Source organism: Catellatospora chokoriensis (assembly GCF_011297315.1).
Classification (GTDB): Bacteria; Actinomycetota; Actinomycetes; order Mycobacteriales; family Micromonosporaceae; genus Catellatospora; species Catellatospora citrea.
This window is the reverse complement of record NZ_JAAOTI010000001.1, coordinates 1-111,571: the sequence shown is the minus strand read 5'-3', so window position 1 is coordinate 111,571 and position 111,571 is coordinate 1. Positions and strand designations below refer to the sequence as shown.

The following is a 111,571-nucleotide window of genomic DNA, read 5'->3' as shown; positions in this document are numbered from 1 at the left end:
TTTCAGGACCTGCGGGTATTCGGTCGCCAGGTCCCGGTAGAGCGGTTCCATCCGGTGGCACAGCCAGGCCTGCCGGCAGCGCCGCGCGAACTCGATCACGGCGGTGGTGACCAGCGGGACGACCGCGCCGAGGCAGAGGAGCACCACCCCGACGCAGACCAGTGCCAGGCTCAGCGGGGTGTGCGCGGGCAGGCGGTGCCCGGTGACGCCGACCAGCCCGTCGACCGCGGCCATCAGCTGGTAGGCCAGGCCGAACGCGGTGCCGACCGTGAACAGCCGCAGACCGATCCTGGTCTGCGGGGTGACGACCATGCGCGCGTAGCGCACGCTCAACCGGCACAGGTCCAGCAGCACCCAGGAGTACGCCAGCGCGTACACCACCGAGTACAGGGCCACGGTGGGCCGCTCGATGTTGTCCAGCCGCCAGCTCGACGGGGTGTCGGCGACCTCGGGGGTGAGCGCGAACAGCACGGCGAGCGCAGCGATGGCCCCGCCGGTGACGGCGGCGCGGGAGCGGGCCGCGGCGCGGGTCCCGTCGGCGTCCCGGGTCCAGCACAGCATCATGATCTCGGCGAAGAAGGCGGCGACCAGCCCGAGGCCGTGACTGATCACGATGGCCGTGTTGTGGTGGCCGACCAGCGAGCCGACCGCGTGGTACACGGGATGGATCGTCACGATCTGCGCCACGGCGCCGAACAGGTTCCACGTGAGCAGTGCCTTGCCCGCTGGGGTGCGCGCCTGCGGCCTACGGGCGAGGACCGCGCCAACGACGACGGCCGCGAGCAGAAACGCCCCGCTGGTCAGCCAGGGAATCAACGGTCACTCCTTGATCCAGTGTCTTCATCACGCGCAGCACGTCGGCCGGCACCTTGGGGGCGGGCAGGGCAGCCTTCTCGAGGATGAGCTCGGCCAGGGTCTCCGCCCGGATCTCCTCGTCGTCGCGGTAGTCGTGCGGCAGCGCGGACTCGTCCGCCAGGGCGTTCGTGGAGTGTCCGCGATGGCCCAGCCAGATGTGCGCGACCTCGTGGCAGACGATCACCGACCGGTGCAGCGGGGTGGCGGTGCGCTCGTACACGATGTAGTCCTGGTGGGCCGCCGCCACCCAGCAGCCCGTGACTCCGCCCGCGGTCGGCCACGGGATCAGGATGATCGGGCGACCGCGCTGCTGCCCGAGCCACTCGACCAGCGCCACCACGTCCCAGGGGTCGGGGATGGCCAGGCCTTCCAGCGCACTGCTGCACTCGGCGAAGACCTCGCGGCTGGGTGGCATAGGGCGACAGTCTAAATCGATGCGTCGTCGGTCGCGCCCGGCCGGGGGGCCGCGCGAGCCTCCAGCTCGGCGATGTGATCCAGGACACCGTTCAGCATCGCCAGGCCCGCCGGCGAGATGGCCTTCACGCGCATGGCGAAGGACCACACCTCCGGGTCGACCGAGCCGGAGCCGGCCGGCATGAGATGGTTGTCGTCCATCCCGAAATGCCTGGCCAACCGCATGAGGATGCCCGCCTGCGTCTTCTCGGGCGGGGTGTTCCCCTTGCGCAGGTCGAAGATCAGCGTATGGGAGCAGCCGACCGCCGCGGCCACCTCTCGGTCGGTGTAGCGCTTCGCCGTGCGGGGATTGGTGACGGTGTCGAAGAGCCTGGTCAAGCGCTCGGCGACCGTTCCGGGGCCGCTGTTCTCGCCCATGACGCCCCTCAGTCATCTGCAGCTGACGCCAACCACCGGAGTGTTAGCTGTGGTTGACAGAATCCATAGTCAACAGCCTATGCTGTCGAGGTCCCAGACTCAATTTGCGAGCATGGCAGAAAACCGTGCGCCGCTGGCGTTACGGGTCTGGACGAACAGGACCGCGCGGGCTGTGGCTCGGCGCGGACAGGCAGGCTTTCGGGGGCGAGTGCCTGCACCGCGGCGTAACGGGGGCACAAGGGGAGCGGCCCGAGGCCACTCTCCTTGTGACGCGCCCACCGGCGCGCCGCTTGCCGGGACCCGACCGGTGGGGTACCTTTGATCAAGCATCTGTCGATGCAGGCGTGGAGTTCCCGCCCCGAGGATGCCCTTTCCCCGATCATCGGCCACGCGTCCGCGTTCCGCCGAGATCGGTTTCCCACCGCACCGCTGCCTCAGCGGCCGAGCGAATCGCGACGTCTCGCGATCCGGGCTCGGCATCCGTGATCAGGCGCTCGGTGCCCATCGCGCCCCAGCACGCCCGTGCCCTGGCGCACCGTCTCCGAGGAGTACCCATGACCGATCTCGACCTGCGCCCCACCGGCGCAGCGACCGGGAATCCCGCCGCCGGAACCGGCGCGACGGGACCGGCGACAACCACCCGCCGACGCCGCGTCCCCGCGCGGGCCCGCACGAAGTCGCCGGGTGGCATCGAACCCGACGACGCCGAAGCGGGCACCGCCGAGCCCACCCCGGCGACCGCCGTCAGCGGCATCGTCGACGTGCGCGACAAGAACTTCTTCGTCCGGCTCGACGGCTACCTGCCCGACCCGGGCGACCCGTACCTGCCGCCGGGCCTGGTGCAGCGGATCGGCCTGCGCCGGGGCGACGCCGTCACCGGCGCGGCCGCGCACCCGTCCACCGTCCGGCGGACCGCCGCGGGCGGGCGGGCCGACCCGCGCCGCCCCCAGCGGCCCACCGTGACCGAGGTGCACACCGTCAACGGCGCGCCCGCCGAGCACCTGCGCGAACGGCCCGACTTCTACGCGCTGACCCCGATCTACCCGCGGGAGCGGATGCGCCTGGAGACCGAACCCCAGGTGCTGACCACCCGCGTCATCGACCTGCTCACCCCGATCGGCAAGGGCCAGCGCGCCCTGGTCGTCTCGCCGCCCAAGGCGGGCAAGACCATGGTGCTGCAGGCGATCGCCCACGCTCTCGCGGTGAACCATCCCGACGTGCACGTCATGGCCATCCTCATCGACGAGCGCCCGGAGGAGGTCACCGACATGCGGCGCACCGTCCGCGGCGAGGTGGTCTCGTCCACCTTCGACCGGCCGCCGGCCGACCACATCGCGGTCGCCGAACTCGCCATCGAACGCGCCAAGCGCCTGGTCGAGCAGGGCCGCGACGTCGTCGTGCTGCTGGACTCCATCACCCGGCTGGGCCGGGCCTACAACCTCGCCGCACCGTCCAACGGCCGCGTCATGTCCGGTGGTATCGAGGCCGGCGCGCTGCACGCGCCCAAACGCTTCCTCGGCGCCGCCCGCACCATCGAGGGCGGCGGCTCGCTGACCATCATCGCCACGGCGCTGGTGGAGACCGGCTCGCTGGGCGACACCGTCATCTTCGAGGAATTCAAGAGCACCGGCAACGCCGAGCTGCGGCTGCTGCGCGGCCTGGCCGACCGGCGCATCTTCCCGGCCGTGGACGTCGACTCCTCCAGCACCCGCCGGGAGGAGCTGCTCGTCGGCGCGCAGGAGCTGGACCTGGTCCGCCTCCTGCGCCGGGCCCTGCACGCGATGGACAGCCAGCAGACCGGCGAGCAACTGATCGATCGGCTGCGCAAGACGAGCAGCAACGCCGAGTTCCTCATGCAGCTCGCTCGCGCCACGCCCTGACCTGCCGCGACCGACCGTCCGGTCTGGACCGGTCCGGCGCGCGCATGCACGGAACCGATCAGGCCCCCAGGCGCGTTGAACGACGAGGGAAGGGGGTGCGGCATGGTGGGTCGGAGCAGCGCTCGCCGCCGCGTTTCAGATCATCCGTGGCGCGTCGCGGCAGCGGCTGCGTTGCTGTTGACCGCTGGGTGCGGCTTGTTCGGCGATCCGGTCAAGGACCAATGGACGTCCCGAACGGAGCTCGCCAGCTGTGGCGAGGTGAGCCTGGGGCAGGGTGAGCAGATGCAGCAGAAGGCGGTGCAGGAGATAGCCTGCCTCCAGCGGGCGCTCAAGGACGGCGAGAGCGCAGAGCTGAAGGTGACTCATCCCACCGTCGAGGGTGACCCGCTTCGCACCTACTACCGTGTGCTGCCGCAGGGCAGGCTCGAGGTGTACACCGACAGCACGGACGACCGTTACTCGGACCGGAACTGGTCGTTCGCCGAGTGCTACTCGCCGGAGTGGTTGCCCGGGATCTCCTGCGCTCAGTGACCACGCAGGCGGGCGCCGCCGCGGAACCCGCGCCGACGCCCGCCCGCCGGGTCAGGAGATACGCCAGTGCTGGGCGTTGTTGTTCAGGCAGGTCCACTGGCGCACTTCCGCGCCGGGTGTGGTGCCCCAGTTGTAGTCGTCCAGGCAGAGGCCGCTATGCCGGTTGACGAGCGTCGAGTAGCCGCCCGCGACGGCGTTGACCTGCCATTGCTGCACGGCCAGTCCGTTGCAGGTCCACTGCCGGACCTCGGCGCCGGGGGTGGTCACGAAGTTGTAGTCGTCGAGGCAGAGTCCGCTGTGCCGATTGCTGATCTGGTAGTAGCCGTTGTCGAGCGGTGTCACGTACCAGTCCTGGTTCGCCTGCGTGCCGCAGGTCCACTGCCGGACCTCGGCGCCGGGGGTGGTCACGGAGTTGTAGTCGTCGAGGCAGAGGTTGCTGTGCCGGTTACGGATCTCGACCGGAGTCGCGCTGGACTCTCCGGACGGGCCGGGCGCAATGGTGGACAGGGAAGCGGGCACGCCAAGGTTGGGGGTGCCGTCGGCGTTCCAGGAGATCTTCTGCACGCGGGTGGTGCGGGTGGTGCCGCAGCCCTGCGAAGCGGAGCTGTTGGCGTGGTAGGCGATCCAGGTCTCGGTGCCGTCGGGTGAGGTGAAGAACGAGTGGTGGCCCGGCCCGTACACGCCGTTGGCGTCGTTGCGCTGGAAGATCGGATTGGCGGCCTTGGTCCACGAGGACGCGGCCAGCGGGTCGCCGCCCTGGTATTCGAGCATGCCGAGCTTGTAGTTCGGGCCGTTGCAGTGGCTGGCCGAGTACGTGATCCAGGTGCGGCCGTTGCGCTGCAACGCGAACGCGCCCTCGTTGACCGCGCCGTTCTGGGTCTCCCAGGACAGCGTCGGCGCGGAGATGCGGGTGCCGAACGCCCCGGCCGTCCACGGGTTGGTCAGCGGGGAGATGTACAGCGACTGCAGGTTGTCGCTGGGGTGGAACGCCGAGAACATGACGTAGTTCGCGCCGTTGAGTTTGAGGATCGCGGCGTCGATGGCCCAGCCGTTGTTGGGCATCAGGTTGAGGATGCCCCGGATGGTGTACGGGCCCAGCGGGTCCGTCCCCGCGCTCTCGGCGACGTGCGTGCGCCGCGCGCCGCCGCTCTGCTCGACGGAGTAGTACAGATACCACCGATTGTTGATCATTTCGAGGTGCGGCGCCCACATCGTCGTCCCGCCAGTGCGTACGACGACCTGCTCGGGGGCCCCGCGCAGCGCGGAGATGGTCCGGGCCCGGCGCATCACCACGTCGGACGACCACGTGGTGGCGACGTAGTAGTAGTAACCGTTGTAGTACGTCAGCGTCGGGTCGCCGCTGTTGGGCACGTCGACGGCCGGGTTGCGGAACGTCGGCCCGGGCGCGGCGTCGGCGCGTCCGGGGTGCAGGACGACCGCCGTCGAGACGCCGAGCAGGGCGGCTACGACCAGCGACAGCGCTCGCCTGGTGAGGGCACGTGGCCAGGTCAGCAACATGGTCACTCCTTGGGTGGTCATTCGAGGACGAAGGTGGCGTCGGCGCGCCCGACGGTGTCGGTGACCGCCTGGACGTACAGCAGGTAGTTGCTGTGCCGCAGGTAGCGGCCGGCGTAGGCCTGCGACTCGAACGACACCGCCGACGAGCTCGCCAGGCCCGCCCGCTGGAAGAAGCTCGCGTCGGCGCGGAACGCCGCCGAGCCGTCGTTGCGGTCCACCCACGCCTCGCCGTTGCTGCGCTGGCGCAGGTAGTAGCCCGGGAAGTTGGTCGACTCCAGCGAGACCGTGCCGCCGCCGTTGAGCCCGGCGACGATCCGGAACTGGGAGTCGGCCAGGTTGGTGACGTTGGTGTCGATGCGGGCGCGGTACTCCCAGTGGCGCACGACGCGGTCCGGGAAGTTGTAGGACTTCAGCCGCACCGGGTGCGCGCCGTCGGGGATCGGGATGCCGAAGTTCGGGGTGCCGTCGGCGTTCCAGTACAGCTTCTGCAGGCGGGTCCGCCGGTTCGGGTCGTTGAGCGGATCACCGCTGATGTCCCGGTAGTTGCGGTCGTGGTAGACCAGGATGTCGCTGGCCCCGTCCTCGGACACGGTGAACGAGTTGTGGCCCGGCCCCCACTGCCCGGTGGCCGAGTTGCTGGCGAACACCGGGTTCGCCGACTTGGTCCAGGACGACGCGCTGAGCAGGTTGCTGCCCGCCGTCGCGGTGAGCATGCCCAGGCAGTAGTTGGCGTCGGTGGCGCTGGCCGAATAGGTCATGAACAGCTTGCCGTTGCGCTGGATGACGGTCGGTCCCTCGGCCACCTTGTAGCCGCGGGTCTCCCAGGCCAGCGTGGGTATCGTGAGGCGGGTGGTCGCGCCGGTGATGGTCCACGGATTGGCCAGCCGGGCGATGTAGAGGTTGGTGTTGGTGGCGATGCCGGGTTCGGCCTGCGCCCAGATCAGGTAGCGCACGCCGCTGGCGACGAAGGTGGACGCGTCGAGCGAGAACGTCTGCCACGGGGTGGTGATCTGGCCCTTCTCGGCCCAGCTCGCGGTGAGCGGGTTCGCGCCGGTGCCCTCCAGGACGTACATCCGGATCGCCCAGACGTCGTTGGTCGCGCCCGCGGCGAAGTAGACGTACCACTTGCCGTCGATGAAGTGGATCTCCGGGGCCCAGATGTGCGCGCCCATGATGCCGCTGGAGTGCTTGCGCCAGATCACCGTCTCCGGGGCGCTCGACAGACCCTGCAGGGTGGTGGCCCGGCGCAGGATGATGCGGTCGTACTCGGGCACCGTGGCCGTGAAGTAGTAGTAGCCGTCGGTGTGCTTGTAGATCTGCGCGTCGGCGCGCTGGTTGACCAGCGGGTTGGTGTAGTTGACCGCGGGCGCGGCCGAGGCGGCGGGCGCGTGCAGGCCGGTGGCGGCCAGCGCGCACAGCGCCGTCATGGCGGCGAACTGCCACCAGCGCCGCACCACGTTTCTCTCCGGGAGCGGGGTCATGTCCAGGTCCTCTCAGTAGCCGAGTTGGAAGGTGGCGTCGGCCCGGTCGGCGGCGGGCGAGCCGGTGCCGAGCGCGTCGATGCGCAGCAGGTAGTTGCTGTGGCGCAGGTAGCGGTCGGGGAAGTTGTGCGAGCGCCACGAGGTCCAGGCGCTGTTGGCCAGCCCGGCGGTGCGGTGGAAGGTGGCGTCCCCGGCGAACAGGGCCGTGCCGTCGTTGGCCGCCAGCCCGACCACGTAACCGCTGTGCCGCAGGTAGTTGCCCGGATAGTTCACCGACTCGAACGAGACCCCGGCCGCGTCGGCCAGTCCCGGGCGCAGCCGCCATTGCGCGTCGGCATACGGGTCGAAGGGGTACGGGTCGATGCGCCCGACCCGGTTGGCGTGGCGGATGAGCCGGTCCGGGAGGTTGTACGACTTGATCCTGTTCCAGGTCGGCGCGCCCCACCGGGTGAGCAAATTGGCGTGCTCGGTGGCGGTGATCGCCGCGATGGTGGCGTGCTTGGCGTTGAGCGGCTGGGTGTACGCCGCCTTGTCCAGCGCCGTCCATGCGTTCGCGTTGACGTCGCCGCTGCGCCAGACGTAGAACTCGCCGTTGACGGGGCTGTAGGAGTCGCCCCACAGCCACCACTCGTTGCGGTCGTTGGCCTTGACCACGATCGGGGCCTCGATGCCGCCGTTGACCATGCCACTGGTGTACGTGCTGAAGCTGTTGGGGTTGAGGCTGTTCGAGCGGGCGCCGTAGAGCCGACCGTCGGCGAGGTTCTTGTAGTACAGGTAGTTCGTGCCGCTGCCCAGGTGCATGGTGGCGTCGAGGACGTTGAAGCCGGGGTCGAAGAACACCTGCGCGGCGCCGACGTTCACGAAGTCGCTCGTGTAGTTGACCATGAACACGTCGCGGGTGCCGTTGTGGGCCGAGTAGATGATGCCGTACTGGCCGCGCGCGTTGTCCCAGAACGCCTCCGGCGCCCAGGTGTGCGTGTTCATGGCGTGCATCCGGACCCGCCGGTAGCCGGTGAAGCTGCGCAGGTCGACCGAGTCCCAGACGTGGATGTACTGGTTCGGCTGGGTGAAGTCGGTGCCGGCGAGGTCGGTGGCCAGCACCACGAACGTGTCGTCGCGCTTGCGCAGGATGAACGGGTCGCGCAGGCCGCCGGTGCCGGCGGTCGGCGTGACCACGGGGTTGTTCTGGTTGAGCGGGGTCCAGTTCAGGCCGTCGGTGCTGACAGCCAGGTGCAGGCCGTAGTTGTTGGCCAGCCGGTTGGGCGACTCGGTGAAGTAGCCCATCACGTAGCCGGTCAGCGGACCGGCGGCCTGGGCGGGGGAGCCGGTCGCGGCGAGGGCCAGCCCGCCGGCCGCGGTGGCCGCGGCCGTGGACAGCAAGCCGGTCAGCAGCTCGCGTCTGGTGGTCATGGTGTTCCTTCCGGGGGGAGCGGGTGCCGTGTCCGCGGCGGGGCCGGACGGCTGCCGGGTGCGGGCACAGGCGTGGTCGGGCCCGGCGCCGACGGCGCCGGTCCTGCTGGTGTGTGCGTGTGTTGTGGCGCTTTCTGTTGTTCGGCTGGTTGTTAGCGCTCACATTTCTGGGCAGCGCAGGGCCGTGCGATATGGAGGGTTCCCGACAGGGATCGGAGCCTGCGGGCAGGTGAAAGGCGTTGCGCCGGTGCCGCGACGCTGGGTGGCTGCGGTGTCCCAACCCTGCCCGGGATCGGTGTTCGACGATCCCGGACTCGCCGTGGATCTGAGGTTAGGGCGTTCGGCGAACGCTCACAAGGGGTGCGCGTCATCTTCCCGAAACTTATCGGAGTTGGATGAGCGTCGATCAGTGCGGCTGTGAATGTGACGATGATCATATGCGGCGTTTCGTGGATGTTCATCCCTCTTGAGCAACATGCCCGTTTCGTTAAGATCATCGAGTTTGCGCAGCTCAGTGGCTTGATCGAGAGGCAATGTATGGGCACGACACCCGGGGACGCCTACGTGCGAGCCGCCTCAGCGCCGTGGACATCGCTGGCGGACGTCCCCGCCCATCTGCTGCAGACGCGCAGGGACGACCCTTACCCGTTCTTCGCCTGGCTGCGCCGCAACGCGCCGGTGCTCCACGAGCGCAAGCGCAGCGGCTCGGTCTGGCACGTGGCGGGCTACGCCGACGTCCGGACGCTGCTGTCCGACGCCCGGCTCAGCAAGCGCCCCGAACTGGTGCCCGCCTACGTGCCCGGCCCGGCGGGCCTGAACCGGCACCTGGTGCACGCCGATCCGCCCGAGCACACCCGGCTGCGCGGGCTGGTGAACACGGCGTTCATCCCGCGCCGGGTGGCCGCGCTGGAGCCGCTGATCGCACGGACCGCGCACGACCTGCTCGACCGGCTGCCCGAGTTCGGCGTGGTCGACCTGATCGAAGAGTTCGCCATGCCGCTGACCTTCAGCCTGATCTGCACGATCCTCGGCGTCCCGGACGAGCTGAACACCGCACGGACCAGGCAGATCCTCGCCGCGACGGTCGTTCCCTCCGCCGACGCCGCCCGGCGCGCCGTGCAGGAGCGGGAGCTGTACGACTACCTGCTCGCGCTGGTCGCGCACAAGCGGGCACACGCCGCCGCAGGCCTGGCCGAGGCCGACCTGCTCGGCGCGCTGGTCGCGGCCCACGACGGCAGCGACCACCTCAGCGAGGAAGAGCTGATCGGCACCGCCTACCTGCTGCTGCTCGTCGGGCACGACACCACGGTCAACCTGATCGGCAACGGCATGCTCGCGCTGCTGCGCCACCCCGCCGAACTGCTGCGCCTGCGCGAGGAGCCCGAGCTGATGCCGACCGCGATCGAGGAACTGCTGCGCTACGACTCGCCCGTGCGCGACGCGACCTTCCGGGTCAGCACGGCGCCGATCGAGCTGGCCGGCGGCGTGATCCCCGCCGGAGCGATCGTCAGCCTGCTCATCGGCTCGGCCAACCGCGACGGCGGCTGGTTCCCCGAGCCCGACCGCCTCGACCTCGCCCGGCAGGCCAACGATCACCTGGCGTTCGGCCGCGGACCGCACTTCTGCATCGGTGCGGCGCTGGCCCGGATGGAGGCCCGGGTCGCCTTCGGCCTGCTGCTGGCGCGCTGGCCGCGGATCAGCCTCGCGTTCCGGGTCGAAGACCTGCGATGGCGGCCGTCGCGGGTGATGCGCGGCCTGGAGCGGCTTCCGGTCATGCTGGGCTGACGGGGGACTGCCGGGTTCGCCGCACACGCCGGGCAGCCCGCATCACCGCTGCTCAGGTGGCAGCGCGCGACCGCGGGTGGTTAAGGTCGGCAGGCACCAAGCGACGCCTGCGGGGTGGCCTGGATCACAGGAACTCGGGCGGCTCGCCGGACAGAGAAGTGGTCATGGAGTCGAGTCTGCGCGCCCGGATCCGGGCGGGTGATGCCGGAGCGTTCGCCGAGCTGTTCGACCAGTACGCGCGGTCGGTCTACAACCACGCGTTCCGGCTCACCGCCGACTGGTCCACCGCCGAGGACGTCATGGCCGCCACGTACCTGCAGGCCTGGCGTTCCCGGGAGCGGATCAGCGACGACGGCGGGTCGCTGCGGCCGTGGCTGCTCGGCATCGCCACCAACGAGGCGCGCAACCACACCCGCAGCAACCGCCGCTACCGGGCCGCCGCGTCGGCGCTGCACGCGGCCGAGTTCACCGCGCCCGACCACGCCGACGAGGTCGCCGGGCGGCTCGACGACAGCGGCCGGATCACCGCCGCCATCGACGCGCTGGCATCGCTGCGCCGCCAGGAGCGTGAAGTGATCACGCTGTGCCTCTGGGAGGGCCTGGACTACGAGTCGGCGGCGCAGGCGCTCGGCGTCCCGGTCGGCACCGTGCGGTCCCGCCTCTCGCGGGCCCGGACCAAGCTGCGGCAGCTCGTCGACGAGAGACCGCGGTCGGCACGGAACCCGGCCGGTCCTGCCGGACAGATGAAGGACGACAACGTTCGACTGGCAGAGGAGGGCCACCGATGAAGCACCCGCCGCTGGATCCGTCCGAGTGGGCGGAGTTCGCCGAGCTGCTGCCCGACCCCGGCCAGCGTGAGCTGCCGCCGGGACGCCACGAGATGCACCGAGCGCGCCTGCTGTCGGCGATCACCGAGCCCGAGCGTGCCGTCGTCCCGGCTCGCCGGACGCCCCGGTGGAGCCTGCTGCGACCCGCACTGGCGACGGCCGCGCTGGTCGCCGTCGCGGGCACGGTCGCGGCGGTGATCGCGACGGGCGGCGGCAACGACCCCGTGGTGGCGGTCCCCACGCCGGGCGCCTCCACCCCGACCGCGGAACCCACCGGCGGCGGTGTGACCGCCAAGATCCGGGCGTACGGCACCGTCCGCCAGCTCACCGACACCGCCGACCTGGTGGTGCGCGGCGACGTGCTGCGCGCCGACGGCGCCGGCGCGGACCGCACGGCCGTGTTCAGGGTCGCCGAGGTGCTGTACCGGCTGCCGCAGCTGCCCGCGACCGCCGTCATCACCCTGCGGGTGCCGGAGATCTCACTGATGTCCGGGCTGGCCGCCGGCCAGCACGCGGTCCTCTACCTGAGCGCCGACGACCCGCAGGCGGCCGTGCCCGTCTACACCCCGCTCAGCGGCGACTTCGGCGTGTTCGACGTCGCGGGAGACAGCGTCACGGCTCGCTCGTCGATGTTCTCGGTGACGGGCCTGCGGGAGGAGGACGCGACCGCCCGCGACCGCAGGTTCACCGCGCCGCTGGCCGAGCTGCGCGCACTGGCCCGCGAACGCGGCTGAGAATATTCGGCCGCGGAATTCGGGAACTCGGCGGCGGGAGCGCACAGATACATGGCGAAAGCAGCGCCGTGGTCCGGGCGGGAACCGCACGGACCGGCGCCGAGACGCTAGGAGCGTTCCATGGCAAGGATCGACCACCCCCACCGCACCCGCGCCCTGGCGGCGGCCGCGGCTCTGCTCGCCGCGGCCGGGCTGGCCGCCTGCAGCGCCGACCCGGCCACCCCGGCGGCGGCTCCGGCCACCAGCGCGGCCGCCGCGCCGAGCGAGCCCGCCGCCCCGCCGGTGAAGGGCAAGCTGCGCGGGTTCACGACGGTCAAGGACCTGACCGCCGCCGCCGACCTGATCGCCCGCGGCCAGGTCGAGGCGACCGGGTTCCGGGTCGACGAGGTGCTGCGCGCCGCGAACGGGGCCTCCGCGAAGGCCGGTGACCGGATCACCCTCACCGGTCTGAACGGCCAGGTCGTCGACATGGCCAACATGTCGAAGCTGGAGCCGGGCCAGACGGTCGTCCTCTACCTGGCGAAGGACGCGACCGCGGACGCGTTCGCGACGCTCAGCGGTGACTTCGGCGTCTTCGACGTGACCGGCTCCGACGACGCGGCCGCCGCGACCACGCGCTCGCAGGCGATGGCGGTCAGCGGCCTGCTCGCCGAGGACCCAGCCGCGTCCGGCAAGGGTTTCCGCACCACGCTCGGCCAGCTGCGCGCCGTCGCCGCCCAGGCCTAGTGGCAGCCTGCGGGAACGGCGCGTGCCGGCGCCGTTCCCGCAGGCGCGGTCTGATCGAGGCGATCTGATCAGTCGGCGAAGACGCGGGTCTCGGCGTCGGCGACGATCTCGTCCGGGGTTGGCGGGGTCAGCAGGTAGCGCACGATCGTGTCGCCGCTCGGGTCGCCGGTCGTCCGGCACCGGTCGACCGCCTCCTGCACGTCATAGCGGGTCTCGCGCAGCTCGACGTCGGGCCCCAGGAGTGCCCAGTACGCCGTGCCGGGTGCGCCGAGGTGGTAGGGCAGGCCGACACTGCCGGGGTTGACGCTGCGCCGCCCGGCGACCTGGCGGTCGAACTGCAGGTGCGTGTGCCCGGTGACGATCACCTGCGCGGCGACGTCGCGGGACAGCTCGGCGAAGCGCTCCTCGGACGTCCGCGGGGTCACGCACTCGGTGTCGTCGCGCGGCGAGCCGTGGCAGAACAGCACCTCGCCCAGGCCCGCCACCTCGACGGCGACGCTGAGCGGGAACGTCGCCAGGAACTCGACCGCCTCGGGCGTGTGCTGCCGGACCATCCACGGATCACGCGGACGGGTGTGCTCGCGTTCGCCGCGCGCCAGCTCGACGACGGCGCGGTCGGCGTTGCCGCGTACGAACACCGCCCGCCGTCCCAGCTCCCGCACCAGGTCGACGGTGGTCTGCGGTTCGGGTCCCCAGCTCAGGTCGCCCGGGAACACGATCAGGTCGACGCCGACGGCGGCGACCTCGTCGAGCACGGCGAGCAGCGCGGGCACGTTGCCGTGCACGTCGGCCAGGACCGCGACCCGCGACACCGGGCCCAGGTGAGCAGTCGTCACACCGCCGATCCTGTCACGCCGGCACGAAGCGGGCGGCGTCGGCGACCACATATCCGTCGGTCGCCTCGGTGCGGATCAGGACGCTGGCCGCGGTGGGGGAGGACCCGGCCGGCAGGGTGTACGTGCCCAGCGACGCCCACTGCCCGCCGCCGGTGCGCTGGTCGACGGTCCGGGTGGTGACCGTGCCGCCCGCGCACACGTCCACCGGCACGTTGCTCGCCCGGTTGGCGTGCGAGGTCCAGCGCAGGAACACCTGGTAGGAGCCGGTCACCGGGATGGTCGGGGTGAACCGCAGCCGGTTGACGCCCTTGCCGGTGTTGTCGTCGTGCTCGTAGTCCGGCCCGTAGTACCCGGCGATCGAGGTGGACGTGAGCCAGACGCCCGCCCGGGTGACCCCGGCCGAGGTCGAGCTGTCCACGATGATCTCGCCGGGCGCGGTGAGCGGCCAGGTCAGCAGCTGACCGTCGGCGCGCAGCCGGACCTGCAGGGCGGTGATCGGCACCTGCTGCACCGCCGACCCGGCGGTGATCGCCAGGTGCGCGGCGGTCGCCGCCGACTGCGCGAGGATCATGAACACGGGTTCCATCCGGATCGAGCCGTACGCGATGTGGCTCGCCGACAGGCACACCGGCACCAGCAGGTTCGCGCACTGCGACTCGTACGGGACGATCGACCGGTAGCTGATCGGGAACGGCTGCGGCACGCCGATCTGCACGTCGCCCTCGTTCTTCAGCCCGCCCGCGACGACGACCCGCTGGCAGTGGTGCGAGTCCATGGTGTAGCTGGCCAGCCCGACCGAGTCGGCCGCGGTCCGGCCGCCACGGCAGTCCGCCTCGGTCATCACGTACGCCGACACCAAACGCCGCGCCTCCCGGACGTACAGCTGGGTGGGCCAGCCGCCGTTGCCGGTGAACTCGTCCGCGGCCAGCCCCCATGACGCGGTGGCACTGCGGATCGAGGCGGGCAGCCGCGGGTCGTTGGCGAGGAACCACATCAGTCCCTGCTGGTAGACGCGGTGCTCCTCGACCGTGCTCGCGCGGGCGGCGTACGACGCGGTCGGGTAGCCGTAGTTCTGGCCGATGAAGTCGGTGGAGAACGGCCCGTCGTTGTTGGAGTCCGTCTTGCCGCCGCCGACCTGGTGCGTGGTGAAGAACGGGCCGGTGTACCCGGCCTGCACGTAACGGGCCAGCGGCTCGTAGCGGATCGCGTCGTAGCCCGCGGGCTTGGCGAACGGGATCCGGTTGGCGGCCTGGGTCAGGCACATCCGGAAGTTGTACGCCTGGATCCGGCCGTCCCCGCTGCCCGCGGGCGCGACCGGGGTCGCCGAGATGCCCGGCAGCAGCCCGCTGGCCGCGCTGCCCGGGGTCACGTACGGGTCGACGAAACGGGTGAACTGGTGCCCGCTGCGCAGCTGCACCCCGTTGATCGTCTCGCCGTACCGGCTGTTCGCCTCGCGCCCCGCCGTCCAGCCGACCCCGGCCCGCGCCATCAGGTCACCCTCGTACGTCGCGTCGACGAACATCGGACCCCGGAACACCTGCCCGCTGTCGCAGGCCAGCTCGCTGATCCGGTTACCGGCCATGGCCACCCCGGTCAGCCGGGTGTTCAGGTAGACCGGCACGCCCGCCTCGGCCAGCAGCTCGTCGAAGATCACGGCCGCGACGTGCGGCTCGAACGTGAACCGGGCGGGTGAGGTCGGCGTGACGGCGGTGCCGTTGTACTTCGCGTACACCCGGCGGTAGAACTCGCCGGCCAGGCCGCCGATGGCGGCCTTGACGCCGCTGTCGGTCATGCCGAGGCCGCCGGTGGACAGGCCGCCGACGTGGGAGCCGGGCTCGACGATCAGCGCGCTGCGGCCCAGCCGCCGGGCGGTGACCGCGGCGGCGATGCCCGCCGAGGTCGCCCCGTAGATCACCAGGTCGGCGGTGACGGCGGCGGCGGCCAGGGCGGGCAGCGAGACGGCCGGGGTGGCGGCGACGACCAGGGTCGCGGTGCCCAGGCGCAGGACGTGGCGGCGGGTGAACGGCATGGGACGCTCCAGATCGGCAGACGATCGGTCGGGGGAGCGCGCCGCCGCACCCGGCACCAAGGATCAAGCGCCCATCGACCGCTGTCAAGCGCTCCGCCCCGTCCGCCCCGGCCTGGCCCGGCGTCATGATCGCTCGACTTGCCAGGCAGGTGGGCTGATGCGCGCTCAAGATACGCACAGGTGCCAGGCAAGTCGAGCGATCATGGGCGGGTCACCTGGTCGCGACGCCGCCCCAGAAGGCGTCGGGGACCTGCTCGGGGGTGCCGTCGGGGCGCCAGTCGGCGACCGGGACGATGCCGTCGGCGGTGACCTGCCAGCGGCCGAGCAGCTTGCCGAAGTCGGCGGGTTCGCGCATGTGGAAGCCGGGGCCCATCATCGCCAGCGCCTCGGGGTAGCCGGCCAGCTCCATGGCGTCGAAGTCGAACGCCAGCCGGCTGCCCGCCGGGACCAGGTCGTACATCGCGTCCAGGGCACGGGCCAGGGTCGCGTCGTCGAGGAACGCGGCCAGGCCCAGGAAGATCAGCCCGATCGGGCGGGTGGCGTGGTCGGGCAGCGCCCGGTCCAGCGCGGCGGCGTCGATGCCGCGCGGATCGGCGGCGTCGCCGAGCACGTAGTTCACGTTCGGGCGCCCGGCCAGCAGCTCGCGTCCGGCCGCGACGATCTCCGGGTCCACGTCGGTGTAGAGGACCCGCGCGTCCGGCACGGTCTCGTGCACGTTGCCCTGGGCGGGGATGCCCGCGCCGAAGACGAGGAACTGGTCCACCCCCTCGGCGGCCAGGTATCGCGCCGCCCGGCCGGAGAACGCCCGCAGCGACCGGAAGATCGCCGCACACGGCCCGTACGCCCCCTCGAAGGCCTGCGCCGCAGCGACGTCGATCGGGTGGTGCCGGGTGCCGCCCAGCCAGTAGTCGATCATCCGGGCGGTGCTCGGGGCCTGCGGGTCGGTCGTCATCAAGTCTTCTCCTCAAGCGAGACGCGATCTCCATTCTCGCACCGTCGTGACCGGACGGTGCCGGTGCGGCCGTGCCTGCGCGTTCGCCGCCGTGGCGGGCGAGCCTTGACGCCGCGCCCGAGCAGGCCGGAAAAACCGCACCTGACGTCGTATGGAGTAAACGCGTGTTCCGGGGTGCCCGGCGGCTGGACAACCGTTACGGTCGAACCCATGAGCAACGTGACCCGTGACGTGTTCGACGACAAGGTGTCCGCCTGGCGGCAGTGGCAGGACGCGCCCTGGGGCAGGTTGCGCTACACCCTCGCCGAGCACAACATCGCGCGCCACCTCGACGGACGCCGCCTGCGCATCCTCGACGTGGCCGGCGGCAACGGCGTGGAGGCGGTCCGCTACGCGGCCGCGGGGCACCAGATCACCCTCGTCGACTACTCGTCGCAGATGCTCGTCTCCGCGCGCTCGCTGGCCGAGTCCACCGGCGTGGCACAGCGGGTCACCGTGATCGAGTCCGACGTCGCGAAGCTCGGCGACGTCGTCGAGCAGGGGGCCTTCGACCTGGTGCTGTGCCACAACCTGCTGCCGTACGTGGCCGACGTGGAGTCCACGCTGGCCACCGTCATGGCGCCGCTGGCCGAGGGCGGCCTGCTCAGCATCATCGCCGGCAACGCCCACTCCGAGCCGCTGCGCGCGGCCATCCGCGACATGGACCTGACCGCGGCGTACGAGACCCTCGACGCCGCCGAGCGGTTCACCCACACGTTCAACACCCCGGTCTACCCGCGCACCGCCGACGAGGTGTGCACCGCGCTGCGCCGCCTCGGCGCGGGAGTGCTCGGCCACTACGGCATCCGCTCGGTGTGCGACTACATCCCCGACGACGAGCGCAAGTACGACGCGTCGTTCTTCGCCGAACTGGAGCGCCTGGAGATCGCGCTGTCGGACCGCATGCCGTTCCCGCTGACCGCGCGGCTGTTCCACCTGATCGCTAGCGCGCCCGTCACAGCTGGGTGAGCACGTTGAAGTCGAGCCGGTCGGCCTCGGCGAGGTAGATGCGCTGGCGGGCGTGCCGCCGGCGCATCGCGATCGCGCCGCGCGGCCCCTCGTAGGTGACGGCGTCCGCGCCGGACCCGATGGCCCGCACGTCCAGCGAACCCGCCCGGTTGATCAGCGCGGCGAGCAGCAGCACGCCCTCGTAGCACGACTCGCCGAGGCTGCCCGGCTGCGGCGCCTCGACGCCGAAGCGGCGTGCGTACTGGCCGTGGAAGTCGAGGTTCTCCGGGGTCACCAGCGTCGCGAAGAACCCGGCGGTGCTGAACAGGCCACGGGTGGCGTGCGCGCCGCTGGCCATCAGCATGTTCTCGTCCATCAGCGTGCTCAGCCGCAGGCAGCGCTGGTCCAGCCCGGACGCGGCGAAGGCCCGGTTGAAGCGCACCGCGTCGTTGCCGACCAGCAGCATCAGCACCGCGTCGGCCGCGCTGCGCTCGACGCGGCGCAGCACGTCGGCGAAGCCGTGCACGCCCAGCGGCAGGAACGCCTGCCCGCACACCTGCGTGCCCGACTCCACCGCGTACCGGTGCGCGGCCGCCGCGGTCCGGCGTGGCCACACGTAGTCGTTGCCGACGATGAACCAGCGTTTCACCCGGTGTTCCCCAGCCAGCAGCCGCATCGCGGGCAGCAGCTGCTCGTCGGGCGTCTCGCTGGTCAGGAACACGCCTTCGGTGCGCTCGCCGCCCTCGTACAGGGCGGTGTAGACGTACGGGACGCGGTGCGCGATCCGGGGCGCGAGCGCCTGGCGCACCGAGGAGATGTGCCAGCCGGTGACCCCGTGCACCACGCCCAGCGACACCAGGGCCTCGACCTCGGCGGCGACCCGCTCCGGGGCGGCCCCGCCGTCGACCGGCACCAGGCTCAGCTCCCGGCCCAGCACGCCGCCGTTGCGGTTGACCTCCTCCACGGCGAGCTGCGCGCACAGCTCGCAGGTCGGGCCGAAGATCCCGGCCGGGCCCTGCATGGGGAACACCAGTGCCACGTGGACGGTCTCGCCGAGGGTGCCCGTGGGCCGGCCGGGCAGTCCGGGGACGACCAGGCCGGGCAACCGCTGCGGCGGTACGGGCATGGGCACATGTTCTCCCGACCCGGTCATGATCTCCAGACGGTTCCCGAACCTGACGCCCTTCTGTAGCATGAGTCACGTCCACCGGCCGAGGAGGGACCTTGCCCGCCCCAGCGCCTCACGGTCCGACGCCCGATCTGCTGCAGCTGCTCACCCACGCGGAACGCCTGCTGCAGCGGCGGCTGTCGGCGATCCTGCGCGCCGAGCAGTGCTCGCCCGAGGCCTGGCGCGTGCTCACCCTGCTCGCGGCCGAGGGCGGACGCCCGATGACGGAGGTCGCCGACGGCGCGTTCCTGCCGCCGGGCACCCTGACCAAGGTCGTCGACCAGCTCGTCGAGCACAGCCTGGTGTACCGGCGGGTCGATCCGCTCGACCGCCGCCGCATCCGCGCCTACCTCAGCCCGCGCGGCCGCCAGCTGCACGACCGCATCGCCGCGCGGGTGCGGGAGAGCATAGCCGAGCTGGCCATGCCCGAGGGCGAGCGTGATCAGCTCGCCGCGCTGCTGGGCGCGCTGGGCGACGCGCTGTCCCGCCACCCGGCGGCCGCCTGACCGTCCGGGGTCATTGCCAAGGGGATAGACCTGCCTTAATATGAAGTCGCAGTGGGCGGGAGCGCTTCCACGGCTCGGGCAGACGCAGAGCCGATCCGCGACGGCACCGGGCGAAGGGCGACCGCGCCCGGGTCCACATCGGCACCGGCGTGTCGATGGCGGGACGCGTCGCAGGCATGCCCCGGCCCGTGACGTGCGCGCGGCGCCACCCACTTCGCCGACTGATGCTCGACGCCTTGACAGGCTCACCTGACCCGTCCCGGTGCCCGGGGGTACAGCCCGTGCACCGGGACGCCTTTGTGGCCCGTCGGCCACCTGATCTGGCCGTGATCAACAGTCCAATTAGGTCAACGCACCGCGGGCTGGTATTAGTTCCGGGTGACATTCATTTCGCAGCGCAACAATCTGTTCGGACTCCTTTTCTCGGCGACGGTCGTGGTGGCCGCCGCCGGCGGTTGTGCACCGGCCGCCGACACCCCCGAAGCCACCGCCTCGGCCTCGGCCCCGGCGGTCTCCGCCCCGGCGGACTCGCCCGCCCCGGCCGCCTCGGCCGACGACGGCTGCCCGCCGGACGTCAACCTCATGTACGAGTGGCTCAAGGCCACCCCCGCCATCTTCAACGAGATCGACAAGAGCGTCACCGGCATCGGCGAGCCCAGGTGCGCCGACGGCTGGTCGACCGCGATGACCGTGGTCAAGAACGCGGACCCGCTGGTTGTGCTGTTCAAGTACGAGCCGAACACCGGCAAGTGGATCCCGGTCGGGCTGGGCTCCGACGGCGTCTGCGACGGCGCGGTCAAGGTGCCCGAGGCGGTGCAGGCCAAGCTCCACCCCGGCTGCTGACGCCGTGGGCTCGTCCGCCCCGCGGCGACGGGGCGGACGAGCCCGCGCTCAGGCGACCATGCGCTGGTCGGCCAGCTCGGCCAGCCGCACCGTGCACAGGCCGCTGCGCTCGGCCCGCACGTCGGTGACCGTGAGCTGCGTGCCGGGCGCGAGGATGAACTCCTCCTCGCCGGTGAACGCGGAGAAGTTCCGGATGCCCACCGCCCGCACCGGCGTCACCTCGAAGATGGTCCGCTTGCCGCGCCCGCCGAGGAACGCCTGCGCGACGCCGAGCTTCGAGGTGCACGAAGACACACCCCACCAGGTCACCGTCTGACCCACCGGGTACTGCGCCCGCAGGTCCAGCGCCACCCCGCGCCACAGCGGCTCGGTGCGGGCGGGCAGCCGCGACACGGCCGAGAACAGCAGCCGCAGGTACGGCAGGTACGGCGTGATCCGGGTGCGGTCGGGGTGGCGCAGAGTCGCGTTGATCTGGCGGTAGAAGGCTGACTCGCAGGTGTAGAGATACAGCGCCGCGACCTCGTCGGCGGTCAGGCCACCGGTGGACTGCTCGGCCTGCTTCCGGCCGAAGTCGTGCGAGCTCTCCACGTGCCAGTCGAGCCCGGACAGCAGCTTGGCGGCCGGGGCGATGGCCTCGCGGAAGTCCATGAGCGGGGTGTCGAAGACGCCCGTGATCGCGGGCAGCGCCAGACCCTCGTCCTTGACGCTCGCCAGGCGTTCCAGGTAGAGCTTGTGCAGCTCCATCGTGGACGCGATGAACGCCCCCATCCGGTCGGCGGTGTCCGCGTTCGCGCCCTGACCCGTGGTCCTGTTCCAGCCCTTGGCGGGCAGCCAGTCGATCTCGTCGGCGCCGAGTTCCCGTAGCGCCTCGTTGACGGTGGCGAAGTGGTCGCCGTCGCAGAAGATGTCGCCCTGCGCCGCGGGGTTGGGGTGGTCGATGTGCCGGACCTCGACATCCGGATATTTCTTCTGCAACCGGATCACGAGGTTCTTCAGGGTCCGGGCGTGCGCGCCCCACCACGCGAACACCACGCCCCGGTCCTGCTCGTCGGCGTGCTGCTTGGCCCGCAGGATCTCCTCGACGAGCTTCTCCACCACCGGCCGCCAGAACGCGGTGTGCTGGTCGACGCCCAGCGCGCCGTCGCCGCTGGCGGTCAGCGAGGCGTTCAGCAGCAGCACACCCTGGGTCAGCATCGCCTGGAACCACTCCGGCGGCTGCACGGTGTCGTGCTGGCGCAGCAGCTTGCGGATGTCGGCGATCGGCGTCTTCTTCGGGATGCCGTGCTTCCACATCGCCGCCGCCTTGATGATGCAGCGGATCGTGATGACCTTGCCGAACTGGCTGTCGTTCCAGTCGTGGAAGGTGTTGTCGAACATGGCGATGCCGGTGGCGCTCTCCGGCCGCGGGTATGGGTTCTGCCCGAAGACGACGACCTTCCACTTGTGCGGCGGGTTCGGTTTGAGCGCCTGGAAGGTCAGCTCCCGGACGGGCACGACCTGCGGGCTGCGGCCCGGGCCGATGAACGTGGCCGCGGCGGGCTGTGCCTCGATGACCGGCTTCAGCAGCGGCAGCCACGGCTCGCCGCCGCCGTGGAAGAGGTCGGCGAGGCCGAGCGGGTCGTCCTGCCCGGCCGGCGTCGGTGCGGCGTTGTCGGTCATCTGTGCTCCCCGGGGGACGGACCGTGCGGCGGCACGGTGATCGGCATGGGGCTGGACGCTAACACCGGGCCACGACAGCACGCGGCGGACGGTTCGATCACGACCAGGCGGTTCGGATTTCGTCGGTGCGGCCCGCTATCTTTCGAGCCGCTGAACCGACCCCTTCCTCGTGACCGGAGCGAAACGATGACCGACAGCAATATGAAGCCCCAGCTCAAGGTAGTGCTGAGCGATGTCAACGCGAAGGTGGTGCAGGCGTGGCAGTCGGCCTTCGCCGACACACCCGAGGTCGAGATCACTCGCGGGTCGATCATCGACCGGCACGTCGACGCCTGGGTCAGCCCGACCAACTCGCTGGGTGACATGAACGGCGGCGTCGACGCGGTCATCAAGCGGCACCTGGGCGCGGGCATCCAACTGCGGGTGCAGCGGGCGATCCGGGACGGGTTCGGCGGTGTGCTGCCGATCGGCAGCGCGGTGTGCGTGCCGTCCGGCGCGGCCAACCCGAAGTTCCTGATCTCGACGCCGACGATGAGCCAGTCGGCGGAGAACGTACGCGAGACGCTGAACGTGGCGCTGGCGTGCGCGGCCGCGTTCCAGGCGGTGCACCTGCAGAACGAGCGCGCGCCCGGCAGCATCACCTCGATCGCGCTGGTCGGCATGGGCGCGGCGACGGGCAAGGTGCCGCCGCAGGTGTGCGCCAACCTGATGTGGGCCGGTTACACGCTGTTCCAGGACTACTCGTTCGCCGACTACGACGAGCTGCGGGCGACGATCTGCGCGCAGCTCGGCGACATCGACAGCCGCCCCGTGCAGCGGGTGCGCATCACGCCTCCGGCGCGTCCGGCGGGCCGTCGCTGACCGCGTGGTCGGGACGCCGGCCCGGCGATCGGGCCGGCGCGGTCAGCGCCGGGCGTGCTGACCGCGCCGGCGCCGGGCGGCCAGGGAGAGCACGAGCCCGGCCGCGGCCACGACTGCGCCGAAGGCGAGCAGGGACGGCGTGCCCGCGCCGCCCGCGTCGGCGAGAGCGTTCGTGCCCGTGCCCGGGGTGTCGGCCGCCTGGGCCGCCGCGGACGGGTTCGCCGCCGTCGCGCCCGCGTCGACCAGGCGGCCGACCGAGGCGTCCGCAGGCTGGGCGAAGCCCCAGTCGAGCAGTGCCGCACCCTGCTCCCAACCGCGCAGCGGCACGTACTCCGCGCCGAGCAGGGTGACGACCAGCCGCCGCCCGTTGCGTTCGGCCGCGCCGACGTAGGTGTGCCTGGCCAGGTCGGTGTAGCCGGTCTTGCCGCCGAGCGCACCGGGGTAGTTGTCGATCAGCAGGTTCTGGTTCTGGATCTGGAAGCCCTTGTGGTGCTTGCCCTGGTCCGGGATCTGTGTGTACCTGGTCAGGGCGTACTTCTGGAACAGCGGCTCGGCCAGGCACGCGCGCATGATCAGGGCCAGGTCGTAGGCGCTGGTGAACTGGCCGGGCGCGTCGAGGCCCGACGGGGTGACCGCGTGCGTCTGGAACGCGCCCAGCTTCGCCGCCACCTCGTTCATCTCGCGTACGCCGGCCTCGGCCGTGCCGCCGCCCAGGCGGGCGAGCACGTTGGCGGCGTCGTTGCCCGACGCCAGCAGCAGCCCCAGCCAGAGCGTCTCGACCGTGTACCGGCCGCCTTCGATCAGGCCCGCTGACGAGCTGCCCGGCTCGATGTCGACGTCCTCGTGGGTGATGGTGACGACGCGTTTCGGGTCGAGCCGCGAGATCATGGTCGCCGCGAGCAGCAGTTTCTGCACACTGGCCGGGGTGGCGTACTCGTGCGCGCCGCACGCGCCGAGCACGGCCCCGGTGTCGAGGTCGGCGACCACCCACGAGGTGGCGGTCACCTCGGGCGGCGCGCCGGCGGACGCGGGCACGGCCAGGCCCGCGGTGGCCAGCTCGTCGCCGCCGACGGTACGCAGGACGGGGTCGGCCGACGGCGGCGAGGGGCGGGTCGGCGCGGAGACCCGCGGCCCGGCGGGCTTGGGGCAGGGCGCGACGCGCCAGGTGGCGGTATGCGCGGGCGCGCTCGCGGCTCGGGCGGCGTGAGCCGCCGCGGCCTCGGGCGACGCGGCGACGAAGGGGATCGCCAGCGCCGCGGTGGCGGCCGCGAGAATGAGACGCTGCCCTGGATGCGCAAACCGGTTCATGTACGGCAGACTAGTCAAAACCGCCCGTAAGCGGAGATGTCTTCGCGAAATTGTCTTCGTGAACGGTGGCGGGAACCGCCGTCGTCTGCGGCGGAGCCTGCGGGTTCACCGGTGTGGAGGGGCCCACCACGGCAGTGGTCGTCGCCCGTCCGTCGTGCCGCCGCCCGCGTCGCTGCCCCTGGGTGTCCGGTGTGGACACCGCGCCGGCCGCCGGTAGAGTCGCCCCGGACCCGCGCCCGGTTCGGTCGGCGGCGGACTTCACGCGAGGAAACTCATGAGCATCGGCGACACTCCGTCATCGGGCACCCGGCGGCACCGGGGCCGCGCGTCGAAGCGGCAGCCGCTGCTGGTCGTCGCGGGACTGTCCGCGGCCGCCGTGCTGGCCACGGCCGCGTTCGCCGTCGCCTCGGGCGGCCCGGGCACCTGGTTCGGGTCCGACTCGCCGTCCCCGGCGCAGGCACAGGGCTCGGCCGATCCGGGCCCGTCGGCGTCGGCGACACCGAGCCCCGCCGTGTCCCCGTCGGCGCCGACGGTCGGGCCCTGCGCCCGTGCTGCGGGGCCCCAGCCGGTCGTGAAGGTGACCGAGGTCAAGCTGAGCGCCGCCGTCACCGGGTACGGGCGTGAGGGCGACACCGAGCCGCTGCCGATGGCCGTCGCGGAGCGGCCCGCGGGCGGCTCATGGCTGGCCTGGCTCGGCACGGACGGGCGGGTGTACCTCGGCCGGCTCGACTGCGACGACAAGCTCGTCGGCACGCCCACCAGCTTCGCCGGCATCGACCTGCAGGACGTGCACGCCGACCGCACCGGCGGGGTCGTGCTGCTGACCCGCAAGGGCGACTGCGGCGGCGGGAAGCTGTGCGGCGGCTCGTCGAGCCCCTGCAGGACCATGCACATGGTCCGGTTCGACGACTCGGGCCGCCAGGTGTGGGAGCGGCAGGTCACCAACCTGAGCGGCAGCCGCACCGGCTACGACGACGGCGCGCGCTTCGTGTGGTGGTATCAGCACCACGGCCGGCTCGCCACCGACGGCAAGAACTACGCGGCATACTTCGGCGTCGCCATCACCGTGCGCAACGGCTCCTGCGTCGACATCCACGAGGGCGACCGCATGCAGGTGGTCGACGCGAACGGCAAGCTGGTGTCCGGGCACCGCGACAGCTTCGAGGTCGGGTGCAGTCACAGCTGGACGACCCGCATCGTGTGGGACCCGCGGACCAGCCATTACGCGATGGTCTGCGCGACGGACAACGCGTGCCGCATCGCCCAGCCGGACCCGTACCGGACCGTGGCCGCGGGCGACTGCGACGGCAGCCTGTTCGGCGGTGACCTCGTGCTCGCCCCCGCCGGCGGCTACTGGACCGCGTGGAGCCAGGGCGGCGGCGTGCGGCTGGAGCGCTTCACCACCGGCAGGTCCAACCTCACCGTCAAGACCACGGCCAAGTCGAGCCACGCGCACCTGGTCAGCTACGGGACCGGCCGGATGCTGCTCGCCTGGGCGTCGGGTTCCTCGACCGCCGCGCAGGTGTACGACGCCGCCACGGGCAAGACCGTGGGCGCGAAGTTCGCCGTCACCGTGCGGGACCACGACTACCAGGCGTTCAAGGCATACTCGGACGGCAGCGCCGCCTACCCGGCCGCGGGTGGCAGCAGCAGGTCGATCCGGATCGCGCGGGTCATGCCACTGGCCTGAGCGGCGCGGCCGGATCGATATGACGGGGCGGGCCGTGTCGGTATGGGCGGTGCTGGATGAGGCCGATCGGGCACAGTGGACGTACACGCCGGGAGTCAGCGTAGGGCCGCTGGTGTTCGGCATGAGCCGTCACGAGGCGGTCGCGGTGATGGACGGCTTCGTCGGCGACATCGCCCCGGCGCCGCGGGCCATCGCCGACACGTGGCTGACCCGGTTCCGTGTGCCGGACCGGCGCCCGTACCGGACGGCGGTGCTGGCCTTCCACGACGGGACCGACGGCCTGTTCTGCGTGATGGTCGACGCTCGGTGCGGGCCACAGGTCATTCTCGACGGGCTGCGGCTCGTCGGCCGGGTGCCGTCCGAGTGGGAGGCGGACTTCCTCGCCTACGCGCTGCCACGCGGCATCGCGCCGCGGTACGCGCCGGTGACGTCGTACTGACCAGGCCCGTGTTCGGGATCGTCCGCGAGCGCGCGTACACGCGGTGGGACGGCCTCCCGTATGACGAGTTCCAGGTCCACTGACGGCGATCAGGCGGCTGCCGCACCTGCCGTGGCGGGCGGTGGGCTGGAGGCGGGCGGGTCGAACACCGCCAGCCGGGGATCGGTGGCCAGCGTCGTCACCTGCTCGCCGAGCGGCGTGTACTGGGCGCTGGCCGGCAGCGCCGCGCGGACGTCGGGCGTGTTGGTGATCGTCACCAGGACCATGCTGTGACCGGTGTAGGCCGCCACCGACCACCAGTCGGCATCCGTGCCCAGGCGGTGTCCGGCCGCGCGCGTCTCCGGCGTCTCGTGTACGCCGTACTGTTCGAGGACCCAGCCCTCCTCGGTGACGCTGGACAGCCGGCAGACGGTGAGCCGGGCGCAGTGCTGCTGATCGGGCAACGCGATGGTGGGAGCCACGGAGATGGTGACCGTGCCCTGCCCGCTGGCCGTGGTCATCCGCACCGCCACCGTCAGCGCGGCCGGGCCGATCTCCGGGTCGAGAAGCGCGGCCAGCGGCCGGGTGTCCCCGCGGTCGTCGAGCCCGAGGTCGACCCGCTCCAGGCCGCCCGGGTTCACCTTGGTGCGGAAGTACGCGGCGACCTCGCAGCTCAGCCGTTCCCGGCGGGCCTGTTCGGGCATCACCGTCGCGCCGCGCAGCGGCAGGTCGCCGGTCAGCGCCGTCAGCCGGTCCATCCCGCCGTCCGCGACCACGCCCACCGGCGTCTCCGACGTCGTCGGGGAGGCGGAGGGGGGCGACGGGAGCCCGGCCATGCAGTCCTCGGCCTCGGGCAGCGGCGCGCTTCCCGGCACAGGGCGCAGCAGGACCAGCAGAACACCGGCCGCGACCAGCCCGAGCACGGTCATCGCCGCGGTGACGGCGCGCAGCGCCCGCTGCCGCGCCCGGCCGGCCGCGATCAGCTCGTCGGAGGTGAACGGGGCCGGCGGCGCGAGCACGTCGGGGCCCGCGTCGGCCGCGTCCGGGGCGGTCGCGTGGCGCAGCAGGTGGAGCATGGCCTGCTCGGCGTAGATCTCGGGTGGATCCTGGGTGGGGGAGTCCCCGCGCCGGTAGACGCTCAGCAGGACCTGGCGGGTGAGCCGGTCGGCGGTGTCCCAGTCGCCGCAGCGGGCGTACGCGAGCCGGCGCAGCCGTCCGGTGTAGACGCTGACGAACTCGGCGTAGTCGGCCTCCCATGTGCGCACGTCGCCAGTGAACACCCTCGATGATGATCGCGTCATCCCCCGGATGGAGAGCGCTCTCCTTGCCGATCAGGCGTCGAGGTATCCACGCAGCACATGCGCGTCCGACGCGGTGGCGCTGACGAGCGTCGCCGGGCCGGTCAGCGGCATCCGCACCGCGGTGGCGCCCAGCACGACCGGCGGTGCGGGCGCAGCGGCGGGGTCGACGACCAGCAGTGATCCGGTGGCCCGGGCGCCGCCGAGCACGGCCGGGCCGTCCCAGCCGGGCGTGCCCGGCCCGATCGTCAACGACTGGCGCAGCAGGGGACCGCCGTCGTAGTCGACCGCCGTGCTGACCACCGCGTCGCCCGGCCGCTCGTCATGACGGCCGCAGACCAGCTCCTCCCGCCACCACAGCCGGGCCCCGCCGGCGAGCTCCACCGTGGACGTCGCCTGGTGACGGCACCCGGCCGCGGCGACCAGCTGCTCCGGCAGCCAGCGCAGCTCGCCGCCCGCGGCGACGGTCGCGGTGACCGTCATCCGCGACGGTGCCCCGTCGCGACCGGGCAGCGCGATCGAGGCGGCGACGGAGCGTACGCACAGCGCCGCGCCCGCGCCGACCTCGATCTCGATGCGCAGGTCGTCGCCGCCGAGCGGCCCGGCGGCGCTGCCGATCAGGTGCACCGTCGCCGTCGCCGAGCCGTCCGGGGTGTGCCGCAGTTGCAGGGGCGGCTCGCCGCGCAGGCGCGCCAGCCGGGTGCCGCCGCGGCCGTCGGCCTCGGCGACGATCCTGGCCAGCGCCCGCATCAGCGCGCCCCGACCGGCGCGGGTCCGTGCGCGTCCGCGTCACCGTGGTCGAGGACCTGCGTATGGGCGTGTCCGCGGCTGTGTGCGACGACGTGGCGTACCCAGGCGGCGACCTGGCTGGCGTGCGGGTCCTGCGCGATGGACTGGAAGATGGTGGGCAGCGTGCCGCGGCGGGCGCGGGCGTCGCGGTCCATCACGGCCAGGTCCGCGCCGACCAGCGGGGCGAGGTCGGTCTTGTTGATGACGAGCAGGTCGGCGGTGGTGACGCCGGGGCCGCCCTTGCGCGGCACCTTGTCGCCGCCGGCCACGTCGACCACGAAGATCTGCTGGTCGACCAGGCCCTTGCTGAACGTGGCGGTGAGGTTGTCGCCGCCGCTCTCGACCAGCACCAGGTCCAGCGGGCCGAGCGTGTCCTCCAGCTCCTCGACGGCGTCGAGGTTGGCGGAGATGTCGTCGCGGATCGCCGTGTGCGGGCAGCAGCCGGTCTCGACCGCACGGATGCGGGACGGGTCGAGCACCCCGGCCCGTTTGAGGAAGTCGGCGTCCTCGGTGGTGTAGATGTCGTTGGTCACCACCACCAGCCGCAGGTCCCCGGCCAGTGCCCGGCACAGGGCGGCGACCAGCGCGGTCTTGCCGGAGCCGACCGGCCCGCCGATGCCGATGCGCACCGCCCGGTCCAGCTGCGGCAGCGGCGGGTGCGGGTCGACGCCCGGCTCGGGATGGGTGTGCGGCACCGTTTCGTCGTGGTCGTAGGCGTGGTCAGCTCGCAAAGAGACGCACCTCCCAGGTGGCGTGCAGTTCGGCGGAGATGTCGGCCAGCGGCGCAGCGTGGGCCGGCAGCTCCTGGGGGGACTTGTGAGCGACCGCCGCGGCGGCTGCCGCGATCTCGTCGCAGGCGCCGGCCATCCTGGCCAGCAGATTCTGCACCTGGTACGGGTCCAGCCCGAGCAGCCGCACCGCCGCACTGGCCGGCCCGGTGAGCACCCCGTACGCGGCGATCTGCGCGGCCTCCTCGGTGGACAGTCCCGCCGCGGCCGCCGTCACGCCCAGCGCCAACGGCTGGTGCGGGCCGTCCAGGTGCTTCGGCAGGTGCCCGTACAGCTCACTCGGCCACGTGTTGCGACCCGCCCGCAGCAGCGCCCGCCCCTGCCGCCGCGACGCCAGCCGCAACGCCGGCGACACCGTCCGCGCCTCCAGCTCCCGGTCCAGGGAAAGGAAGGGCACCTTCACATCGGATTCCGTGGAGGAAGGCGCCCTTCCCATCCGCGTGGCGGACAGGTGGGTGGCGGCGGTGAAGGCGCCGGTCACGGGGGCGGCGTAGGAGAGGCGGCCGTGCAGGAACTGCTCCAGGCCGGCCAGGTCGGTGACCCGGCCGGCCGCGACGGCCGCCTCCAGGCCGCTGGAGTGGGCGTGGCCGCCGGACGGGAAGCGCCCGTCGGCCAGCAGCAGGTATGCGGTGCGGTGCATCAGAACAGACCGTGCCTCAGAAGAGGAAATACCGCTGGGCCATGGGCAGGACCGTGGGCGGGTCGGGTTCGACCACCTCGCCGTCGATGCGGACGGTGAACGTGTCGGCGTCGACGGCGATGTGCGGCATGGCGCTGTTGTGCGGCAGGTCGGCCTTGCCGCGCGAGCGCACGTCCGCGACGGGCACCATCGCCCGCTTGACGTCCAGCTCCAGGCCCGCGTCCAGGGCCGCCGGGGCGACGAAGGCGAGGGAGGTCTTGGCGGGCACGACGCCGTACGCGCCGAACATGGGGCGGGGCAGCATGGGCTGCGGGGTGGGGATGGACGCGTTGGCGTCGCCCATCTGCGCGTACGCGATCATGCCGCCCTTCATCACCAGATGCGGCCGCACTCCGAAGAACGCCGGGTCCCAGATCACCAGGTCGGCGAGCTTGCCGGGTTCGACGGAGCCGATCTGCTCCTCCAGGCCGTTGGCCATGGCCGCGCAGATGGTGTACTTCGCGACGTACCGCTTGGCCCGGTTGTTGTCGGCCGACGAGTCGCCGGGCAGTGCGCCGACCCGGTCCTTCATCACGTGCGCGGTCTGCCAGGTGCGCAGCACGATCTCGCCGATGCGGCCCATCGCCTGCGAGTCCGATCCGATGATCGAGATCGCGCCGAGGTCGTGCAGCAGGTCCTCGGCGGCCATCGTGGACGGCCGGATCCGGCTCTCCGCGAACGCCAGGTCCTCCGGCACGGCCGCGTTCAGGTGGTGGCAGACCATCAGCATGTCCAGGTGCTCGGCCAGGGTGTTGCGGGTGTACGGCCGGGTCGGGTTGGTCGACGACGGCAGGATGTTGGGCAGGCTCGCCACCGTGATGATGTCGGGCGCGTGCCCGCCCCCGGCCCCCTCGGTGTGGTAGGAGTGGATCGCCCGGCCGTTGATCGCGGCCAGGGTGTCCTGCACGAACCCGGCCTCGTTCAGCGTGTCGGTGTGGATCGACACCTGCACCCCGGACGCGTCGGCGACCCGCAGGCAGGCGTCGATCGCCGCGGGCGTGGTGCCCCAGTCCTCGTGCAGCTTGAACCCGCCCGCCCCGGCGCGCAGCTGCTCCCACATGGCCTCCTCGGAGACCGTGTTGCCCTTGCCGAGCAGCAGCACGTTGACCGGGAACGTGTCCAGCGCCTCGAACATGCGGGCCAGGTGCCAGGCGTTGGCGGTGACCGTGGTGGCCTTGGTGCCCTCGGCCGGGCCGGTGCCGCCGCCGACCAGCGTGGTCACTCCGCCCGCGAGGGCCTCGTGCACCAGCTGCGGGCAGATGAAGTGCACGTGCGTGTCGACGGCTCCAGCGGTCACGATCTTGCCGTTGCCCGCGACGACCTCGGTCGCCGGGCCGATGACCAGATCCGGGTGTACGCCCGGCATGGTGTCCGGATTGCCGGCGCGTCCGATCGCGACGATGCGGCCGTCGCGGATGCCGATGTCCGCCTTGACGATGCCCCAGTGGTCGAGGATCACCGCCCCGGTGATGACCGTGTCCACCGCGCCCTGCGCGCGGGTGGCGCGCGACTGGCCCATCGATTCGCGGATCACCTTGCCGCCGCCGAAGACGGCCTCGTCGCCGCCTGCGCAGCGGTCCTCCTCGACCTCGACGAGCAGATTGGTGTCGGCGAGCCGGATGCGGTCACCGGTCGTCGGCCCGTACAGCGCGGCATACCGCTCGCGGCTGACCAGGATGGTCACGGTGCCTCCGTTCGTTCGCGGCTGCGGGGCTCGCCAGCTCGCTCCTCGCTGCTCACAGTTCTCCTCCGCACTCGCCGCGCAGGCCCGGCACGATCCGTGCCCCGCCCAGCGGGACCAGTTCGACCTCACGGGTGACGCCTGGTTCGAAGCGCACCGCCGTGCCCGCGGGCACCGCCAGCCGCTGGCCCCACGCCGCGGTGCGGTCGAACGACAGGCCGGGGTTGGCCTCGGCGAAGTGGTAGTGCGAGCCGACCTGCACCGGCCGGTCCGCGGTGTTGACCACAGTCAGCGTGGTGATCGGGCGATCCACGTTGATCTCGACCGGACCCTCTCCGAAGAGGATCTCGCCCGGGATCATCGGATCGGGTGGTGCACGGTCACCAGCTTGGTGCCGTCCGGGAACGTGGCCTCCACCTGCACCTCCTTCAGCATCTCGGGGACGCCGTCCAGCACGTCCGCGCGGGTGAGCACCTGGGCGCCCGCGTCCATCAGGTCGACCACGGTGCGCCCGTCGCGGGCGCCTTCCAGCAGGAAACGGGTGATGATCGCGACCGACTCGGGGTGGTTGAGCAGCAGGCCGCGGGCACGGCGCCGCTCGGCGACGTCGGCCGCCACATGGATGAGCAGCCGTTCCTGCTCATGCTGGGTGAGGAACATGAACCGTCCTTCTACACGGTGAGGGCAGCGCGTACGGCGGGTTCGGCGCCGGTGCCGCCCGCGCCGGATGACGTCACTCTGCCCGATTCGAGCACGTGGTAGCGGTGCGCCGCGCGCAGCGCGAAGCCGAGATGCTGCTCGACCAGCAGCACCGACAGCCCGTCCAGGCCGGCCAGGGACAGCACCGCCTGCTCGATCTCGGCGACGACGTTGGGCTGGATGCCCTCGGTCGGCTCGTCGAGCAGCAGCAGCTTGGGCCGGGTGATCAAGGCCCGGGCGATGGCGAGCTGCTGGCGCTGCCCGCCGGACAGCAGCCCGGCCCGGCGGCGCATCAACCCGTTGAGCGCGGGGAACAGGTCCAGCGCGGACGCCAGCGCCTGCCGGCCGCCGCGGCGGCCGTCGGCGACCAGCTGCAGGTTCTCCGCCGTGGTCAGGTGCGGGAAGCACTGCTGGCCCTGCGGCACGTACGCCATGCCGCGCGCGACCCGCACGTGCGGGGCGAGCTTCGTGACGTCCTCGCCGCCGAACAGCACCATGCCCTGCTTGGGCCGCAACAGCCCGATCGCGGCCCGCAGCAGGGTGCTCTTGCCCGCGCCGTTGTGCCCCAGCACGGCCGTCACCGTGCCGTCGTCGACGGTCACATCGACGCCGTGCAGCACGGTGCTGCGCCCGTACCCGGCGTGCACGCCCTCGATCCGCAGCATCACGCCTCCACCTCCTGGGCCACCGGCTCGCCGGTGGCGTGGCCGAGGTAGACCTCCTGCACCTTCGGGTCGGCCTGCACCTGGGCGACCGTGCCCTCGCTGAGCACCTTGCCGGCGTGCAGCACGGTCACCGTGCGGGCGAAGCGGCGCAGGAAGTCCATGTCGTGCTCGATGACCACGACCGTGCGGTCGCTCGCCACCTTGCCCAGCAGCTCGCCGGTGGCCTCGCGCTCCTCGTGGCTCATCCCGGCGACGGGCTCGTCGAGCAGCAGCAGCCGGGCGTTCTGCACCAGCAGCATGCCGATCTCCAGCCACTGCTTCTGCCCGTGCGCGAGCGTGCCCGCGGGCGCGTCGCGCCGGTCGGTCAGGCCGATCGTCTCCAGCGCCTGCGCGACGTCGTCGGGCACCGCGCCGCGGCGGCGCAGCATCGTCCACGGGCTGCGGCCCGCCCCGGCCGCGATGTCGAGGTTCTGCAGCACCGTCAGCTCCTCGAACAGCGCCGCGGTCTGGAACGTGCGGCCCACGCCCAGCCGGGCGATGCGGTGCACGTCCCGTCCGAGCAGCTCCTGCTCGCCGAACCGGGCCGAGCCGGTCGCCTTGACCAGCCCGGTCACCGCGTCGACCAGCGTCGTCTTGCCCGCGCCGTTGGGTCCGATGAGGAACCGGAGGTCGCCGGGTGCCACGTCCAGGTCGACGCCGTCGACCGCGACGAACCCGTCGAACACCACGCGCAGCCCGCGAATCTGCAGGCCGCCTGCCGTCTCGCTCATGCCGTGCCCCTTCCTGGTGCGCCGATGCCGTTCACGCTGCCGCCTCCTTGACCAGAACCGGTGCTTCCGTCTGCGGGGCGGGCGGTGCTGCGGTCTCCCGGCGGCGCTTGACCATGCCCCACAGGGAGGCGAGCCCGCCCGGCAGGAATGCCACGACCAGGACGAACATCGCGCCCTGCAGGTAGGTCCAGGTGCCGGGGAAGCGCTCGGACAGCGCCGTCTTCGCCCAGGCCACGGCGACCGCGCCGAGCACCGGGCCGAGCAGCGCCGCCCGGCCGCCGACCGCCACGCCGATCACGAACTCGATCGAGGGCACGATGCCGATCAGCGCGGGTGAGATGATGCCGACCGCGGGCACGAACAGCGCCCCGGCCAGGCCCGCCATGCCGGCGGCGACGACGTACGCGACGAGCTTGACGTTGGCGGGGTTGTAGCCGAGGAAGCGCACCCGGTTCTCGGAGTCGCGCACCGCGACCAGCAGCTCGCCGTAGCGGGAGTGCATGAGCTGGCGGGTCAGCGCGAGCAGGGCCAGCAGCACCCCGGCGATGATGAAGTAGACCATGCGCTGGTTGACCGGGTCGTCGAGGTCGTAGCCGAAGAAGCCCTCGATGTCGGTGAGCCCGTTGGTGCCACCGGTGGTGCCCTGCTGGCCGATCAGCAGGATCACCATGGCGGCGGCCAGGGCCTGGCTGAGGATCGCGAAGTACGCGCCGCGCACCCGCCGCCGGAACACCAGCGAGCCGAGCCCGAAGGCGACCAGCATCGGCAGCAGCACCGTGGCGGCCAGCGCGAACACCGGGTTCGCGAACGGGGCCCACCATGTGGGGAGCTCGTCGAGCTGCCCGTACAGCTCCATGAAGTCGGGCATGTTGCCCTCGCCCGCGTCGGCGAGCTTGAGGTGCATGGCCATCGCGTAGCCGCCCAGGCCGAAGAAGACGCCCTGGCCGAGGGTGAGCAGCCCGCCGCGGCCCCAGGCCAGGCCGATGCCGACCGCGACGATCGCGAAGCACAGGTACTTGGCCAGCAGGCTGAGCCGGAAGTCGGTCAGCAGCGCCGGCGCGGCCGCGAACAGCACCACCGCACCGAGCCCGAAGCCCACCCAGGCTCTGGCACGGGGAGCCGGTTTCAGCTCGCTCATGCCAGGCTCCGGGTGCGCAGCGTGAACAGGCCCTGGGGCCGCCACTGCAGGAACGCCACGATGGCGACGAACACGATCACCTTGGCGACGCTGAGCGTGGTCAGGTACTCGACCATCGCCTGCAGCATGCCGAGCACGAAGGCCACGATCACGCTCCCCTTGAGCTGCCCGATGCCGCCGACCACGACGACGAGGAAGGCGTCGATGATGATGTTGGTGCCCATGGTCGGGCCGATCGGGCCGAGCAGGGTCAGCGCGACCCCGGCGACCCCGGCCAGGCCCGAGCCGATGAAGAAGGTGAGCCGGTCGACCCGCCCGGTCGGGATGCCGGAGACCGCGGCCAGGTCGCGGTTCTGCACCACGGCCCGGATGCGGCGGCCCAGCGGGGTGAACTTGAGCGCGGCGGTCAGCGCGGCGACCGCGAGCACGACCAGGCCGAGGATGAACAGCCGGCTGTTGGCGATGCTCAGGTCCGCGCCGAGCGAGGTGCTCTCGGTGAGCAGGTCGGGGGCCTTGGTCTGCACGTTGGGCGCGCCGAAGACGTCCCGGGCCAGCTGCTGGAGCATCAGCGAGACGCCCCAGGTGACCAGAAGGGTGTCCAGCGGCCGGGTGTAGAGGCGGCGGATCAGCGCCCATTCCAGCAGGACGCCCATCGCGCCCGCGACGGCGAAGGCGATGGGCAGGGCGACGAGCAGCGACAGGCCCGCGTCGGTGATGGTCTGCTGCAGCACGTACGTGGTGTAGGCGCCGGCCATGATGAACTCGCCGTGCGCCATGTTGATGACGTTCATCTGGCCGAAGGTCAGGGCCAGGCCGAGTGCGATGAGCAGCAGCACCGCGCCGATGCTGACGCCGGTGAACAGCTGCCCGAGGATCACTGTCATGCGTTGCCGCCTAGAGCTGGGACGGGGCGGTGGAGCGGCCACGAGGACCGCTCCACCGCCGACGGTGGGTCAGGACAGGCCGGTCGCCCAGGGGTAGCCCTTGAGGTACGGGTCCGGCTTGACCGGGCCGCCGGAGTTCCACACCTCGGTGATCAGGCCGTCGTCGCCGATCTTGCCGATGCGCGCGGTCTTGTGGATGTGCTGCGTCGCGCCGTCGATGGTGACCAGGCCCTCGGGAGCCTCGAAGGTGACGCCGTTCGAGGCGCCCTTCACCTTCTCCACGTCGAACGAGCCGGCCTTCTCGACCATGGCCTTCCACAGGTAGACCGACACGTAGGCGGCCTCCATCGGGTCGCTGGTCGGCTTGTCCGCGCCGAACTTCGCCTTGTACGCCTTGACGAACTTGTCGTTGGCCGCGCCCGTCGTCGTCTGGTAGTAGTTCCACGCCGTGAGCTGGCCGGACAGGTACTGCGTGCCGATGCTCTTGACCTCCTCCTCGGCGATGGACACCGACACGACCGGCATCGAGGCGGCGGTCAGGCCCGCGGACTTGTACTCCTTGAAGAAGGCCACGTTGCTGTCGCCGTTGAGGGTGTTGAACACGGCCTCGGCCTTGGACGCCTTGACCTTGTTCACGATCGTGCCGAACTCCGTGCTGCCCAGGGGCGCGTAGTCCTCGCCGAGCACCTTGAGTCCGTTGGCCTCGGCGTACGCCTTGATGATCTTGTTGGCGGTGCGCGGGAAGACGTAGTCGCTGCCGACCAGGTAGACCGACTTCTTGCCCTGCGCCTTGAGGTAGTCCAGGCCGGGCACGATCTGCTGGTTGGTGGTCGCGCCGGTGTAGAAGATGTACGGCGACTGCTCCAGGCCCTCGTACTGCACGGGGTAGAACAGCAGCGCCTTGTTCTCCTCGAAGACCGGCTTCACGGCCTTGCGGCTGGCCGAGGTCCAGCAGCCGAAGACGGCCGCGACCCGGTCCACCTTGATCAGCTTCTCGGCCTTCTCGGCGAACGTCGGCCAGTCCGAGGCGCCGTCCTCGCCGACCGGTGCGAGCTTCTTGCCGAGCACGCCCCCCGAGGCGTTGATCTCCTCGACGGCCAGCATGATGGCGTCGCGGACGGTGACCTCGCTGATGGCCATGGTGCCCGACAGCGAGTTGAGCAGGCCCACCTTGACGGTGTCGCCCGAGGTGTCGGCGGTGACGCCGCCGGTGGTGTCGCTTTCGCCGGTCTTGCTGCCGCAGGCGCTGACCGCCAGCGCGGCGGCCAGGGCGACGCTGCAGGCCGCGAGGCGGCGTCGGTGGAATCTGAGCATCTTGGGATATCTCCCTGATTCGGCGGAGCACAGGTCAAGGGGGAGAAGCACCTGGGGCGGGAGACGTCGGCGTCCTCGGCGTGGCGCATGCCGGCCCGGAGCGGTGCGAGATCGGTCCTATGCGGATGCCGGCAGCGCGCAGCGGAGGCTTCGTCCGGTTGTGCCGGCCCGTGGGCGTCCGCCTGAATGCCAGGCACGGCTAGCGTCGGTGAGGGCGATTTCAGTTCTGTTTCATCGCCGTTGATACGCTGTATCTGTCCGTGTGAAATGTGGACGATGACCTGCGAGAACAGCAAGAGCCGACGCCATTGGGCCGCATCGTGTGCGGCCATGGCGTCGGCTCTGAGAGCTATTCGGGAAGGAGTGACGGCACCACCGCCTCAGCGGAGATGTTTCACGCAAGAAGTATCTTGGACGGCCCGCTGCGATGTCAAGGTGCTCGATGCCTCGCGTGCCACCGTCATGCAGCGAGTTCACAGCGTTCTCCCGGGCTCGGTGCGCCCGCGCGGATCCTGCCGAACACTGAGCTCGGCACACGGGCAGGGCGTAGCGTGAAGTGGAGCCCTCCCGACACGGGCGCCGCCCGGTGTCCGGGACGGACATGGACACGCGCCGACGGGTCCGGCACGGAACCGGCGGCGGAGGGCACGCAATGCCTGACACAGCAGATCCGGCTGCCTGACACAGCAGGTCCGGCTCAGGGGCGATGATCTTCCGCCCGACCGGATCGCCGCCTGCGGGCAACGAGAACGGGGCCGGCGATGATGCGCTGGATGATCGGATCAAGCCTCAAGTTCCGGCTGCTGGTCCTGCCCGCGGCGGCCCTGCTGATGTTCCTCGGGGTGATCGAGCTGCGGCGTACGCCGGCCGACGTGCTCCCGGAGTTCGCGCCGCCGTCGGTCCAGATCCAGACCGAGGCGCTCGGACTGTCCGCGACCGAGGTCGAGCAGTTCATCACCGTTCCGCTGGAGCAGGACCTGCTCAACGGGGTGCCGTGGCTGGAGTCGATCAGGTCCCAGTCGGTGACCGGCCTGTCCCAGGTCGACCTGGTCTTCGAACCCGGCACCGACGTGCTGCGGGCCCGCCAGGCGGTGCAGGAACGGCTGACTCAGGCGGTGGCCCTGCCGCACGTGTCGAAGGCGCCGAACATGATCCAACCGGTCTCGTCGACCAGCCGCGTCATGGTGATCGGCCTCTCCTCGCCGGACCTGTCCCTGATCGACATGTCCCTGCTGGCCCACTGGCAGATCAAACCCCGGCTGATGGGCGTGCCCGGCGTGGCCAACGTGTCCATCTGGGGTGAACGCGAGCGGCAGCTGCAGGTGCAGGTCGACCCGGCGAAGCTGGCCGCCGCGGGCGTCTCGCTCAACCAGGTCGTGCAGACGACGGGCAACGCCCTGTGGGTGTCGCCGCTGACGTTCGTCGAGGCGTCGACGCCAGGCACCAGCGGGTTCGTGGAGACCCCGAACCAGCGGCTGACGATCCAGCACATCCTTCCGATCCACACCGCCAAGGACCTGGCGCAGGTGCCGGTCGAGGAGACGCCGGAGGGCAAGCCGCTGCGGCTCGGCGAGGTCGCGACCGTGACCGAGGACCACCAGCTGCCGCTGATCGGTGACGCGCTGGTGGGCGGCAAGCCCGGCCTGATGCTGGTCGTGGAGAAGTTCCCCGGCGCGAACACCGTCGAGGTCACCCAGGCGGTCGAGGACACGCTGCGGGCGCTGCAGCCCGGCCTGGGCGGCCTGCAGGTCGACACGTCGGTCTACCGGCCCGCCACGTTCATCGACGGGGCCGTCGGACACCTGCGGACCGCGGCGCTGCTCAGCATCCTGCTCGCCGTCCTCGCGATCGGCCTGCTGATGCTGGACTGGCGTGCCGCGCTGATCGCGCTGGTGGTGATCCCGCTGGCGCTGCTGGCGGCGGTGCTCGCGCTGGTCTGGCAAGGAGTCGGGCTGAACATACTCGTGCTGGCGGGGCTGATGTTCGGGCTCGCGGTGGTGGTCCACGACGTGGTCGCCGACACCGACCGCGCCCGGCGGGCGCTGACGGCCCGTCCGGCGGGCCAAGACCCCGAGGAGAACGGACAACCGGCCGAACGCGCGTTCGCCGACGTCATGACCGGTCTGCGCGCTCCGCTGCTGTACGCCGTGCTGATCGTGCTCGTCGGGCTCGCGCCGCTGCTGTTCGTCGGCGGGTTGACCGGCGCTTTCACCGCGCCGATGGCCTGGGCGGCGGGGCTCGCGGTGCTGGCCTCACTCGTCGTGGCGCTCAGCGTGACGCCGGTGCTCAGCTGGCTGCTGTACCGCCGGGCGCGGCTGGCGCCGGTGTCGCGGCCACTGGCCTGGCTGCAGCGGCACCACGCCGGCACAGCGGAGCGGGTGCGGGGCCGTCCGCACCTCGCCCTGCTGGTGGCCGCGCTGCTGGCGCTGGGCGTGCCGCTGGTCGCGCCGCTGCTGGGCGGGCACGCGCTGCTGCCTGTCGCACAGGACCGCAACCTGCTGATCCGGTGGACCGGCGTGCCGAGCATGTCGCAGCAGGAGATGGTGCGGATCGTCGGGCAGGTGGGCGGGCAGCTGCGCGCCACGCCCGGCATACGCGACGTCGGTGTGCACGTGGGCCGTGCCATCAACTCCGATCAGGCCGTCGGCATGAACTCCGCCGAGTTCTGGCTGACCGTCGACCCCGCCGCCGACTACGCGGCCACCACCGAGCGCATCCAGCACGTGGTCGACGCGTATCCGGGCTTCGACCACCGCGTGGTCACCTATCCGGAGCAGCAGGTGAACGAGATGCTCACCGGCACCAAGGGCGACCTCGTGGTGCGCGTCTACGGCAAGGACCTGAACGTGCTGCGGGCCAAGGCCGAGGAGGTCCGCAAGGTGCTCGGCGAGGTCGACGGGGTTTCGGCGCCCAAGCTCGACCTCGGCGCCGACGAGGCGACCATCGAGATCGAGGTCGACCTGGCCGCGGCCGAGCGGTACGGCATCAAGCCCGGCGACGTGCGCCGCTCCGCCGCGGTGCTGGTCTCCGGCCTGACCGCGGGCAGCCTGTTCGAGGATCAGAAGGTCTTCGACGTCGTGGTGCTGGGCGCGCCGTCGGTGCGCGACAGCGTGGCCGGCGTGGAGAACCTGCTGATCGACACGCCGTCCGGCGGACACGTGCGGCTGCGCGACGTCGCCCACGTGCGACTGGCCTCCGCGCCGGTCGACATCCGGCACGACTCCGTGTCGCGGCGGGTCGACATCCCCGTCGACGTCACCGGCCGGCAGGTGAACGACGTGGCCCGCGACATCCAGGACGAGCTGAAGGTCGTCGACTTCCCCGTGGAGTACCACGCCGAGGTGCTGGGCGACTACGCGTCCGCCGAGAGCGCGCACTGGCGGCTGCTCGGCGTGCTGGCCGCCGCCGCGATCGGGGTGTACCTGCTGTTGCAGGCAGCCTTCGGCAGCTGGCGTTCGGCGACGCTGCTGGCGCTGGCCCTGCCCGTGGCATTGTTCGGCGGGATGCTGGCGGCGCTGTTCACCGGCTCCGGTGTCTCGCTGGGCGTGCTGATGGGCCTGGGAGTGCCGCTGGCGCTGGCCCTGCGGGACGGGGTGCTGCTGATCCGGCGCTGGCAGGAGTTGTCCGGCCAGGCCGGGACCACGGTGGCGGAGGCCGTGCGGCAGGGAGCCGGGGAACGGTTCGCCCCGATCGTGACGACCGCGGTGGCGGTGGCCGCCGCGCTGGTGCCACTGCTGCTGTTCGGCAACGTCGCGGGACTGGAGATCCTGCGCCCGCTGGCCGTCGTCGCACTGGGCGGCCTGGTGACCGCGACGCTGCTGAGCCTTTACCTGCTGCCGGCCCTGTACGAGTTCGTGCAGCCCGCGACCCGGCAAGCTCCGCAGGTCGCGCCGACCGTGCCCGAGGGGGCGTGACGCCATGTCGCGACGAAAGCTCATGCAGTGGGGTCTGGGACTGCTGGTGGTCGCCGCGGTGGGCCTGGGCCTGGCCGCGATGCTCGGCACCTCGTACCCGCCGCTGTCGGCGTTCGAGGACGAGCCCGCGGTGGAGACGGGTGTGGCGGAACCGGTGGAGGGCACCGACCTGAGCCGGGTCACCCTGCAGCCGGAGGCGGTCGAGCACCTGGGCGTCAAGACCGCCCCGGTGGCGGTCGCCACGGTCGCCGGGCATCAGGCACTCACGATGCCCTACCAGGCGCTCTTCTACGACCCCAGCGGTGAGACGTGGGCGTACGCGGTGGTCGGCGACCGGGTCTACCTGCGCCAGCATGTGCAGGTGCAGACCGTGTCGGGCGACACCGTGGTGCTGTCGGAGGGCCCGAAGGCGGGCACCGAGGTGGTGGTCCAGGGTGTCGACGAGCTCTACGGCACCGAGGTCGGGGTCGAGGAAGATTAGCGCGGGAGCTGACCGGACATGATGCGCTGGATCGTCGCCGCGAGCCTGAAGTTCCGCGTCCTCGTGGTCGCGGTGGCCGCGGGCATGATGGCCCTGGGCTTCGTGCAGCTGCGCAAGATGCCGGTCGACGTGTTCCCCGAGTTCGCGCCACCCCGCGTGGAGATCCAGACGGCCTGCCTGGGACTGTCCGCGGGCGAGGTCGAGTCGCTGGTCACGGTGCCGCTGGAGAACGCGCTCAACGGCGTCGAAGGCCTGGAGACGATGCGTTCCAAGTCGCTGGCGCAGCTCTCCTCGATCGAGCTGCTGTTCGCGCCGGGCACCGACCTGCTCAACGCGCGCCAGCTGGTGTCGGAGCGGCTCGTGGCGGTCACCCCCACGTTGCCGACCTGGGCCGCGCCACCGTTCATGCTCCAACCGGTCTCGTCCATGGGCCGGGTCATGAAGATCGGACTCACCTCGGACAGCAGGTCGATCATCGAAATGTCGATGATCTCCTACTGGACGATCCGCGCGAAACTGCTGGAGGTGCCGGGCGTCGCCAACGTGGCGATCTGGGGCGAGCAGCTGCAGATGCTGCAGGTGCAGGTGGACCCGAAGCGGATGCAGGCGCAACAGGTGTCGCTCGACCAGGTGATGACGGAGACCGCCGACGCCCTGGAGGTCGGCCTGCTGCAGTTCTCCGACGGGGCGGTGATCGGCACCGACGGCACCGTGACCACGCCGAACCAGACCATCGGCGTGCGGCACGTGTCACCCATCCGCACCGCGGCCGACCTGGCCAAGGTCACGGTCGCGAACACCGGCGGCCGGCCGCTGCACCTGGGTGACGTCGCCGACGTGGTCGAGGACCACCAGCCCCTGATCGGCGACGCGGTGATCGACGGCAAGCCCGGCCTCATGCTGATCGTCGAGAAGCTGCCCTGGGCCAACACGATCGACGTCACCGAAGGCGTCGAGCAGGCGCTGCGCGAGCTCCAGCCGGGTCTGTCCGGCATCACGGTCGACCCGACGATCTTCCGGCCGGCTTCCTTCATCGAGACCGCGGTGGACAACCTCACCCACGCGCTGCTGCTGGGCTGCCTGTTCGTGGTGCTGGTGCTGGCGCTGTTCCTGTTCGAGTGGCGCACCGCGCTGATCAGCCTCGTCGCGATCCCGCTGTCGATCGTGGCGGCGGGGCTGGTGCTCTACTATCGCGGCGCCACGATCAACACGATGGTGCTGGCCGGGCTGGTGATCGCGGTCGGCGTGGTCGTCGACGACGCGATCATCGACATCGAGAACATCATGAGACGGCTGCGCCAGGCCCGGGCCGAGGGCTCGGACCGCTCGGTCGCCTCGATCGTGCTCGACGCCTCGCTGGAGGTGCGGGGGCCTATCGTGTACGCCACGATGATCATTGTGGCGGCAGCCGTCCCGATCTTCTTCCTGGGCGGGCTGACCGGTGCGTTCTTCCGCCCGCTGGCCATGTCCTACACCCTCGCCGTGCTCGCCTCACTGGTCGTGGCGCTGACGGTGACACCGGCGCTGGCACTGCTGCTGCTCGGCCGGGCCGACCTCACCCGCCACCAGTCGCCGCTGGTGCGATGGCTGCAGCGCGGATACACGGGGCTGCTGGGCCGGGTCGTCCGGCGACCCGTGTCCGCGTACGCCACCGCGGCGGTGGTGCTGCTCTTCGGGCTGGCCGCGCTGCCGGGTCTGGGCCAGTCCCTGCTGCCGGAGTTCAAGGAACGCAACGTCTTCATGCACTTCATCACCGCCCCCGGCTCGTCCAACGACGAGGAGATCCGGATGATCCAGCAGGTCAGCGGCGAGCTGCGGGAGATTCCCGGGGTGCAGAGCTTCGGCGCGCACATCGGCATGGCCGCGCTCGGCGACGAGACCGCCGGGGTCAACTTCGGCGAGCTGTGGATCAGCATCGACCCGTCCGTCGACTACGACCAGACGGTCGCCGCGATCGAGGACGTGGGCAAGAACTACCCGGGGCTGCTGCACAACGTCTACACGTACCTGCGCGAGCGCACCGACGAGGTGCTGACCGGCTCGGGCGACGCGATCGTGGTGCGCATCTACGGCCAGGACCTGGGCGTGCTGCGCGCCAAGGCCGAGCAGGTCCAGCAGTTGATGGCCGACACACCGGGCACCGCCGGCCGGCATGTCGACCTGGAGGTGGACGTGCCGCAGGTCGAGGTCCAGGTGGACCTGGCCAAGGCCGAGCGCTACGGCATCAAGCCCGGCGACGTGCGGCGGGCGTCCGCGACTCTGATGGCCGGTGAGGAGGTCGGCGACATCTTCCGCGACGGCAAGGCGTACGACGTGGTGGTGTGGAGCGCGCCGGCGGCCCGTGACTCGGTGGCCGACATCGAGAACCTGCCCATCGACACCCCCGCCGGCGGCCACGTGCGCCTCGGCGACGTCGCCGCCGTGCGGGTCGTCTCCACGCCCAACGTGATCCTCCACGACGGGACGCTGCGCTACATCGACGTCGGCTCCGACGTGCAGGGACGCGACCTCGGCGCGGTCGTCAACGAACTCGACGGCAAGCTGCGAAACATGTCGTTCGACCGCGGCTACCACGCCGAACTGCTCGGCGAGTACGCCGAGCGCCAGGCCGCCGCGCAGCGCATCCTGCTGTTCGGCACGGCCGCCGCACTGCTGATCCTGATCCTGCTGCGGCTGTCGTTCGACAGCTGGCGGCTGGCCCTGCTCTCCTTCCTCACGCTGCCCTCCGCGCTGGTCGGCGGCGTGCTGGCGGCGTACTTCTTCAGTGGACGGACGATCTCGCTCGGTTCGCTGGTGGGCCTGCTGACGGTGCTCGGTATCGCCGCGCGCAACGGCATCCTGCTGATCAGCCACTATCAGCACCTGGAGCGGCACGAGGGGGAGTCCTTCGGTCGGGACCTGGTGCTGCGCGGTTCCCGTGATCGGCTCTCCCCGATCCTCATGACGACACTGGCGACCGGACTGGCGCTGGTGCCGCTGGTGGTGCTGGGCGACGCGCCGGGGCACGAGATCGAGCACCCCATGGCCGTGGTCATCATCGGCGGCCTGGTCACGTCGACCCTGCTGAACCTGGTCATCGTGCCGGTGCTGTACCTGCGCTTCGGCCGCTCGCGTCGCGCCGCAGCGTCGGCCGAGGCAGCGGAACCGCAAGCCGGACCGCAGCCGCCGCCTGCCGTCGCCTGACGGTTCCACTCCGTCCGGACACGACACGCGCGGAGCCGAAATGGCGTTGTGCGTTACCCCTATGTAGAGTGCCTACCATGAACGCCGAACTGCGCCTGACCGTGCCGGTGGCACGGGTTCTCGCGGCTCTGGTCGCCGATCCCGCCGGTGACCATTACGGAATGGAGCTGATGCATTCGTCCGGACTGCCGAGCGGGACGCTGTACCCGATCCTTGCCCGGCTGACCGAGGCCGGCTGGCTCGACAAGCGCTGGGAGGACATCGACCCGTCCACGGCGGGGCGCCCGGCCCGCGCCTACTACCGGCTCACCCCCGCGGCGCTCCCGGTTGCCCGCCAGCGGCTCGCCGAACTGCACGAGCAGACGCGTCCGGGGCCTGCGCACGCCGCCGGGAAGGAGGCCACCGCATGATCGGCCGTCTGTGCCGGGCGCTGCTGACCCGTGCGGTCCGGCGCTGGCCGGTGGAACTGCGCGACGCCCTGCTCGCCGAGTGGCGAGCCGAACTGCACGTCATGCCCGGCACCGCGCGGCGCCTGCGATACGCGGCCAGCCTCGCCACGTCGCGGCCGCATCGGGAGGCGGCGGTCGCGGTGCGGCCGCGACGGGACCTCGCCCACGGAGTGCTGTGGTTGGTGTTGATCGCGGGGCTGCCGGCGGTCTACCTGCCGCTGGCCCTGAACTGGACCTCCAGCACGGATCCATACATGATCGTGTGGCAGCCCTGGGTAGCCGCCGGGAGCGTCGTCGCGGCGGCCGCGCTGGGGATCTTCTGCGGGAGCCTCACCACGGGGGTCACGCAGGCGATCAAACCGATGTCGGTGGCGCGCTGGACGGTCGGCGTCGCCTACGTGGCCGTCCTGGCCTACTACGTGGTCGAGGGCTCGCTGGACGGGGCGCTGCTGACCGACATGACGTACTGGGCGCTGAGCGTCGCGGCGTTGTGCACGCTGGCAGCCTGGGTCGCCCGAGCCGGGTGGACGTGGCTCTCCTGGGCGATCGTGGTGGTCGCGGTGCCGGTCACGTTCTGGTTCGCGAACCTGCACAACGGCCTCAGCGACTTCTCCGCGCTGGGGCTGGAGCCCTTCTTCGGCGGCGAACACCTGCCGGCATTCGCTTTCGCGGTCGGCAGGCAGGAACTGCTCCACGTCATCATCTTCCTGCTCGTGTACGCGCATGTCCTGGTGTTGCGACACCGCGCGGTGCCGGTGCCCGTGGTCGAAGCCCCGAAGGAGGTCGCCGCATGATCAGGCGCCTGTGCCACGCGCTGCTCACCAGCGCTGCTCGGCGCTGGCCCGCCGACGTGCGCGCGGAGATGCTCGCCGAATGGCGGGCGGAACTGCATGCCCTGCCGGGAGGCGTCCGGCGGCTGCAATACGCGGCGAGCCTGGCCGTGTCGCGGCCGCACCGCGAGGCGGCGGTCGTGGTGCGGCCGGGACGGAACTTCGCGCACGCGGTGCTGTCGCTCGTGCTGCTCGCGGGACTGCCCATGGTCTACATGGACCTCGCACTGGGCTGGACGACCGGCTACAGCGAGGACACCGTCACCTGGCAGGCCTGGGTCGGCGCGGGCAGCATCCCGGCCGCCGCCGGGCTGGCGATCATCTGCGCACGTGTCACCACGGGGGTGACGCAGCTGATCCGCCCGGTGCTGCTGCCGGTATGGAGTATCGGCAGCCTGTACGCGACACTGGCGGCCTGGCCGCTGCTGAGCGGACACCTGCCGAACCGGTCTCACCTCGCCTCCACGGCGCTCTGGGCGTTGAGCGCGGTCGCGCTGGGCACCCTCGCGGCCAGGGCACGCCCGGCGGTGGTGTCCTGGGGCCTCGTGGCGGCGGCCGTGCCGGTCTCCTTCTGGTTCCTCACCATGGGCTTCGAGAACATCGGGGCGGGGTACGTCAGCAGCAGCCCGCTGGCCGAATACCTGTTCACCCTCGCCGTCCGGACACCCGTGCACGTCTCGGTCTTCCTGCTCGTGTACGCCAACCACCTGGCCCGGCGACCTCGGGCGTCCGCGCCCGAGGTGGCAGCCATGCCCTCGTAGCGTGGCGGCATGCCGACGGCGTCACCCGCGAACCGGGTGACGCCGTCGGTCGTCCGTCCACTCCGGAACCCGGCCGACGCCGCGCGCCCGTACCATGGCGGCATGCCAGCATCCAGGGTGGAGCCGACCTCGGCCGGTGCGGCATGAGCCGCGACCCGGTGCCCGGCGACGACGTCGAGTTCGACCCGCTGAACGAGGACGAGCTGGCGGGACTGGGGCTGGAGCCGGCCCCGCTGCCGGTCCTGCCGCTGGGCGACGAGCCGACCCGGACCACCGCGCCCTACCTGTTCCCGACCGAGCGTTTCCGCGGCGAGTGGCGCAGGCACCCGATCCGGCTGGTCAAGGGGCTCTGCCTGATCGCCGTCTACACCGGGCTGCTGATCACGCTCGCCGTGCAGCGTCTCAAGCCCGAGTACACGACCCGGGTCGTGGCGCTGATCGCCGTCGGGGCACTGCTGCTGGCGGCCCACCGGGCGGCGCACTGGTGGTTCTCCCGGTTCGTGCTCACCAACAAGCGGCTGATGCTCATCGAGGGCGTGCTGACCCGGCGCGTGGCGATGATGCCGCTGCTGCGGGTGACCGACATGAGCTACTTCCAGTCGCCGACGGGCCGCGTGCTCGACTTCGGCACCTTCCACCTGGAGAGCGCCGGCTGGCGCGGCCCGCTGCGGCGCATCGCCGACCTGCCCCGTCCCAACGAGCTCTACCTGCGGATCGTGGAGGAGATGTACGAGCCCGCGGCCGTGGAGGCGCGGCTGGGCGCGAGCGTGGCCGGGGCGGTCCAGGAGGCGCTGTACGGCCCGCCGCTGGTGAACTACGACGGCTGGCTCGCCGTCGAGGTGGCCGACGAGGACGGGCCCGTGGCCGTGTCACCGGATCGCCGGTTCGCGCTGTACCCGGCGCGCAGCTACCGCGTGACGATCACCATCGCCCCGTTCCCGGCCGGTGGCATCAGCGAGCCGCTGGTGGTCACCGGGGGTGTCGCCGAGCACCGGGTGCGGTTCGAAGTCGAGATCGACAGTGACCACGCCGCGTTGCGCCGTGCCGCGGCCGCGGTGCCGGCGTGGCACGACCGGGCGTCCTCGACGGAGTTCACGCTGGGACCGTTCAGCGAGGACGACCGGCTCAGCGGGTCGCCGTGGCTGTGGGTCCGGGTCGCGCAGGGCCGGCGGACGCTGCAGAGCATCGAGCTGGAGGCCGACCTCGCCGCCGGGGGCGGGGAGCGCGGTTGAGCGAGGTCATCGCCACCGTCTCCATCCGCGCACCGCGTTCGGGCCCCGGCGTCGAGGTGTGCTTCGAGTTCCCCACCACGGGTGAGACCGTGTACCTGCCGCTGCCCGACCGGCGGGCGCTGGAGGCGATGCGGCGCAAGGCAGGAGAGTACCTGCGCCGGATCGTGCCGCTGGTGGCCCGGCTCAACGCGACCGCCGAGCAGGCCGCGACGGCGCTGCGGATCCTGCTCAACGCGGGGCGGGAGCTGACCGGGGTGCTGATCCCGGACGACATCTCCCGCTTCCTGCGGCTGGAGTCGGCGTTCCGGGCGGCGTGGCCGCTGTGGCAGGCCGCGGACTGGGACGACCCACACCGTCCGATCCCGATGGTCGAGCTGCACTGCCGTGACGAGACGCTGCCGCTGGAACTGCTGCCGCTGTTCGACTTCGGCGGGCTGCCGCCGCTGCGCACGTACGACGACCTGGTCCGGGCGGCCTCGCGCTTCCTCGGGTTCGCCACGGTGGTGCGCCGGGTGGTGCCCGCCCGCGCCACGGCCGATTCCGTGCTGCGCAACGAGCCCGCGCTGCCGGTGCAGTTCCTCCGGCACCGCGAGCTGGGCAGCGCCCGCGAGGAGGAGCGCTTCCTGGCCTCGCTCGGCACGCACGTGCAGGTGGAAGGTCCCTGGCCGGTGGCCCAGGACGAGGAGGCGGTCCGCGCGTCGCTGCTGCGGGCCCTGTACGACGGCGCACCGCTGGACGGGGGCACGGGTGGCGGCACACCGGTGCAGGTGCAGCATTTCGCCTGCCACTGCGACACCAGCGCCGAGTTCGACGACGACTACGCGCTGGTGCTGTCGACGCGCAACGGCAAGACCCGCAGGGTGACCTTCGGCGAGCTGCGGGAGGGCTACTACGACCGGTTCTTCGCCGACCGCAGCACCGCCGGGCACCGCGCCGTGATCATCCTGAACGCGTGCGCCTCCTCGCGCACCAACCCGCTGACGGCGTACTCGTTCCCGCGCTGGTTCCTCAACCACGGGCACCGGGCGTTCATCGCCACCGAGACCGACGTGCCCGACGGTGTCGCGGGCGGCTTCGCGGCGGCGTTCTACGGCCGGCTGCTGGAGGCGCGCCGTCCGCTCGGCGAGGCGGTCGTCTGGGCGCGCCGGGACCTGCTGCGCGACTTCCGCAACCCGCTCGGCCTGCTGTACGTCATGTACGGCGACACCCAGCTCACCGTCGAGCGGGCGCGCCCCGGCATCTACCGCGCGTCAGCCGGCCGGGCGGCGTAGCCGGACCAGCAGCTCGTCGGCCAGCGGCACCAGGAAAACCGCCATGGTCAGCACGACCCCGGCCGCGACCTGGTCCAGCCCGATGAGCGCGGCGGCGTGCGCGCTGACGCCGACCGCCCAGCACAGGTACGCGACGGCGGCCAGCACGTAGAAGTGCGGCAGCGGCCGCTCGTCGGCCGGCAGTTTCTGCCCGGCCAGCCACAGGTAGCCGATGGTCCCGGCCAGGCCCACCGCCACCAGCGTGATCAGTAGCACGCGCCGCTCCGGGCCGACCACCGCGGCCAGCGGCACGAAGAACGCCAGCGTCTCCGCCGGCACGTACTTGACCAGCCGCTCGGGCAGCCCGTCGCCGCCGCTCGGGCCCGCGTTCGGGCTGCGGAAACGCACGGGCGGGACGACGGTGCGAGGCATGGCCGCTCCAGGGTCGAGGGATCAGGACATTCAACACCATGCGCGGGTACGTGGTCGCGCGAGTTGGCGTGGGGGTGCGCCGATGTGTCAGGGTCACGGGATGACCACCCTGGGGAGCTCCGACACCTGGCGACGCCCCGGCCCGACCGCCGAGCAGCGGCGCGCAGACGTGTTCATCGGGCTGGCGGTGACCGCTGTGGCGCTGTTCAACCTGACCCTGACCGCCAGCGCCGGCGCATTCCATCTGGGCCCGCCGCCGAGCTGGCCCGAGCAGGCGTTCTGGTCGCTGGCGATCACGGCACCGCTCGCGGTGCGCCGCCGCTTCCCACTCGTGGTCGGCACGGTGGTGTCGGCGGCGTTCATCGTCGCGCAGGTCCGGGCCGCGCCGGAGATGCAGCTGGCCACCGGCTCGCTGTTCTGCGCGATCTACACCTCCGGGGCGTGGGCCGCCGATCACCGGCGGTCACGGCAGGTGCGGGCGGGCATCATCGGCGCGATCATGGCCTGGCTGCTGCTGTCGATCTGGTTGTCCATCGACTCGGTGCCGCCGGATGCGTTCGCCGACGCGGCCGGGCCGGTGCCGCCGCTGCTGGCCACGATCGTCAACGCGGTGCTGGTCAACGCGCTGGCGTTCGGGTTCTCGTACTTCTTCGGCGAGATGTCCTGGGTGGCCGCGCGACGCCAGCATCAGCTGGAGGTGCAGGCTGCACAGCTGCGCCGGGCCCGGGACGAGGAGGGGGAGCGGGCGGTGATGGGCGAGCGGCTGCGCATCGCCCGGGAACTGCACGACGTGGTCGCGCACCACGTGTCGGTGATGGGCGTGCAGGCGGCGGCGAGCCGCCGGGTGATGGACAAGGACCCGGCTCGGGCTCGTACGGCGCTGGAGGCGATCGAGCAGAGCGCCCGCACCGCGGTCGACGAGCTGCGGCGCATGCTCAGCCTGCTGCGCCGGGGCACGGGCGCCGACGAGGGCCCGGCCACGGTGGGCATCGACCGGGTGGAGACGCTGCTGGACGGGGCCCGCGACGCCGGGCTGACGGTGCGGTTCGGGGTGTTCGGCGCGCCGGTGCCGCTGCCGGACTCGCTGTCCCAGGCCGCGTACCGGATCGTGCAGGAGTCGGTCACGAACACGCTCAAGCATGCCGGGGCCGCCACCATCGACGTACGTATCCGGTACCTGGCGCTGGAGCTGGAGGTGGAGTCCACCGACGACGGCCGCGGCGGGCGTGCCGACCGGCCCGGCGCGGGTCTGGGACTGATCGGCATGCGGGAGCGCGTCGCCGCCCATGACGGCACCCTGGAGACCGGCCCGCGCCCGCAGGGCGGCTTCCGGGTGCGGGCCCGGTTCCCGCTCGCGGCCCGCCCGGCCTGCCCGGCGGAGACGGCGGAGGCGGCGGTATGAGCGGGCAGCACGCGCGGCCGGTCACCGGTGCGGCCGGCGAGCGCGCAGGCGAGCCGGGCGTGATCCGGATCCTGGTCGCCGACGACCACCGGATGGTGCGCAGCGGGTTCCGGGTCATCCTGGAGACGGAGGACGACCTCGAGGTCGTCGGCGAGGCGGCCGACGGGGAGCAGGCCGTGGCGCTGGCCGCGTCGACCGCGCCGGACGTGGTGCTGATGGACGTCGAGATGCCCGGCGTGGACGGGCTGGAGGCGACCCGGCGCATCACCGCGGCGGGCGACGGTCCGGCGGTGCTGATCCTGACCACGTTCGATCGCGACGACTACCTGTTCGCCGCGCTGCAGGCCGGGGCCAGCGGTTTCCTGCTGAAGAACGGTTCGCCGGAGGCGCTGATCGAGGCGGTGCGGGTGCTGGCCCGCGGCGACGCGCTGCTCGCCCCGGAGATCACCGGGCGGGTCATCGCGAAGTTCGCCCGCCCCGCCGCCGCGCCCGCGGCATCGGCGCAGGAGCTGAAGGAGCTGACCCCGCGCGAGTACGAGGTGCTGGTGCTGCTGGCCGGCGGCGCGACCAACGCGGAGATCGCCACCCGGCTGTTCCTGGGCGAGGCCACCGTGAAGACGCACGTCAGCCGGGTGCTGGCGAAGCTGCGGCTGCGCGACCGCACCCAGGCGGTGGTGTTCGCGTACGAGCACGGCGTGGTCACCCCGGGCGGCTGAGCGGATCATCCTCGCGACGGACGCAAGATCGATCCGCCGGCGGACGGCAGCGCTCCGCCGTGCGCCTAGCGTCTGCGGGTATGACGAAAGTGCTACGCGTTGACGCGGTGAGCCGCAGGTTCGGCGATCGGCAGGTGCTCGATCGGGTCTGTTTCGACGTCACCGCCGGGCGCATGACCGGGTTCGTCGGTGCGAACGGTGCCGGCAAGACCACCTCCATGCGCATCATCATGGGCGTGCTCGCCCCCGACACCGGCGAGGTGACCTGGGACGGCTCCCGGCTGAACCGGGAGGTCCGCCGCCGGATCGGCTACATGCCCGAGGAGCGCGGCCTCTACCCGAAGATGACCGTCCGTGACCAGCTCGTCTACCTGGGTCGGCTGCACGGTCTCGGCCGTGACGCGGTGCGCCGGAACGCCGAGGACCTGATCGAGTGGCTGCGCCTGGGCGAGCGCGCGGGCGATGCGCTGGAGAAACTGTCGCTGGGCAACCAGCAGCGTGCCCAGATCGCCGCCGCGCTGATCCACGATCCGGACATCCTCGTGCTCGACGAGCCGTTCTCGGGCCTCGACCCGCTCGCCGTCGACACCGTGGTGGAGGTGCTGCGCGACCGGACGAAGCGGGGCGTGCCGGTGCTGTTCTCCAGCCACCAGCTCGACGTGGTGGAGCGGCTCTGCGACGACCTGGTCATCATCGCCGCGGGGCGGATCCGTGCCGCGGGGGCGCGCGGCCAGCTGCGCAGTGAGCACACCCTGCCCCGGTACACGCTGACCGTCGACGGCGACGCCGGCTGGCTGCGCGACCATCCGGGCGTACACCTGACCGACCTCGACGGCGCGCACGCGGTCTTCGAACTCGACCCCTCCGCCGACGGCCAGCAGGTGCTGCAGGCGGCACTGGCCCGCGGCCCGGTGCGCGCGTTCGGCCCCGTCACCCCGTCCCTCGCAGAGATCTTCCGGGAGGTCGCCCAGTGAACACCTTCGAAGCCGTGCGCATCGTGGCCGCCCGCGAGGTCCGGGTGAAGCTGCGCGACAAGGCGTTCCTGTTCAGCACGGTGTTCTTCCTGCTGTTCGCGGTCGGTGCGACGGTGGTGCCGGCGATGTTCGGCGACGACGCGTCCCAGGTCGCGGTGAGCGGGACCGCGCCGGCCGCGCTCGGCGCCGCCGGGCTCGACGTGCGCGCCGTCGCCGACGACGCGGCCGCGCGGTCCCTGGTGCGCGACGGCGAGGTCGACGGGGCGCTGCTCGCCGACGGCACGGTGATCGCCATGACCGACGCCCCCGGCGACCTGGTCAACGCGCTGAGCACTCGGCCGACCGTCGAGCTGCTCGATCCGAGCGCTGTCGATGACACGCTGGCGATTCTGGTGCCGATGGTCTTCGCCATGATCTTCTTTTTCGTGTCGCTGACGTTCGGCCTGCAGATCGCGCAGAGCGTCACCGAGGAGAAGCAGACCCGGGTCGTGGAGATCCTGGTCGCCTCGGTTCCGGTGCGGGTGCTGCTGGCGGGCAAGGTGCTGGCCGGCGCTGCGCTCGCGATGGGCCAGATCGCGCTGATCGCGGTGGTCGCGCTCGCCGGGATGCGGTTCTCCGACTCCGGCGGCGGGCTGCTGACTCTGCTCGGACCCGCGATCGGCTGGTTCCTGCCGTTCTTCCTCGTCGGGTTCGTCATGCTGGCAGCGCTGTGGGCCGCCGTCGGCGCGCTGGTCAACCGGCAGGAGGACATCAACGGCGCGTCGATGCCGATGCAGATCCTGGTGCTGTTGCCGTTCTTCGGCGTGGTGATGTTCAGCAGCGACCCGGTCGTGATGAAGGTGCTGTCGTACATCCCGTTCTCAGCACCGGCGGCGATGCCGGTGCGGCTGTTCCAGGGTGACGCGGCGGGCTGGGAGCCGGCGCTGGCACTGCTCATCCTCGCCGCGAGCGCGGTGGCCGTGCTGTTCGCCGGGGCCCGGATCTACGAGGGCTCGCTGCTGCGCAGCAACGGTCGTACCTCGATCGCCGCCGCGTGGCGCGACCGCGAGGCTCGCCGCCTGGTCGAGCTGGACGCCGAGTCCGCCTAGCAGCACCGGCCGCCGATGGCGGCGGCTTCCCACGACGGCCCCTGGCGCCATGTGCCAGGGGCCGTCGCGATGCGGGAAGGCGCTCCGGATCCGAAGAGGCCGGCGGAGAAACGAAGCCCACCCCGTGCACTGGTTGGCGGCGCAGCCGGATCAGTGCGGCAAATGTGCGGTTTTGACGCGTTCACTCGTTACCTGATCGTGCGGGAACGTGAGGGCGTGTCGATCAGGCTCGTGATCAGGAACGAGGGCAGGACCTACGTGCGCGTGACCTGGCTGCGTGCTCGGCACCCGGCGGTGTCGCACTCGCGCGCGGGCCGCTCTTACCTCGCCGCGGTGCGGGAACTGCAGCTGGCCGCGGGCAGACTGCGCGCCGCGGGCGCCTACCCCGGCGGCTCCGACCAGGTCGAGGCGTTCCGTCAGGTCCGCTCGGCCTGGCTCGCCGTGGTGCTGTCCCGGCACCGCCTGCAGCGCTGACGCCGCGTGGCGTCAGCGCCTCGCGCGGCGGTCAGCCCCACTCGTCCAGCAGGTGGCGGGAGCGCAGGTTCGGGACTTGACCGCGCGACGCTCGAAAGCGCCGGTGCGCGCAGGAGCGCCGAAGACACGCTCGATCGGCTCCGGCACGGCACGAGCCAACTCGGGCTGCTGCGGTGGTCGGCACGATAGGGTCAGCCCAGCAAGATCGGGTTGGGGGGCCGATGGACGTGCTCGATGTGGAGTCCGCCGAGCAGGCGACGCAGGCCGTCCGCGGCCGGGCACGCCACAGCCGACCGGGCGAACCGCGCCGCTGGCTGCGTGCCGTGGCGGCGCTGCTGGCGGTCGCCGTGCTGGTGCTCTGGTACGCGCTGTCGCGCGACCACCCGCCACGGGACCCGCGCGCCTATCCCGGCAGCCAGACCCAGGATCTCCCCGGCACGCTGCACCGCTACCACCTGGGGCTGCCCGACTGCGCCGCGGCCAGCGTGCGCTACTACCGGTATGCCCAGTGGGAGGCGGACTCGTTCTACCTGCGCTTCACCGGCGACCGGCACTGCATGAACCAGTTCCTGGTGCTCAACGGCCTGTTCCTGATCGGTCGGCGGACCGAGACGGCCGGCCTGCCGTTCGACCCGAAGACGACCGCGGGCTTCGGCTGGCCGCAGGACTCCGCCCGGCACTACCGCTCGCTGCACCAGCAGCCCGCGTCCGGTGACGTGCTCGTAGACGTCGAGGTCGCGCTGTACGAGTCCGACGAGTCCGCCGAGGTGTACCTGCACGCCGGGATCGTCTGACCCGGCGTGCAGGCAGGGTACGGCTACGGCTGCAGCCACCACGGGCTGGCGTAGGCCACGCCCCAGTCGTTGCAGGGGTGCCCGGCCGGGCCTGGGCTCGGGTTGGCCTGCGCCGGGTCGGAGACGCGCAGCACCACCCCCTCAGTCCAGCCCCAGTTCGTGCCGTGCTCGTCGGACACACCGGTGAGGCCGGTGCGCCAGCCCGCGTTGAGGCAGGCGGTCAGCGGTGAGCTGCCGTGGTCGGCCCAGCCGTCGAAGAGGTAGTCGTCGCCGCGGTTGAACATCTCCAGCGCGACCATGTTGTCCACGGCCGCCGAGGACAGACTGAAATTGTTGAAGCGCTGCACCTCGCGGCCGGGGTGGTTGAAGCTGCCGACGCCGTCCACGCCGTTGATCCAGTTGTAGAGATTGCTCATGCTGCCCGAGGCCAGCAGATCGGTGAAGTTCGCGGTGCCCCACACGTTGACGTGGCCCAGGGTCGGGTGCGACCACTCGAAGCCGCGGATCGCCGTGTAGTCGCCCGGGTCGTCGGCCGCCCCGGCCAGCACCCCCGTGCGGTCCCACTCCGACTTGGACAGGCCGCTGATGCCGAACAGCGTGGCGTGGTCGGTCAGCGCCGCCACGTCCAGGCCGGCGTCGCGCATGGACTGGAAGGCCAGGTCGGGGTTGCCGTCGCCGTCCGACATGAGCGTGTGGTTGTGCAGATCCGCGTGGACCAGCAGGGTGCCCTGGGTCAGCTGCGAGGCGCGCGCGGCACCGGACTTCGGGGCGATCCGGGCGGGGGAGCCGGCGGCGATCGGGGTGGTGTTCGCGTACGCGGAGCCGGGCGCGGCGGCCAGCATCAGCAGACCGCCGGCGCCCGCCAGCACGGCGCGCCGGCCCAGCTCGGAGTGGGTGTGGTCGGTGCCGTGGTGGTGGCCGGCGCCGTCGTGACCGTGGTGGTGAGTCATGGCGACAGTGAAAATGATCATCGGCAACAGGTGGGTGCCCGAGGGTTAACGAAGAGCGATATCTATCTGTGTAACCGGTTCCCGCGCCGGTGGGACACTCTGGATGGGAGCGTGCCCATTGATCTACGCTCATCGCTGCGCCCTGCCCGGGGTGCGCCGTCCGAACCGAACCGAGGTAACCAGCATGACCGAGGAACGAACCGCTCCCGACAGCCCCACCGATCCCGTGTCGTCCGACGGCGTGCACACGCACGCCGCCACCTGGCGCAACGGCCTCACCGCAGTGACCGCGCTGCTGGCCGCCGCACTCATCATCCGCGGGCCGGGTGACTTCACCGACCTGCACTGGACGGTGCAGGCGCTCGCCGGAGCGCTGCTGCTCGCCGGGTTCGCCTTGCTGGCGCGGGCGGTGCTGCTGGCCGTCACCGTGGCCGCCGCGCCGCCGGCCGGCTCCGCCGCCCGGAGCGTGGCGACCGTGAGGCGTTTCGCCGTCGCGGGCCTCGGCCTGGTCGGGCTCACCGTGCTCGGCGGCTGGCTGGTTCCCGCGGCCCCCGCTCCGGCGAGTCTGATCCAGCTCACCTACGACCACGGGATCATCTGCGGCCTGGTCTCCCTGGAACCCGACGGTTATGTCACCGTGCTGCCCGATCCGGGTCAGCCGGCGAACCGGATCACCGCGAAGGCGCGCACGCTGGTGCCGATCTCCTCCATTCACGGGATGACCGAGGTCGGCGTGTGCGAGCCGCCCGCGACACTGCCGACGCCCGCACCCTGACTTTCGCCGGGTCACGCCGCCGCCGATGGTCGCGGTGCGCGGCGGCACCCGTCGGCGGACCTGTGCCGGGATGCGCAGAGCCCGGCTGGTGCGATCGTGGCCCATGGACGGTCTGGCGTGGATCATCTACTGTGCGTGCCATGGAGTGGTTATTGATCTTCGCGAGCGTGCTGGGGCTGCTGATCGTGGCCATGGTGATCATCGGGGCCAGGCGCAGCAGGGAGCGCAGCCACCTCGATCCCAGCCGCGATGTGTACTTCGGCGATCGGGAGCCCCGCCCGCCGCACGGCCCGCACGGTTCGAACACCGAGAGTTCCAGCTCCAGCGGCCCGTTCTGAGACCGATCGCGCGCGCTCGGCCGTGACGGCGGAGGAAAGCCGGGTGCGGAACGCGCATGCGCCGTTCCGGCGATACGTCATGGGCCCTCGCGACGGCGATCGCCGGTACCTCAAACTGCTCGGCGGCGGTGGCTTCGTCGACCGCCTCACGGACGGGAGCGCCACCTGGCGGCGGGACCGGCCTACGAGGGCTACGTGCTGGATGTCCTGGTACACCTCGACGCCCGGCTGGGCACGGATCGTGCGGCTCGGATCCTCGATCCGGCCGGCCGTGGTGGCGACGGAGTTCGTGTAACGCCTCCGTAACACTGTCGCCGCCGCGCCCCGGACCATGCGCCGACCACGGTGATAATCACCCTCCGCGTCATCGGGGGAAACCTCATCACGAGCCAGGAGTCGTACACCATGCCAGCACAGACGCCGCCGGTCACGGAACAGGGCGGGCGGGCGCCCGCGCCGACCGGCCGTGAGCTCGCCGCACCTGGCCCGGCGTCACCTGCGCGGCTCCTCGGGCTCGGGGTGTACCGGCCGCGCCGTGTCCTCACCAACGAGGAACTCTGCACCTGGATCGACTCGACCGACGAGTGGATCAGGACGCGGTCCGGGATCACCGAGCGCCGCTGGGCCGAGCCCGATGAGACGCTGGCCGCCATGTCCGTCCAGGCGGCGGCCGCGGCGCTGGCCGACGCCGGAATCGCCGCCTCCGACGTGGGCTGCGTGATCCTGGCGACGGTGTCGCATCTCGAGCAGACGCCGGCGCTCGCCCCGCAGATCGCCCACCAGCTAGGCGCGGTGCACGCGGCGGCCTTCGACCTCTCGGCCGGGTGTGCCGGGTTCTGCCACGGCGTCGCGCTCGGCCGGGACATGATCCACGGCGGCACCGCCCGCTACGTGCTGGTCATCGGCGCCGAGCGGTTGACGGACCTCATCGACAAGAACGACCGGGCGACGGCGTTCATCCCCGGGGACGGCGCGGGCGCCGTGGTGATCGGCCCGGCAGAGCGGCCGGGTATCGGCCCGGTCGTCTGGGGTGCGGACGGCAGCCTGTCCGGCGTGATCAGCCAGACCCGCGACTGGAAGTCGTTCGCCGACGACCCGAGCGGGCCGCGGCCCTTCTGGCAGATGTCCGGTCAGCAGGTGTTCCGGTGGGCCTCCTACGAGATGGCGCCCGTGGCGCAGCGCGCGCTGCAGGCCGCCGGCATCACCGTCGACGACCTGGACGCCTTCATCCCGCACCAGGCCAACATGCGAATCATCGACACGATGATCAGGGCACTCAAACTGCCCGCAGACGTGCCGGTGGCCCGCGACATCGCCGAGGCCGGCAACACCTCGGCCGCGTCGATCCCGCTGGCCATGGAGCGGATGCGGCGCGACGGCCAGGCGCCCCGCGGCGGGACCGCGCTGCTCATCGGGTTCGGCGCCGGACTGTCGTACGCCGCACAGGTGGTGACCCTGCCCTAGCCGTCCGCCGGCGTGGCGCGCTGCCCGGTGACCCGTGACGCCGGCAGCTTGCCGTCGCGGCGGGTGAGCGTGAGTACGGTGTGCTGCCGGCCGAGCGGAGTCAGGATGGCGAGCTCCCAGGTGCCCTCGACCGGTGGCCGCGGCTCGTTCATGCCGCCGCCCTCGCGGTGGTGCGCCGCCAGACGGTGCCGCGCCGCTCGTGGGCGAACAACCGCTCCACGGCCAGCGCCGCCTCCGGGCCGAGCTCCCGGTCCAGCAGGTACAGGCCCAGGTCCAGGCCCGAGGTGACGCCGGCGGCGGTGACCAGGTCGCCATCGTCCACGACCCGGGCGTCGACGGGGACCGCGCCGGTCGCGCCGAGCAGGTCCATGCCCAGGTGGTGGGTCGTGGCGGGGCGGTTCTCCAGCAGTCCCGCCATCGCGAGGATCAGCGACCCGCCGCACACGGTGGCCACCGTGACGCCGGCCCGGTCGAGTGCCTGAGCGAGCAGGGCGGGCAGGTCGGTTTCGAGGGTGCGGCCCAGGATCACCGGGATGCTGTCGTCGGCGGGCTCGCCGTCATCGGGCAACCGGCCGGCCGCGCCCGGGAGGACGATCAGGTCCGCACGCTGCGGGTCGAGCCGGGTGGTGGCCTGCAGCGTCAGCAGCCCCAGCCCGCTGGGCACCGGGCGCGGGCCTTCGGCGCTGACGAGTTCGACGTCGATGGTGCCGTCGGTGACCGCCCCGGCGGCGGCCAGGACCTCGTAGGGGGCGATGACGTCGAGCGGATCGAATCCGTCGAACAATACGAACTGAGCGAGCATCGGGAACCGGACCTCCTCGGTGGCACCGTCGACGCTAGCCAGTGGCCATGATCAGTAGAAGTGGCTGGATTGCCGTCATCCAACGGTTTCTCGCCAACCGTTTCCAGGGTGCGGATTCGCTGCTCCGCCGCCCTGGCCGAAACCCGGTGCCTTCTATAGTTCCGGCCATGCACATCGTGGCCGTGCTCGCCCTCGACCAGGTCATCCCGTTCGACCTGGCCACACCCATCGAGGTGTTCTCCCGCACGCGACTGCCCGACGGCCGGGTCCCGTACCGCGTCCGGGTCTGCGGCGCGATGCCCACCGTCGACGCGGGCGCGTTCACCCTGCAGCCGCCGTGGGGCCTGGACGCCCTCGGCACCGCGGACACGATCATCCTGCCGGGCAGCGCGGACGTCGACCGCGTACCCGATGAGGTCCTCGACGCGCTGCGGGCCGCCGCCGCCCGTGGCGCCCGCATCGCCTCGATCTGCTCGGGCGCGTTCATCCTCGCCGCGACCGGGCTGCTCGACGGGCAGCGCGCCACCACCCACTGGATCGCCGCCGGGTTGCTGGCCCAGCGCCACCCGGAGATCGACGTCGACCCGGACGTGCTCTACGTGGACAACGGGCAGTTGCTCACCTCGGCCGGTGCGGCGGCCGGCCTGGACCTGTGCCTGCACCTGATCCGCCGCGACCACGGCTCCGCGGTGGCCGCGGACGCGGCACGCCTGTCGGTCATGCCGCTGGAACGCGAGGGCGGCCAGGCCCAGTTCGTCGTCCACGACCAGCCGCCCGTTCCCCGCGGCTCCCGGCTCGAACCGGTCCTCACCTGGCTGGAGGACAACTGCGCCGCCGACCTCAGCCTCGACGACATCGCCGCGCGAGCCGGGATGAGCATCCGATCGCTCAACCGCCGTTTCCGCGAGCAGACCGGGACCACCCCGCTGCAGTGGCTGCTGCGGGCCCGCATCCGCCGCGCGCAGCACCTGCTCGAAGCCACCACCCAGCCCGTCGACCGGATCGCGGCCCAGGTCGGCTTCGGCTCGCCCACCGCGTTCCGCGACCGGTTCAAGCGGATCGTCGGCACCAGCCCGCAGCACTACCGCACCACCTTCCGGCGGCGGCAGGCCGTTCGGTCATGATGCCGTCGAGTCAGCGCACAGCTACGACGCTGCGGACCGCCGCGAGCAGTGCCGCGCGGTGCTCCTGGATCCGGCTCGGCGACATGGGATCGCCGGGTGCCGCGGCCAGCAGGCCGGACGGGGCGCCCAGCCAGCTCTCGGTCATCCGCAGGACGATGGCGAACAGGTCGAGGGCGGGAATGTCGGCGCGGAGCCGCCCGGCCCGCTGGGCCGCCGCGACGCCGTCGACACGGGCTCCGAACGCCGCCCGTTCGGCCTCGGTCGGTTCGGTTCGTTCGAAGGTGCGCCAGGTGGCGAGCCGCCGCGCCTTCGGGTTGGCGATCATGTAGTCGAACCTGGCGGCGGCGAAGGCCTCAAGGTCGCCGTCGTGGAGCGGAGCGGCCTGCAGGACGGCCTGCGTCTGCTCCTCGAGCACCGCGTCGAACAGGTCGTTCTTGTCGCCGAAGTAGACGTACAGCAGGCGCTTGTTGGCACCGGCGCGTTCGGCGACCCGGTCGATGCGGGCACCGGCGAATCCGTACTCGGCGAACTCGTCCGTCGCCGCCTCCAGCAGCAGTGCCTTGGTGGCGCGGGCGTCGCGGGCGCGCGGCGTGCGCGGCGTGGTCGTCATCGGCGGGACTCCCGCCGCGTGGCAGTCGCGGGGCTCACCAGGGGATGCTTCCGTTGCTGTCGAAGAACCCGCCGGTGGGGCCGTCGGGGCCGAGCTGGGCCATCCGGACGATGACCTCGGCTCCCTCCGCGACGGTCTGGGTTCCGGCGTGGTGGTTCAGGTCGGTCGCGGTGAACCCGGGATCGACGGCGTTGATCCTGACCGTGGGGTACGCCTTGGCGTACTGGACGGTGAGCATGTTGACCGCGGCCTTCGAGGACGGGTAGGCGACGTCCGGGTAGAAGTGCGCCGGCGAGTCCGGGCTCACCAGCTCGCGCACCAACGCCAGGCCGCTGCTGACGTTGACCACGACCGGGGCCGCGGAGCGCTGCATCAGCGGCAGGAAGGCGTGCAGCATGCGCACCTGCCCGAACACGTTGGTCTCGAAGACCGCGCGCACCGCGTCGGCGGTGACCTCCGCGACGGGCACGAAACCGCCGTCGGCCGTACGCGGTTCGACGCCGGCGTTGTTGACGAGCACGTCGAGCCCGCCGTCGGCCTCGATCGCCGCTGCCGCGGCGGTGACCGAGGCGTCGTCGGTGACGTCCAGGTGGACGAAGCGGGCGCCCAGCTGCTCGGCTGCCTGCTTGCCCCGTTCGGGGTCGCGGGCGCCGACGTAGACGGTGTGGCCTGCGGCGATGAGCTTGCGGGCGGATTCGAAGCCGAGCCCCTTGTTGGCCCCGGTGATGAGCGTGACGGTCATGATTACTCCTGGTGCTGTGGTCTGTCGCGTGACTTCGCCAGAGGCGTTGCGAGCGACAAGTAACTAACCAGTTATTTACCCTACCACGCCACGACGCGGCACGGCAGGACTGCTCCGACTGGAGCAGTCCTGCCGTGGCGATCGGATGGCTAAAGCGGCGGGAGCTTGCCGGGGTTGAGCAGGCCCTGCGGATCGTTGGCGGCCGCCGCGGCCCGGATGCCGGGCAGGGCCGGGCCGTCCAGCAGCCAGGTGTGCGGGTCGACGACGTGCACCCCCAGCTCGCGCAGCCGCTCGACCCCGGCGTACAGGGTCGCCGCGTCGTGGAACGGGGCCAGCAGCAGGCCGCCGAAGCCTCGCCCGCGCACCGGGTCGGCCGGGTCGAGGTAGGGGCGCATGCCGTCGAGGTGCAGCATCGCGCCCGGCACCGCCGCCCGGACCGCGTCCGGGTCGGCGACCAGCGGCGCTCCGCCGACCTGCAGGTGGCACAGCTCCGCCCGGGCCTTCTTGGCCCGCAGCGTCACGTGGTTGAACGACAGCGTCGACACGTAGCCGACCGCGCCCGGGTCGACCTTGTCGACACGGCCGCCGTGCGCGGCGACGATCCCGGCGACGGCGTCCGCGACGCCGGTGTCCACCACGGCTCGCAGGCTGTGCCGGCCCGCGGGCAGCGCCGGGTCGGCGGGATAGGTGGCGACCAGGGCGGGCTCGTCCACCGACACCAGCCGGGGCGCCGGATCGAGGCGGAGCAGGGCCAGCCCGGCCCGGGTCGCCTCCGCGCCGGCCGGGCCGGGGAACGAGGCGAGCACCGCGGTCCAGTCCCGGGCCGGGGCGAGTTTGACCGTGGCGGTGGCGATGATCCCGGTGACGCCGTAGGCGTGCAGGTACGGCAGGCACTGCGCGCCGTGCACCCGGCGAGGTTCGTCCTGGGGCGGGCAGCCCACCACCTCCAGGGCCTGCACGAAGCCGTCCCAGAGCCAGCCGTGCTCGATCGAGCCGAGCCCGCCCGCGCCGCCGCCCAGGAAACCGCCGATGGTGCTGCCCACGGTGGTCGGCATCATCGCGATCTCCTGGCCGGTGCGCCGGGCCTCGGCCTCCAGTGCGACGAAGGTGGCGCCGGCCTGGGCGTGGATCCAGCCGTTGCCGACCTCCAGCACGCGGTCGGCGTCGCTGAGGTCGACGACGACGCCACCGGCCAGCGGCACGGCCTGGCCGTAGTTGCCGGTGCCGCGGCCGCGGGGCACGACGGGCACGCCGTGTGCGTGCGCGAGGCCTACCACTGCTTGCAGTTGCGCGGTGTCGTCGGGCCGGACCACGACGTCGGCGAGCCGCTCGGGCAGCACCGCCGACAGCAGCGGCGACAGGTAGGCCCCGTCCCGGGACGCGGCCAGGCGCGCCGACTCCACGGTGCTGACCCGGTCGGCCGGCAGGGCGGCGGCGAGCGCGTCGAGGAAGGCGGCGAGAGCCGCCGGGCCAGGGGCCCGGCGGCTCGCCCACTGCGCGACGTGCGCCAGCGGAGGTGGTTCCAGGGTGCTCACGAGGTCAGCTCAGCCCGATCGCCGGGTCGATGAACTCGTTGGTCACCAGGTCCTGTGCGGTCAGACCCGCCTTGACCTCCTTGCGCTGGCCCGCGTAGATCGGGCCGACGATGCCGATGACCTGCTTGACCCGGTCGACGTCGAAGTCGCCCAGGGTGGCGTTGCCGCCGTTGCCGACGATCTTCAGCTTGAGCTGCTGCTCGACGCTGTAGGCCGCCTGCTCCTTGCTGTACGGGAAGCCCTTGTACGCGTCGTTCAGCTTGATGATCAGGTCATTGGTCGCGGCGAAGTTCTTCACGTACTCGACCTGCGAGCGCTGGATGATCGGCACCAGGCGCTTGAGGCAGGCGGCGTGCTCGGCCTTCTTGTCCGCGCGCACCACGACGGCCTCGGGGTAGATCGGGTAGCCGGTGTCGTGGATGAGCTGGAACTTGACCGGCTTCTTCCACTGCGGCAGGGCCTTCTCGTAGATGAACGGCTCGTTGGTGGCGAAGCCCTGCTGGGCGATCTTGCCCTTCTCCGACAGGAACCGGGTGGGGCTGCCGTCGTACGCGCCGTCGACCTGGCCGCGGCGCAGGATGCCGGACCCGGTCAGGTAGTCCATGTAGGTCGCACCGTTGAAGAACAGCACCTTGGTGTCGGTCTTGCCGATGTCGACGATCGAGTTGAAGTTCGGGTTCGCCGCCGGATCCCACATGATCATGTATGGCGCGATGTCGAACGGCGCGACGACCGCGACGACGGGCTGCTTGGCCGACAGGCCGATCGCGTCGTCGGTGGCCACCTGGCCCAGCATGATCGACGGGTCGGCGTACATCTGCGCGCCGGCGTTCTGGAAACCGATCGCCGGGCCGCCCGCGCGGATCTCGATGTTCACGCCGGTGCTCTGCCCGCCGGACATCAGCGGGCCGGTGACCTTCTTGGCCCCGGCGTCGATCGTGGGCGTCGGGCCCAGCAGGCCGTAGAGCGCGCCGTGCTCGGCCTCGGGCGTCCACGCCGCCTGCACCACGACCGTCGCCGGGCACACCGCGGCCAGGTCGATGGAGCCGCTGCCCGCGCTGGGCGCCGGAGCCGCGGGGGTGTCGCCGCCGGACTGGCAGCCCCCGGCCAGCAGCATCGCGACCAGCGCGGTCGCCGCGCCGGCCCGGCGCAACGGCCGTTGAGATGCGGGAAGGGTACTCATGGATCTCCTTTATGAGGGGTGGGGGTGGGCGGGACGGTCAGCGGGCCGCGCCGCCGGTGTAGGGCCGGCGGTGCTGCGAGGAGTGCCAGGCGGTGGCCCGCCGGGCGAGGACCCCGAACAGCCAGAACACGATCACGCCGAACGCCGAGGCGAGGAACACCGCGGCGAAGAGCATCTCGGACTGCAGCCGCCGGGGGTACACGTAGATGAGCTGGCCGAGGCCCGGGTCTCCCTGCTGGAAGAAGAAGTCGCCGACGATCGCGCCGATGACCGCCGCCCCGGCGGAGATGCGCAGCCCGGTGAGGATCGCCGGCAGCGCGGCGGGCAGCTGCAGCTTCACCAGGCGGGTCAGCCGGCCGGCGCGGTGCAGGGTGAACAGGTCGTGCAGCGCGGGGTCGACCGAGCGCAGGCCGAACAGCGAGTTGGCCACGATCGGGAACAGCGCGATCAGCACGCACGTCAGCACCCGGCTGGAGAAGCCGAAGCCGAACCAGAACCCGAACAGCGGCACCAGGGCCAGGACCGGCACGGTCTGCAGCGCCACCGCGTACGGGTACAGCGAGCGCTCGACCCAGCGCGCCTGGCTCATCAGGATCGCCAGCGCCAGGCCGAGCACCGCGGCGCAGACCAGCCCGGTCACCGCCACCGCCGCGGAGAGTTGCAACGCGGCCAGCAGTTCGGCGACGTTGGCCGGGTCGCCGAAGGCGACCTTGACGACCTCGTGCGGCGGGGGCAGCAGGAAGCGCCGATCGACGTCGATCAGCACGTAGCTGCCGAAGTACCAGGCGGCCAGCACGAGCGCGGCCACCGCCGTGGGCGGCGCCAGCCGGCGGGCCTGCCGGGTCAGCACACGGGTCATGCGGCGACCTCGATCCGGTCGGCGGCGCCGCCCTGCAACAGGGCGGTCACCTGCGAGGTCAGTTCGGTGAAGGCGGGGGAGAAGCGCACCTCGGGCAGGCGCGGGTACGGCAGCGGCACGGCCACGTCGCCGACCAGCCGTCCCGGGCGGTCGGCCATCACGAGCACCCGCTGCGACAGGTAGACCGCCTCGGCCACGGAGTGGGTGACCAGCAGCCCCGCGAACCCGTCCGCGACGAACAGCTCCTGCAGGTCGTCGCCGAGCCGGGCGCGGGTGAGCTCGTCGACGGAGCCGAACGGCTCGTCGAACAGCATCAGCTCGGGCCGGCCGGTGAGGGTGCGGGCCAGCGACACCCGCATCCGCATGCCGCCGGACAGGGTGCCGGGCAGCGCGTCGGCGACGTGGGACAGGCCCACCCGCCGCAGCGCCTCCTCGGCCCGGTCGCGGCGCTCGCGCGCGGGCACGCCGGTCAGCTCGCCGGCCAGCTCGACGTTGCGCCGCACGCTGCGCCAGGGCAGCAGGGTCGGGTCCTGGAACACGAAGCCGAGCCGCTCGGTGGCACGGCCGACCGTGCCGGCGGTCGGCGCGAGCAGACCCGCGGCCAGCCGCAGCAGGGTGCTCTTGCCGCAGCCGGAGGGCCCGACCACGGCCGTGAACTCGCCGGGGGCCAGGGACAGGGTCACCCCGTCGAGGGCGACGGTGCCGCCGGGATATCGCATGCCGACCGCCTCCATCATCAGGGCGGGTCTGCCGTCGTCGGTCACGCGGTGCGTCCTATCTGTGCGGAGTCTATCTGTGCGGGGTGGTCGTCCGGGTCGTGCCGGATGACCGTGGTGCGGGCGACGATCCGCCCGTCGTGGACCACCAGCCGGTGGGCGGTGGCGGTGGCGAGGGCCTCGCGCAGCGAACTCGCGCGCACGGCCAGCAGTTCGGCGGGTGATCCGGGCACGACCGTGACCGGGGGCAGACCGGCGGCCTTGCGGGCCTGCACGCTGACCGCGTCGTACGCGGTTTCGGGGGTGTCGTGCCCGGCCAGCACGAGCAGCGCCGCCGTCTCCAGGGGGTCGCCGCGGCCGAGGAGCTGGAACGGGTCCTGCAGGTTGTCGCCGCCCGCGGCGACGGTGACACCGGCGGCGCGCAGCGTGCGCAGCGCGGTCAGCCCGCGCGGCACGGCCCGGTCGTGGTCGCGTCCCTGCAGGAACAGGTTGGTCTGCGGCAGGCAGGCGACGGCGATCCCGGCCCCGGCCACCTTGTCGGCGATCTGCCCGGCCCGGTCGGACGCCATCATGCCGAGGCTGACGCAGTGCCCGGCGATGACGCCGTGCGGGAAGCCGGTCGCCGTCACCGCGTCGGCCAGCAGCTCCAGCGTGCAGGGGTCGGGGTGCAGCCATTCGTCGACGTGCAGGTCGAGCGGGACGCCGTGGCGTGCCGCGAGGTCCAGGCAGATCTCGATGCAGCCGGCGGGATCGGGGTCGAGCCCGGGGCACGCGCCGACCGCGTCCGCGCCCGCGGCCAGCGCATCGGCCAGCAGCGCCCGGTTGGCGGCCCCGGCGGCGCCCGTCAGCGGTGTTGCCGCGAACGCGGTGACCTGCACGGTGCAGCGGGCGGCGGCCTGGTCGCGTACCGCGAGCACGGCCAGCAGCGCGCGCAGACCGATGCCCTCGCCGAGGTCGGCGTGGGTGCGCACGGCCGTCGCGCCGTGGCCGAGGTAGGCGTCGAGGGCGGCGCGGGCCGAGTTCTCGACCCGTTCACGGGTCAGCGACGGCCGGTACGCCAGCCAGGCGGTGACCGCGCCGAACAGGTCCCCGGCCGGGTTGGGCACGGCGTCGGCGCTCAACGCCTTGTCCAGGTGCGCGTGGATCTCCGCGGGCGCGGGCAGCAGCAGGTGCCCGGCGAGGTCGACGACCTGGGCGCCGGTGGCGTCGCCCGTGCCGGCCGCCGCGACCTGCGCGATCACGCCGTCCCGCACCCGCACGTCGACCTGGCGCCCGTCGGCGAGCACGGCGGCCCGCAGCAGGAGCGGTCCGCCGGTCACGGCTTGGGCTCCGGGCTGCTCCAGCGTGCCGACGCCGACGCGAGTTCGACCGGGTAGACCAGGCGGTAGCCGCGGTCCTGCCATTGTTCGACGACCGCGGCGGCGAACTGGTTCTGGCCGTCGTCGCCGAAGCGCACGCCGTCCCACGGCATGATCATCTGTACCGCCGACAGGGAGGTCCGGCGCAGCGCGATGCGGATCGCGGCGGGATCGGCGGACCCGGCCGCGTCGACGGCGGCCGCGAGCGCCATGGTCGCGGTGAACGCGTCGGCGGCGACCGCGCTCATGGGCTTGGCGTAGCGCTGCTCGTACAACTGGGCGACGAGCCGGGCCGTCGGGTCGCGCCCGGCGAGGTCGGCCGACCACGGCACGGCCCGCAGCAGCGCGGCTCCGCTGTCGGGCCGTTCGAGCAGCCGGAAGCCCTGGCCCAGGCCGAACAGCGTCGGCCGCGGTTCGGTCTGCCCGGCGGCGTCGGCGACGGCCCGGGCGCCGGCCGCGGTCTGCGCCCACGCCACCACCGTGTGCCCGGCCGATTCGGCGAGCCGGTCGCGCAGCTGCGCGGTGTCGGGCGCGCCCGCCTTCACCGTCAGCGCCCCGCCGACCGGCACGGCCGCCCGGCGGGCCAGGTCGCGCAGGTTCGTCACGGCCGCGGCCGAGCCGCCCCGGCCTTCCTCGGTCACCAGGGTGATCCCACCCGCGTCGGTGCCGCGGCGGGCCAGCAGCGCGAACGCAGCCTCCGCGAGCCGGCTGTCGCTCGGCCCGGTCCGGAAGTACCAGTCGATGCCCAACTCGGTGAGAAAGTCGTCGGTGCTGCGCGCGTCGAGCAGCGGCACTCGCAGCCGCGAGGCGTGGCTGGCGGCGGCCTCGGCGAGCTCCGTGGACCCGGCGAGCACCAGCCCGGCTACGTGCTCCTGCTCGGCGAGTGCCGTCATCGCGGTGGTGGCGGCCTCGGTTCCGCCCGCGGTGTCGCGGACGGCCAGGCTCAGCCGCGCGCCGCTCCGCCCCGGCAGGCCGGTGCCTGCGGCCAGTGGCAGCGGAAGATCCGGGTGGTCATCGTTGACGATGTCGACGGCCAGCCGCGCGCCGTTCACGGCCTCGACGCCCCAGCCGGCGTCGGGGCCGCTCTGCGGGGCGAGCACGCCGACCGTGGCCGGCTGCGGGGTGTCCGTCGTGGTCGTGCATCCGGCGGTCAGCAAGGCGACCGAGGCCAGGCAGCACGCCAGGCGCAGCCGATTCATGGGACGCACGCTCCGTTGTGGATTTGCCAGTGCCGATGATCGTGGACCGGGGTATCTTTTCGTGCGCGACTGAGAGTTTCAAGCCCTGGCGTCGTATGTGTTCCGTTAAATAAGTTCATCCCGGATGTACTTGCTGCGACATCAACGCCGACGGTTAGATGTACGGAGCAAACCCTAGATCACTCTGATGTGGACTGAGCAAAGTGTACGGAGGTCGTCCGGTGACGGATCAAGGGCGTCGCGGCGGGCGGGCGACCGGGGCGCATCGCCGCTCGTCACCGCTGCGTGCACGGCTCTGGCGGGTGCCCACCAAGCTCGCCGCGGTGCTCACCGTGCCGCTGCTGGGCTTCCTCGTCGTCGCGGGCATGCAGATCTCCGACTCGGTGCGCACCGCCGCCGACCTCGACGCGTTCTCCCGTCAGGTCGCCCTCGGCGACGAGATCACCACTCTGGTGCACGAGCTGCAGAACGAACGCGACCGCACCGTCGGCATGCTGGTCTCGCTGTCGGCGGGGGGCTCGCCGGTCCGTGACGTCGCCGCCCTGGCCCCCGAGCGCACCGCCGTCGACCGCGCCGCGGCGCGCTGGCGCACGGCCGCCGCGGAGCTGGCCGCCGAACCCGCGACGGTCGGCCCCTACCGGACCGCCCGGGACCGGCTCGACCAGGTGGCGCCGATGCGCGCCGGGGTCGGCGGTGGCTGGCTGCGCGCCCAGGCGGCCTTCGACGCGTACACCGGTGTCATCGCCGCTCTGCACGCGCTGCTGCCCACCCCGGCCGACGTCGGCGGCGACGCCGCGCTGGGCCGGCAGGTGCGCGGCTTCAGCAACCTGGCGCGGGCCAAGGAGCTCACCGCGCAGATCCGCGGGCGCCTCTACATGCTCTGCTACGGAGCCGCCTTCGAGTCCGCGCCGGGCGCTCGCCTCGCGCAGGCCCGCGCCCAGCGCCAGGCCGCGCTCACCTCCTTCCGCGCCGACGCCGACCCGGCCCAGGTCTCCCGGTTCGAGGACGTCGTCGCCGGTCAGGCCGTCCGGAGTGCCAACCGGCTCGCCGAGACGATCGACGCCGCGGAACCCGGGTCCGGAGTCGACCCGCAACAGTGGTGGTCCGCCAGCACCACCGAACTGGAACAGCTGCGCACCGTCGAGCAGGATCTGCTGGCCGGCGCGTCCGAAGCGGTCGCCGCGGCCAGCGCCAGCCAATGGCTCACCACCCTGTTCGGCTCGCTCGTCACCATCGTGCTGCTGCTCGCGGCAGTGCTGATGTCCATCGTGATCGGCCGGAACATGGCCGCCACGCTGCGCTCGCTGCGCACCCAGGCGCTGGTCGTCGCCGAGGTCGCGCTGCCCGGCGTCATCGAGCAACTGCGGCTGTCCCCGACGACCGCGCCGCCGGTGCACGTCGAACCGATCGTGGTCGGCTCCCAGGACGAGGTCGCCGAGGTCGCCGAGGCGTTCACCGCCGTACACCTGAGCGCGGTGCGGCTGGCCGCCGAGCAGGCGAGCATGCGGCGCAACGTCAACGAGATCTTCATCAAGCTGTCCCGGCGCAGCCAGACCCTGGTGGAACGGCAGCTGCAGCTGCTCGACACGATGGAGTCGGCCGAAGTCGACCCCGACAAGCTGGGCAACCTGTTCCGGCTCGACCACCTCGCCGCCCGCCTGCGCCGCAACGACGAGAACCTGCTCGTGCTCGCCGGCGGCGACACCGCCCGGCACTGGAACCGGCCCAAGGACCTCAACACCATCGTGCTCGCGGCGACCGCCGAGGTCGAGCACTACCAGCGGGTGCAGCACGACACCCCCGACGGGGTGCACGTGGTCGGCCACGCCGTCGCGGACGTGGTCAACCTGCTGGCCGAGCTGCTGGAGAACGGCACGGCCTTCTCCCCGCCCGACACCTCCGTGCGGGTCAGCGGCCACGCCCTGGCGGACGGCTCGGCCGAGCTGATCGTCGCCGACGACGGCATCGGCATGTCCGCGCAACTGCTCGCCGAGGCCAACAGCCAGGTGTCGGAGCCAGTCAGCATCGACACCTCCGCGGCCGAGCGGATGGGCCTGGTCGTGGTCGGACACCTCGCCCGGCGGCACGGCATCACCGTTGACCTGACCTCCGGCGTACGCGGCGTCACCGTGCGGGTGCACCTGCCCGAGGCGCTGATCGCACCGGCCCCCGCCGAGGAGCCCGACGCCGCGCCGCCCGCCGGCGACCCCGAAGCCGACGCGGCGCTGTCGTCGTTGCGCCGCCGCGTGCCGACCCGATCCGAGGACGTGCTGGCTCCCGAGCGCCGCTCGCCCAGCATCTGGTGGACCCGCGACCCCGAGGAGCAGGCAGCCGCCACACCGGTGCCCGAATCCGCCCCGCAGCCGCCGACGCTGACCAAGGCCGGGCTGCCCGCCCGCACCCGTCGGACGGTGCCGCAGGCCAACCAGGCCGCGAGCACCCGCTACGAGGCCGACCCGGATGCGCTGGGCGACACGCTGACCAGGCTCTACCAGGGTGTACGGCGGGCCGAGGCCGAGGCCGAGGCGCAGGACGGTGCGGAGCAGGGCGCGGAGGCCTCGCCCGCGCCGGAACAGGACGACGCCGAGGGGCGGACCGAGGCGGAGCGGCAGCTGACTCAGCCGGCCGGCAAGTGACAGGAGAGTGGAAATGGCGATCAGCGCAGCTGCGCGTGACTTCAACTGGCTCATCAACGGATTCGCCGAACGCGTGGCCGGTGTCGTGCACACCGTGGTGGTCTCGTCGGACGGCCTGCTGGTGGCGGCCTCGGACCGGCTGCCGCGCGACAGCGCGGACCAGTTCGCGGCGGTGACGTCGAGCCTGGTCAGCGTGACCAAGAGCGCGGCGTCGCTGTTCGACGGCGACTCGGTGCGCCAGACCGTGGTCGAGATGGGCCGCGGCTTCCTGCTGGTGATGCCGATCCGCGACGGCTCGATCCTGGCCTCGCTGACCGCCGCCGGGGCGGACGTGGGCGTCGCCGGATACGAGATGGCCAAGCTGTGCAAGCAGGCCGGCGAGGTGCTCACCCCGGCGATCCGCGCCGAACTGCAGCAGTCCCTGCCGCAGATCCAGCACATCGGCTGAGCTGCGGCACGCCGCTCAGCCGGCGAGCACCCGGCGCAGCTCGGCCATCGCGCGGTCGGTGCCCCAGCGCGCGAGCTGCGGCCAGGTGTACGACCCGCGCAGCTGCTCGAGCGCGCGGACGCCGACCAGGTAGCCGATCCGGTCGGGCAGGTGGTGCCCGGCGTGCAGGTTCAGGTAGCGCCGCTGCACGTCGCGGTCCGTCGCGTCCAGACACGCCAGGATCTCCGCCCGCGCGGCGGGCAGCGCCTGCTCGCACTCGGCCAGCCAGTCCTCGTGGCCGGGGCCGAACCACAGGTGCTCGGCAGGCCCGTACTCCGGCAGCAGCTCGGTGGTGAGCAGGGTCGCGAAGCCCTCGGCGAAGATCCCGTGCCCGAGTGGACCCTCCTCCGGCCACGGCGGGGCGGGCATCGGCAGTTGGATCGCGTGCGCCATCTCGTGCGCGGCGAGGATCCTTGCCGCGGTGGCGTGCGGCACCTGCTCGACCGCCAGGAACAGGGTGGGCCTGCCGCCGACCTCGCTGACCCAGCCGTTCGACCTGGCCAGGCCGACCATGCTGACGCACGGCACGGTCAGGTCCTCGGCCTGCAGCACCGGGGCGACCAGCTGGGCGGCCTGCTCGAACCAGCCGGCGGCAAGCGCCGCGTTGGCCGTGATCCGGTCGATCAGCTCGGGGTATCGCGCGAGCGCGGGTCCGGGATCCGGTTCGCCGCCGCCACGGATGGCGTCGGCCACGACCTCGGGATGGCGGGTGATGTACGCCCGCCACAGGGTGAGCTGCCGGTCCGGGGGAGCGTCCGCGGCCTGCGCCCAGAAGTCGAGGAAGGCGGGGACCAGATCGCGTACCAGGGTGGGCATCCGGCGATCGTATCCGCGCTCCTGCCGCGTCGAGGTGGGACGAATTGCCCCTCCCGGTCGACGCGGGGCACCCACCTCTTTCTATTGACAGAGGCAAATGTAAGCCATACGTTCAGTGCATCGTCGGTGACGCTGAGGGGTGGTCCGATGGTTCGCAATGTCAAGAGAACGGTGCTGGTGCTGGTGGTGGGACTGCTGGCCGCGCTCGCACTCGGGGCGTCCCCGGCATACGCCGACTGGTGCCTTCAGAACAACCCGGACGGCTCCTGGACCTGGATCGACTGCACCACATAGGCCGGCGACGCCGCGGCAGGGCGGTGCGGGGGTGCCGCCTGCCGGCCGTCGCACATCGCTTGATCGAGCGCGCTCGTGCGACGATGAGCGCCGGGTCACCGTCGACGAGTTGGAGTGGTCATGCGCTGGATGTGGCTGGTAATCGGAGTGCTGCTGGTGCTGTCGGGGATCGTGTGGACCCTGCAGGGGCTGGACCTGCTCGGCCAGTCCGGCGGCATGAACGGGCAGCAGATCTGGGCGTTCATCGGCCCGGTCACCGCGGTCGTCGGCGTGGTCCTGATCCGTCTCGGGCTACGGCGGCAGGCCTAGCGCCGACGCGGTCTCCGCGCTGACGGGCGACCCGTCCCACGACGTGGACCCCGCGGCCGTCCGTGCCGCCGGGAGCTGGGTTTACCCGGCCGCCCGATGAAATCGCCCGCAATCGAATGGTGCGCGGTTCGCGGACTTGCCTCCCTGCTCCCTGCTCCCGTCTTGGCGGGACGACGGGCCGGGGCGATGCCGTCGAAACCACATCAGGTCCGCGGAAAGCTTGCTCATTTGCCGTCGCACAGCGCATAGTTCCAGTACACCCCCGTCTCGTCGTAAGGAATGCCGCCGTGCATGCAGACAACCTTTCGCCTGTACGTCCCGATCTGAGCTCAATGACGGAAATGACGCACGAGGCGATGGTTGCGCGCTGGCAGCAGGGCCTGGTCACGCCGATGTCCTCCACGATCAACACCTTTGCCAAGACCGACGGCAGCTGGTGGACCGTGAGCGACGGCGCGTGGCAGCGGGTTCCGGAGAGCGCGCGCAGCGAGCAGCTCGACTACCACCATGACCGTTTCGCGTCGACCTGCCAGGCCAAGGGCCCGGCGGGGACGAACTCGCCGTGGGGCGCCAGCCCGGGAAGCATGACCGGGCGTCGGTAGCCCGACGCGGATTCTCGCGACATCGGAAGCTTCGACCAACGGGCCGGTGAGGTTCAGACCGCGCGGAAACGCGGGGTCCTGGACCTCACCGGCCCGTTGGCGTTCAGTTCCCGGCGTCGGGTGCCGGGGCGGGTGTTTCGGTGTCGGTGTCCCGGCCGGTCCGCAGCGCGAGCCGGTCCAGCACCAGCACCTGCACCGCGGCGACCGCGGCCGCGACGACGAGCAGGACCGGCAGCGGATACAGCCAGCCGGTCGGCACCGCGTCCGGGGCACCGAACATCTGGATCGCCTGGAGCACCACGACCTGCATCGGGGCGCTGTCGGGCGCGTAGCCCGCGATGATCGGCCACAACGTGTCCTGGGCCTGCACCACCCACGTGATCAGCGCGGCGAGCCCGACGGCCGGCAGCGCCCGGGTCCAGCGCACGCCGCGGAACAGCAGTGTCGACCCGAACAGCACCGGGATCGTCAGCGACGCGGGCGGGATCAGGAACAGGAACGCGCTGCCGTCCTCGGTGCGGTGCATCCAGGCGTCGGGTGCGAGTCCGGCCAGTCCCACGAACAGCCACGGCGCGAACGGCAGCAGTAGCAGCTCGCTGCGGCGGCCGAGCGGCCGCAGCGCGCCGATGCCGTAGCCGGCCAGGGCCGCGGCGAGCGCCCCGACGACCGTCGAGATCAGCGGCGGCAGCCAGGTGAAGGCCAGGTGGGTGAACAGGCTTCCGCGTACGGCCGCGGTGTCGAAGCCGACCGAGTTCAGCAGCCACGGGGTGAGCCCGGCCAGGCCGAGCAACAGCAGTCCACCGGCGACGACGGAGGCGGCGACCCGCCATCCCGTGGTGCTCACCGGGGCCGTGCCCTGCTCCGCCGACGCAGGCTGGTCGGTGGGCACGACCCGGGTCCGGGCCAGGATGAGCCAGACCGTCACGCCGATGCCGAGGACCGCCAGCAGCAGCCCCAGCAGGACCGCGACGGCGGAGGCCGCACCCAGCCGGAAGGTTCGGAACGCCTGGTCGAAGATCAGCACCGTCGGGGTGGCGTAGCGCGGACCGTCGGCGGTCCGGCCCAGCACGTAGGGGAAGCCGAACGACTGCAGGCCGATCGCCAGCGCCGATGCGGCGAGGACGCCGCTGACCAGCAGAGCGCCCGCCCACGTGTCGCGCGGCTGGGTCGAGCGCCGGAACACCAGCAGGAACGCTGTCGCGCCGAGCCCGACGGCGAGCCCGAAGAACGTGAGGTACTGCGCCAGCAGCGGGTTCACCCCGTCGGGGGAGCGGTCGAACGTGAGCATCCAGGAGGCGGCCGCGCCCGCGGTGGCCAGTCCGGCCAGCGGCAGCGCGAACGCGATGCGGACCGTCCAGCGGCCGGCCCGGCCCGCCCGCGCGGCGAGGTATGCCAGCGTGCCGCCGCCGACGACCGCGGTGAGCGTCACCAGCACGGCGGAGACCAGCGGCCAGACCAGCGCCGCCGCGAAGTCGGGGAACGAGTCCGCGTAGTTCTCCAGCCCGACCTGCTCCGCATCGCGACCGAGCATGTCGACGTCGGTGAAACTCGCCAGCACGGTCCGCACGGTGGGCACGACGTAACCGCTGAGCAGCAGCACGAACGCGGGAATGACGGCGAGTAGTCCGAACAGGACGTGCGCGGTGCGGTCAGGGGACTTCGGCACGGTCTCGGTCACAGTGTTCGATGCTAGTGCCCGCTCCTGACGCCGGCACCCGGTTCGTCCGACCGAAATGGACGGTGCGCCGTCACGCCGACGCGCGCAGGTAGGTGAGCACGGCCAGGACTCGGCGGTGGTCCTCGTCCCCGGCGGCCAGGCCGAGCTTGGCCATGATCGACCCGACGTGCGTCTCCACGGTCCGGTCGGTGAGCCACAACCGCCGCGCGATGCCGACGTTGGTGCGCCCTTCGGCCATCAACGCCAGCACCTCCCGCTCCCGCGGGGTGAGCGCGGCCAGCGGGTCGTCGCGCCGGGGTGCGGCCAGCAGCCGGGCCACCACCTCCGGATCGAGTGCCGAGCCGCCACCCGCCACCCGCCGCAGCGCCTCCAGGAAGTCGTCGACGTCGAACACCCGGTCCTTGAGCAGGTAGCCGAAGCCGCCCCGGGCGACCAGCCCGACGCTGTGCCGGGTCTCGATCTGCTGGGACAGCAGCAGGATGCCCAGCCGCGGATGGCGCTCGCGCAGGGTCACCGCGGCGCGCGCACCGTCGTCGGTGTGGTCGGGCGGCATCCGGATGTCCACGATGGCCAGGTCGGGATCGTGGTCCCGGACCGCGTCCAGCAGGGCGCCTGCATCGCCGACCTTCGCCACGACCGTGCAGCCGGCGTCCGCGAGCAGCCGTGCCAGCCCTTCCCGGAACAGCGCCGAGTCCTCGGCGATCACGACACGCACGGCAGCACCGCCCGCACGACCGTGCCCCGCCCGGCGGCGCTGTCCACCAGCAGCGCGCCCCCGGCCGCCGCGACCCGGTCGGCGAGCCCGGCCAGGCCCGACCCGGGTCGCAGCCGGGCGCCGCCCCGGCCGTCGTCGCTGATCTGCACCGCGAGTTCGCGGTCCGCCCTGGTGACCCGCAGGCCGATCCAGCCCGCCTCGGCGTGCTTGACGACGTTCGTCACCGCCTCGCTGACCACGTAGTACGCCGTGGTCGCCACGTCGTCGGAGACGTCACCGGCGGCGACCTCGACGGTGACGGGCACCGTCAGCGAACCGGCGAGGGTGCGCACGGCCGCGTCGAGCCCGTCGTCGAGGCTGCTCGGACGCAGCCCGTGCGCGATCGCGCGCAGCTCCGCGACGGCGGTGCCCAGCTCGGCGACGCTCTGGTCGAGCAGGCCGTTCACGTCGACGCTGCCGTCGTGCAGGTGCCGCTGCGCCAGCCGCAGTCCCATGCCCAGCGACACCAGCCGCTGCTGCGCCCCGTCGTGCAGGTCGCGTTCCAGGCGGCGGCGCTCCCGGTAGCCCGTGGCGAGCAGCCGCGCGCGGCTGGACTCGACCTCGCGCAGCGCCCCGGCCAGTTCGATGCGCAGGCGCACCACCTCGACCAGCAGCGCGCAGCTCGCCGCGATCTCGCGGAGCAGCTGCGGGGAGCCGACGTCGCCGCGGATCAGCGCGCCGATCTCCTGCCCGCTCAGCATGACCGGCACGGCCTGCGTGTCACCCGTGGACACGGTCTCGCCGTCCGCGTCCACCAGGTCCGCCGAGCCGGGCACCCGGTAGGCCACCCGCAGCCGCGGGTCGCGCAGCGCCCCGCGCAGCACCGCCTGGAGCTGCTCGGGCGCGGCCGCTCCGGCGTGGGTGCGCTCGCGCAGGCCCTCGACCGCCGCGAGTGCGGCCCGGCGCTGCGGATACATCCGGCCGTCGACGAAGCGCTGCAGCCGGGTCCGCACCGGGTTCAGCACCGCCGCGCAGCCGGCTGTGGCGGCGGCCGCGGCGACCGCGCCGCCCTGCCCGGCCAGCAGCCCGCCCAGGAACGACACCAGCGTGTACACGCCCAGCAGCACGGCGGTGACCGCGCCGTACGTGACGGCGGCGCTGATCGCCTTGTCGACGTCGTAGAGGTCGTGGCGCAGCATCGCGATCGCGACGGCGACCGGGATGGTGGCGAACAGCCCGTACAGGCCGATCATCGCCAGGCCGGGCCGGTCCAGCAGCAGGTAGCTGAGCCAGCACATCAGCAGGGCCGCCGGCAGCCAGAACGCGGCGATCGCGAACCACTTCAGCTGTGCCCGGCGCACCGGATCGCCGGCGGCGCGACGGAACTTCACCACCATCGCGGCCGCGGCCGTGACCAGCAGCGCGAGGAACCCGAACACGAGCCCCAGCGCCCCGGCCATGGCCACCTCGGGCAGCGTGCCCAGCACATGCGGCGCGTCGGCGAACGGGGCCGCGTACGGGTCGGGGTCCATCGCGCAGGCGACGATGAACAGCACCACGTCCGCGACGATCGCCACCGGCGCCCACCGCCAGCGGGGACCGGGCACCCGGCCGTCGGGGAAGTACAGCATCAGCAGCGCGACCGGCAGGTACAGCAACGTCCACGAGCCCTGCATCAGCGACACCGCGAGGTCCGGCAGCGGCAGCCCGTGACGGTACGCGGCCAGCAGGTACGTCTCCGCCGCCGGAATGAACCCGATCGCGAACCCGACGAGCGCCAGCAGCAGCCCCACCGGGTTGGCCGGGCGGCGTGCCGCGACGATCGCACCCAGCGCCAGCGAGGGCAGGCTGAGCGCCACCCCCGAGGCGTACCAGGCGATGTCCCCCGCGCCGGCCCCGGCGCCGAGGGTGAGCAGGCCGAACCCGCCCAGCAGCAGCATCAGCACGGTGAACACGGCGACGGTCGTGGCCCAGCGTCGGTACATGCCCGTCAGGCTAAGGAACTCGGCGGCCGCCGCACATCCGTACTGGCCCGGACATCACCTTCCGTGGTCGCTCCGATGCCCGTGACCGGGGCCCGGCGCGACCCTGGGACGGCAACCGCTTCGAACGCCACGAGGGAGACGCCATGAACAAGACCATCGCGGGGATCGGCCTGGCCGGAACGCTGTTCTGGACGGTCGGCATCATCGCGCAGTTCGCCGACGAGAGCCTGTCCCGCACCGGCGACATCCTGATCTGGATCGGTTTCACCGGCATCGCCGCCTTCATCGTCGGCCTGCTGCGCAGCGGCGCGGCCGGCCGCGGCCTCTTCGCGAAGATCGCGCTGGGGGTGTGGGCGCTGGGCCACCTGTGCATCGCGATCGGCGGCGTGGTCCAGGACGCCACCGGCGACGCCGACAACCCGTTCTACCCGATCGGCGGCCTGGGGCAGATCGTCGGCGGCTTCGCCTCGGCGATCGTGATCGCCCGCGCGGGCGTGCTCACCGGCTGGCGGCGCTGGGCACCGCTGGCCTGGGCGATCACCTACCTGGGCATGTTCGCGGCGCTGGTCTCCGGCGGCGACAACCCGCCCACGCCGCTGATCGTGCCGTTCCTGGTCTGGCTGGCCGCGATCGCGGCGACCTGCGTCGGCTTCGCCACGGCTCCGTCGGCACAGGACCGGGTCACCGCGGTCGCCTGATCCGGGGGTGGGGGAGAGGTGCCCGGCGGTCATGGGGACCGCCGGGCACCTCGGGCGTACGGGGGACGGGCAGCCGCCCGCCGAGGTGCTTCAATGCCTCATGCCGTTCTCCGCAACCCTCTCGGCGATCGACGGCTGGCTGGCCGAGCACGCGCCGCTGACCCTGCGCGACCTGCCCCCGCCCGCGACCACGGCAGACCTGGCGAAGGTGCGCGCACACCTCGGCGTGGACCTGATCAAGGACGTGGAGGAGATGCTGCGCTGGCACAACGGGGCAGGGCGCGCCACGCCGCCGTTCTGCCTCGCGCCGCGATTCGCCTTCCTCGGCACGGCCGACATGATCGCCGTATCCCGGCGGCGCATCGCCGAGGACGAGGACCGGCCCATGTGGCACCCCTGGCACCGGCAGTGGCTGCCGGTCGCCACAGGCAGGCGGGGCGCGTACCTGGTCGTCGACCACTCCGACAGCGACACGCACGGCCACCTCACCGTCTCGTCCACGGAGGACGGCCGCGACGATCCCAAGAGCTGGCCCGATCTCGGCACGCTGCTGTCGCGCACCTACGAGGCGATGCGGTACGGCAGCCGGTTCATGAAGTCCCGGCGGACCGTGCTCGACGGCAGGCTCGACTGGGAGGAGGCCTGACGCCGGGTGCGACCGTCGCGTAGCCGGTCCTGCCCACTATCAGACAGTGGATGTGGTCGATATCCGCTACCGTGCGCGGCGTGACGGTCCTGATGATGTTCGCTGCCTGCTACGGCGTATGGCAGCTCACGATGCTCGCCTCCGCGACCCGTACGGTGCGTATGCCGCTGCTGGTCCTCGGCGTCGTCGCCGGGCTCTACGGCGCCGGCCTGCTCGCGCTCGGCCTGCAACTGGTCTACACGCGCGGCATGGCCGCGCTGACCGGTGACCCACTGCCCGAGATCGTCCGCACCGCCAGCTACACCGTCGACCCGCTCATCGAGGAGCTGGCCAAGGTGGCGCCGTTCGCGCTGCTCGCCCTCCTGCACCGCAAGGTCCGCGCGCAGTGGGGGCTGACCGACTTCCTGCTGCTGGGCGCGGCCGGCGGGGCCGGGTTCGGGCTCGTCGAGCAACTGCTGCGCCACGCCGACGAGGCCGCCGCGGTGACCGGCGGCGGGCCCTTCGAGGGCTGGTCGCGGATGCAGGGCTTCAGCTTCGTGCAGATCTGGGGCCTGCCCGACCTGGTCACCTCCTGGCTGCCGACACCGGTGTCCTACCTCGACGCGTTCTCGACCGGCGCGCCCAGCCCCGACATCAGCCTGCACCTGGTCTGGAGCGCGCTGGCCGGGCTCGGCCTCGGGCTGCTGATCCGCGGCAGCGCCCCGCAGCGCCTGGCCGGTGTCGCGCTGCTGCTGTTCCCGTGGCTCGACCACGCCGCGTACAACCACGAGGTCGCCGACCCCGACGTCGCGGGCATCATCAACGCGTTCGCCACCCCGCTGGCCTTCCTGCGCCACGCGCTGTGGCTGTACCCGCTGCTCGCGCTGGCCGCCGCGACGTTCCTGGACCGGCGCACCCTGCTCGCGGCCAAGCGCGCCTGGCCCGACACGCTGACCGCGCCCGAGCGCGCGGGTCGGCCCGCGCTCGCCGCCCTGGGCGGGCACGCCTTCGCCGGCCTGCCCTGGACCCCCTATTTCACCTGGACGTACGTGCTGACCCGGCGTGCCGCGCTGTTCAGCCACGACCGGGTCGCGCCCGACGACCCGATGCGCCAGGCCGTCGCGCGGGCCACCACCGCCCTGGACGCCACCCGCACCGCGCAGGCCTGGCGCGGGACCGGGTTGCGCCGCCGTGACGGAGCCACCCCGCGGCGTGGCATCAAGCCCTGGCTGCCTCTGATCGTCTGGGCGGCGTTGCTGATCCCGGCGGTGCTCTACTTCCTGCCCGGCAGCCTGCCCACCTTCTCCGGTGTGCAGGGCCTGCTGGCGCAGCCGTGGGTGTTCCCGCTCGTCCTGGTCTTCTCCGTGGCGGGCCTGGCCTGGCTGGGCCGGCAGCTGTACGCCACCGCCCGGCGGCTGCGCCCGCTGCTGGCCGCCCCGGCCGCCGACGCCGCCGTGCGCGCCGAGCTGCGCCTGCTCACCGGCTTCGGCAGCATCGCCGCCGGGATCGGCAGCCTGGTCCTCGGCCTGGCCGCGGGCGGGCCCGACCAGCCGATCCTCACCTCGCACATCCTCGACGCGATCAGCCAGACCCTGTTCCTGGCCTCGCTGCTGCTGGCCATGCTCGCCATGGTCTGGTTCCCGCCGCTCGGACTGGCGGCGCTGGCCGGGGGCGGCTTCCAGCTCGTGCTCACCGCCGCCGCGGCCGACTTCCTGGCCACCCTCGCCGGGGCCGGGGCGCTGGCCGTCCTCGCCGCGATGATGAGCGGCAACGGCAGCGGCGGCCGCGGTGACGACTACTGGGAGGAGAAGTACGGCCAGGACGATCCGCCGCCGCGGCAGGAGCGCATCAGCGACGCCAACAAGGCCGAGCTGGAGGATTCGGGCTGGCTCAAGAACAAGCTGAAGGACCCGCAGCAGCGCCGGGACTTCATGAAATGGCTGGAGCAAGGCCACAAGCAGGGCGAGGCTCACGAGCACCTGCGTCCCGGCTCACCGGAGGCCGAGGCCAAGCTGGCGGAGTTCCTGGCGGAGATGCTGTAGGCGACGTTCCACCCGGCTGCGGGACGGGCAGGATTGCCTACGCCCGCAGCCTGGCCCGCACCGCCTGCTGCGCGTCGAGGTCGGTGCCGGTGCGGAGCAGGTACGGCGTCACGCCGCCGTACCGCTCGTCCAGGTGCGCCAGGGTGTGCAGCATCGGCTCCGGCGAGCAGCCGTCGGTGCGGGCGTAGTCGTCGGCGATCAGCCCGTGGTCGACCCCGGCGAGCCGCAGCAGCAGTGCGACCAGCACTCCGGTGCGGTCCCGGCCGGCGTGGCAGTGCACGACGACCGGCCCGGCCGGGGCGTGCGCCACGGCGCGCACCGCGGTGCCGATGCGCTCGATGTTGTGGTCGAGCATCGGCGCGTACGTGTCCGGTGGCGGGACGTAGCCGAGCACGTCGTCGAGCATGGGCACGTGCCGGTAGACGGGGTCGTCGGCGAACGGGCTCGGCCTGCCCTCGAGCTCCCAGGCCCACCGCAGGTCGACGACGCGGCCGACGCCTCCGGCGCGGGCGGCCTGGACGGCCGCCGGCGGCAGCTGGTCGTGGTGGCCCGTGCGCCACAGCGCCCCGGCGCGGATCCGCCCGCCGTCGGCGGTCGGCAGCCCGCCGAGGTCACGGGCATTGCGGCAGGCTGACCAGTCCAGACTCATCGGCTCCCCCTCGCCGGGCCGGCGGGCCCTGCCATCCTGCGATGGTAGTGCCCGCCGGTGCGCTGGGTCAGCGCTGGACGGACTTGGTCTCCAGATACTCGTCCAGTCCGAAGTGGCCGAACTCGCGGCCGTTGCCGGACTGCCGGTAGCCGCCGAACGGGGCGAGGGCGTTCCACGGCGCGCCGTTGACGTCGACCTGCCCGGCGCGCAGCCGCCGGGCGACGGCGAGGGCGTGCTCGGGTTCGCCGAAGACGCCGCTGGTCAGCCCGTACATGGTGCTGTTGGCGATGGCCACGGCGTGGTCCTCGTCGGTGTACGGGATGATCGTGAGCACCGGGCCGAAGATCTCCTCCTGGGCGATCGCGGAGTCCGGGTCGACACCGGCGAAGATCGTCGGTCGCGCGTAGGCGCCGGCGAGCCCTTCGGGCCGTCCCGGGCCACCGAACACCAGCTTCGCGCCGTCGGCGATGCCGCGCTCGATGTACCCGTCGACCTTGCGCCGCTGCTCCTCCGAGGCCAGCGGCCCGAGCCGGGTGGCCTCGTCGGTGGGGTCGCCGACGGTGTACTGCGCCGCGGCCGCGACCGCCAGTTCGACGATCTCGTCGTGGCGGGCCGCGGGGACCAGCATCCGCGGCCACGCGCCGCAGACCTGGCCGCTGTTGGTGAACACCATCATCAGGCCCTTCTCGACGGCCTTGGCCAGGTCGGCGTCGTCGAGGATCACGTTCGCGCCCTTGCCGCCGAGTTCGAGCGCGACCCGCTTGACGGTCTGCGCGGCGACCGCGGAGATCCGCCGGCCGGCCCGGGTCGAGCCGGTGAACGAGATCATGTCGATGTCGGGGTGCGCCGAGATCGCCTCACCGACGACCTCGCCGCTGCCGTACACGACGTTGAACACGCCCGCCGGCAGGCCCGCGTCGGCGGTGACCTCGGCCAGGATGCGCGCGGTCAGCGGCGCGACCTCCGACGGTTTGAAGACCATGGTGTCGCCCGCCACCAGGGCGGGCGCGAGCTTCGACATGATCTGCTGGAGCGGGAAGTTCCACGGCGTGATCGCGCCCACGACCCCGATCGGCTCGCGGACGACCAGGGAGTTGCCGACCTGCTCGGTCCAGGCGTAGTCGGCGGCGAGGGCGGCGAAGGAGTTCGCCACGGCCACGGGGAAGCCGATCTGGGCGGTACGGGACATGGTGATGGGTGAGCCCATCTCGGCGGTGATCGTGACGGCGATCTCCTCGGCGCGGGCCTGCAGCCCTTCGGCGATGCGCCGCACGACGGCGGCCCGCTCGGCCGGGTCGGTGGCCGCCCAGCCGGGGAAGGCGGCGCGGGCCGCGGCGACGGCCAGGTCGACGTGCGCGGAGGTGCCGGCGGGTGCCTGGGCGACGATCTCGCCGGTCGCGGGGTTGGTGACGGGGATGGTCTCGCCGGAGCCGGCGACGATCCGGCCGCCGATCCAGTGTCCGTGCGGGGTGTGTGCTGGGTTGTTCATGGGTTCGACTGTGCCGCCACCGCGAGACCGTAACCAGGCACAACCTGTCCGTGGCTGAGCCCGGCGGCCCCGTGCAGGATCGGTCGCCGGAGGACGTGAAGCGTCGCGCGCTTGTGAGAGCCGAGCGGCGCCTCGCCGCATCCGGTGTGACTGTCGCCGCCGAGGGAAACAAGCTTGACCAGGGCGTTGTTTGCAAGATCAGAGGAACGGAGCCGCATCATGCAACGGGATCGACTCGCCGATTTTCTCCGGACGAGGCGCGAGGCGCTGCAGCCGGAGGACGTGGGGCTGCCCCGTGGGCAGCGGCGGCGCACCGGCGGCCTGCGCCGCGAGGAGGTCGCGGCGCTCAGCGGCATGTCGACCGACTACTACAGCCGCATCGAGCAGCAGCGCGGACCGCACCCGTCGGAGCAGATGCTCGCCGCGATAGCCCGGGGCCTGCGGCTGTCGCTGGAGGAGCGCGACCACCTGTTCCGGCTCGGCGGCCACGCCGTGCCGCGGCGGGTCCTGCGCGCCGACCACATCAACCCGGGCATGATGCGTATCTTCGACGGCCTCGGCGAGGCCGCCGCGCAGGTGGTGAGCGACCTCGGCGAGACGCTGCGGCAGACCCGGCTGGCCGTGGCACTGCTGGGCGACGAGACCGCCTACACGGGGCTCGCCCGCAGCCTGCACTACCGGTGGTTCGCCGACCCCGCGACGCGCGAGCTGTACCACCCGGACGACCACGCCGTACACAGCCGGCAGCTCACCGCGGACCTGCACCGCTCCTACACCCGCGACGGCGGCCGGGGGCGGGCCGGTGCCATCGCGGACGCGCTGCTGCGTACCAGCCCGGAGTTCGCCGAACTATGGCGTGGGCACCCCGTGCCCGGCCCGTACTGCGTCGCGAAGCGGCTCCGGCACCCTCAACTCGGTCCGATCGAGCTGCAGTGCCAGACCCTGCTCGACCCCGACCAGTCCCAGTCGCTGCTGGTCTACACCGCGACCCCGGGCACGGAGAGCTACGAGAAGTTGCAACTGCTGTCGGTCACCGGTGCGCTGCCGGCCTGAAACGGCGGCCCGACTCCGCCTTACCTCGCGGGCTCGCTGATGAGGTCGTGTTCGTGGAGCCAGGCGAGCAGGTGTTCGGCGAGTTCGCGGGGGTGTTCCAGCTGGGGGACGTGGCCGGAGTCGAGTTCGACGTAGGTCCAGTGCGGCAGCCGGGCGGCGACCGCGCGGGCGGAGCCGATCGGGACGTGCCGGTCGTGCACGCCGTGCGTGAGCAGCACCGGCATCCGCAGCGACTCCATGGCCTGCCAGTAGCCGCCCGGGCGGGCCAGCAGCCGCAGCAGCGAGCGGCTCGCGCCGAGGTAGCCATCGGCGCGGCGCGGGTTGGCGGCGCTCATCTCCTCGTCGAGGGCGACCGCGTCGGCGATGACCTGTTCCGGCACCCGGGACGGGTCGGCGCAGGTCATCGCCAGGGTCTCCTCGATGCGCCGCCGGGCCGGCACGGTGGCCAGCCGGCGTCGCATGGCCCAGCCCGCGAGGCCGGGCACGAGGTTGATCAGGAAAAGCCGGCGGATCTGCGGATCGATCTTGACGTTCGGGGCGATCGGCACGCTCGGGTCGACCAGCGCCAGGCCCCGCACCGCGTCCGGGGCGGCCGCCGCGGTCAGCGTGGACACCATGCCGCCCATCGAGTTGCCGACCAGCACCGCGGGCTCGCCGACGACCTCGGTCAGGTAGCGCCGCAGCAGCTCGGCGTTGGCGGTCACCGTGGTCGGTCCGGCCGCGCCGCCCGTGCGGCCGAACCCCGCCAGATCCAGCGCGGTGACCCGGGCGTACGGCGTCAGCAGCGGCGCGATCCGGGTCCAGTTCAGGTGTGAACCGCCCAGGCCGTGCACCAGGACGACCGGTGGCGTGTCCGGCCGCCCGCCGAAGTCGACGTGGTGCACGGGTCCGCCGAGGTCGACGTACGCGCTTCTCATGGTCCGCTCCGCTCCGCGCCGTACTTGCGCAGCTCGCGCTTGGCCAGCGAGGCCTTGTGGACCTCGTCGGGGCCGTCGGCCAGTCGCAGCGTACGCGCGGCGGCCCACATGTGCGCGAGCGGGAAGTCCTGGCTGACGCCGCCGCCGCCGTGCACCTGGATCGCCTTGTCGAGCACCCAGCCGGCCATCTCCGGCACGACGATCTTAATCGCCTGGATCTCGGTGTGCGCGCCCTTGTTGCCGACCGTGTCCATCAGCCACGCGGTCTTGAGCACCAGCAGGCGGGCCTGCTCGATGCGCACCCGGGCCTCGGCGATCCACTCGCCGACCACGCCCTGCGCCGCGAGCGGCTTGCCGAACGCGACCCGCTCGGTGGCCCGCCGGCACATCAGCTCCAGGGCCCGCTCGGCCATGCCGATCAGCCGCATGCAGTGGTGGATGCGCCCCGGCCCGAGCCGGGCCTGCGCGATGGCGAAGCCCTCGCCCTCGCCCGCGATCAGGTTCGCGGCGGGCACCCGTACGTCGGTGAAGGTGATCTCGGCGTGGCCGCCGTGCCAGCCGTCGTCGTAACCGAACACGTGCATGCCGCGCTTGATCTCGATGCCGGGGGTGTCCCGGGGCACCAGGATCTGGCTCTGCTGGCGGTGCCGATCGGCGGACGGGTCGGTCTTGCCCATCACGATGAAGATCGCGCAGCGCGGGTTCATCGCGCCCGACGACCACCACTTGCGCCCGTTGATCACGTACACGTCGCCGTCGCGCTCGATGCGGGTGGTGATGTTGGTGGCGTCGGACGAGGCGACCTCGGGCTCGGTCATGCAGAACGCCGACCGGATCTCCCCGGCGAGCAGCGGCTTGAGCCAGCGGTCCTGCTGCTCGGCGGTGCCGAACATGGTCAGCACCTCCATGTTGCCGGTGTCCGGGGCGTTGCAGTTGATCGACTCCGGGGCCAGGTGCGGGCTGCGTCCGGTGATCTCCGCCAGGGGCGCGTACTGCAGATTGCTCAGCCCCGCGCCCAGCGGGTGGTGCGGCAGGAACAGGTTCCACAGGCCGCGCTTGCGGGCCTCGGTCTTCAGCTCCTCCATGACCGGCGGCGTGGTCCACGGCGCGATCCCGCCGAGCTGGTGCTCGGCGATCGCCTCGGCCGGGTACACGTGCTGCTCCATGAAGTCGAGCAGGTCGGCGCGCAGCTGCTCGGTGCGCTCGTCGTACGAGAAGTCCATGTGCTTACGCCTCCTGCAGCGTGCGGTGACCGAGCTTGATCAGATGCGGGACCATCGCGCCGACCCGGTCGAAGCCCTCGCCGACCGTCTGGCCCGCGAGATACCGGTAGTGGATGCCCTCGAGGATCCCGACGAGCTTGTAGTGCGCGAACGCGACGTACCACGGCAGCTCCGACAGGTCCGCGCCGCGCCGGGCGGCGTAGCGCGCCGCCATCTGCGCCGACGTCGGGAAGATCCCCGGCGGGGGAGCCTCGCCGAACAGGCCGTCCATGACCGGCTCGGTCCACATGCGCCAGTAGCACAGGAACAGGCCCAGGTCGGCGAGCGGGTCGCCGATGGTCGCCATCTCCCAGTCGAGCACTGCCACGATCTGGTCGCCGGGCCCGACGATGCAGTTGTCCAGGCGGTAGTCGCCGTGCAGGATCGACACCTGCGCGGACTGCGCGGGCATGCGAGCGACGAGGTCGTCGTGCAGCTCGGCCAGGCCGGGCAGCTCGCGGTTGTGCGAATGCTGCAGCTGGGTGCTCCAGCGGCGCAGCTGCCGGGCCAGGTAACCGTCCGGCTTGCCGAAGTCGCCCAGCCCCACCGCCGACGGGTCGACCGCGTGCAGGTCGGCGAGCACGTCCATCAGCGCCAGCGACAGCGAGCTGACCCGCTCGGCGCCCAGGGTCGCGGTCTGCCCGGCGGTGCGCCAGACCGTCCCGTCCACGTGTTCCATCACGTAGAACGGCGCCCCGATCACCTCGGGGTCCTCGCACAGCGCCACGGTGCCCGGCACCGGCACCCGGGTCCCGCCCAGCGCGGAGATCACCCGGTACTCCCGGGACATGTCGTGGGCGGTGGACAGCACGTGCCCGAGCGGCGGGCGGCGCACCACCCAGCGCTGCGCGTCGTCGGCGACCCGGTAGGTCAGGTTGGACTTGCCACCGGGGATCAGCTCCCCGGTCAGCTCCCCGCTGACCAGGCCGGGACGCACCCGGTCCAGGAAGGACCGCAGCGCGGCCAGGTCGAGTCCCTTCGGATCGGTCATGCCCCCACCTCACCGCTCATGGCCGCACCACCAGCCGGCCGACGGACTCGCCCGCGCCGAGTCGGGTCAGGCCGCCGGCGGCCTCGTCGAGGCTGAGCACGCCGCCGATCAGCGGCTGCACGACGCCGTCGGCGGCCAGCCCGCACAGCCTCTCGTGCGCCTGCACGACCAGCGCCGGGTCCAGCTGCCGGTACAGACCCCAGTGCACGCCGACGATCGAGTAGTTCTTCACCAGGGCGTGGTTGAGTCCCGGCGTCGGCACGGTGCCGCCCGCGAAGCCGACGACCAGGATGCGGCCCTCGAACGCGACACACTTCGCCGATCCGGTGTACGCGTCGCCGCCCACCGGGTCGAAGACCACGTCCGCGCCGCGCCCGCCCGTGGCGGCCTTCACCGCGCCGATGAAGTCCTGCTCGCGGCGGTCGATCACGAGGTCCGCGCCGAGTTTGGCGGCGACCTCGGCCTTCGCCGCGCCGCCGACGACCGCGATCACGGTCGCGCCCGCGGCCTTGCCGAGCTGGATCGCGGCACTGCCGACCCCGCCCGCGCCCGCGTGGATCAGCAGCGTCTCGCCCGGCTGCAGCCGGGCCCGGCGGTGCAGCGAGAACCAGCCCGTCTGGTAGGCAATGTGCATCGCCGACGCCTGCACGTCGTCCAGCGCGGCTGGGGCGGGGAACGCGTCCGCGGCCTCGACCAGCGCGTACTCGGCCAGGGCCCCGGCGGGCAGCGCGGTGGTGCCGATGACCCGGTCGCCCTCGGCGAACCCGGTCACGTCGGCCCCGGCGGCGACGACCTCGCCGCACAGCTCCACCCCGGGGGTGAACGGCAGCGGCGGGCGCACCTGGTACTGCCCCCGCACCAGCAGCACGTCCGGGAAGTTCAGCGCGGACGCGCGCACGCGCACCAGCAGCTGGCTCGCACCCGGCGTCGGGATCGGCGTCTCGGCCAGGCTCATCACATCGCCAGGCTCGCCGTTGGCGGCGACCTGCCAGGCCCGCATCGTGGCCGTCATCAGACGTACATCCGCGACACGGTCTCGGCGACGCAGACCGGCTTGTCGCCGCCCTCGCGCTCGATGGTCACCTGCGAGGTGAGCTGCACGCCGCCCGCGACGTCGTCGACCGACAGCAGCTGCACCGTCGCCCGCACCCGCGAGCCGACCGGCACCGGGGCCGGGAAACGCACCTTGTTGGTGCCGTAGTTGACGCCCATCTTCACGCCCGGCACCCGCAGCGCGTCGCCGGCCAGGAAGGGGATGAGCGACAGCGTCAGGTATCCGTGCGCGATGGTGGTGCCGAACGGCCCCGACGCGGCGCGGGCCGGGTCGGTGTGGATCCACTGCAGGTCGCCGGTGGCCTCGGCGAACATGTCGACCCGCTGCTGGTCGATCTCCAACCACTCGCTGGTGCTGACGACGGTGCCGACAGCGGCACGCACGTCGTCCAGGGAGGCGAAGGCCATGACAGAACCCTTCCACGGTGAAGGCTGGCGAACTAAGTAAGCGCTTGCTTAGGATGCCGGTATGGAAGGGTGCTGTCAACGCTTCACCCCGAGCCGTGGAGGACCCCGATGAACACCGCCGCCGCCGACCTCGACGAGGTCGCGATGCTGGAGCGGGCCTGGCACGACGTCAGCCCGGCACCCGCCCGGCGGCTGCTCATCGCCGCCGTCCAGGCCTTCGCCGAACGCGGCTACCACGCCACCACCACCCGCGACATCGCGACGCGGGCCGGCATGAGCCCCGCCGGGGTGTACGTGCACTACCGCGCCAAGGAGGAGCTGCTGTACCGCATCTGCCTGGTCGGGCACCGGCACTCGCTGGTCGCCCTGCGCGCCGCGGCTGCCCGCAGCGACGACCCCGTGCAGCAGCTGCGCGACGTCATCGGCGACTTCGCCGCCTGGCACGCCCTGTTCCACACCCCGGCCCGGGTCATCTCGTACGAGCTGAACGCCCTGGAACCGGCGCACCTCACCGAGATCACCGCGCTGCGCCACGAGATGGACCTGCTGGTGCGAGCCACCCTGGAACACGGCGTCGCGCGGGGCGTCTTCGACGTGCCCGACATCCCCGGCACCGGCCTGGCGCTGCTCTCCCTGACCGTCGACGTGGCCCGGTGGTATCGCACCTCCGGGCGCCGCGCCCCCGAGGACATCGGCGCGCTCTACGCCGACCTCGCCGTACGCATGGTCAAGGCCCGCTGAACCGACCAGCGGCCGCCCGACCCCAGGTCACCGCACCTCGACGACCCGGCCGTCCGTCGACGTGGACGGCTGTGCCAGCTGCGGCAGGTAGTGCCGGGTGAACAGCTCGCTGATCAGGTCACGGCGGCTGCGCACACCCGTCTTGTCGAACACGGCTTTGAGGTGGTCCTGCACCGTGTACTCGGAGATGCCCAGCGCGGTCGTTATCTGCGCGGTCGACCTACCCAGCAGCACCTGCTGGGCGACGTCGCGCTCCCGCTGCGACAGCCCGTAGGCGTCCAGCACGATCGCGGCCAGGTCACCCGGCTCGGCCGGCCCGATCGCCACCGCGGTCATCGGCGCCGGAGCCGGCCCGATCCGCCACGCGTGCAGGGCAGCCCACCGGCCGCTGCGGGTACGTGCCCGGGACCGGGCCTGGGTGGTGGCGGTGGCGGTCGCCCGCGCGGCGACGGCCTGCACGGCGTACGGCAGCGCCGACCCGGCACGATCCTCCGGCAGGTCGTCCAGCCACTGCCGGGCCGTCGGCGACACGCTGACCTCGTCCTGGTGCTCGTCGAGCACGACCAGGCCGGGCGCGTCTGCGATGGTCCCGGCGTCCCTGCCCGCCAGCAGCAGCGAGCGGCGCAGTGCCGTCGTGGCGGGTTTGCTGAGCTGCCGCGCGGCGGCCAGGTCCGTGTCGGTGAACGCCGGCGAGCCGGCGGCTCGGCACAGCACGAGCAGGCCCCAGGTGTGGCCGCCCTGGCGCAGCACGACCCGCAGCTCGTCGCGGATCCCCAGCGGCCGCAGGATGTCGCGGTAGTACTTGCTGGACGCCAGGTCGCCATCGGTGGAGTTGCTGAGCAGGCTCGCCGGATCCGGCCGCCGCGCCAGTGCCCGCAGGCTGTCGACGTCGTCCTGCTCGATGTGCTCGATCTCGAACAGCCGCGGCATCGTCTCCTGCGGGAAGCCGTTGCGGTGCTGCCCGCCGGTGTCGAGCAGCGTCGACGGGTCCAGCACGACCCCGCACCAGATGTCGGCCGGCACCAGCGCGGTGATCCCGCGGGTGGCGGCGTCCAGCACGTCGAGGGGAGCCTCGGCGGTGCTGAGGTCGCCGCCGATCCGTCGCAGGGCACGGTCGACGGCGTCGGTGCTCAGGGCAGGCATGCGGGTGAGCCTAGGCAGTGATCCCAGACTTCTGGGATGGGCCGAACGAACCCGAGTGAATAGCCTCCCCGGGAGACCAACCGGACCGGTGGCCGCCTCCGCGTCCGACGATTCGGCCGTGTCCGCGGCCAGGGAGTGAGCAGCGAGTGTCCTGGATGACCGTCCGCAGGAACGGGTTGGCGCTGCTCGCGGGGGCGGCTGTCGCCGTCTCGGGGGCCTGCGGTGCGGACGGCGGTGGCGGCGCCCCGGTCGGGTCCGCGTCGGGAGCGGTCACCTCAGCCGGGCCGTCCGCGCAGCCGGGCGCCGGTGCGGCCGGCTGCGCGGACTCGCCCGCCGCCCCGGACAACGCGGCCGCGATCGAGGCGGCCTGGAACGCGGTGCCCGCCGGGCTGCGCACGACCCTGGCGGCCCAGGGCCTGAAACCGGACGGCGCCCACGGTGGCATGGCCCCTGCGGCCGTGGTCAGCGGCCTGGTCGGGATCCACGTCACCAACCTGCTCGCCGCGGCGGGAATCGACGACGCGCAGCGGCACTCGGCGCGCATCACCGCTGACGTGTACACCGCGCTCGTCAACCGGGACGCGGCCGCCGCGGCCGGCACCAAACCGCCGGGCCTCATGACCATTGTCCGCGAGCGGCAGGACCACTTCGCCAAGGGCATGGGCGGGTACGGCGTCAACGTCGAGTTCCTGCCCGAGGCCGTCGTGGCCGACCTGAACACGCTGTTCGGGCCGGTGCCGGACGGCGTCAAGCAGGGCCCCTCAGCCGGTTCCGGCAAGCCCTACTACCGCCCGACCATGACCGGCAGCGACATGTTGACCTTCTGGCCGGTCGGCTTCGCCGGGGGCGGCTGCTGACGCCGCGGCCGGGGACGATCAGGCGGGCGGGTGCTCGGCCAGCCAGACCGACGCCCGCCGGGTCGAGGCGCGTGACAGCCAGGCGTCCTGCACCAGCTCGGCCAGTTCCCGGCGGCTGATCTCGCCGATCCGGCAGGCCCGCAGCAGCACCGACGGGTGCCCGTTGAAGTGCGCGGTGGTGAAGTAGGGCGAGGACTCGTCCTGGACCATCGCCTGCTTGTCGGCGTCCGAGCCGACCCAGAAGACGATCACGTCGGGGTAGCGCTCGCCGGTGTCGGGGTCGACGGCGTCCGGCCGGGGATTGCGGAAGAAGATGAACGACTTCCCGCCCACCTGGTAGACGGGGTTCTCCCCGGTCCCGTGCTCGACGGTGACGTGCGGCATGGCCATGGCCAGTTCGTGTACGTCGTCCACCCGGGCGGGCCGCTCGTCGTCGGACATGCCCCCGAGCATATGCCGTGGCGTGGTCGTCTGACCTGCGCCGGACCGCGGGTGCGGATCGGCTCGTCCCGCTCCGACGCCGGAGGCCGGCAGCCGGGGATCGTTAGACTGCCCCGGTGGGCATGACGGAACTGAAGCGTGCGGCGCTGGCCCAGGACGTTCCCGGGTTTGTCGATGCGCTCGTGTCCTTGTCGCAGACAGATGTCTACTGGGGACGCCAGCTGGATGCGGTGCGCGATGCCGTCAAGCTGGAGGAGCTGCCGTTCCGAGTCCCGGCCGCGGTCGCGCTGTCGGAGAGGCTCCCCGCGGTGCCGGGCGAGGACGCCAAGTGCCTGCTCGACTACGTGATCGACTACTTGCTCATGGAAGAGGGCCGCCGGACGGAGCTACCGGACGCGCTGGCGATTCTCGGGGTGGCCGCGAAGTATTGGGAGTTCACGACGTACGTCGCGATGGAAGAGCTGGGCGCGACCGTGCTCAAGGCTGGCGGCACACTCGCCCCCGAAGTCGTGGCGGTCATGCGGCGCACCGCCACGATAGAAGGACACCGGTCCTTGAAAGCGTTCGCGACCGGACTCCAGCAGCCCCTGCTGAATCAAGGTGACGCCTGGGCGGACCGGGCGCTGGCCGACCTGTCCGCATGGGGCGACGACTGGCACGACCTGGTGGCTCACGCCGCGAACGTGACCTGGGACGCCCTCCCGCCCGAGTGGGCCGCCCCGACACCCGAGTGGGAAGAGGCGGCCCACCGGCTGCTGGTCAAGCTCGGCCCGGGCAGGGTGCGTGAGGTAGTCCTCGGCTGGCTGGCGCTGGCCGACGCGCCACGCGCGGTCTCGCTTCGCGATCGGACGGGATACGGCCGCGAGCAGCGTGGCGACCTGTACAACTCCATGGTGTTGCGCCGGTTGGTGTGGCTGCTCGGCCTGGTGCCGCCCGACGGGCAGCTGACCCGGAGCCTGGCCGACGCCGCGGAGGCCAACCTGCGCAAGGTTCCCGGCGGGCCGCGCAACCGGCCGGTGGCCGAGGGCGCCGTCCACGCGCTGTCCCGCCACACCGACACCGAGGCAGGCTCGGAGGCCCTGGCCCAGCTGGTGCGCCTGGCGGCGCGGGTCACCCACAAACCCACCGCGCAGCAGATCGGCGCGGCGATCGACAGCAGAGCCGAGGCGCTGCAGGCAACCCGCGAGCAGGTGCTCGACTTCGCGGTGCTGTCCTTCGGCCTGACCGAGGTCGGCCGGCGGGTGCAGCGTTTCGGCGAGGACCCCGGCGACACCGGGATCCTGCGGATCGAGGGGGCCGGCGCGGACATCGAGTGGCGCAACGGTGCCGGCATGACCGTCGGGTCGCCGCCGACGGCGGTGAAACAGGGCTTTCCCGAGCAGCTCCAGCAGTTCCGCGAGTCGGCAAAGGAGCTGGGCAGGACGCTGCCCGCGCTCACCGCGGCGCTGCGACGCCAGCTCGGCGCCCGGCAATCCTGGCGCTACGGCACCTGGCGTGCCCTCGTGCTCGACCATGTCGTGGCGGGAGCCCTGGCCCGCGGCCTGCTCTGGCAGGTCGACGGCCGCCTCTGCGGCTACGCGGACGGCGAGCTGCGCCCCGTCGACGGCACGGCGATGCCGCTGCCGGCCGGCGACGGGGCGTCGGTGCGGCTCTGGGACCCTGCGTCAAGCCCGCCCGACGAGGTGTTCGCGGCGCGGGAATGGCTGGCCCGGCACGGCATCATCCAGCCATTCCCGCAGGTGCCGGTCGACTGGCGAATATCCGCTTCAGGGGGTGAGGGCGAAGCTGTCGATGTCGAACAGGCTGCCGGTGCCGGTGAAGACGAGGTACAGCGGTCCTGAACCGCTGCCGATGGTGGTGGTGACGTCGGTGTAGTTGGCCCAGCCGCCGGTGTTGGCGACGGTGGCGGTGCCGAGCAGGGGGCCGGTGGTGGAGCCGGTGCGGATCTGGATGGTGCCGCCGTTGCCGCCGGAGGAGACACGGGCGGTGAAGCCGGTCTTGCCTGCGGGGTTGACGCCGGAGAAGCCGATCCAGTCGCCGTTCTCGATGTAGCCGACTCGGCTGCCGCCGTGCGCCGCGGCGTCGGCGACGATCTGCACGCCCGACTGCGAGCTGTACGACTCCGCCTCGATCCGGGTCGCCGGTGGCGTGGTGCCGGTGAGGGCGAAGCTGTCGATGTCGAACAGGCTGCCGGTGCCGGTGAAGACGAGGTACAGCGGTCCTGAACCGCTGCCGATGGTGGTGGTGACGTCGGTGTAGTTGGCCCAGCCGCCGGTGTTGGCGACGGTGGCGGTGCCGAGCAGGGGGCCGGTGGTGGAGCCGGTGCGGATCTGGATGGTGCCGCCGTTGCCGCCGGAGGAGACACGGGCGGTGAAGCCGGTCTTGCCTGCGGGGTTGACGCCGGAGAAGCCGATCCAGTCGCCGTTCTCGATGTAGCCGACTCGGCTGCCGCCGTGCGCCGCGGCGTCGGCGACGATCTGCACGCCCGACTGCGAGCTGTAGGACTCCGCCTCGATCCGGCCGGTCGCGGGCGGGGTGACCCAGGGGACCTGCGGGGACCGGTAGAAGTTGATGCCCTGCGCCGTCCACCTGGGGCCCTGTGCGCCAAGGCGGGTCTTGAAGGCGTCCCAGTTGCGGGCCGACTGCGGCGACCAGGCCAGCTCGGCGAGGGCGGGCAGGCGCGGGAAGGCCATGAACTCGATGTCGGCGAGCTTGGTGAGGGTCTCGCTCCACATCGGGGCCTCCACCCCGAGGATCGCACTGGCCGGCACGTTGGTGAGCAGGGTGGCGGGATCCCAGTTGTACGCGGTCTGCACCTCGATCAGGCCGGCCCAGGTGAGGCCGAGCGGGGTCTGGTTGGTGTACTTCATGTCCAGGTACGCCTTGTTGGCGGGCGACATCACCACCTTCGCGCCCTTGCTGACCGCGGCGCTCAGGTCGGCGTCGGAGGTGGTCGTGCCCCAGTACTGCGCGATCCGGCCGGGGGTGTGGTCGGCCTGGCCGAGCTGGTGCCAGCCCATGACGGTCTTGCCCGAGTTGCCGACGAACGGCTGGATCCGGTTCATGAACGTGCGGTAGTCGGCGTCGGAGGTGCTGTTCGCCTCGTCGCCGCCGATGTGCAGGTACGGGCCGGGGGTGAGGGCGGCCAGCTCGGCGAGGACCTGCTGCACGAACGTGTAAGTGATCTCCTTGCCGACGCACAGCGAGCTGAAGCCCACGCTGGTGCCCGTGTACAGCGGCGGGGCCGTGTTGTTGCAGTTGAGTTCGGCGTAGGAGGCCAGGGCGGCGTTGGTGTGCCCGGGCATGTCGATCTCCGGCACGATCGTGATGTGGCGGGCGGCGGCGTAGGCGACCAGGTCGGTGTACTGCGCCTTGGAGTAGTAGCCGCCCGCGCCGCCGCCGACCTGGGTGCTGCCGCCGACGGTCGCCAGGCGCGGCCAGGCGTCCACCACGATCCGCCAGCCCTGGTCGTCGGACAGGTGCAGGTGCAGCGTATTGATTTTGTACTGGCTGATCTCGTCGAGGTATCGCTTCACGACGTCCACGCCGAAGAAGTGCCGCGAGACGTCGAGCATCGCGCCGCGGTAGCCGTAGCGCGGGTAGTCGACGATCCTGCCGCCGGCGAGCTCCCACGGCCCCGGCTGCACGGTGCGCGCCTCGACGGCGGCGGGCAGCAGTTGCCGCAGCGTCTGCACGCCGTGGAACAGCCCGGCCGGAGTCTGCGCCCGGACGGTGACCAGGGCCGCGGTCACGTCCAGCTGGTAGCCCTCGCTGCCGACGCTCGGGTCCGCGCCGGACAGCAGCAGCGCGATGCCGCTGGTCGGGGTGCCGCTGGTGGTGGTGACGGGCAGGGCGTAGCCGGTGGCGGGGCGCAGCAGGTCGGCGAGGTAGGAGCCGACGGCGGTGGCGGCCGGCGAGCCCGTCGGGGTCTGGATCGTGGCGGCCGCGGGCAGCGTGTAGGTGACGCCGGAGGCGGGCTGCACCGACACCGGCACGGGCACCACGCTTTGCAGGCTCACGGGAGCGGCGTCGGCCGGTGTGGCGTCGGCGATCCAGGCGACCCCGGCGGCGGTGACGGCGGCGAGTGCGGAGACGAGCAGAACTTGCCGGGCGCGACGATGCACGACGTCCTCCAGCGAAACGGTAAAGTTTCCTGTTAGTTTGACGGCAGGCTATGTCCAGGGGTCGGCGGTGTCAAGCGCGGCGGTGTCGGTGCCGCGTACATTCGGCGGGTGACCGAACAGGAGCTGTGGCGCGTCGAGATCGACGGGCGAGCCGCCGACGCGGCGGCCCTGGCGCTGCTCGAGCACCACGCCTGGGGCCGCTTCACCGCTATGCAGGTGCGCGAAGGCCGGACCCGAGGGCTGGACCTGCATCTCGCCCGGCTGCAAGCGGCCCACCGCACGATGTACGACCGCGAGATCGACGCCGAGCAGATCCGCGACCGTGTCCGGCACGCGCTGGACGGCATCCCGGACGCGTCGCTGCGCGTCTACGGCTACTGGAACGGGCTCATCGTGACGGTGCGCCGGCCCGAACAGATGCCGTCACGGCCGCACGCGATGGGCTCCCAGCACTTCCAGCGTCCCCTCGCGGGCCTCAAGCATCCTGGCAGCGGGGCGGCCCAGGGCTACTTCCTCGACCGGGCGCTCGCGGCCGGGTTCGATGAGGCACTGCTGGTGAGCGCCGACGCGACCATCGCCGAGGGCGCGATCACCAACGTCGGCTTCTGGCGTGCCGGCACGATCGTCTGGCCGGACGCGCCCGCACTGCCCGGCATCACCATGCTCGTGCTGCGTCGCGCGTTCGCGGCGCACGGCGTGACGCAGGGCCGGGCGTCGGTCCGCCTCGCGGATCTGGCCGAGTACGACGGGATGTTCCTGTGCAACTCGCGCGGGTGGGCGCCCGTGGACCGTGTCGACGACACGCCGGTGCCGGTGCCTGCCGGGATGACCGATGCGATCGCGCGCGCCCACGACTCCGCGCCGTGGGATCCGATCTGAGCGACCATGGCCTGGCGGCGGGCCGACGTTGAACAGGTGAGGGAGAACCTCGGCCGGAGGCACCGCCTGGCGACCCACGGATCCCTTGATCCGGCATGGTACCGGAGGCACGGACAGATACTGCATCCCACGTGTACGGACACCTGGCGACCCCCCTTCCGTCCCGCCGAGCCGGCAGCCCCCGGTCGAACGCGCTCGCACAGGTGACGGGCAGCCGACGGGGCGGTAACCGGGATCGGCGTGTGCTCGTTGCGATCACACGTGGCCACTGAAATCGGACAGCGCATGAGCGCGCGATACGCCGTCCCGGACGTCCCCGCGTTCCTCGACGCCTGCGACACGGTCGAGTTGAAGGCGGTGCTGACCGAGGCGGAGGGCCGCCGGGCGGCTCGATCCCTGGGGTTCGACATCGCCGATGCGCTGACCAGATACGTCTACTACCTCGACACTCCGGGCCTGGCGTTGGAGGCGGCCGGCGTGATCATGCGGATCCGCCAGACCGGTGAGGCCGGAGCCGACGCGACGGTGCGCATACGTCCGGCCGACCCGGCCGCGTTGGACCCCGAGTTGCGCCGCCGGAAGGGCTTCCACGTGGAGCTGGACATGTGTCCCGACCGGTTCGTCTGCTCGGCGTCCCTGAAGACCCGGCTCGCCGGTGCGACGGTGGCCGCGGCGGCGGCGGGACGCACGCCGCCGGGCGCGCTGTTCACGCCGCGGCAGCGGCGACTGTTCCAGGCCTACGCGCCGCACGGTGCGGCCCTGGACGGGCTGTCGCTGTTCGGCCCCGTGCGCGTGCGGCGGCTGGCCGGGGCTGCTCGCGGCTGGCAGCACCCGCTGGCGGTGCAGTTGTGGGAGTTCCCGGCCGAGCCGGTGCTGGAGCTGTCGAGCAAGGTCGCCGCGGCGGACGCGGCGCTCGCGGTGGCCCGCTGGTCGTCCTTCCTGGACCTGCACCGGGTGATCCCGAGGCTGTTCCGGCACACGAAGTCGCAGACGGCCCTGCGCTCGTCGGCTCCGCGGCCGGCGTACGGCTGACCTGGACGGGGCACCGGGGGTGATCCGCGGTGACGCCGAAGGGCAGGGCGGTGCGGGCTACCCCGGCCGAAGCGCGTTGCGGAGGCAACCGATGAACCGGCTGAGTACATCCGGGTGCCCCGCGGCTCGGGTCGGGTTCAACTCGCCGATCGAGAGCACGCGGAAGCGCTGATCGCGGCAGGCGGCGCGCAGTGCCGCGCTGAGCCTGTCCAGCGACGGCCCGCTGTTGCGGCCGTCTGTGCTTTCGGCCAGCGGTGCGTCCGTGAAGTCCAGGACGTCGACATCCAGGTGCACCGCCATGGCGGCGCGCGGAAGCATGTCGAGCGCCCGCATCGCCTGCGCCGACGGCGCCGCGGCCAGCGCGGCGCTCGCGCACCACGGCAGGCCCAGTCGTTCGACCTGGTCCCGTTCCCATGAGGTCGCGGCCGCGAACTCGACGCCGAGGAAATAGAGTTGAGCGGTGGTGAGCAGCGGCCGCCGTCCCAGGGCCGACACCAGCGGCTCTGCCGCACCCGGCAGGTCCAGCGCGTGCGCGAGGCCCATCCAGTCCAGCGCCCCGTCGGTGGTGCTCTGCGGCGTATTGAGATCGAAGTGCCGGTCGATGTAGAGCAGGCCGGCGTCTGGGTCGTGCGCCGTCAGCGCGCTCATCACGCCGAGGGCGACCGTGCAGTTGCCGCCGAGGACCAGCACGTCCGCGTCCGACGCCAACGCCGCCGCCACCTGATCGGCGACGGCGACGACGGCTGCCACCACCGCGGCGAGGTTCTGGGCGTACGGGTGGCGCCGGTCCGGGGACCAGACCTGCACCGGCCCGTCGCCGGCGTCATGGACCTGGCGACCTGCCGCCCGCAGCTGATCGATGAGGCCGAGCTCGCGCAGGACGCGCGCTGCCGTCTCCTGCCCAGGTGCGTAACTGCCCGCACTGGTCGGCGCGCCCACTACGACAAGATCCCGCGGCATCGGCCCATCCTCCCCGCCCCAGCCGGCCGGCGCGAGCCGCCACGCCCCGGCCGCCCTGGTCACCGGGTCTTCGACAGGTCCGTGTCACCGCGTGAATGATCGACCGAAAGTGGGGCAGACGGGTGGGCCGGTGACTGGGCAGAATGCGGCCGTGCCGTCAGTCGCCCCACGCCGCTCGAAGCGCCTCACCGCGCTGCCCGCCCTCGGCCCGCTCTACCTCGTCGGGATCGTGGTCTGCGCGACGCTGGTCGTGGAGGCGTTCGTCGACGGCCGATACACCGATCCCATGCTGATCCCGCTGGTCGTCCTGCTCACCGCCGCCTACGGCGGCCTGCGCCAGGGCATCTACCTGGTGGGTGACCAGTTGGTCCTGCGGTTCGGCCTGGGCCGCACGGTCGTCGCGCTGAGCCGGGTACGCGAGTTCACCATCCGTCCGCTGCCCGGCCGGGCCGGCAAGCGGCTGCTCCACCTGGAGTTGCTGGACGGCACCCAGGTCGCCACGAGCGTCGGCGTCAGCCGGAATCTGTTCAGTCCGGTGGTCAGGCTGCCGTTCGAGAAGCTGGTCGCGCTGGTGGAACAGCTCGACACGCACCGCCGCCAGTCCCACTGACACGTGGCGCGGCACCGGCCTCGACCGGAATCCGGCTGAGGCCGATGCCGCGGCTGATCACCAATTGGCCTGGGCCGGGGCAGGTGGGAGGGCCACGCCCGGTTGCTTGATCACGTACACGAGGCCGCCGCTGGTCTTCAGCCATGCCGCCTCGAACGCGGCGCGCCCGGCGGTCTTGCGTACGGCCGCGTCGGTCGACGCGGCGGGATCGTTCAGCACCGGCTGACCGGTCGCGGAGAAGCCGACCAGCACCAGCAGGTGCCCGTTGGTCGAGTAGGACAGGCCCGGAATCTCGTTCTTGCCGAACGACAGCGAGAAGACCAGCGGGATGCCCGCGGCGATGAACTTCTCCGCCTCGTTGAGCGAGCGCAGCCGCGTGACGAAGCCGTCCAGACCGAACCGGCCCGCGTACGCCGTGTTGAAGGGCCAGTTGCCGGTGCCACGGTAGTTCAGGTCGTAGGTGTGGCGGGCGGCGTGGTCGACCCACGGATCGGCGTAGCTCGGATCGACCCACGCGTAGTCGGCGGGAGTGGGGCCGGTGCCCCAGAACGCGACCACCATCGACGTCGAGGTCGGGCTGCACCACGCCTCGCCGCCTCCGTTGTACTGCGGGTACTGCCCCGTGTGGATGTTCTGCGAGTACTGCGGCACGTTGAGCGTGATGCCCTGCGCCTCGATCGGGGCCGTCGCAGTGCCGGCCCCGGACACGGCGGAGGCGACCGCGCCGAGGCTGCGCACCACGGGTGTGAGCGAGCCGCCGGCCGGCCGGTACAGGGTTGCCCGCACCTGCCAGCTGGTCAGTTCCCGCCCCGCGGCCGCGGTCCAGGTGTCGATCGCGATGCCGCCGTCGCGTCGGTCTGGCCTGGCACGGACGTGCGCTGCACGACGGCATCGTCGGCGGCCCACCGGCCCATGATCTTCCAGGCCGTGGTGTTGCCCGCGGCGGTCACGCCCCGCAGCTCCACCTGCACCCACGTGGCGCCCGGCGTGTCAGCGGTCCAGGACGCGATCGCCTCGGTGGCCGGGAATCCGGTGGTGACCATCGGCGACGTCCAGCTCGCGTAGTCGTAGCTCGATCCGAGATAGGTGAACTGGCCGGCCGCGGACGTGATGCGCATGGCGTCGCCGGACGTCGCGGTGCCGAGGTGGGTGCCCGTGCCGAACTCCGCGTCCGATGTCCAGCCTCGGTAGGCCATGTGGCGCGGTCCGGGCGGCGGCGGGGGCTTCGCGGCCCACGCCGGGCCGGTTAGGCCCGCCGTGCTGATGGCGGCACCCGCCGCCAGTGTCGACCGGAGGACTGCTCTGCGTTCCATGAACTCTCCTCGCGATGGGAAGCTTCAATAGAGATTCCCTCGGCGAAGGTATTCTTCACAATGCCCGATCGGTCCGTCGTCGACGGCGATCCCGTGCCGCTACCCGGTACTCCCGCTATGACCTGGGTCTTTCAACGAGCGTTGACATAAGCGGGAGATATGATGTCATGGGTGCGTCTGTTGCAGGCTGGTGAACTCGACACCTTGCTGCGAGCCGGCCGGCCGCCCGCCCTCGAATGTTGTCGGGTCAGGTAAGGGGGCACGTTCGTGGACATGAAACTTGAGTTGATCATGCTGCCGGTATCCGACGTGGACCGAGCCAAGGACTTCTACGTGGCGGCCGGATTCCGGCTGGACGTCGACAATGCCGTCGGCGAGAACTGGCGCGCGGTGCACCTCACGCCGCCTGGATCCGAGGGCTCGATCATGTTCGGCACGGGGATCACCACCGCGGCTCCGGGGTCCACCCAGGGCCTGTACCTCATCGTCCCCGACGTCGAACAGGCGCGCGCCGACCTCGTCGGCCGCGGGATCGATGTCAGCGAGGTCTTCCACGATTCCGCGGGAGTCTTCGTGCACGGCCACGACGACAAGGGTGAGTTCACCTACCCGGCCGACGCCTCCGCGAAGCGGGAGGGGCCGCATCCGGACCGGGCCGCCTACGGCTCCTATGCCACCTTCACCGATCCCGACGGCAACGGCTGGGTGCTTCAGGAGGTGAAGGAGCGGGCACCGGGCCGGTCCTGGTGAGCGTGAAGCAGTAAGGAGGCGGCTTCATGGCAGCACCGATTCTGGTGACCGGGGCGACCGGCCGGATCGGGGGCACCGGCCGCCACGTCGCCGCCGAACTGCTCAGCAGGGGGCTGCCCGTCAGGGCGATGGCTCGCCGGCTCGATGAGCGGTCCGAGGAACTGCGCGGCATGGGCATCGAGGTCGTCGTCGCCGACTTCGCCGACTACACCAGCCTCGTCGCAGCGCTGGACGGCATCGAGGCTGCGTACTTCTGCCATCCCGTCGGTGCCGGTCTCGCCGAAGCCGCCGGGTTCTTCGCGGCCGCGGGGCGCAAGCAGGGTCTGCAACGCATCGTCGACCTGTCCCTGGACGCCGCCTTCCCCGAAAGCCCCAGCCCACAGGGACGTGCCCAGTGGGTCGCCGAGCAGATCTTCGAGTGGGCCGGATACGGCGGCACTCATCTGCGGGTCGCCGCGTTCTTCATGGAGAACCTGCTCACCCTGTACGGGCACCAGGTCCGTGCCTTCGGCCAGATCCGCAACTCCTTCGGCGATTTCGAACCTTCCTGGATCGCCAGCTCGGACGTCGGAGCGATGGCCGCGGCGCTGCTGGCCGATCCGGGACTGGTCATCGACCGCACCACCGTCGTCGGCGCGGCCGAGCGCGCCGGGCACGCCGCCATCGCCGAGGCCATCAGCAAGACCACCGGCCGTCCCGTGCGCTATCAGGCGCTCACCCCGGAGGAATGGCGCGACGAGCTGATCACGAATCTCGCGGCCGCGGGGCGGCCCAACCCCACCGCCGCCGGGCACCTGTCCGCGCAGAGTGTGGAGCTGCGCCGCCGCAGCACCCACCTGGTGACGGACGACGTCCGGCGGTTGACCGGACGTCCCGCCGTCACCCTTGAGGACTTTCTGGAACGCAACCGTCAGAGTTTCCTGCCCGATCCGGGACAGGAGTGAGCCGACCGCCTGGCCCTCAGTCCACGACCCTGATCGGGTCGCCGGTGTTGGCGATGAACACGACCAGCAGCTTCGCTGGTTCAGAGCTGCTGGTGTTCTCAGTCAGCACATGGTGGGCGCCCGGTGGCTCGACCCAGTTCTGGCCCGCCGTGTACGTCTGCACCGGCTGGCCTTCGAGCTGGCTGCGCACCGTGCCGTCGAGGACGTACGCGTACACGAACGCCTGACCGTGCCGATGCGGGACCGCGCGGGAGCCGGGCGGGAAGTCCACGATCGCCGAGGTGAACGTCTTGCCCGGCACATTCGGAAGTGCCTGTTCCAGCAGGACCGACACCGTCTCCTCCGGCGGTTCCTGCCAGGTCACGGAGACCGCCGGCCGGTCCGCCGGAGGTGGCGCCGTGGCCGTCCAGCCGACTGCCCCCGCCGCCATGCCTGCGGCCAGGACTGCTCCGGACACTCGCATCCCGATCATGACTGATCCCCCTCAGCCCTCGGTGCTCGATTGATCGACTACCCTTCGCCGGGCCGGTGGACGCAAGCGGTGACGACCCGTCGTGGTGCCCGCCGGCCCACTGGAATTGTCCTACGTTCGCCCGCTCCGTGGTTAGGGTGGGGCAATGGCCGGCCGGTCGCCCCGCCGGGGGTGGCTCGGTCTGCCGGACCGGGCGACGAGGCGAGCCCGCAGCCGTCGAACACCGCTCGACGGCGACCGCCGCCGACCGAATGGGGGCACGCATCGTGGACCTCGGGCTCAACGACCACGTGTATCTGGTGACCGGCGGCAGCAGCGGGCTTGGGCGGGCCGTCGCTCAGGTGCTCACTGCGGAAGGCGCCAAGGTGGTGATCACCGGGCTCGGCGAGTCCGTGGCGAAGGCGGCCCACGATCTGGGCGGCGATTCCCACGCGGTCGGTGTGGTCGCCGACAACGCCGACCCGACCACCCCCGGCCGGGTCGTCGGTGCGGCGCTGGAGCGTTTCGGCCGGTTGGACGGCGCGATGATCAGCGTGGGCGGCCCGCCCGTCGGCACCGCCATGGACGTCGCCGACCAGGTGTGGCGGGACGCCTTCGAGTCGACGTTCCTGGGCGCGCTGCGCATCGCGAGGGCGGCGGTCGGAGCCTTCACCGCCGCGGGCTCGATCACCTTCGTCCTGTCGTCGTCGGTCCGCGAGCCGATTCCCGGCCTGGCCGTCTCCAACGGCCTGCGTCCGGGACTCGCCATGCTCGCGAAGACGCTCACCGACGAACTGGGCGCCAAGGCGATCCGGGTGAACGGGCTCATGCCCGCCTACATCGCCACCGACCGCCAGAAGCAACTCGCCTCCCTCACCGGCGGCAAACCGCCGGACAACGCCCTGGGCCGCTACGGTCAGCCGGACGAGTTCGCCAGGGCGGCCGTGTTCCTGCTCTCCCCGGCTGCCGGCTACCTGACGGGAGTGATGCTGCCCATCGACGGGGGTGCGCTTCGCATGATCTGATCCGCTGGGAGCCAGGCGGCATGCGGGTCGTCGCGGCGCGTGACGGGGTGTTCAGTAACCGCCCTCGACCTTGTTGATCAGGGGCTGTCCGGCCGCGTAGCGGCGCACCTGGTCGGCCACCAGGCGGTACGCCCGCGGCAGGACGCCGCGCGTGCCGCCGCCGATATGCGGTGTGTACAGGACATTGGGCATGTCCCACAGCGGATGGTCGGCCGGCAGGGGTTCGGGGTCGGTGACGTCCAACGCCGCCCGGATCCGGCCGGTCGACAACTCCTTGACCAGCGCATCGGTGTCCGCGACCGGGCCCCGTGCGGCGTTGACGAGCAGCGCCCCGTCTGCCATCGCCGCCAGGAAGGCCGTGTTCACCATGCCCCGCGTCTGCGCGGTCAGCGGCAGCAGCAACACCACGATGTCGGCCTGGGGCAGGAGCTGAGGAAGATCGTCCACGCTGTGCATGCCGTCGTGCGCGGTGTGCGCGACATACGTCAGCCGCACCCCGAACGGCGCCAGCCGGACCGCCGTGGCCTGGCCGATCGAGCCCGCACCCACGATGATCACATGCTTTCCGGACAGTTCGTCGGCGTCGCCCACGTCGGCGTGGGCGAAACGGTGCTCGTGCTGGGCGCGGGCGAGGTAGTCCAGCCGCCGGAGGCTGGACAGGACCGCCGCCACCACCCACTCCGCGACGTCGACATCGTGCACACCCCGCGCGTCACACAGCGTCACGCCGCTGGCCAGCTGTCCCACCCAGGCATCCGCGCCGGCACTCAACAGCTGCACCACCCGCAGGCCGGGCATATGTCGCGTGAGCGCCACCGTGTCTGCCCCGCCGAGCAGCGGCGGAACCCAGAACTCCACCGTGGCCGGGTCCCCGGGCATCGGGGCGTCCCACGCCGGCAGCACCTGCACCTCGACGCCGTCAGGGACCGGACCCATCAAATCCCGTCCCTGCTCGCCGGCGATCCATAACCGCATCAACCCAAGGTAAGTGCCGCACCGACCCGTGAGCGCGGTTTCGGCCCGGATCCGCGGTAGGGACGATCGCCGCCCGCAGTACGACCAGATGTTTGCCTGGATGTCACCGGATGGTCAGACTGCTATCCGATCATGGGCGCGCGCGGATATCACATCGGTGCTGCTCATCCGTTACTCCGAGGACATTTGTGGCGAAGGCCATGAATAGCAACCGATAGGGCAGTGAACCTCTCTCAGGTGGTTGAGATCCGAACCACAAGGGAGGTGCCGTGCTTGGACGCCGGCGTGCCAACAGCGCCCGAGGGCTGCTCACCGCTGTCGCCGCTGCTGTACTGATCTCGACCACGCTGCTGACCGCGCTGGCCGCGTACAGCGGTGCGGTGATCGCGGCAGGCGGGCGGGCAGCCGTCGCGGCGGCGCCGGCGGAGGAACGCGCGGTGCAGGTGCGCTTCCCGTCCCGCCCGGCCGGCAGCGGCGGCTGGTCCATCGGCACCGGCGGCAAGGGCGACCTGGCCGGGCAGTGGAGCGCCACCGACGCCAAAGTGCGGCAGACATTCGCCACCCGGTTCGGCGACGCCGGACCCGAGGTGATCGCCGCGGGCTACGCGACCGGCACCCGGTTCGCCGGCGACACCGGCAAAGCCGCCCGCGACGGCTACGGCGCGGTCTACGCGCGGGTCATGTTCCTGGACGAGCTGGCCGACCACGCCCGCCTCGTCTCCGGCAGCTGGGCGGTGCCCGGTGCGCACCCGCGGCAGGTCGTGGTCGGTGAGGCCGCCGCGCAGACCCTCGGCCTGCGCACCGGATCGGTGGTTCCCCTCGCCAACGGTGTCTCCAAGCACACCGAGCAGGTCGTCGTCTCCGGCGTCTTCGCCGCCACCGCCGGCGCCGACCCGTACTGGCTGCTCGCGCCCGAGACGGCCCAGGGTGCCGAGGCCGGCCGCAACACCTACGGGCCGCTGGTGCTCACCCGGGAGGACTTCTTCGACGGGTGGGCGGAACTGGGCAGCAACGGCTGGGTGGTGACCCCGAACCTGTCCGGGGCGGAGCCGGCCACCCTCGCCGCCGCCCGCGAGACGGTCCGGCACCTGGCCGATGTCCCTACCCAGCTCGGGTATGGCAGCAGCGGCCAGGTGTCCACCCAGATGGACCGGCTCGTCGACCGGATCCGGCAGGCCAGCCTCGTCGGCCGCTCGGACCTGCTCACCCCGCTGCTGCTCATCGCGATCCTCGGCGGCTACGCACTGCTGCTGCTCGCCGCGATGCTGACCGAGGGCCGCCGCCAGGAGACCGCCCTGCTCCGTGCCCGCGGCGCCTCCCGCGCACAGCTGGCCGGCCTGGCCACCCGCGAGGCCCTGCTGGTCGCCGCGCCCGCCGCCGTCATCGCGCCGGTGCTGACCGCCCCGCTGCTGAAGCTCGCCGGTCGGTTGCCGATGCTCAGCGCCGTCCACCTGAACCTCACGTCCGGGATCACGTCCACCACGGTCACCGTCGCGGCAGCCGCCGGGCTGGGCTGCGTACTGGCCATGCTGCTGCCTGCGCTGCGCGGTGGCGGCACGTACGTGGCCGACCTGGCCACCCGGTCGCGTCCCGGCCGGGTGGCCGTCGCCCAGCGCACCGGCCTTGACCTGGCACTCGTCGGTTTCGCCGTGCTGGCCTGGTACCAGTTGCGCCACTACGACTCGCCGCTGTCGGGCGTCGGCGGCCGCCTCGGCGTCGACCCCCTGCTGGCCGCCGCCGCACCGCTGGGTGTGCTGGCCGGCGCCGTCGTCGCGCTGCGGACGTTCCCGCTGCTGACCAGGCTGCTCGAACGGGCCGTGGACCGGACCGGGTGGTTCGCCGCCCAGCTGGGCGTCTGGCAGGCCGGACGCCGCCCGAGCGCCGGACCGGTCCTGCTGCTGGCACTCAGCGTCGCGGTCAGCACGCTGGCCTGGACCCTGGCCGCGACGGCCCGGCAGTCGCAGGTCGACCAGGCCGACCACACCGCCGGAGCCGATCTGCGCCTGACCGAGACGAGTCCCGTCATCCCAGCGCAGCGAAGCGCCCAGGTCGCCGGCCTGCCCGGGGTCACCGAAATCCTTCCGGCCTGGCGCACCAGCCTGCAGGCGGGCGAACGCGACACCACCGCATCGGTGGTGGCGCTGGACGCCGCCGCGGCGGGCGACGTGCTGCGGCTGCGCGCCGACGTCGGCGACGCACCCACCCTGCTGGCAGGCATGGCCGCGGCCGGCTCCCGCGTCGCGGGGGTCACCTTGCCGGCCGGCGCCACCTCGGTACGCGGCACCGTCCGCATCACCGTCGACGGCCACAACTGGGACGGCGACCCACGCAAGGCCACGGCGATCCAGCTCACCGACGAGCACGGCGACACCCGCAGCGTGCCGCTGACACCCGCGAAAGGCCGGTACGCCTTCACCGCGCCGGTGCCGGGCGGACCGGGCATCCGGTTGACCGGCATCACCGTCGACGGACCCGAGCTGCCACTGCTCACCCGGATCAGCTGGGCACTGTCCGGCCTGTCCGCGGTGAACAGCACCGGCGCGGCGACCGCGATCAGCCTCGACGCCTCGACCGAGCGGTGGAGCCTGGCCGCGGGCAAGCCCGGATACAAGGCCGCGGTGCAGGGCAGCGGCGTCCGGGTCGACGCCTGGCTGGACGAACCCGCCGCGCAGTACGACAACTTCGCCTTCACCACACGCCCTCAGGCCGCCGTCAAGCCCGTACCGGCGCTGGCGACCCCCGAGGCGCTCGCCGCGCTGCACACCGAGGCCGGCGAGACCCTGAACCTCCAGCTGTGGTCCCACCCCGTGCCGATCCAGGTGACCGGCACGCTGCGGGCGCTGCCGGGCGGCGGGGAGCCCGCCGCGCTGCTGCTCGACATGCCCTCCCTCAGCGCGCATCTCCAGCACGGCGGGCTGCAGGCCCCGAACGTCACCGAATGGTGGGCCGCCACGGACCCCGCCCGCCACGGCGAGGCCGCGGCCGCCGCCGCGCAGCTGCCGACGCTGGCGGTCGTCGATCGCCAGGAGCTGGCACGACGTGCCGGCAACGATCCGTTCGGCGTCGGCGGCCGGTTGGCACTGTTCATAGCGGCCCTCGGCGCGATCGGCCTCGCGCTGGTCGGCATCGCCGTCGACCTGCGCTCGACCGCCCGCCGGCGAGCCGCGGAACTCGCCGTGCTCAACACCCTCGGGGCGAGCCCGGGCCTGCTGGCCCGCGCTCTCATGATCGAGCAGGCGTTCCTGGCCGGACTCGGCGTGACGGTCGGCCTGCTGGTGGGCCTGCTCGTCGCCCGCACCACCGGCCCGCTGGTGATCCTCACCCCGAGCGCGGACCGGCCGGTGCCGCCCGCGCTCACCACGACGGACTGGCCGCCCGTGCTCGCCACGGCCGCCGTCCTGCTCGCCATCACCTTGGTGATGGCCGGGCTGGTAGCCACTTCCTCGCGGCGGCGACTGGCCGCCACCCAGCTGCGGATCGGAGCTGACCGGTGATGGGCTGGATCTCCCGCGCACGCGCCACGGCGGGCCCGACGCTCCTGCTGGCCGTGCTGACGATGCTGGCGGCGGCGCTGGTGATCGGCGCGCCGCGCGCCGCCAACCGGCTCACCGACGCCGCGCTGCACCACGAGCTGTCGCAGCTGAGTTACGCCTCCCGCGACCTCACGTTCCGGGGCGCCAAGCCCGCCGGGGCGGGTGGCTGGACACCACAGGCGCAGCTGGGCGACCACCAGGAGAAGTTCGCGCCGGTCCTGCGCGATCGGATCGAACGGTCCTGGTGGTCGATGTCCACACCGCTGGAGAACTCCCCGGTCACCGGAACGGGCCTGCCCGCCAAGGCGTTCTTCGGCTTCCGGGCCGGCAGCGGCCTGGCCGACGAGGTCGACGTGGTCGAAGGCCGCCTGCCCAAGACCGGGCGGTCCGCGGCGGAGCCTGTCGAGGTGGTGCTGACCCAGTGGAACGCCACCAAGCTGCGGCAGCGGGTCGGCCAGGTGTTCCAGTGGCCGGGCGCGGACGGCGACGCGGACATCCCGGTCAAGATCGTCGGTATCGTCGCGCCACACGACGAGGACGCCACGTTCTGGGAGCCGACGCCGCTCGGGCTGCGGGCGTATCTGCCCCACGACGACGGCGAGGTGTTCCGCGCGGTGGTGTTCAGCGACGAGACGGGACTCGACCGGCTCGCCAAGCGGACCCCGCTCGTGTACGAGTGGCGCTACCGCATCGACATCACCCGGCTGGACATGGGTGTGCTGCCGCAGGTCGTCGAAGCGGTCAGCGTCGCGCACCGGCAGAACCCGGGCTTCGCGCTGGTGACCGGCCTCGACTCGCTGCTGGCCCGGTTCGCCGACCGGGCGGCTTCCGTCGCCGCACTGCTGGCGGTGGTACAGGTCGGCGCGCTGATCACCCTGGGCGGGCTCGCGCTGCTCGCGGCCCGGGTCGCGGTGGGCAGGCGACGCTCGGAGTTCGCGCTCCTGCGGGCACGCGGCGGCGCGTTGCGCACCATCGGGTCGTACACGCTGCCGCAGTCCCTGCCGGTCCTGCTCGCGGCGGCCGCCGGGGCGCTGCTCGGCCTCGCCGTGCCTGGCCGACCCGCCGCGACATGGCCGATCCTGGCCGCGTTCACCGTGCTCGCGGCACTGGCGGTGCCGGTGCTGGCCATGGTCGTGGCGCGTGATCCGTCGTTCTCCACCGGTCGTGCCGACCTGGCCGGGGGCCGGGTGAGCATGCGGCGGCGCACCGCCGAGCTGAGCCTGCTGGTGCTGGCCGGGCTGGGCGTGTGGCTGATGCGCCAGCGGGGCCTCAACGGATCCGACGGCGTGGACTTCTACCTCGCCGCGGTGCCTTCTCTGCTGGCGGCCGGGGCGGCCGTGGCCACGGTGCGGCTGGTGCCGCCGATCGTGACGAGCCTGGCCCGGCTGTCCGTACGCGGCCGTGGTGCGGTCGGTTTCCTCGGCCTGGCCCGGGCGGGCCGGACCGCGGGCACGGTGGTCGGCCCGGTGGCGGTGCTGGTCGTGGCCGTGAGCACGGCGGTGTTCAGCGCGGCCGTAGCGGGCACCATCGAGACCGGCCGCGACCGCGCCACCGATCTGCGGATGGCCGCCGACGTGAAGGTCGACGGCCTCGCCTTCGACCGTGGGACCACGGCTGAGCTGGCCGCGGTTCCCGGCGTCGTCGCGGTGGCGCCCTACGCGGTGGAGTCGGCCGCGGATCTGAGCGTCGACGGCAAGCGGCTCGGTGGGATATACACGCTGATGCTGGACGGGTCGGCGTACGCGCGGGTCGTCACGGCCTCCGGGATCGAGCCGACCGCGCCCGAGGCGATCACCGCCGCACCGGCCGGCGGCAGGCTCCCGGCCGTCGTCTCACCCGGCCTGGCGGAACGACTGGGCGCCGACCACGGCACGGTGACGGTGCGCGGCCGCCGGTTCGACTTCGCGGTCGCACAGACGGTGGACGCCTTCGCGTCGATCGCCGGGGCCACGAACTTCGTCGTGCTGCCCTGGCAGGCGGCAGCGGCCACGGACCGGCAGGCACTGGACCCGACCGGGTTCCTGATCGCGGGAACTCCCGACCCGCAGCGGGTGTGGGAGGTCGGCGACGCCGGCCAGCGCCGCTGGATCGAAACGGGTGTGCGAGCCGAGGCCTACGACCGACCGGTGACCGCGGTGACGACCTGGGAGCAGGCCCGCAAGGCGCTGGACGAGTCCAGCCTGAACGCGTTGGTCACCTTCGCGTACGCCGTCGGCGGCGGCGCCGGTGTGCTGCTGGCGCTGCTCGCGATCGGGTTCGCGGTGGTGGCCGGGGCGCGGGGTCGGGGCACGGTGCTGTCGCGGCTGCGGACGATGGGCCTGTCTCGGGGTCAGGGCCGCCGTCTGCTGCTGGTGGAGCTGATGCCGGTGGTGACCGTCGCGGTGCTGACCGGCGCGGTGGTGGGCATGGCCGTGCCGCATCTGATCGCCCCCGCGCTGGGGCTGTCGAAGTTCACCGACGGGTTGTCGGTGGGTGTGACGTTCGATCCGCTGGTCGTCGGTGCTTCGCTGGCGCTGGTGCTGGTGGGTATGTTGACCGCGCTTGCGGTGGAGACCCTGTTCAACCGCCGGTTGCGCCTCGGTGAGGTGCTGCGGCTTGGTTCCTTCGACGCGGGAGAGAGCTGATGTCGACGACGAATGAGATGACCCCGCCGGATCTGGCCACGCTGCAGGCGCGTGCCGCGCAGCGGGCCGCGGACCGGGCTGGTGGCGCGGATCGGCTGCGCGGGCATTTGGTCTGTGACGGGCTGGTGCGGATCTACAAGACCGAGGGTGTCGAGGTGGTCGCGCTGCAGGGTCTGGATCTGGTGGTGGACCGTGGTGAGTTGCTGGCCATCGTGGGTGCGTCGGGTTCGGGTAAGTCGACGCTGCTGAACATCCTGTCCGGCCTGGATGTGCCGACGGCGGGTATCGCCCGGGTGGGTGACTACG

General features: G+C 72.2%; 106 protein-coding genes and 1 pseudogene (1 of these 107 cut by a window edge). 52 read left to right on the top strand and 55 right to left on the bottom strand.

Translation table 11 applies throughout. The features are described 5' to 3' along the window. The 3 genes in view from HAV39_RS00525 to HAV39_RS00515 are tightly spaced (at most 11 nt apart) and all read right to left on the bottom strand, a layout consistent with a single transcriptional unit that may run on beyond the window. On the bottom strand, positions 1-816 hold the 5' portion of the coding sequence (locus HAV39_RS00525) for an MAB_1171c family putative transporter (protein WP_191837154.1). 414 nt of this gene lie to the left of the window's left edge; only the first 816 of its 1,230 coding nucleotides appear in the window; its start codon is at positions 814-816; its stop codon lies beyond the left edge, outside the window. Then, complete coding sequence (locus HAV39_RS00520) at positions 746-1,270, bottom strand: ImmA/IrrE family metallo-endopeptidase (RefSeq protein ID WP_191837153.1); 525 nt, start codon at positions 1,268-1,270, stop codon at positions 746-748. Before HAV39_RS00520 ends, HAV39_RS00525 begins: the two co-directional genes overlap by 71 nt. Before the next feature lie 11 nt (positions 1,271-1,281). Beyond that, positions 1,282-1,686, bottom strand: a complete 405-nt coding sequence (locus HAV39_RS00515) for a hypothetical protein (protein WP_191837152.1) — start codon at positions 1,684-1,686, stop codon at positions 1,282-1,284. Positions 1,687-2,294: 608 nt separating this feature from the next. Here HAV39_RS00515 and rho point away from each other — a divergent pair. Beyond that, positions 2,295-3,566 (top strand): annotated as a pseudogene (gene rho / locus HAV39_RS00510) (transcription termination factor Rho); the annotation flags it as partial. Positions 3,567-3,668: 102 nt separating this feature from the next. Next, positions 3,669-4,097, top strand: a complete 429-nt coding sequence (locus HAV39_RS00505) for a hypothetical protein (protein WP_191837150.1) — start codon at positions 3,669-3,671, stop codon at positions 4,095-4,097. Positions 4,098-4,148: 51 nt separating this feature from the next. Here the strand turns inward: HAV39_RS00505 and HAV39_RS00500 are convergent, their stop codons facing one another. From HAV39_RS00500 to HAV39_RS00490, 3 genes are read right to left on the bottom strand one after another with little or no spacing between them, the layout of a single operon-like run. Continuing rightward, on the bottom strand, positions 4,149-5,615 hold the full coding sequence (locus HAV39_RS00500) for a family 43 glycosylhydrolase (protein WP_191837149.1): 1,467 nt from the start codon (positions 5,613-5,615) through the stop codon (positions 4,149-4,151). 17 nt (positions 5,616-5,632) lie between these two features. Next, positions 5,633-7,096 (bottom strand): family 43 glycosylhydrolase, encoded by a 1,464-nt coding sequence (locus tag HAV39_RS00495; protein WP_203736430.1) that lies wholly within the window; start codon positions 7,094-7,096, stop codon positions 5,633-5,635. 12 nt (positions 7,097-7,108) lie between these two features. Beyond that, positions 7,109-8,506 carry a glycoside hydrolase family 43 protein gene (locus HAV39_RS00490; protein WP_191837148.1) on the bottom strand — a complete coding sequence of 466 codons (1,398 nt, stop codon included), beginning with the start codon at positions 8,504-8,506 and terminating at the stop codon, positions 7,109-7,111. 564 nt (positions 8,507-9,070) lie between these two features. Between HAV39_RS00490 and HAV39_RS00485 the strand changes: the two genes are divergently transcribed. The 4 genes from HAV39_RS00485 (at position 9,071) to HAV39_RS00470 (ending at position 12,578) form a co-directional block, all read left to right on the top strand. After that, positions 9,071-10,291: a cytochrome P450 family protein gene (locus HAV39_RS00485; RefSeq protein WP_191837147.1), complete on the top strand. Its 1,221-nt coding sequence runs from the start codon at positions 9,071-9,073 to the stop codon at positions 10,289-10,291. A gap of 164 nt (positions 10,292-10,455) precedes the next feature. Further along, the gene (locus tag HAV39_RS00480) at positions 10,456-11,079 is read left to right on the top strand and encodes an RNA polymerase sigma factor (RefSeq protein WP_191837146.1); all 624 of its coding nucleotides are present in this window, start codon (positions 10,456-10,458) and stop codon (positions 11,077-11,079) included. Continuing rightward, the gene (locus HAV39_RS00475) at positions 11,076-11,852 is read left to right on the top strand and encodes a hypothetical protein (protein ID WP_191837145.1); all 777 of its coding nucleotides are present in this window, start codon (positions 11,076-11,078) and stop codon (positions 11,850-11,852) included. The genes HAV39_RS00480 and HAV39_RS00475 overlap by 4 nt, the downstream gene beginning before the upstream one ends. 120 nt (positions 11,853-11,972) lie before the next feature. After that, the gene (locus HAV39_RS00470; protein ID WP_191837144.1) at positions 11,973-12,578 is read left to right on the top strand and encodes a hypothetical protein; all 606 of its coding nucleotides are present in this window, start codon (positions 11,973-11,975) and stop codon (positions 12,576-12,578) included. Positions 12,579-12,646: 68 nt separating this feature from the next. Here HAV39_RS00470 and HAV39_RS00465 read toward each other — a convergent pair whose 3' ends face one another. The 3 genes from HAV39_RS00465 to HAV39_RS00455 form a co-directional block, all read right to left on the bottom strand. Then, positions 12,647-13,414, bottom strand: coding sequence for a metallophosphoesterase family protein (locus HAV39_RS00465; protein ID WP_239120778.1), 768 nt, complete (start codon positions 13,412-13,414; stop codon positions 12,647-12,649). A gap of 13 nt (positions 13,415-13,427) precedes the next feature. Beyond that, a complete protein-coding gene (locus HAV39_RS00460; protein WP_203736431.1) occupies positions 13,428-15,443 on the bottom strand; it encodes an FAD-dependent oxidoreductase in 2,016 nt (671 codons plus the stop codon). A gap of 211 nt (positions 15,444-15,654) precedes the next feature. After that, positions 15,655-16,395: an SAM-dependent methyltransferase gene (locus HAV39_RS00455; RefSeq protein ID WP_191837142.1), complete on the bottom strand. Its 741-nt coding sequence runs from the start codon at positions 16,393-16,395 to the stop codon at positions 15,655-15,657. Between the two features lie 210 nt (positions 16,396-16,605). On the opposite strand from HAV39_RS00455, the gene HAV39_RS00450 reads away from it, so the two are divergent. Further along, entirely contained in the window at positions 16,606-17,403 is a 798-nt protein-coding gene (locus HAV39_RS00450; RefSeq protein WP_120320767.1) for a methyltransferase domain-containing protein, read from the top strand. On the opposite strand, the gene HAV39_RS00445 is transcribed toward HAV39_RS00450, so the two are convergent. Then, positions 17,390-18,508, bottom strand: a complete 1,119-nt coding sequence (locus HAV39_RS00445) for a substrate-binding domain-containing protein (protein ID WP_191837141.1) — start codon at positions 18,506-18,508, stop codon at positions 17,390-17,392. The two genes, HAV39_RS00450 and HAV39_RS00445, sit on opposite strands and share 14 nt — an antisense overlap. Positions 18,509-18,606: 98 nt before the next feature. Between HAV39_RS00445 and HAV39_RS00440 the strand changes: the two genes are divergently transcribed. Further along, positions 18,607-19,056, top strand: coding sequence for a MarR family winged helix-turn-helix transcriptional regulator (locus HAV39_RS00440; RefSeq protein ID WP_191837140.1), 450 nt, complete (start codon positions 18,607-18,609; stop codon positions 19,054-19,056). A 378-nt stretch (positions 19,057-19,434) separates the two neighbouring features. After that, positions 19,435-19,899 carry a hypothetical protein gene (locus tag HAV39_RS00435; protein ID WP_191837139.1) on the top strand — a complete coding sequence of 155 codons (465 nt, stop codon included), beginning with the start codon at positions 19,435-19,437 and terminating at the stop codon, positions 19,897-19,899. A 48-nt stretch (positions 19,900-19,947) separates the two neighbouring features. Here HAV39_RS00435 and HAV39_RS00430 read toward each other — a convergent pair whose 3' ends face one another. Beyond that, positions 19,948-21,558 carry an ADP-ribosyltransferase domain-containing protein gene (locus tag HAV39_RS00430; RefSeq protein ID WP_191837138.1) on the bottom strand — a complete coding sequence of 537 codons (1,611 nt, stop codon included), beginning with the start codon at positions 21,556-21,558 and terminating at the stop codon, positions 19,948-19,950. A 186-nt stretch (positions 21,559-21,744) separates the two neighbouring features. Between HAV39_RS00430 and HAV39_RS00425 the strand changes: the two genes are divergently transcribed. Beyond that, complete coding sequence (locus tag HAV39_RS00425; RefSeq protein ID WP_191837137.1) at positions 21,745-22,419, top strand: macro domain-containing protein; 675 nt, start codon at positions 21,745-21,747, stop codon at positions 22,417-22,419. Positions 22,420-22,461: 42 nt separating this feature from the next. Here the strand turns inward: HAV39_RS00425 and HAV39_RS00420 are convergent, their stop codons facing one another. Further along, positions 22,462-23,727, bottom strand: coding sequence for a D-alanyl-D-alanine carboxypeptidase family protein (locus tag HAV39_RS00420; protein WP_191837136.1), 1,266 nt, complete (start codon positions 23,725-23,727; stop codon positions 22,462-22,464). A 274-nt stretch (positions 23,728-24,001) separates the two neighbouring features. On the opposite strand from HAV39_RS00420, the gene HAV39_RS00415 reads away from it, so the two are divergent. Beyond that, positions 24,002-25,417 (top strand): hypothetical protein, encoded by a 1,416-nt coding sequence (locus HAV39_RS00415; protein WP_239120779.1) that lies wholly within the window; start codon positions 24,002-24,004, stop codon positions 25,415-25,417. Between the two features lie 121 nt (positions 25,418-25,538). Further along, on the top strand, positions 25,539-25,856 hold the full coding sequence (locus HAV39_RS00410; RefSeq protein WP_191837135.1) for a hypothetical protein: 318 nt from the start codon (positions 25,539-25,541) through the stop codon (positions 25,854-25,856). A gap of 89 nt (positions 25,857-25,945) precedes the next feature. Here the strand turns inward: HAV39_RS00410 and HAV39_RS00405 are convergent, their stop codons facing one another. From HAV39_RS00405 to urtA, 12 genes are all read right to left on the bottom strand, one after another. Continuing rightward, entirely contained in the window at positions 25,946-27,100 is a 1,155-nt protein-coding gene (locus HAV39_RS00405) for an RNA polymerase sigma factor (protein ID WP_191837134.1), read from the bottom strand. A 66-nt stretch (positions 27,101-27,166) separates the two neighbouring features. Further along, positions 27,167-27,883, bottom strand: coding sequence for an urease accessory protein UreD (locus tag HAV39_RS00400; protein ID WP_191837133.1), 717 nt, complete (start codon positions 27,881-27,883; stop codon positions 27,167-27,169). Then, positions 27,883-28,653, bottom strand: a complete 771-nt coding sequence (ureG, locus tag HAV39_RS00395; protein WP_191837132.1) for an urease accessory protein UreG — start codon at positions 28,651-28,653, stop codon at positions 27,883-27,885. The genes HAV39_RS00400 and ureG overlap by 1 nt, the downstream gene beginning before the upstream one ends. Then, complete coding sequence (locus HAV39_RS00390) at positions 28,643-29,350, bottom strand: urease accessory protein UreF (RefSeq protein ID WP_191837131.1); 708 nt, start codon at positions 29,348-29,350, stop codon at positions 28,643-28,645. The genes ureG and HAV39_RS00390 overlap by 11 nt, the downstream gene beginning before the upstream one ends. 16 nt (positions 29,351-29,366) lie before the next feature. After that, the gene (locus tag HAV39_RS00385; RefSeq protein ID WP_275413952.1) at positions 29,367-31,073 is read right to left on the bottom strand and encodes an urease subunit alpha; all 1,707 of its coding nucleotides are present in this window, start codon (positions 31,071-31,073) and stop codon (positions 29,367-29,369) included. Positions 31,074-31,125: 52 nt separating this feature from the next. Then, a complete protein-coding gene (locus HAV39_RS00380; RefSeq protein WP_191837130.1) occupies positions 31,126-31,431 on the bottom strand; it encodes an urease subunit beta in 306 nt (101 codons plus the stop codon). Next, on the bottom strand, positions 31,428-31,730 hold the full coding sequence (locus HAV39_RS00375; protein ID WP_120320779.1) for an urease subunit gamma: 303 nt from the start codon (positions 31,728-31,730) through the stop codon (positions 31,428-31,430). Before HAV39_RS00375 ends, HAV39_RS00380 begins: the two co-directional genes overlap by 4 nt. Before the next feature lie 11 nt (positions 31,731-31,741). Next, positions 31,742-32,434 carry an urea ABC transporter ATP-binding subunit UrtE gene (gene urtE, locus HAV39_RS00370; protein ID WP_191837508.1) on the bottom strand — a complete coding sequence of 231 codons (693 nt, stop codon included), beginning with the start codon at positions 32,432-32,434 and terminating at the stop codon, positions 31,742-31,744. Continuing rightward, positions 32,434-33,204, bottom strand: a complete 771-nt coding sequence (gene urtD, locus HAV39_RS00365; RefSeq protein ID WP_191837129.1) for an urea ABC transporter ATP-binding protein UrtD — start codon at positions 33,202-33,204, stop codon at positions 32,434-32,436. Before urtD ends, urtE begins: the two co-directional genes overlap by 1 nt. 31 nt (positions 33,205-33,235) lie before the next feature. Continuing rightward, entirely contained in the window at positions 33,236-34,342 is a 1,107-nt protein-coding gene (urtC, locus tag HAV39_RS00360) for an urea ABC transporter permease subunit UrtC (RefSeq protein ID WP_191837128.1), read from the bottom strand. Further along, a complete protein-coding gene (urtB, locus tag HAV39_RS00355) occupies positions 34,339-35,226 on the bottom strand; it encodes an urea ABC transporter permease subunit UrtB (RefSeq protein ID WP_191837127.1) in 888 nt (295 codons plus the stop codon). Before urtB ends, urtC begins: the two co-directional genes overlap by 4 nt. A gap of 69 nt (positions 35,227-35,295) precedes the next feature. Next, positions 35,296-36,540, bottom strand: coding sequence for an urea ABC transporter substrate-binding protein (urtA, locus tag HAV39_RS00350; RefSeq protein WP_191837126.1), 1,245 nt, complete (start codon positions 36,538-36,540; stop codon positions 35,296-35,298). 773 nt (positions 36,541-37,313) lie between these two features. Between urtA and HAV39_RS00345 the strand changes: the two genes are divergently transcribed. The 8 genes from HAV39_RS00345 to HAV39_RS00315 all read left to right on the top strand — a co-directional run bounded on the left by HAV39_RS00345 (position 37,314) and on the right by HAV39_RS00315 (position 48,661). Next, positions 37,314-40,454, top strand: coding sequence for an efflux RND transporter permease subunit (locus tag HAV39_RS00345; RefSeq protein WP_203736432.1), 3,141 nt, complete (start codon positions 37,314-37,316; stop codon positions 40,452-40,454). A gap of 4 nt (positions 40,455-40,458) precedes the next feature. Further along, the gene (locus tag HAV39_RS00340; protein WP_191837124.1) at positions 40,459-40,935 is read left to right on the top strand and encodes a permuted SH3 domain-containing protein; all 477 of its coding nucleotides are present in this window, start codon (positions 40,459-40,461) and stop codon (positions 40,933-40,935) included. Between the two features lie 18 nt (positions 40,936-40,953). Further along, positions 40,954-44,118 (top strand): efflux RND transporter permease subunit, encoded by a 3,165-nt coding sequence (locus HAV39_RS00335; RefSeq protein ID WP_203736433.1) that lies wholly within the window; start codon positions 40,954-40,956, stop codon positions 44,116-44,118. Between the two features lie 77 nt (positions 44,119-44,195). Then, a complete protein-coding gene (locus HAV39_RS00330) occupies positions 44,196-44,528 on the top strand; it encodes a PadR family transcriptional regulator (protein ID WP_191837123.1) in 333 nt (110 codons plus the stop codon). Next, positions 44,525-45,361: a hypothetical protein gene (locus HAV39_RS00325; RefSeq protein WP_191837122.1), complete on the top strand. Its 837-nt coding sequence runs from the start codon at positions 44,525-44,527 to the stop codon at positions 45,359-45,361. Before HAV39_RS00330 ends, HAV39_RS00325 begins: the two co-directional genes overlap by 4 nt. Beyond that, positions 45,358-46,158 (top strand): hypothetical protein, encoded by an 801-nt coding sequence (locus tag HAV39_RS42450; RefSeq protein WP_239120780.1) that lies wholly within the window; start codon positions 45,358-45,360, stop codon positions 46,156-46,158. The genes HAV39_RS00325 and HAV39_RS42450 overlap by 4 nt, the downstream gene beginning before the upstream one ends. 143 nt (positions 46,159-46,301) lie before the next feature. Next, on the top strand, positions 46,302-47,390 hold the full coding sequence (locus tag HAV39_RS00320) for a PH domain-containing protein (RefSeq protein ID WP_239120781.1): 1,089 nt from the start codon (positions 46,302-46,304) through the stop codon (positions 47,388-47,390). After that, a complete protein-coding gene (locus HAV39_RS00315) occupies positions 47,387-48,661 on the top strand; it encodes a CHAT domain-containing protein (protein ID WP_191837121.1) in 1,275 nt (424 codons plus the stop codon). Before HAV39_RS00320 ends, HAV39_RS00315 begins: the two co-directional genes overlap by 4 nt. On the opposite strand, the gene HAV39_RS00310 is transcribed toward HAV39_RS00315, so the two are convergent. After that, entirely contained in the window at positions 48,641-49,072 is a 432-nt protein-coding gene (locus HAV39_RS00310) for a hypothetical protein (RefSeq protein ID WP_191837120.1), read from the bottom strand. The two genes, HAV39_RS00315 and HAV39_RS00310, sit on opposite strands and share 21 nt — an antisense overlap. A 100-nt stretch (positions 49,073-49,172) precedes the next feature. Between HAV39_RS00310 and HAV39_RS00305 the strand changes: the two genes are divergently transcribed. The 6 genes from HAV39_RS00305 to HAV39_RS00280 all read left to right on the top strand — a co-directional run bounded on the left by HAV39_RS00305 (position 49,173) and on the right by HAV39_RS00280 (position 54,520). Next, positions 49,173-50,474 (top strand): sensor histidine kinase, encoded by a 1,302-nt coding sequence (locus tag HAV39_RS00305; RefSeq protein ID WP_191837119.1) that lies wholly within the window; start codon positions 49,173-49,175, stop codon positions 50,472-50,474. Then, positions 50,471-51,190, top strand: coding sequence for a response regulator (locus HAV39_RS00300; protein ID WP_191837118.1), 720 nt, complete (start codon positions 50,471-50,473; stop codon positions 51,188-51,190). The genes HAV39_RS00305 and HAV39_RS00300 overlap by 4 nt, the downstream gene beginning before the upstream one ends. Before the next feature lie 80 nt (positions 51,191-51,270). Then, positions 51,271-52,164, top strand: coding sequence for an ABC transporter ATP-binding protein (locus tag HAV39_RS00295; RefSeq protein WP_191837117.1), 894 nt, complete (start codon positions 51,271-51,273; stop codon positions 52,162-52,164). Continuing rightward, a complete protein-coding gene (locus HAV39_RS00290) occupies positions 52,161-53,252 on the top strand; it encodes an ABC transporter permease (protein ID WP_191837116.1) in 1,092 nt (363 codons plus the stop codon). Before HAV39_RS00295 ends, HAV39_RS00290 begins: the two co-directional genes overlap by 4 nt. Positions 53,253-53,468: 216 nt before the next feature. Further along, complete coding sequence (locus HAV39_RS00285) at positions 53,469-53,726, top strand: hypothetical protein (protein ID WP_191837115.1); 258 nt, start codon at positions 53,469-53,471, stop codon at positions 53,724-53,726. A gap of 221 nt (positions 53,727-53,947) precedes the next feature. Then, positions 53,948-54,520, top strand: a complete 573-nt coding sequence (locus HAV39_RS00280) for a hypothetical protein (protein WP_191837114.1) — start codon at positions 53,948-53,950, stop codon at positions 54,518-54,520. A 23-nt stretch (positions 54,521-54,543) separates the two neighbouring features. Here HAV39_RS00280 and HAV39_RS00275 read toward each other — a convergent pair whose 3' ends face one another. Further along, positions 54,544-55,470, bottom strand: a complete 927-nt coding sequence (locus HAV39_RS00275) for a CehA/McbA family metallohydrolase domain-containing protein (RefSeq protein ID WP_191837113.1) — start codon at positions 55,468-55,470, stop codon at positions 54,544-54,546. Positions 55,471-55,654: 184 nt separating this feature from the next. On the opposite strand from HAV39_RS00275, the gene HAV39_RS00270 reads away from it, so the two are divergent. From HAV39_RS00270 to HAV39_RS00255, 4 genes are all read left to right on the top strand, one after another. Beyond that, positions 55,655-56,245, top strand: coding sequence for a hypothetical protein (locus tag HAV39_RS00270; protein WP_191837112.1), 591 nt, complete (start codon positions 55,655-55,657; stop codon positions 56,243-56,245). Positions 56,246-56,385: 140 nt separating this feature from the next. Next, the gene (locus tag HAV39_RS00265; RefSeq protein ID WP_191837111.1) at positions 56,386-56,583 is read left to right on the top strand and encodes a hypothetical protein; all 198 of its coding nucleotides are present in this window, start codon (positions 56,386-56,388) and stop codon (positions 56,581-56,583) included. A 43-nt stretch (positions 56,584-56,626) separates the two neighbouring features. Continuing rightward, on the top strand, positions 56,627-56,878 hold the full coding sequence (locus HAV39_RS00260) for a hypothetical protein (RefSeq protein ID WP_191837110.1): 252 nt from the start codon (positions 56,627-56,629) through the stop codon (positions 56,876-56,878). Between the two features lie 110 nt (positions 56,879-56,988). After that, positions 56,989-58,047 carry a beta-ketoacyl-ACP synthase III gene (locus tag HAV39_RS00255; protein WP_191837109.1) on the top strand — a complete coding sequence of 353 codons (1,059 nt, stop codon included), beginning with the start codon at positions 56,989-56,991 and terminating at the stop codon, positions 58,045-58,047. On the opposite strand, the gene HAV39_RS00250 is transcribed toward HAV39_RS00255, so the two are convergent. Beyond that, entirely contained in the window at positions 58,044-58,199 is a 156-nt protein-coding gene (locus tag HAV39_RS00250; protein WP_191837108.1) for a hypothetical protein, read from the bottom strand. The two genes, HAV39_RS00255 and HAV39_RS00250, sit on opposite strands and share 4 nt — an antisense overlap. Beyond that, a complete protein-coding gene (locus HAV39_RS00245; protein ID WP_191837107.1) occupies positions 58,196-58,849 on the bottom strand; it encodes a DJ-1/PfpI family protein in 654 nt (217 codons plus the stop codon). The genes HAV39_RS00250 and HAV39_RS00245 overlap by 4 nt, the downstream gene beginning before the upstream one ends. A 167-nt stretch (positions 58,850-59,016) precedes the next feature. Here HAV39_RS00245 and HAV39_RS00240 point away from each other — a divergent pair, with 167 nt between their 5' ends. Further along, a complete protein-coding gene (locus tag HAV39_RS00240) occupies positions 59,017-59,973 on the top strand; it encodes a GlxA family transcriptional regulator (protein WP_191837106.1) in 957 nt (318 codons plus the stop codon). 10 nt (positions 59,974-59,983) lie between these two features. Here HAV39_RS00240 and HAV39_RS00235 read toward each other — a convergent pair whose 3' ends face one another. The 8 genes from HAV39_RS00235 to HAV39_RS00200 form a co-directional block, all read right to left on the bottom strand. Beyond that, the gene (locus HAV39_RS00235; protein WP_191837105.1) at positions 59,984-60,583 is read right to left on the bottom strand and encodes a TetR/AcrR family transcriptional regulator; all 600 of its coding nucleotides are present in this window, start codon (positions 60,581-60,583) and stop codon (positions 59,984-59,986) included. Positions 60,584-60,617: 34 nt separating this feature from the next. After that, the gene (locus tag HAV39_RS00230; RefSeq protein WP_191837104.1) at positions 60,618-61,325 is read right to left on the bottom strand and encodes an SDR family NAD(P)-dependent oxidoreductase; all 708 of its coding nucleotides are present in this window, start codon (positions 61,323-61,325) and stop codon (positions 60,618-60,620) included. Between the two features lie 149 nt (positions 61,326-61,474). Next, on the bottom strand, positions 61,475-62,860 hold the full coding sequence (locus HAV39_RS00225; RefSeq protein WP_239120923.1) for an FAD-binding oxidoreductase: 1,386 nt from the start codon (positions 62,858-62,860) through the stop codon (positions 61,475-61,477). 4 nt (positions 62,861-62,864) lie between these two features. Further along, positions 62,865-64,043 carry a hypothetical protein gene (locus HAV39_RS00220; protein WP_191837103.1) on the bottom strand — a complete coding sequence of 393 codons (1,179 nt, stop codon included), beginning with the start codon at positions 64,041-64,043 and terminating at the stop codon, positions 62,865-62,867. Positions 64,044-64,080: 37 nt separating this feature from the next. Next, entirely contained in the window at positions 64,081-64,902 is an 822-nt protein-coding gene (locus HAV39_RS00215; RefSeq protein WP_191837102.1) for an ABC transporter permease, read from the bottom strand. Beyond that, positions 64,899-65,666 (bottom strand): ABC transporter ATP-binding protein, encoded by a 768-nt coding sequence (locus tag HAV39_RS00210; protein ID WP_239120924.1) that lies wholly within the window; start codon positions 65,664-65,666, stop codon positions 64,899-64,901. Before HAV39_RS00210 ends, HAV39_RS00215 begins: the two co-directional genes overlap by 4 nt. Next, positions 65,663-66,937 carry an amidohydrolase family protein gene (locus HAV39_RS00205; protein WP_191837101.1) on the bottom strand — a complete coding sequence of 425 codons (1,275 nt, stop codon included), beginning with the start codon at positions 66,935-66,937 and terminating at the stop codon, positions 65,663-65,665. The genes HAV39_RS00210 and HAV39_RS00205 overlap by 4 nt, the downstream gene beginning before the upstream one ends. Beyond that, positions 66,934-68,175, bottom strand: a complete 1,242-nt coding sequence (locus tag HAV39_RS00200; RefSeq protein ID WP_191837100.1) for an ABC transporter substrate-binding protein — start codon at positions 68,173-68,175, stop codon at positions 66,934-66,936. Before HAV39_RS00200 ends, HAV39_RS00205 begins: the two co-directional genes overlap by 4 nt. A gap of 221 nt (positions 68,176-68,396) precedes the next feature. On the opposite strand from HAV39_RS00200, the gene HAV39_RS00195 reads away from it, so the two are divergent. Both HAV39_RS00195 and HAV39_RS00190 read left to right on the top strand, forming a co-directional pair. Next, positions 68,397-70,811, top strand: coding sequence for a nitrate- and nitrite sensing domain-containing protein (locus tag HAV39_RS00195; RefSeq protein WP_191837099.1), 2,415 nt, complete (start codon positions 68,397-68,399; stop codon positions 70,809-70,811). Between the two features lie 13 nt (positions 70,812-70,824). Then, positions 70,825-71,259, top strand: coding sequence for a roadblock/LC7 domain-containing protein (locus HAV39_RS00190; RefSeq protein ID WP_191837098.1), 435 nt, complete (start codon positions 70,825-70,827; stop codon positions 71,257-71,259). A 15-nt stretch (positions 71,260-71,274) separates the two neighbouring features. Here the strand turns inward: HAV39_RS00190 and HAV39_RS00185 are convergent, their stop codons facing one another. Continuing rightward, entirely contained in the window at positions 71,275-72,114 is an 840-nt protein-coding gene (locus HAV39_RS00185; protein WP_191837097.1) for a hypothetical protein, read from the bottom strand. A gap of 147 nt (positions 72,115-72,261) precedes the next feature. Between HAV39_RS00185 and HAV39_RS00180 the strand changes: the two genes are divergently transcribed. The 3 genes from HAV39_RS00180 (at position 72,262) to HAV39_RS00170 (ending at position 73,319) form a co-directional block, all read left to right on the top strand. Continuing rightward, complete coding sequence (locus HAV39_RS00180; protein WP_191837096.1) at positions 72,262-72,408, top strand: hypothetical protein; 147 nt, start codon at positions 72,262-72,264, stop codon at positions 72,406-72,408. A 120-nt stretch (positions 72,409-72,528) separates the two neighbouring features. Further along, complete coding sequence (locus HAV39_RS00175) at positions 72,529-72,717, top strand: hypothetical protein (RefSeq protein ID WP_191837095.1); 189 nt, start codon at positions 72,529-72,531, stop codon at positions 72,715-72,717. 341 nt (positions 72,718-73,058) lie between these two features. After that, positions 73,059-73,319 (top strand): hypothetical protein, encoded by a 261-nt coding sequence (locus HAV39_RS00170; RefSeq protein ID WP_120320815.1) that lies wholly within the window; start codon positions 73,059-73,061, stop codon positions 73,317-73,319. A 103-nt stretch (positions 73,320-73,422) separates the two neighbouring features. Here the strand turns inward: HAV39_RS00170 and HAV39_RS00165 are convergent, their stop codons facing one another. The 3 genes from HAV39_RS00165 to HAV39_RS00155 all read right to left on the bottom strand — a co-directional run bounded on the left by HAV39_RS00165 (position 73,423) and on the right by HAV39_RS00155 (position 77,676). Then, a complete protein-coding gene (locus HAV39_RS00165; protein WP_191837094.1) occupies positions 73,423-74,997 on the bottom strand; it encodes a sugar ABC transporter permease in 1,575 nt (524 codons plus the stop codon). A gap of 70 nt (positions 74,998-75,067) precedes the next feature. Beyond that, entirely contained in the window at positions 75,068-75,712 is a 645-nt protein-coding gene (locus HAV39_RS00160; RefSeq protein ID WP_191837093.1) for a response regulator transcription factor, read from the bottom strand. Then, positions 75,700-77,676: a sensor histidine kinase gene (locus tag HAV39_RS00155; protein WP_203736652.1), complete on the bottom strand. Its 1,977-nt coding sequence runs from the start codon at positions 77,674-77,676 to the stop codon at positions 75,700-75,702. Before HAV39_RS00155 ends, HAV39_RS00160 begins: the two co-directional genes overlap by 13 nt. 143 nt (positions 77,677-77,819) lie before the next feature. Between HAV39_RS00155 and HAV39_RS00150 the strand changes: the two genes are divergently transcribed. The 3 genes from HAV39_RS00150 to HAV39_RS00140 all read left to right on the top strand — a co-directional run bounded on the left by HAV39_RS00150 (position 77,820) and on the right by HAV39_RS00140 (position 81,041). Continuing rightward, positions 77,820-78,374, top strand: coding sequence for a hypothetical protein (locus HAV39_RS00150; RefSeq protein WP_191837092.1), 555 nt, complete (start codon positions 77,820-77,822; stop codon positions 78,372-78,374). 100 nt (positions 78,375-78,474) lie between these two features. Then, positions 78,475-79,020 (top strand): SMI1/KNR4 family protein, encoded by a 546-nt coding sequence (locus HAV39_RS00145; protein WP_191837091.1) that lies wholly within the window; start codon positions 78,475-78,477, stop codon positions 79,018-79,020. Between the two features lie 80 nt (positions 79,021-79,100). After that, positions 79,101-81,041 (top strand): PrsW family glutamic-type intramembrane protease, encoded by a 1,941-nt coding sequence (locus tag HAV39_RS00140; protein ID WP_191837090.1) that lies wholly within the window; start codon positions 79,101-79,103, stop codon positions 81,039-81,041. Between the two features lie 37 nt (positions 81,042-81,078). Here the strand turns inward: HAV39_RS00140 and HAV39_RS00135 are convergent, their stop codons facing one another. After that, a complete protein-coding gene (locus HAV39_RS00135) occupies positions 81,079-81,690 on the bottom strand; it encodes a tyrosine-protein phosphatase (protein ID WP_191837089.1) in 612 nt (203 codons plus the stop codon). A 67-nt stretch (positions 81,691-81,757) separates the two neighbouring features. Continuing rightward, positions 81,758-83,179, bottom strand: coding sequence for an aldehyde dehydrogenase family protein (locus HAV39_RS00130; RefSeq protein ID WP_191837088.1), 1,422 nt, complete (start codon positions 83,177-83,179; stop codon positions 81,758-81,760). 219 nt (positions 83,180-83,398) lie between these two features. On the opposite strand from HAV39_RS00130, the gene HAV39_RS00125 reads away from it, so the two are divergent. Beyond that, complete coding sequence (locus HAV39_RS00125) at positions 83,399-84,232, top strand: helix-turn-helix transcriptional regulator (RefSeq protein WP_191837087.1); 834 nt, start codon at positions 83,399-83,401, stop codon at positions 84,230-84,232. Positions 84,233-84,252: 20 nt separating this feature from the next. Here HAV39_RS00125 and HAV39_RS00120 read toward each other — a convergent pair whose 3' ends face one another. From HAV39_RS00120 to HAV39_RS00100, 5 genes are read right to left on the bottom strand one after another with little or no spacing between them, the layout of a single operon-like run. After that, positions 84,253-85,149 (bottom strand): alpha/beta fold hydrolase, encoded by an 897-nt coding sequence (locus tag HAV39_RS00120; RefSeq protein ID WP_191837086.1) that lies wholly within the window; start codon positions 85,147-85,149, stop codon positions 84,253-84,255. After that, positions 85,146-86,372 carry an acyl-CoA dehydrogenase family protein gene (locus tag HAV39_RS00115; protein ID WP_191837085.1) on the bottom strand — a complete coding sequence of 409 codons (1,227 nt, stop codon included), beginning with the start codon at positions 86,370-86,372 and terminating at the stop codon, positions 85,146-85,148. Before HAV39_RS00115 ends, HAV39_RS00120 begins: the two co-directional genes overlap by 4 nt. 4 nt (positions 86,373-86,376) lie before the next feature. Beyond that, complete coding sequence (locus HAV39_RS00110) at positions 86,377-87,402, bottom strand: phosphotransferase family protein (RefSeq protein ID WP_191837084.1); 1,026 nt, start codon at positions 87,400-87,402, stop codon at positions 86,377-86,379. A gap of 16 nt (positions 87,403-87,418) precedes the next feature. After that, positions 87,419-88,414: an NADPH:quinone oxidoreductase family protein gene (locus HAV39_RS00105; protein ID WP_239120925.1), complete on the bottom strand. Its 996-nt coding sequence runs from the start codon at positions 88,412-88,414 to the stop codon at positions 87,419-87,421. After that, positions 88,414-88,863, bottom strand: coding sequence for a MaoC family dehydratase (locus HAV39_RS00100; RefSeq protein ID WP_191837083.1), 450 nt, complete (start codon positions 88,861-88,863; stop codon positions 88,414-88,416). The genes HAV39_RS00105 and HAV39_RS00100 overlap by 1 nt, the downstream gene beginning before the upstream one ends. A gap of 108 nt (positions 88,864-88,971) precedes the next feature. Between HAV39_RS00100 and HAV39_RS00095 the strand changes: the two genes are divergently transcribed. Then, positions 88,972-89,604 carry a TetR/AcrR family transcriptional regulator gene (locus HAV39_RS00095; RefSeq protein WP_191837082.1) on the top strand — a complete coding sequence of 211 codons (633 nt, stop codon included), beginning with the start codon at positions 88,972-88,974 and terminating at the stop codon, positions 89,602-89,604. Between the two features lie 27 nt (positions 89,605-89,631). On the opposite strand, the gene HAV39_RS00090 is transcribed toward HAV39_RS00095, so the two are convergent. Further along, positions 89,632-90,747: a LuxR C-terminal-related transcriptional regulator gene (locus HAV39_RS00090; RefSeq protein WP_191837081.1), complete on the bottom strand. Its 1,116-nt coding sequence runs from the start codon at positions 90,745-90,747 to the stop codon at positions 89,632-89,634. Positions 90,748-90,902: 155 nt separating this feature from the next. On the opposite strand from HAV39_RS00090, the gene HAV39_RS00085 reads away from it, so the two are divergent. Continuing rightward, complete coding sequence (locus tag HAV39_RS00085; RefSeq protein ID WP_191837080.1) at positions 90,903-91,604, top strand: hypothetical protein; 702 nt, start codon at positions 90,903-90,905, stop codon at positions 91,602-91,604. Between the two features lie 18 nt (positions 91,605-91,622). Here the strand turns inward: HAV39_RS00085 and HAV39_RS00080 are convergent, their stop codons facing one another. Beyond that, positions 91,623-92,045, bottom strand: coding sequence for an MmcQ/YjbR family DNA-binding protein (locus HAV39_RS00080; protein ID WP_191837079.1), 423 nt, complete (start codon positions 92,043-92,045; stop codon positions 91,623-91,625). A 122-nt stretch (positions 92,046-92,167) separates the two neighbouring features. Here HAV39_RS00080 and HAV39_RS00075 point away from each other — a divergent pair, with 122 nt between their 5' ends. After that, entirely contained in the window at positions 92,168-93,886 is a 1,719-nt protein-coding gene (locus HAV39_RS00075; RefSeq protein WP_191837078.1) for a DUF4132 domain-containing protein, read from the top strand. On the opposite strand, the gene HAV39_RS43155 is transcribed toward HAV39_RS00075, so the two are convergent. Next, positions 93,812-96,169, bottom strand: coding sequence for a family 20 glycosylhydrolase (locus HAV39_RS43155; RefSeq protein ID WP_191837077.1), 2,358 nt, complete (start codon positions 96,167-96,169; stop codon positions 93,812-93,814). The genes HAV39_RS00075 and HAV39_RS43155 overlap by 75 nt on opposite strands. A 108-nt stretch (positions 96,170-96,277) precedes the next feature. Here HAV39_RS43155 and HAV39_RS00065 point away from each other — a divergent pair, with 108 nt between their 5' ends. Together HAV39_RS00065 and HAV39_RS00060 are read left to right on the top strand one after the other, a co-directional pair. Beyond that, positions 96,278-97,048: an aminotransferase class IV gene (locus tag HAV39_RS00065; RefSeq protein ID WP_191837076.1), complete on the top strand. Its 771-nt coding sequence runs from the start codon at positions 96,278-96,280 to the stop codon at positions 97,046-97,048. 285 nt (positions 97,049-97,333) lie between these two features. Next, positions 97,334-98,080 carry a CYTH domain-containing protein gene (locus tag HAV39_RS00060; protein ID WP_191837075.1) on the top strand — a complete coding sequence of 249 codons (747 nt, stop codon included), beginning with the start codon at positions 97,334-97,336 and terminating at the stop codon, positions 98,078-98,080. A gap of 57 nt (positions 98,081-98,137) precedes the next feature. Here HAV39_RS00060 and HAV39_RS00055 read toward each other — a convergent pair whose 3' ends face one another. After that, positions 98,138-99,019: an arginase family protein gene (locus tag HAV39_RS00055; protein ID WP_191837074.1), complete on the bottom strand. Its 882-nt coding sequence runs from the start codon at positions 99,017-99,019 to the stop codon at positions 98,138-98,140. Between the two features lie 172 nt (positions 99,020-99,191). Here HAV39_RS00055 and HAV39_RS00050 point away from each other — a divergent pair, with 172 nt between their 5' ends. Then, on the top strand, positions 99,192-99,650 hold the full coding sequence (locus HAV39_RS00050; protein ID WP_191837073.1) for a hypothetical protein: 459 nt from the start codon (positions 99,192-99,194) through the stop codon (positions 99,648-99,650). A 57-nt stretch (positions 99,651-99,707) separates the two neighbouring features. Here HAV39_RS00050 and HAV39_RS42435 read toward each other — a convergent pair whose 3' ends face one another. Together HAV39_RS42435 and HAV39_RS42430 are read right to left on the bottom strand one after the other, a co-directional pair. Further along, on the bottom strand, positions 99,708-100,436 hold the full coding sequence (locus tag HAV39_RS42435; protein ID WP_239120926.1) for a C39 family peptidase: 729 nt from the start codon (positions 100,434-100,436) through the stop codon (positions 99,708-99,710). 11 nt (positions 100,437-100,447) lie between these two features. After that, entirely contained in the window at positions 100,448-100,963 is a 516-nt protein-coding gene (locus HAV39_RS42430) for a hypothetical protein (protein ID WP_239120927.1), read from the bottom strand. 273 nt (positions 100,964-101,236) lie between these two features. Here HAV39_RS42430 and HAV39_RS00040 point away from each other — a divergent pair, with 273 nt between their 5' ends. Beyond that, positions 101,237-101,713 carry a VOC family protein gene (locus HAV39_RS00040; RefSeq protein WP_239120928.1) on the top strand — a complete coding sequence of 159 codons (477 nt, stop codon included), beginning with the start codon at positions 101,237-101,239 and terminating at the stop codon, positions 101,711-101,713. Positions 101,714-101,739: 26 nt separating this feature from the next. Then, positions 101,740-102,657 carry an NmrA family NAD(P)-binding protein gene (locus HAV39_RS00035; RefSeq protein WP_191837071.1) on the top strand — a complete coding sequence of 306 codons (918 nt, stop codon included), beginning with the start codon at positions 101,740-101,742 and terminating at the stop codon, positions 102,655-102,657. Positions 102,658-102,673: 16 nt separating this feature from the next. On the opposite strand, the gene HAV39_RS00030 is transcribed toward HAV39_RS00035, so the two are convergent. Further along, a complete protein-coding gene (locus tag HAV39_RS00030) occupies positions 102,674-103,129 on the bottom strand; it encodes a cupin domain-containing protein (protein ID WP_191837070.1) in 456 nt (151 codons plus the stop codon). A 266-nt stretch (positions 103,130-103,395) separates the two neighbouring features. Here HAV39_RS00030 and HAV39_RS00025 point away from each other — a divergent pair, with 266 nt between their 5' ends. Next, a complete protein-coding gene (locus HAV39_RS00025) occupies positions 103,396-104,133 on the top strand; it encodes an SDR family oxidoreductase (protein WP_191837502.1) in 738 nt (245 codons plus the stop codon). 51 nt (positions 104,134-104,184) lie between these two features. On the opposite strand, the gene HAV39_RS00020 is transcribed toward HAV39_RS00025, so the two are convergent. Continuing rightward, positions 104,185-105,108 carry a 2-hydroxyacid dehydrogenase gene (locus HAV39_RS00020; protein ID WP_191837069.1) on the bottom strand — a complete coding sequence of 308 codons (924 nt, stop codon included), beginning with the start codon at positions 105,106-105,108 and terminating at the stop codon, positions 104,185-104,187. Positions 105,109-105,377: 269 nt separating this feature from the next. Here HAV39_RS00020 and HAV39_RS00015 point away from each other — a divergent pair, with 269 nt between their 5' ends. The 3 genes from HAV39_RS00015 to HAV39_RS00005 all read left to right on the top strand — a co-directional run. Further along, positions 105,378-108,602, top strand: a complete 3,225-nt coding sequence (locus HAV39_RS00015) for an ABC transporter permease (RefSeq protein WP_191837068.1) — start codon at positions 105,378-105,380, stop codon at positions 108,600-108,602. Beyond that, on the top strand, positions 108,602-111,265 hold the full coding sequence (locus tag HAV39_RS00010) for an FtsX-like permease family protein (RefSeq protein ID WP_191837067.1): 2,664 nt from the start codon (positions 108,602-108,604) through the stop codon (positions 111,263-111,265). Before HAV39_RS00015 ends, HAV39_RS00010 begins: the two co-directional genes overlap by 1 nt. Continuing rightward, positions 111,265-111,571: ATP-binding cassette domain-containing protein (locus tag HAV39_RS00005; RefSeq protein ID WP_244958727.1), on the top strand; the 307-nt coding region annotated here is incomplete at its 3' end. The genes HAV39_RS00010 and HAV39_RS00005, both read left to right, overlap by 1 nt.

What these genes read in the sequence shown, in the direction of transcription:
- HAV39_RS00200 (WP_191837100.1), bottom strand. Translation starts at nt 68,175, where the DNA reads ATGAATCGGCTGCGCCTGGCGTGCTGCCTGGCCTCGGTCGCCTTGCTG.
- urtA (WP_191837126.1), bottom strand. Translation starts at nt 36,540, where the DNA reads ATGCTCAGATTCCACCGACGCCGCCTCGCGGCCTGCAGCGTCGCCCTG.
- HAV39_RS00375 (WP_120320779.1), bottom strand. Translation starts at nt 31,730, where the DNA reads ATGTTCCTCACCCAGCATGAGCAGGAACGGCTGCTCATCCATGTGGCG.
- HAV39_RS00115 (WP_191837085.1), bottom strand. Translation starts at nt 86,372, where the DNA reads ATGGACTTCTCGTACGACGAGCGCACCGAGCAGCTGCGCGCCGACCTG.
- urtD (WP_191837129.1), bottom strand. Translation starts at nt 33,204, where the DNA reads ATGAGCGAGACGGCAGGCGGCCTGCAGATTCGCGGGCTGCGCGTGGTG.
- HAV39_RS00500 (WP_191837149.1), bottom strand. Translation starts at nt 5,615, where the DNA reads ATGTTGCTGACCTGGCCACGTGCCCTCACCAGGCGAGCGCTGTCGCTG.
- HAV39_RS00250 (WP_191837108.1), bottom strand. Translation starts at nt 58,199, where the DNA reads ATGAACGAGCCGCGGCCACCGGTCGAGGGCACCTGGGAGCTCGCCATC.
- HAV39_RS00110 (WP_191837084.1), bottom strand. Translation starts at nt 87,402, where the DNA reads ATGACCGATCCGAAGGGACTCGACCTGGCCGCGCTGCGGTCCTTCCTG.
- HAV39_RS00150 (WP_191837092.1), top strand. Translation starts at nt 77,820, where the DNA reads ATGAACAAGACCATCGCGGGGATCGGCCTGGCCGGAACGCTGTTCTGG.
- HAV39_RS00345 (WP_203736432.1), top strand. Translation starts at nt 37,314, where the DNA reads ATGATCGGATCAAGCCTCAAGTTCCGGCTGCTGGTCCTGCCCGCGGCG.
- HAV39_RS00145 (WP_191837091.1), top strand. Translation starts at nt 78,475, where the DNA reads ATGCCGTTCTCCGCAACCCTCTCGGCGATCGACGGCTGGCTGGCCGAG.
- HAV39_RS00190 (WP_191837098.1), top strand. Translation starts at nt 70,825, where the DNA reads ATGGCGATCAGCGCAGCTGCGCGTGACTTCAACTGGCTCATCAACGGA.
- HAV39_RS00475 (WP_191837145.1), top strand. Translation starts at nt 11,076, where the DNA reads ATGAAGCACCCGCCGCTGGATCCGTCCGAGTGGGCGGAGTTCGCCGAG.
- HAV39_RS00125 (WP_191837087.1), top strand. Translation starts at nt 83,399, where the DNA reads ATGCAACGGGATCGACTCGCCGATTTTCTCCGGACGAGGCGCGAGGCG.
- HAV39_RS00470 (WP_191837144.1), top strand. Translation starts at nt 11,973, where the DNA reads ATGGCAAGGATCGACCACCCCCACCGCACCCGCGCCCTGGCGGCGGCC.
- HAV39_RS00100 (WP_191837083.1), bottom strand. Translation starts at nt 88,863, where the DNA reads ATGGCCTTCGCCTCCCTGGACGACGTGCGTGCCGCTGTCGGCACCGTC.
- HAV39_RS00410 (WP_191837135.1), top strand. Translation starts at nt 25,539, where the DNA reads ATGAGCCGTCACGAGGCGGTCGCGGTGATGGACGGCTTCGTCGGCGAC.
- HAV39_RS00255 (WP_191837109.1), top strand. Translation starts at nt 56,989, where the DNA reads ATGCCAGCACAGACGCCGCCGGTCACGGAACAGGGCGGGCGGGCGCCC.
- HAV39_RS00085 (WP_191837080.1), top strand. Translation starts at nt 90,903, where the DNA reads ATGACCGTCCGCAGGAACGGGTTGGCGCTGCTCGCGGGGGCGGCTGTC.
- HAV39_RS00455 (WP_191837142.1), bottom strand. Translation starts at nt 16,395, where the DNA reads ATGACGACCGACCCGCAGGCCCCGAGCACCGCCCGGATGATCGACTAC.
- HAV39_RS00230 (WP_191837104.1), bottom strand. Translation starts at nt 61,325, where the DNA reads ATGACCGTCACGCTCATCACCGGGGCCAACAAGGGGCTCGGCTTCGAA.
- HAV39_RS00340 (WP_191837124.1), top strand. Translation starts at nt 40,459, where the DNA reads ATGTCGCGACGAAAGCTCATGCAGTGGGGTCTGGGACTGCTGGTGGTC.
- HAV39_RS00425 (WP_191837137.1), top strand. Translation starts at nt 21,745, where the DNA reads ATGACCGACAGCAATATGAAGCCCCAGCTCAAGGTAGTGCTGAGCGAT.
- HAV39_RS00495 (WP_203736430.1), bottom strand. Translation starts at nt 7,096, where the DNA reads ATGACCCCGCTCCCGGAGAGAAACGTGGTGCGGCGCTGGTGGCAGTTC.
- HAV39_RS00295 (WP_191837117.1), top strand. Translation starts at nt 51,271, where the DNA reads ATGACGAAAGTGCTACGCGTTGACGCGGTGAGCCGCAGGTTCGGCGAT.
- HAV39_RS00040 (WP_239120928.1), top strand. Translation starts at nt 101,237, where the DNA reads ATGAAACTTGAGTTGATCATGCTGCCGGTATCCGACGTGGACCGAGCC.
- HAV39_RS00075 (WP_191837078.1), top strand. Translation starts at nt 92,168, where the DNA reads ATGACGGAACTGAAGCGTGCGGCGCTGGCCCAGGACGTTCCCGGGTTT.
- HAV39_RS00220 (WP_191837103.1), bottom strand. Translation starts at nt 64,043, where the DNA reads ATGAGTACCCTTCCCGCATCTCAACGGCCGTTGCGCCGGGCCGGCGCG.
- HAV39_RS00245 (WP_191837107.1), bottom strand. Translation starts at nt 58,849, where the DNA reads ATGCTCGCTCAGTTCGTATTGTTCGACGGATTCGATCCGCTCGACGTC.
- HAV39_RS00010 (WP_191837067.1), top strand. Translation starts at nt 108,602, where the DNA reads ATGGGCTGGATCTCCCGCGCACGCGCCACGGCGGGCCCGACGCTCCTG.
- HAV39_RS00480 (WP_191837146.1), top strand. Translation starts at nt 10,456, where the DNA reads ATGGAGTCGAGTCTGCGCGCCCGGATCCGGGCGGGTGATGCCGGAGCG.
- HAV39_RS00035 (WP_191837071.1), top strand. Translation starts at nt 101,740, where the DNA reads ATGGCAGCACCGATTCTGGTGACCGGGGCGACCGGCCGGATCGGGGGC.
- HAV39_RS00420 (WP_191837136.1), bottom strand. Translation starts at nt 23,727, where the DNA reads ATGAACCGGTTTGCGCATCCAGGGCAGCGTCTCATTCTCGCGGCCGCC.
- HAV39_RS00090 (WP_191837081.1), bottom strand. Translation starts at nt 90,747, where the DNA reads ATGCCTGCCCTGAGCACCGACGCCGTCGACCGTGCCCTGCGACGGATC.
- HAV39_RS00175 (WP_191837095.1), top strand. Translation starts at nt 72,529, where the DNA reads ATGCGCTGGATGTGGCTGGTAATCGGAGTGCTGCTGGTGCTGTCGGGG.
- HAV39_RS00320 (WP_239120781.1), top strand. Translation starts at nt 46,302, where the DNA reads ATGAGCCGCGACCCGGTGCCCGGCGACGACGTCGAGTTCGACCCGCTG.
- HAV39_RS00170 (WP_120320815.1), top strand. Translation starts at nt 73,059, where the DNA reads ATGACGCACGAGGCGATGGTTGCGCGCTGGCAGCAGGGCCTGGTCACG.
- HAV39_RS00400 (WP_191837133.1), bottom strand. Translation starts at nt 27,883, where the DNA reads ATGCGGGCGCTGGCCAGGATCGTCGCCGAGGCCGACGGCCGCGGCGGC.
- HAV39_RS00275 (WP_191837113.1), bottom strand. Translation starts at nt 55,470, where the DNA reads ATGACTCACCACCACGGTCACGACGGCGCCGGCCACCACCACGGCACC.
- HAV39_RS00155 (WP_203736652.1), bottom strand. Translation starts at nt 77,676, where the DNA reads ATGTACCGACGCTGGGCCACGACCGTCGCCGTGTTCACCGTGCTGATG.
- HAV39_RS00305 (WP_191837119.1), top strand. Translation starts at nt 49,173, where the DNA reads ATGACCACCCTGGGGAGCTCCGACACCTGGCGACGCCCCGGCCCGACC.
- HAV39_RS00325 (WP_191837122.1), top strand. Translation starts at nt 44,525, where the DNA reads ATGATCGGCCGTCTGTGCCGGGCGCTGCTGACCCGTGCGGTCCGGCGC.
- HAV39_RS00130 (WP_191837088.1), bottom strand. Translation starts at nt 83,179, where the DNA reads ATGAACAACCCAGCACACACCCCGCACGGACACTGGATCGGCGGCCGG.
- HAV39_RS00430 (WP_191837138.1), bottom strand. Translation starts at nt 21,558, where the DNA reads ATGACCGACAACGCCGCACCGACGCCGGCCGGGCAGGACGACCCGCTC.
- HAV39_RS00390 (WP_191837131.1), bottom strand. Translation starts at nt 29,350, where the DNA reads ATGCACCGCACCGCATACCTGCTGCTGGCCGACGGGCGCTTCCCGTCC.
- HAV39_RS00135 (WP_191837089.1), bottom strand. Translation starts at nt 81,690, where the DNA reads ATGAGTCTGGACTGGTCAGCCTGCCGCAATGCCCGTGACCTCGGCGGG.
- HAV39_RS00240 (WP_191837106.1), top strand. Translation starts at nt 59,017, where the DNA reads ATGCACATCGTGGCCGTGCTCGCCCTCGACCAGGTCATCCCGTTCGAC.
- HAV39_RS42450 (WP_239120780.1), top strand. Translation starts at nt 45,358, where the DNA reads ATGATCAGGCGCCTGTGCCACGCGCTGCTCACCAGCGCTGCTCGGCGC.
- HAV39_RS00080 (WP_191837079.1), bottom strand. Translation starts at nt 92,045, where the DNA reads ATGTCCGACGACGAGCGGCCCGCCCGGGTGGACGACGTACACGAACTG.
- HAV39_RS00095 (WP_191837082.1), top strand. Translation starts at nt 88,972, where the DNA reads ATGAACACCGCCGCCGCCGACCTCGACGAGGTCGCGATGCTGGAGCGG.
- HAV39_RS00235 (WP_191837105.1), bottom strand. Translation starts at nt 60,583, where the DNA reads ATGACGACCACGCCGCGCACGCCGCGCGCCCGCGACGCCCGCGCCACC.
- HAV39_RS00265 (WP_191837111.1), top strand. Translation starts at nt 56,386, where the DNA reads ATGGAGTGGTTATTGATCTTCGCGAGCGTGCTGGGGCTGCTGATCGTG.
- HAV39_RS00030 (WP_191837070.1), bottom strand. Translation starts at nt 103,129, where the DNA reads ATGATCGGGATGCGAGTGTCCGGAGCAGTCCTGGCCGCAGGCATGGCG.
- HAV39_RS00505 (WP_191837150.1), top strand. Translation starts at nt 3,669, where the DNA reads ATGGTGGGTCGGAGCAGCGCTCGCCGCCGCGTTTCAGATCATCCGTGG.
- HAV39_RS00180 (WP_191837096.1), top strand. Translation starts at nt 72,262, where the DNA reads ATGGTTCGCAATGTCAAGAGAACGGTGCTGGTGCTGGTGGTGGGACTG.
- HAV39_RS00445 (WP_191837141.1), bottom strand. Translation starts at nt 18,508, where the DNA reads ATGCCCGTACCGCCGCAGCGGTTGCCCGGCCTGGTCGTCCCCGGACTG.
- urtB (WP_191837127.1), bottom strand. Translation starts at nt 35,226, where the DNA reads ATGACAGTGATCCTCGGGCAGCTGTTCACCGGCGTCAGCATCGGCGCG.
- HAV39_RS00335 (WP_203736433.1), top strand. Translation starts at nt 40,954, where the DNA reads ATGATGCGCTGGATCGTCGCCGCGAGCCTGAAGTTCCGCGTCCTCGTG.
- HAV39_RS00310 (WP_191837120.1), bottom strand. Translation starts at nt 49,072, where the DNA reads ATGCCTCGCACCGTCGTCCCGCCCGTGCGTTTCCGCAGCCCGAACGCG.
- HAV39_RS00060 (WP_191837075.1), top strand. Translation starts at nt 97,334, where the DNA reads ATGAGCGCGCGATACGCCGTCCCGGACGTCCCCGCGTTCCTCGACGCC.
- HAV39_RS00020 (WP_191837069.1), bottom strand. Translation starts at nt 105,108, where the DNA reads ATGCGGTTATGGATCGCCGGCGAGCAGGGACGGGATTTGATGGGTCCG.
- urtC (WP_191837128.1), bottom strand. Translation starts at nt 34,342, where the DNA reads ATGAGCGAGCTGAAACCGGCTCCCCGTGCCAGAGCCTGGGTGGGCTTC.
- HAV39_RS00460 (WP_203736431.1), bottom strand. Translation starts at nt 15,443, where the DNA reads ATGCCGTTCACCCGCCGCCACGTCCTGCGCCTGGGCACCGCGACCCTG.
- HAV39_RS00280 (WP_191837114.1), top strand. Translation starts at nt 53,948, where the DNA reads ATGGACGTGCTCGATGTGGAGTCCGCCGAGCAGGCGACGCAGGCCGTC.
- HAV39_RS00215 (WP_191837102.1), bottom strand. Translation starts at nt 64,902, where the DNA reads ATGACCCGTGTGCTGACCCGGCAGGCCCGCCGGCTGGCGCCGCCCACG.
- HAV39_RS00515 (WP_191837152.1), bottom strand. Translation starts at nt 1,686, where the DNA reads ATGGGCGAGAACAGCGGCCCCGGAACGGTCGCCGAGCGCTTGACCAGG.
- HAV39_RS42430 (WP_239120927.1), bottom strand. Translation starts at nt 100,963, where the DNA reads ATGGAACGCAGAGCAGTCCTCCGGTCGACACTGGCGGCGGGTGCCGCC.
- HAV39_RS00105 (WP_239120925.1), bottom strand. Translation starts at nt 88,414, where the DNA reads ATGACGGCCACGATGCGGGCCTGGCAGGTCGCCGCCAACGGCGAGCCT.
- HAV39_RS00520 (WP_191837153.1), bottom strand. Translation starts at nt 1,270, where the DNA reads ATGCCACCCAGCCGCGAGGTCTTCGCCGAGTGCAGCAGTGCGCTGGAA.
- HAV39_RS00185 (WP_191837097.1), bottom strand. Translation starts at nt 72,114, where the DNA reads ATGCCCACCCTGGTACGCGATCTGGTCCCCGCCTTCCTCGACTTCTGG.
- HAV39_RS00300 (WP_191837118.1), top strand. Translation starts at nt 50,471, where the DNA reads ATGAGCGGGCAGCACGCGCGGCCGGTCACCGGTGCGGCCGGCGAGCGC.
- urtE (WP_191837508.1), bottom strand. Translation starts at nt 32,434, where the DNA reads ATGCTGCGGATCGAGGGCGTGCACGCCGGGTACGGGCGCAGCACCGTG.
- HAV39_RS00330 (WP_191837123.1), top strand. Translation starts at nt 44,196, where the DNA reads ATGAACGCCGAACTGCGCCTGACCGTGCCGGTGGCACGGGTTCTCGCG.
- HAV39_RS00490 (WP_191837148.1), bottom strand. Translation starts at nt 8,506, where the DNA reads ATGACCACCAGACGCGAGCTGCTGACCGGCTTGCTGTCCACGGCCGCG.
- HAV39_RS00380 (WP_191837130.1), bottom strand. Translation starts at nt 31,431, where the DNA reads ATGATCCCGGGCGAGATCCTCTTCGGAGAGGGTCCGGTCGAGATCAAC.
- HAV39_RS00415 (WP_239120779.1), top strand. Translation starts at nt 24,002, where the DNA reads ATGAGCATCGGCGACACTCCGTCATCGGGCACCCGGCGGCACCGGGGC.
- HAV39_RS00120 (WP_191837086.1), bottom strand. Translation starts at nt 85,149, where the DNA reads ATGAGAAGCGCGTACGTCGACCTCGGCGGACCCGTGCACCACGTCGAC.
- HAV39_RS00450 (WP_120320767.1), top strand. Translation starts at nt 16,606, where the DNA reads ATGAGCAACGTGACCCGTGACGTGTTCGACGACAAGGTGTCCGCCTGG.
- HAV39_RS00270 (WP_191837112.1), top strand. Translation starts at nt 55,655, where the DNA reads ATGACCGAGGAACGAACCGCTCCCGACAGCCCCACCGATCCCGTGTCG.